This window comes from Prosthecochloris marina (genome assembly GCF_003182595.1).
Lineage (GTDB): Bacteria > Bacteroidota > Chlorobiia > Chlorobiales > Chlorobiaceae > Prosthecochloris > Prosthecochloris marina.
This window is the reverse complement of record NZ_PDNZ01000002.1, coordinates 1-115,343: the sequence shown is the minus strand read 5'-3', so window position 1 is coordinate 115,343 and position 115,343 is coordinate 1. Positions and strand designations below refer to the sequence as shown.

Annotated in this window: 96 protein-coding genes, 2 tRNA genes and 1 pseudogene (1 of these 99 running past the window's edge); 67 read left to right on the top strand and 32 right to left on the bottom strand. The window is 46.6% G+C overall.

Going from position 1 to position 115,343, the window contains the following annotated elements; all coding sequences use genetic code 11:
- Both CR164_RS02685 and CR164_RS02680 read right to left on the bottom strand, forming a co-directional pair.
- On the bottom strand, window positions 1-1,321 hold the 5' portion of the coding sequence (locus CR164_RS02685) for an isochorismate synthase (RefSeq protein WP_110022390.1). The gene continues 95 nt to the left of window position 1, outside the view; 1,321 of the gene's 1,416 nt are visible here — the first part of the coding sequence; the start codon lies at window positions 1,319-1,321; its stop codon lies beyond the left edge, outside the window.
- A gap of 37 nt (window positions 1,322-1,358) precedes the next feature.
- Complete coding sequence (locus CR164_RS02680) at window positions 1,359-1,961, bottom strand: tetratricopeptide repeat protein (protein ID WP_110022389.1); 603 nt, start codon at window positions 1,959-1,961, stop codon at window positions 1,359-1,361.
- A gap of 171 nt (window positions 1,962-2,132) precedes the next feature.
- Here CR164_RS02680 and CR164_RS02675 point away from each other — a divergent pair, with 171 nt between their 5' ends.
- The 5 genes from CR164_RS02675 (at window position 2,133) to CR164_RS02655 (ending at window position 8,514) form a co-directional block, all read left to right on the top strand.
- Window positions 2,133-3,008 (top strand): DUF1848 domain-containing protein, encoded by an 876-nt coding sequence (locus CR164_RS02675; protein ID WP_110022388.1) that lies wholly within the window; start codon window positions 2,133-2,135, stop codon window positions 3,006-3,008.
- Between the two features lie 64 nt (window positions 3,009-3,072).
- Window positions 3,073-3,282 carry a heavy-metal-associated domain-containing protein gene (locus tag CR164_RS02670; RefSeq protein WP_110022387.1) on the top strand — a complete coding sequence of 70 codons (210 nt, stop codon included), beginning with the start codon at window positions 3,073-3,075 and terminating at the stop codon, window positions 3,280-3,282.
- A gap of 2 nt (window positions 3,283-3,284) precedes the next feature.
- Window positions 3,285-5,468: a heavy metal translocating P-type ATPase gene (locus tag CR164_RS02665; protein WP_204901780.1), complete on the top strand. Its 2,184-nt coding sequence runs from the start codon at window positions 3,285-3,287 to the stop codon at window positions 5,466-5,468.
- A 450-nt stretch (window positions 5,469-5,918) separates the two neighbouring features.
- Entirely contained in the window at window positions 5,919-6,662 is a 744-nt protein-coding gene (locus CR164_RS02660) for an NYN domain-containing protein (RefSeq protein ID WP_110022385.1), read from the top strand.
- A 40-nt stretch (window positions 6,663-6,702) separates the two neighbouring features.
- Complete coding sequence (locus CR164_RS02655; protein ID WP_204901779.1) at window positions 6,703-8,514, top strand: alpha-amylase family glycosyl hydrolase; 1,812 nt, start codon at window positions 6,703-6,705, stop codon at window positions 8,512-8,514.
- Between the two features lie 79 nt (window positions 8,515-8,593).
- Here the strand turns inward: CR164_RS02655 and CR164_RS02650 are convergent.
- A tRNA-Asp gene (locus tag CR164_RS02650) sits at window positions 8,594-8,668 on the bottom strand.
- A 315-nt stretch (window positions 8,669-8,983) separates the two neighbouring features.
- Between CR164_RS02650 and CR164_RS02645 the strand changes: the two genes are divergently transcribed.
- From CR164_RS02645 to kdsB, 6 genes are all read left to right on the top strand, one after another.
- Window positions 8,984-10,495: an alanine/glycine:cation symporter family protein gene (locus CR164_RS02645; RefSeq protein ID WP_110022384.1), complete on the top strand. Its 1,512-nt coding sequence runs from the start codon at window positions 8,984-8,986 to the stop codon at window positions 10,493-10,495.
- A 139-nt stretch (window positions 10,496-10,634) separates the two neighbouring features.
- Window positions 10,635-11,969 carry a citrate synthase gene (locus tag CR164_RS02640; RefSeq protein ID WP_110022383.1) on the top strand — a complete coding sequence of 445 codons (1,335 nt, stop codon included), beginning with the start codon at window positions 10,635-10,637 and terminating at the stop codon, window positions 11,967-11,969.
- Between the two features lie 120 nt (window positions 11,970-12,089).
- Window positions 12,090-12,377 (top strand): Asp-tRNA(Asn)/Glu-tRNA(Gln) amidotransferase subunit GatC, encoded by a 288-nt coding sequence (gene gatC, locus CR164_RS02635; protein WP_110022382.1) that lies wholly within the window; start codon window positions 12,090-12,092, stop codon window positions 12,375-12,377.
- A gap of 11 nt (window positions 12,378-12,388) precedes the next feature.
- A complete protein-coding gene (locus tag CR164_RS02630) occupies window positions 12,389-12,682 on the top strand; it encodes a DUF167 domain-containing protein (RefSeq protein WP_110022381.1) in 294 nt (97 codons plus the stop codon).
- Window positions 12,683-12,707: 25 nt separating this feature from the next.
- Entirely contained in the window at window positions 12,708-13,160 is a 453-nt protein-coding gene (dtd, locus tag CR164_RS02625; RefSeq protein WP_110022380.1) for a D-aminoacyl-tRNA deacylase, read from the top strand.
- A gap of 62 nt (window positions 13,161-13,222) precedes the next feature.
- On the top strand, window positions 13,223-13,966 hold the full coding sequence (gene kdsB, locus CR164_RS02620; RefSeq protein WP_110022670.1) for a 3-deoxy-manno-octulosonate cytidylyltransferase: 744 nt from the start codon (window positions 13,223-13,225) through the stop codon (window positions 13,964-13,966).
- On the opposite strand, the gene xseA is transcribed toward kdsB, so the two are convergent.
- Window positions 13,902-15,152, bottom strand: a complete 1,251-nt coding sequence (xseA, locus tag CR164_RS02615) for an exodeoxyribonuclease VII large subunit (RefSeq protein WP_110022379.1) — start codon at window positions 15,150-15,152, stop codon at window positions 13,902-13,904. The genes kdsB and xseA overlap by 65 nt on opposite strands.
- A gap of 326 nt (window positions 15,153-15,478) precedes the next feature.
- On the opposite strand from xseA, the gene CR164_RS02610 reads away from it, so the two are divergent.
- Window positions 15,479-15,976 (top strand): HU family DNA-binding protein, encoded by a 498-nt coding sequence (locus tag CR164_RS02610; RefSeq protein ID WP_110022378.1) that lies wholly within the window; start codon window positions 15,479-15,481, stop codon window positions 15,974-15,976.
- Window positions 15,977-15,978: 2 nt separating this feature from the next.
- Window positions 15,979-17,223: a chlorophyllide a reductase subunit Y gene (bchY, locus tag CR164_RS02605; RefSeq protein ID WP_110022377.1), complete on the top strand. Its 1,245-nt coding sequence runs from the start codon at window positions 15,979-15,981 to the stop codon at window positions 17,221-17,223.
- On the opposite strand, the gene frr is transcribed toward bchY, so the two are convergent.
- Complete coding sequence (gene frr / locus CR164_RS02600; protein ID WP_110022376.1) at window positions 17,210-17,770, bottom strand: ribosome recycling factor; 561 nt, start codon at window positions 17,768-17,770, stop codon at window positions 17,210-17,212. The genes bchY and frr overlap by 14 nt on opposite strands.
- Window positions 17,771-17,815: 45 nt before the next feature.
- Window positions 17,816-18,031 (bottom strand): 50S ribosomal protein L31, encoded by a 216-nt coding sequence (gene rpmE, locus CR164_RS02595; protein ID WP_110022375.1) that lies wholly within the window; start codon window positions 18,029-18,031, stop codon window positions 17,816-17,818.
- Between the two features lie 220 nt (window positions 18,032-18,251).
- Here rpmE and recG point away from each other — a divergent pair, with 220 nt between their 5' ends.
- From recG to CR164_RS02580, 3 genes are all read left to right on the top strand, one after another.
- On the top strand, window positions 18,252-20,348 hold the full coding sequence (gene recG, locus CR164_RS02590; RefSeq protein WP_239994442.1) for an ATP-dependent DNA helicase RecG: 2,097 nt from the start codon (window positions 18,252-18,254) through the stop codon (window positions 20,346-20,348).
- A 26-nt stretch (window positions 20,349-20,374) separates the two neighbouring features.
- Window positions 20,375-21,328, top strand: a complete 954-nt coding sequence (gene rsgA, locus CR164_RS02585; protein ID WP_110022374.1) for a ribosome small subunit-dependent GTPase A — start codon at window positions 20,375-20,377, stop codon at window positions 21,326-21,328.
- 191 nt (window positions 21,329-21,519) lie between these two features.
- A complete protein-coding gene (locus CR164_RS02580) occupies window positions 21,520-22,893 on the top strand; it encodes an NAD-dependent succinate-semialdehyde dehydrogenase (protein WP_110022373.1) in 1,374 nt (457 codons plus the stop codon).
- Between the two features lie 13 nt (window positions 22,894-22,906).
- Here the strand turns inward: CR164_RS02580 and CR164_RS02575 are convergent, their stop codons facing one another.
- The 6 genes from CR164_RS02575 to CR164_RS02555 form a co-directional block, all read right to left on the bottom strand.
- Window positions 22,907-24,133 (bottom strand): LuxR C-terminal-related transcriptional regulator, encoded by a 1,227-nt coding sequence (locus tag CR164_RS02575; RefSeq protein ID WP_110022372.1) that lies wholly within the window; start codon window positions 24,131-24,133, stop codon window positions 22,907-22,909.
- A gap of 44 nt (window positions 24,134-24,177) precedes the next feature.
- On the bottom strand, window positions 24,178-25,407 hold the full coding sequence (locus CR164_RS02570; protein WP_146204128.1) for a helix-turn-helix domain-containing protein: 1,230 nt from the start codon (window positions 25,405-25,407) through the stop codon (window positions 24,178-24,180).
- A gap of 31 nt (window positions 25,408-25,438) precedes the next feature.
- Complete coding sequence (locus CR164_RS02565) at window positions 25,439-26,662, bottom strand: helix-turn-helix transcriptional regulator (protein WP_110022370.1); 1,224 nt, start codon at window positions 26,660-26,662, stop codon at window positions 25,439-25,441.
- 186 nt (window positions 26,663-26,848) lie between these two features.
- Complete coding sequence (locus CR164_RS02560) at window positions 26,849-28,075, bottom strand: helix-turn-helix transcriptional regulator (protein WP_110022369.1); 1,227 nt, start codon at window positions 28,073-28,075, stop codon at window positions 26,849-26,851.
- Window positions 28,076-28,229: 154 nt separating this feature from the next.
- Entirely contained in the window at window positions 28,230-28,517 is a 288-nt protein-coding gene (locus CR164_RS13175) for a helix-turn-helix transcriptional regulator (protein ID WP_239994441.1), read from the bottom strand.
- The gene (locus tag CR164_RS02555) at window positions 28,477-29,460 is read right to left on the bottom strand and encodes a hypothetical protein (RefSeq protein ID WP_239994440.1); all 984 of its coding nucleotides are present in this window, start codon (window positions 29,458-29,460) and stop codon (window positions 28,477-28,479) included. Before CR164_RS02555 ends, CR164_RS13175 begins: the two co-directional genes overlap by 41 nt.
- 264 nt (window positions 29,461-29,724) lie before the next feature.
- Here CR164_RS02555 and CR164_RS02550 point away from each other — a divergent pair, with 264 nt between their 5' ends.
- From CR164_RS02550 to CR164_RS02510, 9 genes are all read left to right on the top strand, one after another.
- Window positions 29,725-30,207 carry a low molecular weight protein-tyrosine-phosphatase gene (locus CR164_RS02550; protein ID WP_110022368.1) on the top strand — a complete coding sequence of 161 codons (483 nt, stop codon included), beginning with the start codon at window positions 29,725-29,727 and terminating at the stop codon, window positions 30,205-30,207.
- A gap of 27 nt (window positions 30,208-30,234) precedes the next feature.
- Complete coding sequence (locus CR164_RS02545) at window positions 30,235-31,134, top strand: diacylglycerol/lipid kinase family protein (protein ID WP_110022367.1); 900 nt, start codon at window positions 30,235-30,237, stop codon at window positions 31,132-31,134.
- A 31-nt stretch (window positions 31,135-31,165) separates the two neighbouring features.
- On the top strand, window positions 31,166-32,419 hold the full coding sequence (locus CR164_RS02540) for a GlmU family protein (RefSeq protein ID WP_110022366.1): 1,254 nt from the start codon (window positions 31,166-31,168) through the stop codon (window positions 32,417-32,419).
- 48 nt (window positions 32,420-32,467) lie between these two features.
- The gene (locus CR164_RS02535) at window positions 32,468-33,031 is read left to right on the top strand and encodes an anthranilate synthase component II (RefSeq protein ID WP_110022365.1); all 564 of its coding nucleotides are present in this window, start codon (window positions 32,468-32,470) and stop codon (window positions 33,029-33,031) included.
- Between the two features lie 5 nt (window positions 33,032-33,036).
- Window positions 33,037-33,774, top strand: a complete 738-nt coding sequence (locus tag CR164_RS02530; protein WP_110022364.1) for an LOG family protein — start codon at window positions 33,037-33,039, stop codon at window positions 33,772-33,774.
- Between the two features lie 406 nt (window positions 33,775-34,180).
- Window positions 34,181-34,516: a transcriptional regulator gene (locus CR164_RS02525; protein ID WP_110022363.1), complete on the top strand. Its 336-nt coding sequence runs from the start codon at window positions 34,181-34,183 to the stop codon at window positions 34,514-34,516.
- A gap of 8 nt (window positions 34,517-34,524) precedes the next feature.
- Window positions 34,525-35,760, top strand: a complete 1,236-nt coding sequence (locus tag CR164_RS02520) for a cytochrome c biogenesis ResB family protein (RefSeq protein ID WP_110022362.1) — start codon at window positions 34,525-34,527, stop codon at window positions 35,758-35,760.
- A 67-nt stretch (window positions 35,761-35,827) separates the two neighbouring features.
- On the top strand, window positions 35,828-36,616 hold the full coding sequence (gene ccsA, locus CR164_RS02515) for a cytochrome c biogenesis protein CcsA (protein WP_110022361.1): 789 nt from the start codon (window positions 35,828-35,830) through the stop codon (window positions 36,614-36,616).
- 58 nt (window positions 36,617-36,674) lie between these two features.
- On the top strand, window positions 36,675-38,798 hold the full coding sequence (locus CR164_RS02510; RefSeq protein WP_239994438.1) for a protein-disulfide reductase DsbD family protein: 2,124 nt from the start codon (window positions 36,675-36,677) through the stop codon (window positions 38,796-38,798).
- Window positions 38,799-38,859: 61 nt separating this feature from the next.
- Here the strand turns inward: CR164_RS02510 and bshC are convergent, their stop codons facing one another.
- The 3 genes from bshC to CR164_RS02495 form a co-directional block, all read right to left on the bottom strand.
- Window positions 38,860-40,551: a bacillithiol biosynthesis cysteine-adding enzyme BshC gene (gene bshC / locus CR164_RS02505; protein WP_110022360.1), complete on the bottom strand. Its 1,692-nt coding sequence runs from the start codon at window positions 40,549-40,551 to the stop codon at window positions 38,860-38,862.
- Between the two features lie 11 nt (window positions 40,552-40,562).
- Window positions 40,563-41,339, bottom strand: a complete 777-nt coding sequence (surE, locus tag CR164_RS02500) for a 5'/3'-nucleotidase SurE (RefSeq protein WP_110022359.1) — start codon at window positions 41,337-41,339, stop codon at window positions 40,563-40,565.
- A gap of 120 nt (window positions 41,340-41,459) precedes the next feature.
- Window positions 41,460-44,219 (bottom strand): patatin-like phospholipase family protein, encoded by a 2,760-nt coding sequence (locus CR164_RS02495; RefSeq protein WP_239994437.1) that lies wholly within the window; start codon window positions 44,217-44,219, stop codon window positions 41,460-41,462.
- A 175-nt stretch (window positions 44,220-44,394) separates the two neighbouring features.
- Between CR164_RS02495 and accD the strand changes: the two genes are divergently transcribed.
- Window positions 44,395-45,234: an acetyl-CoA carboxylase, carboxyltransferase subunit beta gene (gene accD, locus CR164_RS02490; RefSeq protein ID WP_110022358.1), complete on the top strand. Its 840-nt coding sequence runs from the start codon at window positions 44,395-44,397 to the stop codon at window positions 45,232-45,234.
- On the opposite strand, the gene thyX is transcribed toward accD, so the two are convergent.
- Window positions 45,231-45,881 carry an FAD-dependent thymidylate synthase gene (gene thyX, locus CR164_RS02485; RefSeq protein WP_110022357.1) on the bottom strand — a complete coding sequence of 217 codons (651 nt, stop codon included), beginning with the start codon at window positions 45,879-45,881 and terminating at the stop codon, window positions 45,231-45,233. The genes accD and thyX overlap by 4 nt on opposite strands.
- 538 nt (window positions 45,882-46,419) lie before the next feature.
- On the opposite strand from thyX, the gene clpP reads away from it, so the two are divergent.
- The 3 genes from clpP (at window position 46,420) to CR164_RS02470 (ending at window position 50,941) form a co-directional block, all read left to right on the top strand.
- Complete coding sequence (gene clpP, locus CR164_RS02480; protein WP_110022356.1) at window positions 46,420-47,097, top strand: ATP-dependent Clp endopeptidase proteolytic subunit ClpP; 678 nt, start codon at window positions 46,420-46,422, stop codon at window positions 47,095-47,097.
- Between the two features lie 110 nt (window positions 47,098-47,207).
- A complete protein-coding gene (locus CR164_RS02475; RefSeq protein WP_110022355.1) occupies window positions 47,208-49,907 on the top strand; it encodes a valine--tRNA ligase in 2,700 nt (899 codons plus the stop codon).
- Between the two features lie 134 nt (window positions 49,908-50,041).
- Window positions 50,042-50,941: a sigma-70 family RNA polymerase sigma factor gene (locus tag CR164_RS02470; protein ID WP_110022354.1), complete on the top strand. Its 900-nt coding sequence runs from the start codon at window positions 50,042-50,044 to the stop codon at window positions 50,939-50,941.
- Here CR164_RS02470 and CR164_RS02465 read toward each other — a convergent pair.
- The 4 genes from CR164_RS02465 to CR164_RS02450 form a co-directional block, all read right to left on the bottom strand.
- A complete protein-coding gene (locus tag CR164_RS02465; protein ID WP_110022353.1) occupies window positions 50,938-51,762 on the bottom strand; it encodes an SAM hydrolase/SAM-dependent halogenase family protein in 825 nt (274 codons plus the stop codon). The two genes, CR164_RS02470 and CR164_RS02465, sit on opposite strands and share 4 nt — an antisense overlap.
- A 3-nt stretch (window positions 51,763-51,765) precedes the next feature.
- A complete protein-coding gene (gene lptG / locus CR164_RS02460) occupies window positions 51,766-52,848 on the bottom strand; it encodes an LPS export ABC transporter permease LptG (protein ID WP_110022352.1) in 1,083 nt (360 codons plus the stop codon).
- 181 nt (window positions 52,849-53,029) lie between these two features.
- Window positions 53,030-53,941 carry a prohibitin family protein gene (locus CR164_RS02455; protein ID WP_110022351.1) on the bottom strand — a complete coding sequence of 304 codons (912 nt, stop codon included), beginning with the start codon at window positions 53,939-53,941 and terminating at the stop codon, window positions 53,030-53,032.
- A 122-nt stretch (window positions 53,942-54,063) separates the two neighbouring features.
- A complete protein-coding gene (locus CR164_RS02450; RefSeq protein ID WP_239994436.1) occupies window positions 54,064-56,916 on the bottom strand; it encodes a M16 family metallopeptidase in 2,853 nt (950 codons plus the stop codon).
- A 247-nt stretch (window positions 56,917-57,163) separates the two neighbouring features.
- Between CR164_RS02450 and uvrB the strand changes: the two genes are divergently transcribed.
- The 3 genes from uvrB to CR164_RS02435 all read left to right on the top strand — a co-directional run bounded on the left by uvrB (window position 57,164) and on the right by CR164_RS02435 (window position 63,981).
- The gene (uvrB, locus tag CR164_RS02445) at window positions 57,164-59,248 is read left to right on the top strand and encodes an excinuclease ABC subunit UvrB (protein WP_110022349.1); all 2,085 of its coding nucleotides are present in this window, start codon (window positions 57,164-57,166) and stop codon (window positions 59,246-59,248) included.
- Window positions 59,249-59,483: 235 nt separating this feature from the next.
- Entirely contained in the window at window positions 59,484-61,679 is a 2,196-nt protein-coding gene (locus CR164_RS02440; RefSeq protein ID WP_110022348.1) for a RelA/SpoT family protein, read from the top strand.
- A 160-nt stretch (window positions 61,680-61,839) separates the two neighbouring features.
- A complete protein-coding gene (locus tag CR164_RS02435; RefSeq protein WP_161953471.1) occupies window positions 61,840-63,981 on the top strand; it encodes an AMP-binding enzyme in 2,142 nt (713 codons plus the stop codon).
- 100 nt (window positions 63,982-64,081) lie between these two features.
- On the opposite strand, the gene CR164_RS02430 is transcribed toward CR164_RS02435, so the two are convergent.
- Complete coding sequence (locus tag CR164_RS02430) at window positions 64,082-64,909, bottom strand: PorV/PorQ family protein (protein ID WP_110022346.1); 828 nt, start codon at window positions 64,907-64,909, stop codon at window positions 64,082-64,084.
- Between the two features lie 218 nt (window positions 64,910-65,127).
- Here CR164_RS02430 and CR164_RS02425 point away from each other — a divergent pair, with 218 nt between their 5' ends.
- From CR164_RS02425 to CR164_RS02390, 8 genes are all read left to right on the top strand, one after another.
- The gene (locus CR164_RS02425) at window positions 65,128-65,715 is read left to right on the top strand and encodes a LemA family protein (RefSeq protein ID WP_110022345.1); all 588 of its coding nucleotides are present in this window, start codon (window positions 65,128-65,130) and stop codon (window positions 65,713-65,715) included.
- Window positions 65,716-65,751: 36 nt separating this feature from the next.
- Window positions 65,752-66,495 (top strand): TPM domain-containing protein, encoded by a 744-nt coding sequence (locus tag CR164_RS02420; RefSeq protein WP_239994435.1) that lies wholly within the window; start codon window positions 65,752-65,754, stop codon window positions 66,493-66,495.
- 87 nt (window positions 66,496-66,582) lie between these two features.
- Complete coding sequence (locus tag CR164_RS02415; RefSeq protein WP_110022344.1) at window positions 66,583-67,221, top strand: TPM domain-containing protein; 639 nt, start codon at window positions 66,583-66,585, stop codon at window positions 67,219-67,221.
- A 344-nt stretch (window positions 67,222-67,565) separates the two neighbouring features.
- Window positions 67,566-68,141, top strand: a complete 576-nt coding sequence (locus CR164_RS02410) for a tetratricopeptide repeat protein (protein ID WP_110022343.1) — start codon at window positions 67,566-67,568, stop codon at window positions 68,139-68,141.
- A 220-nt stretch (window positions 68,142-68,361) separates the two neighbouring features.
- Window positions 68,362-68,877, top strand: coding sequence for a hypothetical protein (locus tag CR164_RS02405; RefSeq protein WP_110022342.1), 516 nt, complete (start codon window positions 68,362-68,364; stop codon window positions 68,875-68,877).
- Window positions 68,878-69,218: 341 nt separating this feature from the next.
- Window positions 69,219-70,307, top strand: coding sequence for a glycine cleavage system aminomethyltransferase GcvT (gene gcvT / locus CR164_RS02400; protein WP_110022341.1), 1,089 nt, complete (start codon window positions 69,219-69,221; stop codon window positions 70,305-70,307).
- Window positions 70,308-70,350: 43 nt separating this feature from the next.
- Window positions 70,351-72,663: a DNA translocase FtsK gene (locus CR164_RS02395; RefSeq protein ID WP_110022665.1), complete on the top strand. Its 2,313-nt coding sequence runs from the start codon at window positions 70,351-70,353 to the stop codon at window positions 72,661-72,663.
- A gap of 184 nt (window positions 72,664-72,847) precedes the next feature.
- Window positions 72,848-73,108 carry a NifU family protein gene (locus tag CR164_RS02390; protein WP_110022340.1) on the top strand — a complete coding sequence of 87 codons (261 nt, stop codon included), beginning with the start codon at window positions 72,848-72,850 and terminating at the stop codon, window positions 73,106-73,108.
- 217 nt (window positions 73,109-73,325) lie between these two features.
- Here CR164_RS02390 and CR164_RS02385 read toward each other — a convergent pair whose 3' ends face one another.
- Both CR164_RS02385 and der read right to left on the bottom strand, forming a co-directional pair.
- On the bottom strand, window positions 73,326-74,411 hold the full coding sequence (locus tag CR164_RS02385) for an Mrp/NBP35 family ATP-binding protein (protein WP_110022339.1): 1,086 nt from the start codon (window positions 74,409-74,411) through the stop codon (window positions 73,326-73,328).
- Between the two features lie 54 nt (window positions 74,412-74,465).
- Window positions 74,466-75,776, bottom strand: coding sequence for a ribosome biogenesis GTPase Der (gene der / locus CR164_RS02380; RefSeq protein WP_110022338.1), 1,311 nt, complete (start codon window positions 75,774-75,776; stop codon window positions 74,466-74,468).
- 398 nt (window positions 75,777-76,174) lie between these two features.
- On the opposite strand from der, the gene rplM reads away from it, so the two are divergent.
- The 5 genes from rplM to pyrH all read left to right on the top strand — a co-directional run bounded on the left by rplM (window position 76,175) and on the right by pyrH (window position 79,646).
- Complete coding sequence (rplM, locus tag CR164_RS02375) at window positions 76,175-76,624, top strand: 50S ribosomal protein L13 (protein WP_110022337.1); 450 nt, start codon at window positions 76,175-76,177, stop codon at window positions 76,622-76,624.
- Window positions 76,625-76,641: 17 nt separating this feature from the next.
- Entirely contained in the window at window positions 76,642-77,031 is a 390-nt protein-coding gene (gene rpsI, locus CR164_RS02370) for a 30S ribosomal protein S9 (protein ID WP_110022664.1), read from the top strand.
- Between the two features lie 140 nt (window positions 77,032-77,171).
- Window positions 77,172-77,960: a 30S ribosomal protein S2 gene (gene rpsB, locus CR164_RS02365; RefSeq protein ID WP_110022336.1), complete on the top strand. Its 789-nt coding sequence runs from the start codon at window positions 77,172-77,174 to the stop codon at window positions 77,958-77,960.
- A gap of 39 nt (window positions 77,961-77,999) precedes the next feature.
- Window positions 78,000-78,866 (top strand): translation elongation factor Ts, encoded by an 867-nt coding sequence (gene tsf, locus CR164_RS02360; RefSeq protein ID WP_110022335.1) that lies wholly within the window; start codon window positions 78,000-78,002, stop codon window positions 78,864-78,866.
- A 60-nt stretch (window positions 78,867-78,926) separates the two neighbouring features.
- Window positions 78,927-79,646, top strand: a complete 720-nt coding sequence (gene pyrH, locus CR164_RS02355; protein ID WP_110022334.1) for a UMP kinase — start codon at window positions 78,927-78,929, stop codon at window positions 79,644-79,646.
- A 230-nt stretch (window positions 79,647-79,876) separates the two neighbouring features.
- Here the strand turns inward: pyrH and CR164_RS02350 are convergent, their stop codons facing one another.
- Window positions 79,877-80,332 carry a regulatory protein RecX gene (locus tag CR164_RS02350; RefSeq protein WP_110022333.1) on the bottom strand — a complete coding sequence of 152 codons (456 nt, stop codon included), beginning with the start codon at window positions 80,330-80,332 and terminating at the stop codon, window positions 79,877-79,879.
- 254 nt (window positions 80,333-80,586) lie between these two features.
- On the opposite strand from CR164_RS02350, the gene CR164_RS02345 reads away from it, so the two are divergent.
- The 7 genes from CR164_RS02345 (at window position 80,587) to murI (ending at window position 88,535) form a co-directional block, all read left to right on the top strand.
- Complete coding sequence (locus CR164_RS02345) at window positions 80,587-82,704, top strand: bifunctional aldolase/short-chain dehydrogenase (protein ID WP_110022332.1); 2,118 nt, start codon at window positions 80,587-80,589, stop codon at window positions 82,702-82,704.
- Between the two features lie 50 nt (window positions 82,705-82,754).
- Window positions 82,755-83,636, top strand: a complete 882-nt coding sequence (lsrF, locus tag CR164_RS02340; protein ID WP_110022331.1) for a 3-hydroxy-5-phosphonooxypentane-2,4-dione thiolase — start codon at window positions 82,755-82,757, stop codon at window positions 83,634-83,636.
- Between the two features lie 111 nt (window positions 83,637-83,747).
- Complete coding sequence (locus CR164_RS02335) at window positions 83,748-85,034, top strand: RuBisCO large subunit C-terminal-like domain-containing protein (protein WP_110022330.1); 1,287 nt, start codon at window positions 83,748-83,750, stop codon at window positions 85,032-85,034.
- 99 nt (window positions 85,035-85,133) lie between these two features.
- Window positions 85,134-85,955: an SDR family NAD(P)-dependent oxidoreductase gene (locus CR164_RS02330; protein ID WP_110022329.1), complete on the top strand. Its 822-nt coding sequence runs from the start codon at window positions 85,134-85,136 to the stop codon at window positions 85,953-85,955.
- Between the two features lie 319 nt (window positions 85,956-86,274).
- The gene (gene lptE, locus CR164_RS02325; RefSeq protein WP_239994434.1) at window positions 86,275-86,793 is read left to right on the top strand and encodes an LPS assembly lipoprotein LptE; all 519 of its coding nucleotides are present in this window, start codon (window positions 86,275-86,277) and stop codon (window positions 86,791-86,793) included.
- A 19-nt stretch (window positions 86,794-86,812) separates the two neighbouring features.
- Complete coding sequence (locus tag CR164_RS02320; protein WP_110022328.1) at window positions 86,813-87,622, top strand: SDR family NAD(P)-dependent oxidoreductase; 810 nt, start codon at window positions 86,813-86,815, stop codon at window positions 87,620-87,622.
- A gap of 106 nt (window positions 87,623-87,728) precedes the next feature.
- Window positions 87,729-88,535, top strand: a complete 807-nt coding sequence (gene murI / locus CR164_RS02315; protein ID WP_110022327.1) for a glutamate racemase — start codon at window positions 87,729-87,731, stop codon at window positions 88,533-88,535.
- 249 nt (window positions 88,536-88,784) lie between these two features.
- Here the strand turns inward: murI and ychF are convergent, their stop codons facing one another.
- Complete coding sequence (gene ychF / locus CR164_RS02310; RefSeq protein ID WP_110022326.1) at window positions 88,785-89,876, bottom strand: redox-regulated ATPase YchF; 1,092 nt, start codon at window positions 89,874-89,876, stop codon at window positions 88,785-88,787.
- Window positions 89,877-89,997: 121 nt separating this feature from the next.
- Between ychF and cmk the strand changes: the two genes are divergently transcribed.
- Both cmk and rpsA read left to right on the top strand, forming a co-directional pair.
- Window positions 89,998-90,699, top strand: a complete 702-nt coding sequence (gene cmk, locus CR164_RS02305) for a (d)CMP kinase (protein WP_110022325.1) — start codon at window positions 89,998-90,000, stop codon at window positions 90,697-90,699.
- 89 nt (window positions 90,700-90,788) lie between these two features.
- Complete coding sequence (gene rpsA / locus CR164_RS02300) at window positions 90,789-92,567, top strand: 30S ribosomal protein S1 (protein ID WP_110022324.1); 1,779 nt, start codon at window positions 90,789-90,791, stop codon at window positions 92,565-92,567.
- A 401-nt stretch (window positions 92,568-92,968) separates the two neighbouring features.
- On the opposite strand, the gene CR164_RS02295 is transcribed toward rpsA, so the two are convergent.
- Window positions 92,969-93,211, bottom strand: coding sequence for a hypothetical protein (locus CR164_RS02295; protein WP_110022323.1), 243 nt, complete (start codon window positions 93,209-93,211; stop codon window positions 92,969-92,971).
- Window positions 93,208-94,128, bottom strand: a complete 921-nt coding sequence (era, locus tag CR164_RS02290; protein WP_110022322.1) for a GTPase Era — start codon at window positions 94,126-94,128, stop codon at window positions 93,208-93,210. The genes CR164_RS02295 and era overlap by 4 nt, the downstream gene beginning before the upstream one ends.
- A gap of 208 nt (window positions 94,129-94,336) precedes the next feature.
- Between era and rodA the strand changes: the two genes are divergently transcribed.
- Together rodA and CR164_RS13290 are read left to right on the top strand one after the other, a co-directional pair.
- The gene (gene rodA / locus CR164_RS02285) at window positions 94,337-95,563 is read left to right on the top strand and encodes a rod shape-determining protein RodA (RefSeq protein WP_110022321.1); all 1,227 of its coding nucleotides are present in this window, start codon (window positions 94,337-94,339) and stop codon (window positions 95,561-95,563) included.
- Window positions 95,564-95,874: 311 nt separating this feature from the next.
- On the top strand, window positions 95,875-96,006 hold the full coding sequence (locus CR164_RS13290; protein WP_265372060.1) for a hypothetical protein: 132 nt from the start codon (window positions 95,875-95,877) through the stop codon (window positions 96,004-96,006).
- 144 nt (window positions 96,007-96,150) lie between these two features.
- On the opposite strand, the gene CR164_RS02280 is transcribed toward CR164_RS13290, so the two are convergent.
- The gene (locus tag CR164_RS02280) at window positions 96,151-96,615 is read right to left on the bottom strand and encodes a hypothetical protein (protein WP_110022662.1); all 465 of its coding nucleotides are present in this window, start codon (window positions 96,613-96,615) and stop codon (window positions 96,151-96,153) included.
- Between the two features lie 371 nt (window positions 96,616-96,986).
- On the opposite strand from CR164_RS02280, the gene mtaB reads away from it, so the two are divergent.
- From mtaB to CR164_RS02260, 4 genes are all read left to right on the top strand, one after another.
- Window positions 96,987-98,330, top strand: a complete 1,344-nt coding sequence (gene mtaB, locus CR164_RS02275; RefSeq protein ID WP_167392930.1) for a tRNA (N(6)-L-threonylcarbamoyladenosine(37)-C(2))-methylthiotransferase MtaB — start codon at window positions 96,987-96,989, stop codon at window positions 98,328-98,330.
- Window positions 98,331-98,408: 78 nt separating this feature from the next.
- Window positions 98,409-98,942 carry an adenine phosphoribosyltransferase gene (locus tag CR164_RS02270; RefSeq protein ID WP_110022319.1) on the top strand — a complete coding sequence of 178 codons (534 nt, stop codon included), beginning with the start codon at window positions 98,409-98,411 and terminating at the stop codon, window positions 98,940-98,942.
- A gap of 5 nt (window positions 98,943-98,947) precedes the next feature.
- Window positions 98,948-100,432 (top strand): sodium:proton antiporter, encoded by a 1,485-nt coding sequence (locus CR164_RS02265; RefSeq protein WP_110022318.1) that lies wholly within the window; start codon window positions 98,948-98,950, stop codon window positions 100,430-100,432.
- A gap of 18 nt (window positions 100,433-100,450) precedes the next feature.
- Complete coding sequence (locus tag CR164_RS02260; RefSeq protein WP_110022317.1) at window positions 100,451-100,837, top strand: hypothetical protein; 387 nt, start codon at window positions 100,451-100,453, stop codon at window positions 100,835-100,837.
- A 148-nt stretch (window positions 100,838-100,985) separates the two neighbouring features.
- Here the strand turns inward: CR164_RS02260 and CR164_RS02255 are convergent, their stop codons facing one another.
- From CR164_RS02255 to ftsH, 3 genes are read right to left on the bottom strand one after another with little or no spacing between them, the layout of a single operon-like run.
- Window positions 100,986-101,285: an HU family DNA-binding protein gene (locus CR164_RS02255; RefSeq protein WP_110022316.1), complete on the bottom strand. Its 300-nt coding sequence runs from the start codon at window positions 101,283-101,285 to the stop codon at window positions 100,986-100,988.
- Window positions 101,286-101,323: 38 nt separating this feature from the next.
- Window positions 101,324-101,689: a sulfite exporter TauE/SafE family protein gene (locus tag CR164_RS02250; RefSeq protein ID WP_110022315.1), complete on the bottom strand. Its 366-nt coding sequence runs from the start codon at window positions 101,687-101,689 to the stop codon at window positions 101,324-101,326.
- 17 nt (window positions 101,690-101,706) lie between these two features.
- The gene (ftsH, locus tag CR164_RS02245) at window positions 101,707-103,686 is read right to left on the bottom strand and encodes an ATP-dependent zinc metalloprotease FtsH (protein ID WP_110022314.1); all 1,980 of its coding nucleotides are present in this window, start codon (window positions 103,684-103,686) and stop codon (window positions 101,707-101,709) included.
- A 717-nt stretch (window positions 103,687-104,403) separates the two neighbouring features.
- Between ftsH and gltX the strand changes: the two genes are divergently transcribed.
- The 6 genes from gltX to CR164_RS02215 all read left to right on the top strand — a co-directional run bounded on the left by gltX (window position 104,404) and on the right by CR164_RS02215 (window position 110,717).
- A complete protein-coding gene (gene gltX, locus CR164_RS02240; RefSeq protein ID WP_110022313.1) occupies window positions 104,404-105,966 on the top strand; it encodes a glutamate--tRNA ligase in 1,563 nt (520 codons plus the stop codon).
- 179 nt (window positions 105,967-106,145) lie between these two features.
- Window positions 106,146-106,221, top strand: a tRNA-Phe gene (locus tag CR164_RS02235).
- A 298-nt stretch (window positions 106,222-106,519) separates the two neighbouring features.
- Window positions 106,520-107,647 (top strand): carotenoid 1,2-hydratase, encoded by a 1,128-nt coding sequence (locus tag CR164_RS02230; RefSeq protein ID WP_110022312.1) that lies wholly within the window; start codon window positions 106,520-106,522, stop codon window positions 107,645-107,647.
- Window positions 107,648-108,002: 355 nt separating this feature from the next.
- Window positions 108,003-108,551 carry a QcrA and Rieske domain-containing protein gene (locus CR164_RS02225; RefSeq protein WP_110022311.1) on the top strand — a complete coding sequence of 183 codons (549 nt, stop codon included), beginning with the start codon at window positions 108,003-108,005 and terminating at the stop codon, window positions 108,549-108,551.
- 34 nt (window positions 108,552-108,585) lie between these two features.
- Window positions 108,586-109,881 carry a cytochrome b gene (locus CR164_RS02220; protein WP_110022310.1) on the top strand — a complete coding sequence of 432 codons (1,296 nt, stop codon included), beginning with the start codon at window positions 108,586-108,588 and terminating at the stop codon, window positions 109,879-109,881.
- A 533-nt stretch (window positions 109,882-110,414) separates the two neighbouring features.
- A complete protein-coding gene (locus tag CR164_RS02215; protein ID WP_110022309.1) occupies window positions 110,415-110,717 on the top strand; it encodes a GIY-YIG nuclease family protein in 303 nt (100 codons plus the stop codon).
- A gap of 446 nt (window positions 110,718-111,163) precedes the next feature.
- On the opposite strand, the gene CR164_RS02210 is transcribed toward CR164_RS02215, so the two are convergent.
- Window positions 111,164-114,733: an alpha-amylase family protein gene (locus CR164_RS02210; RefSeq protein WP_239994433.1), complete on the bottom strand. Its 3,570-nt coding sequence runs from the start codon at window positions 114,731-114,733 to the stop codon at window positions 111,164-111,166.
- A gap of 541 nt (window positions 114,734-115,274) precedes the next feature.
- On the opposite strand from CR164_RS02210, the pseudogene CR164_RS13345 reads away from it, so the two are divergent.
- Window positions 115,275-115,343 (top strand): annotated as a pseudogene (locus CR164_RS13345) (hypothetical protein); the annotation flags it as partial.

The following is a 115,343-nucleotide window of genomic DNA, read 5'->3' as shown; positions in this document are numbered from 1 at the left end:
CACCCGAGTAAAGATAAAACATGTTTTCCTTGGCAACCGCCGAGCGGATTCCTACGGCGAATTCAGCAGAATTTCTGCTGATCCAGCCAACAGGCCCGGCATACCATCCCCTGCTGAAAGGTTCGAGTTGTATAATCTGTTCAAGGGCTTTTGTTTTTGGGACACCACCTACCGCAGGTGTGGGATGAAGGGTTTTGAGGACAGCGGAATCGTTACTTGCTTCGGGTTTCAGTTCAGCCCGGCATTGGGTATAGAGGTGAGCCAGCCGGTTAAGTTGCAGTGCGCGGACCCGTTCTTCCATGTCGATGTCACTGCAGATCGGCTCGAGTTCCCTTACAATGGTGTCCTTGACAAATTTATGTTCCCTGATATCCTTTTCGGAGTTGAGTAGCTGCTGGCAGGCATCGCCGTTTCCGTTGTCGATCGTCTCCCTCGAACAGGTTCCGGCGAGAGCTTCAGTGAGCAGCTCGTTATTTTTACGGCGATAAAGCCGTTCAGGGGTGAAGCTGAAAAATGCCGTGTTTTTTTCGGGTTCGAAATAGTACCTGTATGTAGAGCTCTCTGAAAAGGGGTATCGAAGTAAAAAGAGAAGAGGGGAAAAGCCGCGGTTGAATTCAAGCAGGGTTTGGCGTGCAAGAATTATTTTTCCCATGAGCCCTTCCTGGAATCGTTGAAGGATCTGGTTGCATGTTTTGATCCACTGTTTCTTGTCCGGAGAGAAAGAGCGTGAGTTTATTTCAGGAAGAGGGGGGATGTCGCGAAGGGTGGAACTGTTTATTTTCGCTATAGTTTCAAGCAGTCGGCGATATCGTACTTCACTGTTCTCGCCAGGTTCAATCATAAGGTGGCAACTCAGTGTATGAGTTCCGTCGGTTACTGAAAGCTGAATATCAGGCAAAACAAACGTGAATGATTTGAATGCTCGCCATTGCTCATCCTGCTTTTGTTCATTATTGAAACAAAACCCTCCGAAATAGCGCGTGCCGGGATTTTTTTTACATAATTCTTTCTGAAGAATATCGAAACTGACGTTGTTGGGGCCGGTTTTGTCGTACTCTATAACATCGGCGGTGCCTATTCCCGCTACGAGATCGTCTTTTTTGCGGTTCGACCAGAAAAATTTCGGGTAAAGATCCTGATTGTGCAGCCACAGCAAAGGATCTGTCGAAGAAACGGCTATAGAAAAAGTTTGAAGATACGGTTCCGAGACACTCCCGGCTGCATTGGCATGATCGAGCACCATTTTTTGCAACGTGCTCAATGCCTTTTTCATCGGGAGAGGTTCACTGACTTGTTCAATAATGTCGGTTGGTTTGTTCATGGTAGCATTTCAGGCCTTGATCTATACTCCGTGAGCTTCACTTGGCATTTTCCAAGTGGCTCTCGAGAGAGACGGCAAGATAATTGTTTTTATCCTGAAGCCATGCATAAATCTCTTCGGCTTTTGCTTTTTGTCCGGTTCTGATATAACAGATCGCCAGATTGTAATGTGCTTCTTCAAAAGCCGTGCTGTTTGCAATAGCCTGTAGGTATGCTTCGATTGCCAGGTTACATTTTTCAAGTTGCAGGTATGCGTTGCCGATGTCATAAAACCGGAGTGAGTCGTCCGGAGAAAATTCGAGGCTTTTTTCGAAATAGTCGAGTGCGCGGGTATACTGTTTTTGGTTGAAGTATGCCGCCCCGAGCGCAGGGTAGACGGTTATACCGCTTTGCGGATTGAGAGCAAGGGCCTTTTCGTATGAGTCCACGGCTTTTTCGTATTGTCGTTGTCTTGCATACTCATTACCGAGCCTGATATATGCTTGTGGATCTTCAGGATTTTGCCATACCGCCTGTTGGAGATCGTTGAGTTTCTTCGATGCTGTATCGCATCCTGAAAAAGTCATGATTGCAAAGCCGGAAAGGAGAATAACAGCTGTGGAAAGAGTTAGCTGCAGGAAATGTTGATAGGTACGAATCATAAGCACAACTATAGAGAAATTGTCTTTTGGAACTTCTGGTCAGCTATTTCACCTTACAAGGGACAATATATACATATATATGTGATGATAGAATATTTGCTCATCAGTCCGGAAAGGTATTCGGTTAGGATCTGAAAAAGGTTTTGTTGCTGTAATTTCAGTATTGCACCTATGCTATTTGGAAAGAACAGGCATGTTATTTCTGCCAGCAGGAGAACCGATATTCCTGCTTTTTATGCAGAATGGTTCATGGATAAAATCCGGAAGGGTTTCTGTAAGGTAGCTAATCCCTATAATCCTTCACAGGTAAAGGAGGTATCGCTTTGTCCGGACGAAGTTGCTGCAGTCGTGTTTTGGACACGCTATGCCAAGCCTCTTCGTCCTTTCCTCGCGGAACTGGACGAGAGGGGATTCAATTACTATTTTCTGTACACGATTACCGGATATCCAAGCAGTTATGAGTCAGGGTTGCCATCCAGCGAAGAATGCATCGAAGACTTTCTCGCTCTTGGCGAATGCATAGGGGCGGAAAAAGTTATTTGGCGCTATGATCCTGTCATTCTAAGCTCTCGGATGCACATGAGTTTTCATATGAAAAATTTCGAAAGACTTGCTCTTCGACTTTCAGCCGGAACGAAAAAGGTCATTGTGACTTTTGTGAAAAAATACCGGCATATCGAGGAGAAACTCGAAGAAATGGAGTATGTACCACCCTCTTCTCATGAGCGCCAGGTTCTCGAAAAGCATTTCCGGTCGTTGACTTCCGATGCAGGTATGCAGATACAGCGTTGTGGGAAAAGGGATTCTTTTGCCAATGTTTCTGAAGGAAAATGTGTTGATGAGAAGCTGATGAGAGAACTGTTCGGGCTCGAGCTTTCATCAGGAAAGGACCCGGGGCAGCCTGAAGAGTGCCGTTGTATTCGCAGCATCGATATCGGGCGATATGGTTCGTGTCTGCACCGGTGTGTTTACTGTTATGCGTCCAGGAATTTTTTTCGGGCAGCCCGTCGTTATCAAGAGCATGACTATAGTGCGGAAATGCTGTAAGCTGTAAGGCGTTGTCGAGCCGTTAAACCAAGTCCGCATATCAAGTAAACAGGGAGATTACGTTATGAAAACCATTACGATACATGTCGGGGGAATGCACTGCGGGAGCTGTGAAACGATCGTCAAAGAGGCGCTCGAGGAGCTTGCGGGTGTCGAAAGCGTTGAGGTTTCTCACGACTCGGAAACGGCGATGGTTGTCTATGACGAAGGTTCGGTTTCACCTGAAACCCTGAAAGCAACGATAGAGAAAGAAGGGTATACAGTTTCGGGATAATCATGGAAAAAGCGGATCTCAGGATAACCGGGATGCATTGCGAAAGCTGTGTAAAATTGGTTGAAAAAACTCTCGGCAAGACAGATGGTGTGGAGAGTGCCGTTGTCAATTTTGCCGCCGGCAAAGCCTCGGTTACTTATGACCCTGCTGTTACCGATCCTGCAAGGCTCATAAGAAAGATTGAAAAAAGAGGCTACGGAGCACGTCTGATAGAGTCGTCCCATAGCCCTCAAAAAGATACGTCGTATCAGGACGAGCTTCGCGGACTGCGCCTCAGGTTTGTCACCGGTGCCGTGTTTGCGGTGCCGGCACTGGTGCTGGGTATGTTCTTCATGCAGGACCCGATTCCCTACCAGGGTATTGTGCTCTGGATTCTCGCAACTCCCGTGCAATTTTATGTGGGCCGTGAATTTTATCTCGGAGCATGGATGGCTCTGAGGAACCGTTCTTCCAATATGGATACGTTGGTGGCCCTGGGAACGAGTGCCGCCTACTTTTATTCTGTCTATCTGGTGCTTTTCGAGGGGGGAGAGCATCAGTATTTTGAGACGTCGGCAGTCCTGATAACGCTTGTTGTGCTTGGAAAATATCTTGAAGCGGTATCGAAGCACCGGACCTCGGAGGCCATAAACCGGCTTGAAAAGCTTTTTCCCAAAGAGGCTTCGGTCATCCGGAACGGGTTGGAAGTTCGGGTGCCGGTTGAAGAGGTTGACCCTGGGGATATGCTTGTTGTTCGTCCCGGCGAACAGGTGCCGGTTGATGGTGAAATTATAAAAGGTGCGACCACTCTCGATGAGAGTATGGTAACCGGGGAGAGTGTTCCGGTTGCCAGAGGTGTTGGGGAGAGTGTTGTCGGTTCGACCATCAACAAGGAAGGCAGTTTTACCATGAAAGTGACCCGTACCGGTTCCGAAACAATGCTGGCGAAAATCATTCGTCTCGTTGAAGATGCACAGATGCAGAAAGCTCCTGTACAAAGATTTGCCGATAGAGTGTCTTCATGGTTTGTCCCTGCAGTGATTGTGATTGCCTGTGTGACTTTCTTTGTCTGGTTTGTTGTTTTTGGTGCGCCTCCCGGTTTTGCACTTGTTGCCGCTGTATCGGTTCTGGTTATCGCCTGTCCCTGTGCGCTTGGCCTGGCTACCCCGACCGCAATCATGGTCGGTACAGGAATGGGTGCCGGTGAGGGTATTCTCATCAAAGGCGGTGATGCCCTTGAAACAGCAGGAAGCCTGCAGCATGTTGTCTTTGATAAAACCGGGACAATAACAAAAGCCCAACCGGAAGTAACAGCAATAAACGTGCGGGAAGGGTACAGTGAATCCGAGTGTATAAGATTGGCCGCCGGCCTGGAAAGGAATTCCGAGCACCCTCTGGCAAGAGCGATATTCAGGAAAGCAGAGTCGGAAGGTATTCTGCCTGCAGAAACTCAAGAGTTCCGTTCACGTACCGGAAAAGGGGTGGAAGCGCAGATTGATGGCAAGCGTTATTATATGGGATCACTTCGTTTCATAGGTGAGAACGGAATAAGGACAGAGTATTTCAGAGAGTCCGTTGAACGATTTGAGGCTGAAGGTCAAACGGTGATCATGCTTGCCGGTGCGGGAGAGGCGATTGGTGTTTTCGCTTTGAGTGATACCGTGCGTCCGGAAACGACTGAAACTGTCAGTAGGTTGCATGCAATGGGGCTGTCGACTTCGATGATAACCGGAGATAATGAACGGGTGGCCCGTGCGATAGCAGAAAAAACAGGAATATCATCCTACAAGGCAGGGGTACTGCCTGGAGAAAAGGTTGCTTTTATCTCGCAAGCGCAGGAAAAGGGAACCGTGGGTATGGTTGGTGACGGAATCAATGATGCGCCTGCCCTTGCCCAGGCCGATATCGGTATTGCCATGGGGTCCGGTACCGATATAGCCATGGAAGCCGGTGATATTGTGTTTATGCGTAACGATCTTTCTTCTCTTCCGAGGGCTATTCGTCTCAGCCGTCTGACGATGCAGCGCATTCGTCTCAATATGTTCTGGGCCCTGTTCTACAATGTCGTAGGTATACCCGTTGCGGCGGGAGTGCTTTATCCCTGGACTGGATGGCTTCTCAATCCCATGATTGCCGGGGGGGCCATGGCTATGAGCTCGGTAAGTGTCGTCCTGAGTTCCCTTGCATTGAAGCTGAAAAAGTTCTGACGGAAATCAGATAATGCAAACCAGGGCTGCGAGACGGGAACGCTCTGTGCCGATTACAGAGTGTGTTCCTCCAAATTTGTTATCATCTCCGGGCCTGAGCCGTGAAATATGAACATCTCTTGCGGGGCTATGGTTGCGCTGATAGGTGATTTCTCCCGGCTTGCTGAAAACTCTGAACTGTTTATGTTTCGTGAATTAGTTTGAAACGACCCGTCAAGGTGTTACTATTGTGGTAATATTTGCATATGGAGAAACAACAAGGCACTTCTATTTCATTTATGCGATTCAATTACTTCGTTGTCCCGACAGGTCGGGATCAAAATCCTCATCCCGACCTGTCCAGACTCCGGTTTCGGAGTTTATCCCGATGCAATCGGGACACCGTTCGTCCTGCACTCGAGTCGCTCATGACAATATATAGAGGTACCCAACACAAGATCATGATACAGTATGGCCTCTGAGAAAACCCAAAGACTTGTGGTTCTTATTGATGCGGACAACACACAGGCCTCGATTATCGACGGATTGCTTGCCGAGATTGCCAAATATGGTGTTGCCAGTGCCAAAAGGATTTACGGTGACTGGACCTCGCAAGCTCTCAGGGGATGGAAGGAGGTGCTCCTCGAACATTCCATTCAGCCGATTCAGCAGTTTGGCTATACCAGAGGGAAAAATGCAACCGACAGTGCCATGATCATCGATGCTATGGACCTTTTGTATACCGGTAACTTCGATGGTTTCTGCATTGTGTCGAGTGACAGCGATTTCACCAAACTCGCCTGCAGGATCCGTGAGTCAGGTCTTTTTGTTTATGGGTTCGGGGAGAAAAAGACGCCGTCGGCATTTGTCTCCGCCTGTGACAAATTCATTTATACCGAAGTGCTTCGAGCCAAAACAAATGAGAGCGATGCCATTACCCGGAAATCGACAGCAGAACTTAAAAAAGATACCCGGCTCGTTCGTCTTCTGAGAAACGCTGTTGATTCAGCATCGGATGAGGGGGGATGGGCGCACCTTGCAACCGTGGGAAGTACCATTGCCAAGCAATCGCCTGAATTCGATCCAAGGAATTACGGATATGGTAAGCTTGGTGAACTGGTAAAAACAACCAAACTGTTCGATCTCGATGAGCGGCCCGGTGCCGACGGCCATTCAAAATCCATTTACCTGAAAGATAAACGGAAAAAGGAGTGACAAGGGTGTAAGAAGCCCTTGCAAGTCAAAAATACATAGCATGAGCAGCAAAAAACCGTCTCATCATCCGGGAATGGGTGCAGTAGTTCATCCGCTGGAAACGACGTTCAGGGTGTGGGCACCGTTCGCCTCGTCGGTTGCCGTTGCGGGAAATTTCAACAACTGGTCTCCTGACACTGATTTTCTGGCGCGTGAAGGTAACGGGTACTGGTCGTGTGATCTGCCGCAGGCAAGGAAGGGAGACCGGTATCAGTATGTGATAATCAATGCAGAGACCGGTAATGAATATTGGAGAAACGATCCGTATGCCCGTGAGGTCACTCATTCTGTCGGAGATTCCGTGATTGTCGCCGATGAATTTGACTGGGGTGATGATGGGGAGTTTCGCATGCCGTCATGGAATGAGCTTGTTCTCTATGAGATGCATGTCGGAACATTCAATGACGAGCACGGCGGAAGGCCGGGAGACCTTTCCCGTGCGATCGACCGTTTACCGTACCTTCACGATCTCGGGATAAACGCGATCGAGATTATGCCGCTTACGGAATTTGCCGCCGATTATTCCTGGGGGTACAATCCCGGCCATCTTTTTGCGGTAGAAAGTGCATATGGAGGACCGTTTTCCCTCAAAACATTTATAAAAACCGCTCATAGTTACGGTATTGCGGTGATTATCGATGTGGTTTACAACCACTTTGGACCATCGGATCTCGACCTCTGGCGTTTTGACGGATGGTCTGAAAATGGAAAAGGGGGCATCTATTTTTACAATGACTGGAGGGCTAAAACTCCGTGGGGTCATACCAGGCCGGATTATGGCCGTAGTGAAGTCAGAAGCTTTATCCGTGACAATGCTCTGATGTGGCTCAAGGAGTTTCATGCCGACGGTTTGCGCTGGGATTCAACGATCAATATCCGAACGCAATACAATGGTTCAGGAGGCGACATTCATGAGGGATGGAGTCTTATGCAGTGGGTAAACAGTGCGGTACGCAAAGAATGTGTCGGGGTCATCAATATTGCCGAAGATTTGCAGGAGAACGAATGGATCACGAAGCAGGTACACGAGGGTGGTGCCGGTTTTGACACTCAATGGGCGGCAGGTTTTACCCATCCTGTTCGTGATGCGGTCATTGCTCATGATGACCGTGAGCGCGACATGCTCGAGCTGGGAAGGGCAATTACCGGTTCATACAATGGTGATGCTTTTCAGCGGGTTATTTATACCGAATCTCACGACGAAGTGGCAAACGGTCAGGCCCGGGTTCCCGAAGCGGTCTGGCCGGGAAACGCGGCGAGTTGGTTTTCAAGAAAAAGGTCTACGCTTGGAGCGGTTCTTGTGTTTACCGCTTCCGGTATCCCGATGTTATTTCAGGGACAGGAACTGCTCGAAGACGAATGGTTTCGTGATACCGATCCGGTTGACTGGTCGAAGCTGCAGCGGTTTGGCGGTATTCATGCCCTTTACCGTGATCTGGTGCGGCTCAGGCGTAACTGGCATAATCATACTGCAGGCCTGAAGGGCCGGCACGTCAATGTTTTTCACATCAATAATCAGGACAAGCTGCTTGCATATCATCGTTGGGAAAATGGCGGAGCAGGGGACGATGTGGTTGTTGTTGTCAACATGTCGAACCGGAGCTACCCGGTCTATACAATAGGGTTTCCTCGGAGCGGAAAATGGCGTGTCCGTTTCAACAGTGACTGGTCGGGTTACAGCAGTGATTATTCAAGCCATCCAGGCTACGATACCGAAGCGTATCCTGGAATGAAAGATGGACTGCGTTTTCACGGAGCAATTGGAATCGGCGCCTATAGTGCGTTGATTTTATCTCAGGATGCCGAAAGATAGGTAGTGAGAGCCTGGCGTCAATCATACGTTCAGAATCAAAGTATTCGAAGACTTTGGCGCGGCAGGTAGAGAAAAGTTGCGGAGCTGACGGGACTCGAACCCGCGGCCTCCTGCGTGACAGGCAGGCGCTCTAACCAAACTGAGCTACAGCTCCTTGAAAGAGTTGTTAATGTAGAAATATTTATGTCTCCTTCCAAAAAGTTTTTTCATTTTAATTCTTCTTATATTTATTCCTGAACAGAACGTCGCAACCTATCCTGCAGTAACAAGTAAGATATCCATTGGATAACCTGGCTCACTGTTGATATATCGGCAAGTTCATTCTTGTCTTTCATCGGTTACACGTTATTTTCGGGGTGAATCGGCACCTGCTCAAACCGGTTGTGGTCTTTCACCCTTTTTTCCTGCGGTCCATTGCCTATTGCGGCTCTGGAACCGGTCTTTTCGGCATGTAGACCAGCTCAAACCTATGAAGCAGCATTTCGTTATCACCGCTTTCTTGATACAGTTACTCTTTCCCTTTCGACTTTTTGCGCGCGGGATCGATGAACATATCAATGACGCCATGGTTCCCCTTACGGCTTTTATGTTCAAAATTATATTTTTCCCCATATCGATCGGGGGTATCAGTTTCCCTTTTATCCTGCTCTGGTTGATCGTCGCTGCCGTTGGATTTACCGTCTACATGGGTTTTGTCAATGTAAGGGGATTCAAGCACGCTATCGAACTGGTGCGTGGCGTTTACGATGCTCCTGATTCGCAGAAAGGAGAGGTCTCTCATTTTCAGGCTTTGACTGCGGCTCTGTCTGCAACCGTAGGGCTTGGGAATATAGCCGGAGTTGCCGTGGCCATTACCTTAGGGGGGCCCGGTGCGACTTTCTGGATGATTCTCGGCGGCTTGTTCGGCATGTCATCGAAGTTTGTCGAATGCACTCTGGGAGTCAAGTACAGGAAAATCAACGAAGACGGTTCGGTTTCAGGGGGCCCGATGTATTATCTCAGCCGAGGGTTTGCTGAAAAAGGGTTTGCAGGTTTGGGGAAAATTCTTGCATTTTTTTTCGCCGTCATGTGTATCGGGGGATCGTTCGGTCTGGGAAATATGTTCCAGGCCAACCAAGCCTTTCGCCAAACAGTGTTAGTGACCGGTGGGGAGCAGAGTGTTTTCTATCAGCAGGGATGGATTTTCGGGTTGATCATGGCGATTCTTGTCGGCATGGTTATCATAGGTGGAATACGTTCGATTGTCCGAGTTACGACAAAGCTTGTTCCATTCATGGTTGCGATCTATATTTCTGCAGCCCTGTTTATTATTTTTTCGCATATCACGGAACTTCCCCGGGCCTTTTTAGTGATTGTGCAGGGAGCGTTCGCTCCGGAAGCCCTGTATGGCGGAGTGGTCGGTGTGTTGATACAGGGACTCCGTCGTGCCGCATTTTCAAACGAAGCTGGAATAGGATCTTCACCGATAGCTCATGCAGCGGTCAAAACCGATGAGCCGGTAACCGAAGGGCTTGTCGCTCTGCTTGAGCCGTTTCTCGATACTGTGGTTATTTGTACCATGACGGCACTTGTTATCATTATTTCGGGATTGTATACCGAACAGGGGATGGATGGCATAGCATTGACATCGAAAGCTTTCGAGCAGGTTATTTTCTGGTTCCCTTACATACTGAACGTTGCTGTACTGCTTTTTGCCTTTTCAACGATGATTGCTTGGTCCTATTACGGTCTCAAGGCGTGGACCTATATCTTTGGGGAAGGCCTGTCTTCGGACGTCAGTTATAAGTTGCTGTTTTGCACATTCATCATCATCGGTTCAGCTATGAACCTTCAGGTTGTGATCGACTTTTCCGATGCCATGATTTTTGCGATGTCTTTTCCGAATATTATTGGTTTGTATCTTCTTGCTCCCGGTGTCAAGCGGGATCTCGATACCTATTTTGAACGTTTACGGCAGGGAGAGATCGGTCGCTACAGGTGATTACCGTCCGGGGGATCACCGTTTCTCGAACGGGTTGCCGGAACAACGTTGAAACGGGAATGATCAGAGGGTTCGGAGAGGTTAGAAAGTAGGAAATGGTTGTAGAGGCTGTAAAAAACATAAAAAAAGATAAACGATCATGTCGAAAAATACCCTGACCATTACGGACAACCGCACAGGACAGACCTATGAGGTTCCTATAGAATGTGGTACCATACGGACAATGGATCTCCGCCAGATAAAAGTTTCCAATGACGATTTCGGGCTTCTCGGTTATGATCCGGGTTATCTGAATACAGCTTCCTGCAAAAGCATGGTGACCTTTATCGATGGAGAGAAAGGGATTCTGCGTTACAGAGGGTATCCTATCGAGCAGCTTGCCGAAAAAAGCTCTTTTCTGGAAACAGCCTATCTGTTGATAAAAGGAGAGTTGCCTGACAGGGAAAGGCTCGAAGCATGGCGTTACAATATCCAGATGCATACGATGGTCCACGCCAATCTGACAAAATTCATGGACGGATTCCGCTATGATGGTCACCCAATGGGCATTCTTGTCGGGACGGTCGGTGCACTGTCCACTTTTTATCCCGGTGCGAAGAATATTTTCGATTTGGAATCAAGAAAACTGCAGGTACGTCGCCTGATAGGAAAAATGCCTACACTCGCTGCAATGAGTTTTCGCCATAGTATGGGGTTCCCTTATGTTCTTCCGGACAATGACCTCAGTTATGCCGGAAACTTCCTTTCCATGATGTTTAAAATGACCGAACTGAAATATTCTCCTGATCCTATCCTGGAAAAGGCGCTCGACGTGCTCTTTATTCTCCATGCCGACCATGAGCAGAACTGTTCGACCAGCGCAGTGCGTTCGGTCGGCAGTTCGCGTGTTGATCCATATTCCGCACTCGCAGCAGGGTGTGCGGCTCTCTATGGGCCTTTGCATGGTGGAGCGAACGAGGCGGTTATCCGGATGCTGGAAAGAATTGGTTCTCTTGACAAGGTTCCCGAGTTCATTAAATCGGTAAAGGCAGGAGAAGGACGGCTTATGGGTTTTGGTCACAGGGTGTACAAAAACTATGATCCAAGAGCAAAGATTATCAAGAAGATCGCTTTCGAGGTGTTCGAGGTTACCGGTCGGAACACGTTATTGGATATTGCTCTGGAACTTGAAAGAATTGCCCTTGAAGATGAGTATTTTATCGATCGGAAACTGTATCCGAACGTTGATTTCTATTCCGGTTTGATTTACCAGGCGATGGGATTTCCGCTGGATATGTTTCCTGTCTTGTTCGCTATCGGCAGAACGCCCGGATGGCTTGCACAGTGGACGGAGCATATGAATGACGATGAACAGAAAATAGCCCGTCCCAGACAGATGTATTTGGGCGAAGATAAGCGTGATTATGTGCCGATCGAAAATCGGCCTAAAATATCACAACTTGTCGAGAACAAAATCGGTATGTGTCGATTATAGTTCTTACGAGAACCGTGCTTTTCCATGAGTAACAAGGGCATTTTTTATTATTTTGAGCACTTTGCTGTGGTGAGGTCCGAACCATGGACATTTACGAATAATGATTAACCTGTTTGATCCATGTCTGTAACTGAAAAAGATGTTGCCTATATCGCCGAGTTGGCCAGGCTCAGTTTCACTGACGCTGAAAAAAAGAAAATGACCAGTGAACTGAACGCGATTCTTCACTATGTCGAAAAGCTCAACGAGGTTGATACACAAGGTATTGAGCCATTGAGCAGTATTCACGATCAGGTTAATGTGCTTCGCGAGGATCACTGCCGTGAATCGATGTCCAATGATGTTGCGCTTAAGAATGCTCCTGACAAGCTTGACCGCTTTTTCAGGGTACCGAAAGTTATCGGATAACACGTTTCTCTATGCTTCAGGTACAGGAAACGGAAGGGGCCGTTATTTTTTCTGTCAAGGTTCAACCCCGTTCCTCGAAAAGCATGGTATCGGGGGAGTATGACGGCAGTGTGAAGGTGAACCTGAAAGCTCCGCCTGTAGACGGGGCGGCTAACCTGGAGTGTTGCAGGCTGCTCGCCCGAACGCTTGGGGTGCCACGAACCGATGTGCAGATTATTTCCGGGTTGAGAGGAAAAAAGAAGCGGGTGAAGGTTGATGGAGTGTCGTTAGCCAGGTTCAAAGAAAAAGTCGCACCCTATCTTTGAGTTTTTTCATGAATGCAACAGGTAGATGAGAGCAGTAATCCAGAGAGTGAGCGAGGCTTCGGTTATGATCGACGGCAGCCTCCATTCCCGGATAGGACCGGGTCTTTTGGTTCTCCTCGGTATTGCTCCCGGAGATGAGGATAAAGAGATCGCCTGGATGATCCATAAGGTTCTCAACCTCAGGATTTTCGAAGACAATGAAGGAAAAATGAATCGTTCTGTTTCGGATACCCGAAAAGATCTTCTTTTTGTTTCACAGTTTACCCTGTATGCCGACACGAGCCGGGGCAACAGACCCGGTTTCTCATCTTCAGCGCCGTTCGATAAAGCGCATGATATCTATAACCGGTTCCTTGAAACCATACGTTCAACATGTTCATTACCTATCGAGACCGGTTGTTTCGGAGCTGAAATGCAGATAGGGCTGATAAATGACGGCCCGGTAACTCTTGTTGTCGATACTCCTTCAACGCAGTGAAGAGTGGCACGGAAGTTGTGAAAGATGAGGACGAGTTGCTGTGCAAACAAGCCCTTTCGCTTATGAAAATAGTAATTGTTATTCCTGCAAGGCTTGATTCAAGCAGGTTGAAAAGGAAAATGCTCGTTGATCTGGAAGGTGAACCTCTTATTGTAAGGACCTTTCAGCGGGCTCTGCAGGCCCGTTGTGCAGATCGTGTTGTCGTGGCAACCGATAGCTCGGAGATCGCCAGTGTGCTTGGGGCTTTCGGGGCTGAAGTGGTTATGACAGGCTGTGCTCGTTGTGGTTCGGAACGTATTGCCGAAGCGGCAGGAAAGATGGAAGGGGATGTTTTCATCAATTTGCAGGGTGACGAGCCGTTGATCGATCCTGGAAATATCGACCGTGTTGCGGAGCCTTACCTTCAAGGTGAAAATCCTGATTGTGTGACACTGATTTATCCGGTGCTTCCCACAGATTACACCACGATCAGTGACCGCCATGTGGTTAAAACGGTTGTCGACAAAAACGGTTATGCTTTGTACTTTTCACGGAGCCAGATTCCTTTTCAGCAGGCGAGAAACGCATCGACTATCTTTTACCGTCATATCGGTATCTACGCGTTCAGAAAAGATGTGTTAAGTGCCTTTTCGGCGCTCGGGCCCTCCATGCTCGAGCAGGAAGAGTCTCTCGAGCAGCTACGACTTCTCGAGAACGGTTACCGTATACGTTGTGTCGAGACCACGGTAGACTCACCCGGGGTCAACACGTTCGAGGAGCTTGAGTTTGCGCGGAGGATGTTCCGGGAGCAGAATCGTCCGGTATGATTTCAATTCCTATTTCACCATCGTGGAAGATCACCGATGCTTTGTCGTTTGTTTGTATGCACTTACGAGATGTGATATAAGAGTTGTTCTGCTTGACCAGGGTGAAGCCTCTTTCGAGGGTTTTTCGATAATCAAGCAGCGAAAGTCTCTCCGTAACGGAAGAGAAGCCACGTTCCGCGTGCCTGATTGCATTTCCGGCAGACTGTGACATCCTCTTGACAAGATGGCCTATCCGCTCGCTCAGTTGTTCAAGTTTGATCTGCGGGCGGTTAAAAGCGTAACTTCCAAGAAGGGAGTCGACTTGCCGTTCGATTCCTTCAACTTTAGTATGTAGCGCTGCACATTGCCGGTTAAGCTGGGTGTCGCAGTGTTTGAGCAGTTCTTGCATATCGGGGGCTGCAATTTCTGCAGCGATCGAAGGTGTTCCGGCCCGCACATCGGCAACCATATCGGCGATCGTGACATCTGTTTCATGACCGATGGCGCTGATAACCGGAATTTTCGAACCGAATATCGCCAGAGCGACGGCTTCATCGTTGAATGCCTGAAGATCTTCAAGAGATCCCCCTCCCCTGGCTACGATAATGACATCGGGTTTCAGGGCGGGATCGGAGAGTTCGTTGAAATATTGCAATGCCCCGATGACGTTTTTTGCAGCTTCTTCTCCCTGTACCTTGACGGGATAAAGCAGAAGTCTTGCAGCTGGAAAGCGACGCTTGAAGACGTTGCTCATGTCTTCTATGACCGCTCCTGTTGCTGAGGTGATCAGGCCGATTTTTTCCGGAACACCGGGTAACCGTTTCTTATGTTCCTGGTTGAAATAACCTTTGCTTGCAAGCTTTTCCAAAAGCATGGCATAAGCAAGTTGCAACGTTCCCTCACCCGCGAGAACAACCGACGTGCATATGAGTTGATATCGTCCGGATGGGGGGTAGACCTCGAGACGTCCGTGAGCGATGATTTCCAGACCGTCTTTTAGATCAGCGGACAGACGCATGCGAATGTTTTTCCAGATGACAGCCGGAATCTGCGCACCCTCGTCCTTGAGCGTCATATAGACGTGTCCCGAACTTGGAAGTTTGAAGTTGGAGATTTCTCCCCTTACACTGACGGTTTGAAATTTATTTTCAAGGATGGATTTGATTCCGCCGGTGAGTTCGGTGACGGTAAGTATCTGTTCTGGCATGAGCGTTTTTTACGAGACAAATTGCCTGGGATTGTATTCGACAAGTTAGGTATTTCCATTGAATGGTTTTAGTATATTCCGGTCAGGAATAACGCAAAACCGGTTTTCAGATGTGCAGTGTTTGCCTGGTGAAAGAAAAAAGATAGGTGAGGTATTCTCAAAAAGACTGCTTCACGACAATCGGTCACCATGCATACGTTTCCGGCAGAGAGTCATGACGCCCCGTGAAATAGGTGTTCGGATTTCACGGGGGGATCGCTTGTCATATTGTTGGGTAGAGTTGACTTGTAAACCATCAGGATTAATTGTAACCAATCTGCTTGGGTATGAAACATGATGCTTGCATTGCGCTTCTGGAAAAGAAGCTGTCTCTGGATAAACAACGTGCCGTAGAGCTTCTTGACGCGGTTGTTGCCGGGCTGGTTGAAGTTCTTGTTGAAAAAGGAGAGATTTCCGTCAAGGGGCTTGGTTACTTCAAGGTGGTGCATATTCCGTTCAGCAGGGAAAAGCAGCATAATGTCGTTCGGGCTGTGCCTCCCAGGAAAAAAATCACCTTTCTGACAAGACCGGTTGTCGATTCCACTATCCGGCACATCATGGGGAGTGCGACCGGTCTTGCTGAAGCGGATGCAGAGGTTTTTTGCCGGATCCTTTCAGGATATTTCAGAGAGAGTGTGGCAAAAAAGCAGGACCTTTTGCTCGAAGGTCTCGGGTCGTTTAAGGAAGTTGACGGCAAATACAGGTTTGTGCCCGATCAGGTGTTGCAGGAAATCGTAAATAACTGTTTTGAGCATCTTACAGTTTTTGAAGTACCAATTCATTAATCATGGAAAAAAATATCTGCCCGAATCTACATCCGCAATCGATGTGTCCAGCCTTCGGGGGGCTGCGGGTTCTTACCAGGATCGAAGGTGCAAGGGTTTGTCTTGTTGCAGATCAGGGATGCTTGTATGGGTTGACGTTTGTTTCCCATTTTTATGCTGCTCGAAGGTCGATCGTATCACCTGAGCTGATGAACGTTCAGATTTCCGGCGGTACCATGATCGATGATTTGCGGGCTACCATCGAACGGATAGCGGAAGATCCGGCTGTGACTTTTATTCCTGTTGTCAGTACCTGCGTCGCAGAGACGGCGGGAATTGCCGAGGAGCTGTTGCCGAAAAAAGCGGGCAATGCCGTAGTACAGCTTGTCCGGTTACCTGCTTTTCAGATCAAGTCACATCCTGAAGCCAAGGATGTTGCGGTTTCTACCCTGCTGCGGCGTTTTGCGGATTTTGACGCACCGAAGAAAGAGAAATCCCTTCTTGTCGTTGGCGAGATTTTTCCTGTCGACGCCATGGCTATTGGTAGTGTTTTGCAACGGATAGGTGTCGAATCGGTCATTGTCTTACCTGCTGCCGATGTTGACGATTATATCGAGTCGGGAAAGGTTGAAGCCTGTGCAGTTCTTCACCCTTTTTATGAAAGAACCGCATCATTCCTCGAAGAGAAAGGCATACGAGTTATCTCTGGAAATCCTGTTGGTGCAGGAGCTACCGCAAGGTGGATTGAACAGATCGGTCAGGTTCTCGGGCTTGATATGGAAACGGTTCGTCAGGTTGCCGCCGAGGAAAAAGCAAAAACGAGAGCGGTCATCGAAAAGTTCGGTAACCTATCAGGAAAGGTCATTGTCGCCGGATACGAGGGCAATGAACTGCCTGTTGTAAGGCTGCTCTTGGAAGCGGGTTTGGAAGTTCCTTATGCATCGACCTCGATCGCTCGTACGGCTCTCGGAGAAGAAGATCACCAGCTTCTTTCCATGCTCGGTACCGAGATACGTTACCGGAAATTCCTTGAAGAGGATATGCAGGCTGTTCTTGTATACGAACCGGACCTTGTCATCGGCACGACATCGCTGGACAGTTTTGCAAAGGAACGTGGTATCCCTGCGATCTACTATACCAACAATATTTCATCGAGACCTGTTTTCTTTGCTGCAGGTGCCGGAACGGTACTTGGAATGGTTGCCGGCTTGTTGGGGAAAAAAGAGGTGTTCAGGAAAATGAAAGAATACTTTACTACACTTCCATAATCTCTTTTTCCTTCTGGGAGATCAGGTCATTGATCTGCTTTTCATACTTGTGAACAAGGTCATCGGCATCTTTTTTGCTTCGGCTTTTCTCGTCCTCGCTGATTTCCTTGTCTTTTTCGAGCTTGTCCACACCGTGCAGTATCTCTCTGCGAAGATTGCGGAGCGCTATCTTCGCATCCTCTCCATATTTTTTGGTAAGCTTGACATATTCTTTACGCCGTTCTTCCGTAAGGGGAGGAATGCTGACCCGAATACTCTGGCCTTCTGCTGCAGGATTGAGTCCGAGATTCGCGTCCCGAATGGCTTTTTCCACAGCAGAGACCATTGATTTGTCCCATACCTGAACCATAAGGGTATGAGCATCCTGGACACCCACATTGCCCAGCTGTTTGAGGGGCATGGATTGTCCGTATGCGTCGACTTTAACACGGTCAAGCAATGCTGTCGTCGCTTTTCCGGTTCGTATTGCTGCGATCTCATGCTGGAAGCTTTCAATGGATTTTTTCATTTTTGCTTCCACCTTTTGAGTGATTTCTCTTACGCTCATACCGTTTCGAATCGTTTGGGTTTATCGGAGATCGCAGGTAAGTACCTACTTCGAGGCTGCTTTCTTGGCGAATCTTTTCTGGAAACGTTCGACACGTCCTGCGGTATCGACCAGAACCTGTTTGCCGGTGTAAAAGGGATGACAGTTACTGCAGATATCGACTTTGATCGAGGGTCTCGTTGACCGGGTTTCAAAAGTGTTGCCGCAATTGGCACAGGTAACCGTAACTTTCGTATACTTCGGATGAATATCTTTTTTCATGACTTCGATTTACCTTGTCTGACAATAATACAGTTCTATGTTCGGGAATAAAATAATTTATCCGGCAATATACAAGATTTTCCTGCAGGAACAAAGTAAAGCTCGAGCCGACTTTTTCGACAGGAGTTTGAAAATTCAACAATCGGAGAAAAAATTTTGAGCGACAGGTTTGTTTTCAGGGGATCGGCACAGGTGAATAATGTGATGATGAAGTGTATCTATGGTGAGTGAATGCATGAAGGATATGCCGATAACCGGTATCAGAGGTGTAGGGCCACGCAAGGCAGGTTTGTTGAAAGAGATCGGTATCGAGACGATGGCAGATCTGTACGATTTCTTTCCACGGAACTACCTTGACAGGAGAACGGTCAAAAATATCGGCACACTTGTCGAGGGGGAACAGGCGACCGTTGTTGGAAAAGTGAGAAGCGTTGTCAGACAGGGGGGACGGTACGCTAAGGCCCGGCTGAAGGTCGAGCTTTTCGACAAAACAGGTGCTCTTGAAATCGTTTGGTTCAGGGGCGTCTCCTATTTTTTCAACGCTTTTCGACAAGGTGATGCTTTCTGTGTTTCCGGTAAGGTAGGATATTTCGGTCAGCGGCCACAAATGCAGCATCCGGAATTCGAGCGTCTCGATCTTGAAGGCGGAGAGTCTCCGCATAACGGGATCTTGCCGGTATACTCTTCCTCGGAATCGTTGAAAAGTTCCGGTTTGGGCCCGAGAGGAATGAGGGGGGTGATAAAACAAGCGTTTTCCGATATTCCGCCGCAGTTCAACGAAAACCTTTCCGAAGGAATAATCAGCCAACATGATCTTTTGCCGATCAATAAAGCATATCGCATGATTCACTTTCCTTCTTCCCCTGAAATGCTTGACCGGGCGCTGTATCGGTTTAAGTGGTCTGAACTTTTCTTCGCACAGCTTTTTTTTGCGTTACGCAGGGCTGCTATTCGTGCTGACAGGAGCGCTGTACGTTTCCAGCGATCGGGAAACTTCACGGCAGCGCTTTACGGTATGCTGCCTTACAGCATGACCGAAGCGCAGAAAAATGCGGTGCGCGAGATATACCGTGATTTGAAAAGCGGGATTCGGATGAACCGGCTTCTGCAGGGAGATGTCGGCTCCGGTAAAACCCTCGTAGCCATGTTTGCCATGACTCTTGCGGCTGACAACGGCTTGCAATCCGCATTCATGGCGCCAACGGAAATCCTTGCTTTTCAGCACTATATGGTAATGCAAAAATTTGCAGAGCCTCTTGGCTTACAGGTAGGTTTTCTTGCAGGTCGGCAGCAGAAAAAAGAGCGCCGGGAAGTGCTTGAAGATCTTCAAACAGGGCATCTTAACATTCTCGTGGGGACTCATGCTGTCATCGAAGAGGCGGTGAGATTCGATAATCTCGGGCTGGCGGTTATTGACGAGCAACACCGCTTCGGCGTCATGCAACGCAAAGCCCTGCTGGATAAGGCGGAAAATCCCCATATACTGCTGATGACCGCAACGCCTATTCCGAGAACTCTCAGCATGGGGGTGTTCGGGGATCTCGATGTGACGATCATCGATCAGCTTCCGAGAGGCAGAAAAAACGTCATTACACGTTGCTGCAGGGAAAGTGACAAGTCCGAGGTTTTCGATTTTCTTCGCTCTGAAATTGCACGGGGCAGACAGGCTTATATTGTCTATCCACTTGTTGAAGAGTCCGAAAAGATGGATCTTAAAGCTGCGAAGGAAAGTTTCTGCCAGCTTCGTGAAACGTTGCAGGGGGTGAGGATGGGGCTGATTCACGGGCAGATGTCTTCCCGGGAAAAAGAGCAGGTTATGGAATCGTTCAGATTCGGCAAACTCGATCTGCTTGTCGGAACCACTGTGATAGAAGTCGGCGTTGATGTGCCGAACGCAACGCTTATGGTTATTGAGCATGCAGAGCGTTTCGGGCTTGCTCAGCTGCACCAGCTAAGAGGGCGGGTCGGCAGGGGAGAGCATCAATCATATTGTTTTCTCGTGCATACGAAACTTGGTACGGATGCTTCTGAACGGCTTTCGGCAATGGAAAACATAGGTGATGGTTTCAAGCTTTCGGAAATCGACGCTGCGTTACGCGGTGTGGGCAACGTGCTTGGTAAAGAGCAGTCGGGTATGGTGTCCGGGTTGAAAATCGCTGATATAGTGAAGGATTACGATATTATGCGTTCGGCTCGTAACGCAGCCTTCGAGATTGTTGATCGTGACCCGCAGCTGCAGGATCACAGAAATGAAATGATAAGAGAATATTACATAAAACATTACCATGGAAAGCACACTCTTGCAGATATCGGATGAGGACTCCTTTCCGGTGAAAAAAATATATGAACAGGTTGAAAAAAGGGGGTGAGTTCGAAGGGGTTGTTACCGAAGCAAGGGGAGGGATGTACCTTGTCGAAGAGGCGGGGGGTGAACGATGTCTGTGTACGACATACCGCGGAACAAAAACGGAAAATATCGGTACCGGTCTTGTAGCGGTTGGAGATTGTGTTGCCGTGACGATTACCGCAACTGGCAAAGATGTCGAAGGAGTCATCACTCTTGTTCGTAAACGCCGTACCGCTCTTGTGAGAAAAAGGGATGTGCGGCGCAACCGCAGTAAAGAGAAGATCCAGGTCATAGCTGCCAATATCGATCAGCTTGCTGTTGTTGTTTCGGCAGAGCAGCCACCCCTCAACACTCGCCTGATCGATCGTTATCTGGTTTTCGCGGAATCGGAATGTTTACCGGCTGTCATTGTTGTCAACAAGATGGATATCGCCGACCGGAAACTGGTGACAGAGATGATGATCCCTTATTGTGAGCTCGATTATGCAATTTGCTACGTCAGTGCTGAAGATGGGGAGGGTATTACATCACTTGGATGCAAGCTTGCCGGAAAAGTTTCGGCATTCAGCGGGCACTCGGGCGTTGGTAAATCAACGCTTATCAATGTGCTTGTCGGTGAAGAAAAACTGAAAACCGCCGAGATCAGTTCCTGGAGTCTCAAAGGAGTGCATACCACGACAAACGCAGTGATGCTTGGTTTGCCTCAGGGCGGATATGTTATCGATACACCGGGGATCAGGGAGTTCAATCTTTCTGAAATAACGAAAGAGAACCTCAGGTTTTATTTTCCGGAGTTTCTTGCACCAATGGAAAACTGTGCGTTTTCATCCTGTACTCATACCGTGGAGCCTTCGTGCGGTGTTGTGCACGCTGTTGATAACGGTACTATCAGCCGAGAGCGATATACGAGTTATTTGGCGATCCTTGATTCCTTGGACGACAGTATGTAAGTCTGAACTCGAGTGATTGTCGACATGGCGGATTACGTGGTGGCAATGTGAGTCGTTCAAATCAGGTAAAAGTATTTTCATTATTCAATTGGTTACAGAAGAATGAGCTGTTTTCGAAGATGATAAAATGCTCTTACTTTATATTTCCCAGTACTGTAACTGTCATACATCCAAAAAAAAGGTGATTAACAATGATTCTTACCATTAATCCTGCAACTGAAGAAATCCTTGCAGAATATCCCGTTATGACTTCCGCCGACATTGAAGAACTGCTTGAAGCTGCACAGTGTGCGGCGTCGGTCTGGAAGGAAACCCCTATCTCTGAACGTAAAGTTGCGATGAATCGCTTGGCGGATCTTCTTCGCGAACAGAAAGATGAACACGCAACGATTATAAGCCGTGAGATGGGTAAGCCTTTCAAGGAAGCCGTCAGCGAGGTTGAAAAATGTGCCTGGGTATGTGAATACTATGCCCAGCATGCTGAAGAGTTTTTGCAAAATGAAACTGTCGATGTCGACGGAATGACCGGCATGGTGACCTTTGAGCCTCTTGGCGTGGTGCTTGGGGTCATGCCCTGGAACTTTCCTTTCTGGCAGGTTATTCGTTTCGCTGCCGCCATCATGATGGCTGGCAATGGGGTTGTCATCAAGCATGCTCCCAATGTTACAGGGGCGGCGATTGCACTCGAAAGCCTTTTCAAGGAAGCGGGGTTTCCACTGAATCTTTACAGGACATTGCACATAGAGCTGGAAGATGTCGATCGTATGGTTGGAGAGATTATCGCTCATCCGGTCATCAAGGCCGTCTCTGTAACTGGAAGTACCGGCGCAGGGATGGCGGTTGCCGAGAAAGCAGGCAGAGCGCTGAAAAGAAGTGTGCTGGAACTGGGTGGTAACGATCCTTATGTCGTGCTCGATGATGCCAACCTTCGGCAGGCAGTTGACGTTTGTATTGCTTCTCGTTTGCTCAATGCCGGTCAGAGCTGTATTGCAGCTAAGCGATTTATCGTTCATCATTCTATAAAATCCCGGTTTGAAGAGATGCTGCTCGAGAGAATGAGAGAAGCGAAAATGGGGGATCCTTTCGATCCGTCAGTGCGGATTGGGCCGCTGGCAAGAAAAGATCTCAGGGATGCTCTTCACCTGCAGGTTGAACAGAGCCGTGAACTTGGCGCTAAGGTGCTTTGCGGTGGAGAGATTCCTGATAGGAAAGGTTTCTTTTACCCGGCTACAATAGTGACCGATGTTTCTCCTGGAATGGCGGTTTACGGTGAAGAAACATTTGGTCCTGTGGCTACCGTTATCGAGGCTCTCGACGATGATGATGCTGTCAGAATTGCCAATGATAGTCCTTACGGGCTTGGGTCGGCTGTTTTTTCAAGCGATCCTGAACGGGCAAAAACGGTTGCAGGACGTCTCGATGCCGGTAACTGTTTTGTCAATGCAATGGTAAAATCGGATCCTCGCCTTCCTTTCGGAGGGATCAAACAGTCAGGCTATGGCCGTGAGCTTTCCCGTTACGGCATTCGTGAGTTCGTGAACGTGAAATCAATGTTTTTCGGCTGAACAGTGTCCGGTGTCAGGCACTATTGAGGCCGAGCAGATATTTTTTGAGCGACTCGTTTTTTTGAAGGCCCAGCTTTTTGTGCATCCGGTATCTGAGACTTTCGACGCCGCGAGGTGAAAGACCCGTTGAACAGGCAATTTCAGCACTGCTTAAGTCTTGTTTGATCAGCATCGAGACTTGCAGTTCTCTCTCGGTAAGGTTGGGGTGCCGGCTGTGCAAAAAAGAAAAAAACACAGGATCATCCGCCTTGATTTCATTTCCTGAGTTTTTACAAGGCATTTCATCGGCCGTAATATCTTTGCAGAGGCTGACTACTTTGTCTTTCAGCGGAGAAGGGGTATCCAGTGCAGCTACGAAACTGCAGAGCTTTTCGATCTTTGCTCTGCTTTTTCTTACTGTAGCGGATAATCTGGCGATAGCCATCTCTTTTGAAGCTTTTTGTGCTGCGAGTTCGGATTTTTCATGTTCGAGTTGCAGCTTCATGCTTCTGTACAGCGCTTGATGTGCGTTGAGCAGCGAAATCTTTTCGGTGATTTTTGTTTCGTATTCCTTCGTGATTGTTTGCAGTTCATTGCGTTGGAGTCGCTCTTTTTCTCGAAGATCGTTGTTTATGTCCTGCAAGGATCTGAAAAACGGGTAAAAAAGGCTGTCACTGGCAGGCATGGTTACCGGAAGGCTATAAATACTTAGCCAGTTCATTCTTGCTAAAGCAGCGACGAACGCTCTTTTGTAGATATTGTACTGTTGTTTTCCTTCGCTTTCGGGTGATTCTTGTGCAGGTTGCCCGGTTTTGTTGTTCATGATCAAGGTCAATGCTTCGTGGTAATTGTCCACAATCCCGATCGAAGAGGCTTCCGGGGCTATGGCAACAAATGCTTCCATGTCACACAGCATTTCCGGATGGACATTGTAGAATACCAGAAGACGAAAAGCGGGATCGCTGTTATAGAGAAAGTTAATAAAGTCTCTTTTATAGGTGAACGAGCAGCCGCTGATATTGGCAAGATTTGCCACTGTATACACGGGGGCCCCGCTTTTGCTTATTTCATCGATGATGGAGTGAAGCACATCGAAATCAACCTGGTTCATGATAATCCCTTCACAATCGGTTTCTATTTCGATGTAAATGATGTCCGATCCAATAAGGCTGAACTTCGTGGTGTATCTTTCAGCCGGATGCGGGCTATTCCAGTGTGGCTTCCGAGTTATCGGAAGCCTTGTTGCGGGGCAGCGTTTCATGATGTCTGATGGGGATTTATAGGGATGTTTTTGGGGTCTTCTTGTCAATTGCCAGCTATTTTGAGCAGATAATTTTTTATCGATTCATTTTTTTTCAAACCCAGTTTTTTGTGCAGCCTGTATCGCATGCTTTCGACGCCGCGGGTTGTGATTCCTATAGTGTGGGCGATTTCAGACGTGCTGTGGTTTTGTTTTATCAGTAGACATACCCGTAGATCTTTTTTGCTGAGTTCGGGGTTTTTTCGCTCCAGCATTGTAATGAACGCCGAGTCTGCAATGGATATCTCTTTATCGTTTTTTTTGTCGTTTTGATTGTAATAATCAATAAGATCCTGGCAGAAATTTACGGTTTTTTGTTTCATTGCCGGTTCTATATCCATCTGTTCGACGAGATCAAGTATCATTTTGATTTTCGACCTCTTTTTGGCAATGACCGATGAGATCCGTTTCAGCGCCATATCTTTTGATACGATCTGACGGATCAGTGACGCTTTTTCATGCTCATGCTGTGATTTGGTTTTTTTGTTCAGGTCTTCCTGTGCATTGATCAGAATGGTTTTTTCCGCAATCTTTTTTTTATACTCATCGCTGACTTTTTTCAGCTCCTGGAGATGAAGAACTTCTTTTTCGCGGAGATCCTGCTGAAATGCTTCGAGAGCTTTGAAGTAAGGGTACAGTGGGCTGGTACTTTCGGGTAAGGTTATTGGATGGTCCAGCAGGTTAAGCCAGTTGAATCGTGCAAGAGCGGAAAGAAACTCTTTTTTGTGGGCAATGTACTGCTGTTGTTCCTCATTGCTTTCATTTATCTTTGGCTCCAGCTTTCCGGATTTGGTATCGAGTATCAACTGCATTGCCTCATTGTAATTGTTGGCGATCAGAACAGTTGATTCTTCAGGGGCAATAGCTGCAAATGTTTCCATTATTGAGCGTATTTCCTGATCAACGTTATAGATTACGAGCAGCTTGAACGTAGGGCCCAAGTTATAGAGGAGGTTTATCAGGTTTTTCTTGTACGCAAAAGAAACTCCTTTTACGCGCTTAAGGCCGAAAAGCATGAGGATTGCTTCACCTGCAAGATTGCTTTCGCGGATAACGGTTTGAAATACATCGATGTCGATATAATCCATCGTTACGTCATGGTCGGCCACTACTTCCCCATGAATAATACCTGAATCGATCAGGCTGAATCTGGTTATATAGCCTCTTTTGGAATGATTGGCATACCAATGAGGTTTTTCAGTAACTGTTAAGCCGGAAAAAGAACATGTGCTCATAGGCTTGTAAAAATGGTATGACTCATTGAACTTACGATACTGCAAGTTTTGTGAGGTAATTTTTTATGGATTGATGTTTCGAAAGCCCCATTTTTTTATGCATCCGGTAACGAATGCTTTCAAGTCCTCTTGTTGAAATACCGATGGAACGCGCTATTTCCCGGGTATCGTAGTTAAGCTTGATCAACAGGCATATCCGTAGATCTCTTTGATTGAGGTTAGGGTGCTGCCGTTGTAGTTTTGAGAGGAATTCCGAATCGGTTGCCGTTAGATCGGTATTGATTTTTTTTTCAATTGTTTCTGTTTCAATCATCTGTGAGCATGATTCTATCATCTCCTTTTTTAGTTCTTTATCGATATCCAGTCCAAAAATCTTTTCCCTGAGTGATTGCAGTGCGGCTGTTTTTTCGGCAACTGCCGTCGAAACCCGTGTAATTTCCATGTCCTGAGCTGCAATACGAGATCGTAAAGCCGCTTTTTCACGATCGAACTGAGACTTGAGCTGATTGTTCAGTTCAAGCTGAGCGTTAAGAAGAATGATTTTCTCGGAGAGTTTTTTCTCTGTTTTGTTTTCCGCAATTTTTTTTTCATCGGCGGAAAGCTTTTCCTTAGCCTGCAGGTCTTCCTGAAGGCACTCGAGAGCCTTGAAAAACGGGTAAAGAAGCTCGTCTTCATCAGGCAGGGTGATCGGCTGATTGTGCATGTTCATCCAGCCGATTCGAGCCGTTGCGGCAAGAAACTCTTTTTTTCTTTGTGCATACAACGCATCTTCCTCTTCGTCATATTCTTTCTGCAAAAGGTTGCCTGCTTTGGCAGAAAGAATAGTGGTAATGGCTTCTTCATATGAGTCAACCAGCAGTACCGGAGTGCTTTCGGGGACGATGGATGCGAACGTTTCGACAGTTGTTAGGAATTCAGGGTCTATGTTGTAAAAAACGATCAATTTGTAATACGGTGGCCAACGGTAAATAAGTTGTGTGAGAATTATCTTGTACGCATAAGAGATGTTATTGACATGGCTCAGATCTCTCATAAGATAGACGAGATTGTCTTCAAGGCCACACTCTTCAAGGATCATTCGAAAAAGAGATTGATCCCTGTGCTCTATGGAAATGCTTGTCTCGGTTTCGTAGTAGGTCAAAAAAATATCGTTACCGATTTTCTTGATACGGGTTGTGTATCTCTGGTCCGGATGCTCGGTTTTCCAGTGAGATTTTTCGACAATTGGCAGTTTCGATACCGGGCAATTTTCCATGGAGGTTCACTGATTTATTGGAATGTGGGTAATTGACGTATTCCTATTTATAAAATACGTTTTTTTTTGTGTAGAGGCAAGTTCATAGGTAAAGAATGGTGTGAAGGTACTTCTTCCCTTTCTGCTTTTTTGCTCAATTCTGAAAATACAGTAATTGAATTGGCCGGTTTATGTTTTCGATAGTGATTAGTTGCCGAGTTTTTCGGCAAGTGCAGTGAGGTAGTTTTTTAGAGAAAGATTTTTTCGGAGGCCAATTTTTTTATGTATCCGATATCGAAGGCTTTCCATTCCACGTTTTGTGATTGCATAATGGTTGGCTATCTCGGTAGTATTATAATTGAGTTTGATCAACAGGCAAACTTTAAGTTCCCTATTGTCGAGGTTCCGGTGTTTTTTATGGATCAGAGAAAGAAACTCCGTATCGGCTGAGGTAAGCGGAAGATCTGTTTTTTTCTGGTATTTCTCGGACTCGATAAGTTGCGTGCATACATCCAGTATCTGTTTTTTGGACCGTTTGTCAACGGGAAGGCTGCCAACATCTTGCATGATTTTCCAGAGTTCCGGTTTCCGGCTTTTCAACGTTGCTTCGATTGCTTGGCATTGGTTTCTTCTGAGTGAGAGCGTTTCTTCAAGGGTGGACTTTTCATTTGCAAACTCCTGCAAAAGCCTTTCTTTCTTGTTTTCTATGGATGAAATCAGAACATTGCTTTTTTTTACTTTGTTACTATGTTCACTTTCTATCTGTAGTTTTTTTTGTTTGTAACGCTTGGTCTGTTCGGCAAGATCTTTCTGCAGGAAAGACAAGGCACTGAAAAAAGGATAGAGGCTATGCTGGAGTGGAGGAAGGGGGATTGACGTATTCAATATGTTCAGCCAACCGATCCGTGCCGTTGTGGCGAGATATGTTTTTTTCAGTTCTTCATATTCATCGCTTTCATTGGAATTCGGGGATGGATCTTTGCCTGCGATCACATCGAGGATTATGTTCATCGCCTGGTTGTAATTTTCTGCGAAAAGAACCTTCAAACCCGAGGGGTGGATTGCTTGAATGATTTGAGCCGTGTTCTCGAACTCTTGGGCGGTGTTGTAGAAGACAACGCAGGTGAGAGGGGGCGAAGGGTTGTAGAGAAAGTCCACGATACCTTGCTTGTAAGCATATGTAATTTCTTTTACATGTTCCAGATTCCAGATGAGATAGGCTGGTTTGTTTTCCAGTTTCGAATCTTCCAGAACCTTTTTGACCAGATCGCTTTCGAAAGTTTCGAGTACTACCGGTTTGGTCGAGTCAACCCAGGCGTAAAGAATATTTCGACCTATTCTTTTAATGCAGGTTGCATACTGTTTTTTGGGGTTGCGAAAGATCCAGCGATGGTTAGATATGATCTCTTCCCCTGAAACCTTGCAATGTTCCATAGCCCCTGTGTTTTCCTTTCAGGTTCGTTATGCCTCTTAAGGATCGCTTCTCATGCAATGCAACAACTGAAATATACTGCATTTATGCCTTATTTATGCAGTATTTCCTCTGTCAGGGGGGTCAAGGCTGCAAAAGCAGCCGGCTGGAGGTCCGTCAGTTTATCAAGGTTGCAAGATCCGTGAGATAACCTTTTAGGGACTGATGTTTCGTCAAACCGATTTTTTTATGCATCCGATACCGGATACTTTCCATCCCCCGAGTCGAGATGCCGACGGAACGTGCTATGTCTCGGGTGTTGTAGTTCAGCTTGATCAACAGGCAGATGCGCAGTTCTCTCTGGTTGAGGTTTGGATGTTTTCTCTGAAGCTTTGAAAGAAATTCGGAATCTGTGGTTGTAAGTTCAATATTGAGCCTTTTTTCTATCATCTCGGTATCGATCATTTTCCTGCAGTTTTCGATCATAGCGCTTTTTTTCGTATGGTCGATGTCCAGTACGCTGATCATGTCGAGAAGTTCCCGAAGGGATGAGGTTTTTTCCGGCGATAGCTGTCGATATTCTTGTGAGCTCCATTTCCTGGGTCGCGATTCTGGCGGTAAGTGATGATTTTTCCTTTTCCAGCTGGCTCTTGAGTTTTTTGTACAACTCTTTCTGAGCGTTGAGCAGAATGTTTTTTTCTGTAAGCGTTTTCTCGCTTTCCCTTTCTATTTGCTCAAGTTCCTGTTCTTTTTCTTTTATGTTTTCCCGCAAATCGTTCTGGAGGTTTTCGATGGCTTTAAAAAAAGGATACAGCTTGTCATCGCGGGATGGCAGGTTTATGCCCTGATCCATCATGCTCAGCCAGGAAAGTCTGCCCAGAAAAGCGAGGAACTCTCGTTTCTGGTGCTCGTATTTTTCTTCTTCTTTACTTTTATGATTTTCCTTGACGGGCTGACCCTTTTTCCATTCGATTACAGTATTTGCCGCATCTGTATAGCTGTGTTTGATGAATACCGGCAGATCTTCTGGGGCCATTGCCGCGAGAGTTTCCGCCATTGTAAGAAACGAGGGTTCCACATTGAAGAGGATCACTATTCCGAAGGCAATCGTTGGGTTATAGATAAGGTCGGCGACCTGTTTTTTATAAGTGAGAGACATATCGGAAATGTGTTTCATATCCCATATGAGGCAGACAGGTTTGTCTTCGATGTTCGAGTCGCGCAAGACAGAATGTAAAAGATCGATGTCCATGGACTCCAACGAAATATTGTGATCTGTATCGATGTTGTAAAGAAGAATGTCTTCTCCAAGTAGTTTGATGACTTTGTCGTATCCGTTGTTGTTATTGACTGCTCTCCAGTTTCGGTTTGCTGTAATTGGCAGATTTGTTACGGTACAGGTACTCATGGTAATAAAGCTCTAATTGTTATTCGTAAAGTACTGAGTGATGTATTATTTGTATTATAAGATATTTTTTTGGCTTTTTTAAAGAAAAAAAGCGCGAAATACACGTCAACACGTCATGATTGCGAAGTGGGTTCATTTTTTGCATGCCTGAAAGGTTGCAGTAGGATTCGATTGATGATTTGAGGCCGATGTATGGGATATGGTGAAGAGGGTTTATATTCGTTGTAACGAAAGTGTTTTTCGGTAGAGATACAGAGGTGAGATATGACGTGTTCATTACTTTTTGTCTGCTATGAGAACATATGCCGTTCACCCATGGCTGAGGGGATTTTTACAAAGATGATCGCCGAGCGTGAGCATGAAGAGATTTTTGACGTAGAGTCAGCTGGAACGGTATGTTTTCAGAAAGGGGCACCGCCTGACAGCCGAGCCATCGAAATAGCGCGTGAACAAGGTGTTGATATAGCTGATCAAAGGGCTGGCTGTATAAAAGACCTTGAGTTAGATTACTATACGAGGATTTTTACGATGGATGGGCAGAGTTACCATGATACTATCTACTACAGCGCTTCGCAAAGAACACTTCTTCCAGTATATATGGTAACCGATTACCTTTCTGATCCCGAAACCACTGAAATAGAAGATCCTTATTATGGGACGAAAAAGGATTTTTTGAAGGTGTTTCAGCAGCTCGAAGAGGCACTGGTCAACATTTATGAAGAATTATTGAGACAGTCTGGCCTTTGAGGGGCGGTTTCATTCATTGTACCGACATTGAAGAACAAAACTACGTTTATTATAAATCCTGTCGCCAACAAAGGCCGTGCTGCAAGAAGCGCCGATCTTCTTCGTAATGCAGTAGGGCTACGGCGTGATGCAGTCGCTTACTGCAGTGAATATCCCGGTCATGCTCTGGAGCTTGCCCGTAGATCACTCGATCAAAGCCGGGCTGTAGTTGCCTGTGGTGGAGATGGCACTGCACATGAAATCGCCAATATTCTGGCTTTTTCGGATGTATGCCTTGGTATTCTTCCTTCCGGCTCGGCAAATGATTTCATTAAATCACTCGATCATCGCTTTGGGTCTGATTATCCGATCGATGCATATATGAAGGCAGGTTCGGTTCTGACCGATATGGGGAGGGTGATGGGAGAAAAACGGTTTCAGCGTTACTTTCTCAACTCTCTTGGAATGGGGTTGACCGGCAGAATCGCTCTCAGAGTCAAAAATACACGATGGATGAAGGGTGATGTTATCTACCTCAATGCCCTGCTTTCTGTGCTCTTAGGTTATAAACCACCAAAAATGCATATTAAGCTCATTACTCCGAATTCATTCATAGAGATGGAGGAGTCGATCTTTGCGTTTTCAGTCGGCAATGGCCGCATCGAAGGAGGAAAATTTCATATTGCACCTGAAGCTGAGATCAACGACGGTCTTCTTGATGTCTGTATTTTAAAGGCTGTGCCTAAAGCAAGGTTTTTCAGCTATGCCTTGAAATATATGCGGGGCACACAGATTTTCGATCCTCAGGTTATCTACTCAAAAGTGCGTGCAATTGAGGTCGAGCTCTTTGAGCCGGAAGTCATGCATATGGATGGTGAAGTATTTGAAGATATACAAGGGAAGATAAGGATTGAAAGTGTTCCTTCTTCCATAAAAGTGCTTTGTTAAGCCATAAGGTAGAACCCACTGTTTATAATCTATGCAGATCGTTATTTTCGAAGATGAAGTGGTTTATCAGTTTGGCCCACTGGTGCATTTCAAACCTGTCTACTGCCTTTCAACCGGCTGTAGGACCCTGTTGGAAAAGTTTCGTTTTCATCTCGGACCCGATGTCGCTTTTTCATGTCACCTTCGATCGTATCTGAGGCCGGTTTTTCATGATTATTTTTCTGTTTTTCAGCCGGATAATGGCCGGAGTCGGGATCTTCTGTTGGTAAATGGCCGGCTTATTTGTACCGAGAGAGTGGCATCCATAATTCGTTACGGTCCACCGGCTCCCGGTCAATGCCTTGTGCAGGGGGATGATCTGATTGTTGCAAGGATGGATGCCGGGGAAATTGTCGGTCCTGAAGGTGGTGGGCTCGAGGTTATCGATACGCAAGCGCTGATGGCTGAGGCTGAGAACGTGGTGGTGGACGGTTTCAAGCTGCTCTGCAATATTTGGGATCCGGTTGCATACCATCCCGAAGAGATTGAACGTGAAGCCGGAACTCTCGAGCTGGGAAGAATCATGGGTGAGGTATCCTCCCATGCAGTGCTGGAGAACCCTGAGAACATCTATATCGGGCAAGGAGCAAGGGTGAAACCCGGCGCTGTTCTGGATGCAGAGTCGGGTTTTGTTTACGTGAGCCCCGGTGCTCTTATTGAGCCACAGGCTGTGCTCGCAGAAAATGTCTTTCTCGGTGGTTCGGCTGTTGTGAAAACAGGTGCGAATCTGCATTGCAATGTCAGCGTCGGGAGAGCGGCCAAAACAGGTGGGGAGATTGAGGATTCGATTGTCGAACGATATGCAAATAAACAACATGACGGATTTCTCGGACACTCCTATATTTCGTCATGGTGTAATCTTGGGGCCGGGTCCAATACCTCGGATTTGAGGAACAATTACGGAAAGGTCAAAATAGTTCTTGATGAACGGGAGGTCGAAACCGGAGAGCAGTTTTTAGGGCTTTTAATGGGAGAACATACGAAGTGTGCTATTAACTCGATGTTCAATACCGGCACGATTGCCGGGGCATCTGCAAATATTTTCGGTAGAGGTTTTCCTCCTAAAAACATACCTTCTTTTTCATGGGGTGGTCCCGGGCAAGGTTTTCAGCACTACGATGTGGATAAAGCTCTCGAAACAGCAAGGGTTGTGATGGCTCGCAGAAATATCGCGATGAATACGGCTTATGAAAAAATGTTTCGATACGTTGCCGCAATGGAACAAGGCAGAAAAGTTCAGCTCTGACTTTCACGAGGGGGTTACCAGTAAACGTTTTTAACGCAAACATTGTCAATGATTCTTGTAATAGATAATTACGATTCGTTTACCTACAATCTTGTGCAATACATGGGAGAGTTGGGGGCGCTTGTTGAGGTGTATCGTAATGACGAGATCGGGGTCGAAGACGTATGTGATCTTGGTCCTGATAAAATAGTTATATCGCCAGGTCCCGGGACACCACGAGATGCCGGTGTTTCGGTTCCGCTTATCCGTACAGTTCAGGGGAAAATACCTGTTTTAGGTGTGTGTCTCGGTCATCAGTCCATAGGTGAAGCTCTGGGAGGGAGCGTTGTCCGGGCTGTTGATGTTATGCACGGAAAAACTTCACGAATCCATCATGACGATGAGGGAATATTTGCCGGAGTGGAAAACCCTTTTATCGCAACACGGTATCATTCGCTTATTGTCGAAAGGGAGAGTCTGCCGGAGGAACTTACGGTGAGGGCTTGGACGGAAGACGGGGTCATTATGGGGATGGACTGCCGGGACAGGCTTCTTTATGGTGTTCAATTTCATCCGGAGTCCATCATGACCGTTGAAGGAAAACGTATAATCGGAAATTTTCTTGATCTTTGATAAGCATGCCTCTTTCGGGAAAAACACGCGCTGAAAATAAACAGCAAGCCCCTGCCGTTCGTCCACCGGATACGAAGTACGCAAATCAAACTGATTTTGCCGGTGATGGGTGGAGGGTTTTCAAAATCATGGCAGAATTTGTAAACGGGTTTGAAAAAATGTCCGATACAGGTCCGGCCGTGAGTGTTTTTGGATCAACACGGGTGGGTCCCGATCAGATGGAATATCAGCTTGCCGAGAAGGTGGGGGGGCTGCTTGCCAGGAAAGGTTTTTCAGTCATTACCGGTGGTGGTCCGGGTGTTATGGAGGCTGCCAACAAAGGGGCGCAACAAGCTGGAGGTGTGTCTGTCGGCTTTAATATTGAACTTCCGCTTCAGCAGACTCCCAATGCTTTTATCGACCGGGAACGGTTGGTGACGTTTCAGTACTTTTTTGTTCGCAAGGTGATGTTTCTGAAGTATTCTCAGGCTTTTATTGTTCTCCCAGGGGGCTTTGGCACAATGGATGAGTTTTTTGAGGCGGCAACACTCATTCAGACTCAGAAGAGCAGCCGTTTTCCTATAATATTGATGGGTAGCGATTACTGGCGTGATTATTATCGCTGGATGCAGGGAGCGATGTTCAAAGAAAAAAGATATATTGCAAAAAACGATCTGGATTTTATTTTTCTGGAAGATGATCCTGAGGACGTTGTTGAGATTATCGAGGGTTTTTATCCGGAAGGTTACAAGTTGAATTTTTAATGCTATCCGCTCTGAAAAGATTTGCAGTTTTCTTCCTAAAGATACCGCTTTTGTCATCAACAATTCTCTGCAATCTCGCCGCTATATCCTCGGTTTCATCTTTTAAAAGGAGCGCCTTTTGCGTTTAGCCTTGGATGATAATGTGTGTGGAAAAATACGTGGTTGAAAAGCGGGAGTGAGCGGTGAATATGTGTAAAAGGATGCAAAAGACTGCCGTAGCGGAACTTGTTTGTTTCGTATTGTTGTTTAACGATTGTTATCTTTGTGTGAAAACTTGTGCTATGATATGATCCCGGCAATGGGAGTGAAATTTTTTTTGCTACAATGTAATTCTCCGGGATTGGCCGAGGATGAGAGGAGGTCAAGCTTTCATGGTGTTATTTGAAAAACTTCAAGGGAATGTATAGTGATTTTTCCGTGTGAAAAGGCCGTTTGGTACAATCTTCCCCAGATAAGGGCGGATGTAGCGGCAGGATTGGTTAAAACAGGAATGACCCAGTCACAGGCTGCTAAAAAACTTGGTGTAACCCCAGCAGCTGTGTCTCAATATCTGAACAAAAAAAGGGGACAGCAGGCTGTTAAAAGCGAATCATATCTTCAAGAGATCGACGTAGCCGTAAAAAAAATACGTGACGGGGCCAGTACGCAAGAACTGCAGTCCATTGTCTGTAAGTGTTGCCAGATCATTACGGCTGAAAGAGTGGGGGCGGAAAGTCTGTGCAACGATAATGTAATGGAGTAGAAAGGTATATGGGCAGTAATGGAGTGAAAGAACCTGCTGTTTCATGGTCTTTCAGAGAAGGCATTTTCTTTTCTGTCGCCCTTGTTGCTGTAGGTTTTATTATCGAGGCAACAGTGTGGGGAGGGCAGGGGGTGCTCCGACCTTCCTGGCCATGGAATGTCATCATTCTTCTGTTATTTATCGTAAATATTGTCATTGCAGGGTTGGTGCTGAAGGACAAGCCTTTTATTCGATGGCTCGGGGGAATCCCTTTGGGGCTCTGTCTTATCATTGCTATGGCGGTATTGTCATTTTTCGGGGGTGTATTGCCGCAGGGAGCTGGAACAGGGCCTTTGTGGGCACAGAATCTGGGACTGAACAGTGTTTTTTCAAGCTGGCCCTTTATCCTGACAGTGTTTTTTTTTCTTGTCAACCTCGGATTGTCACTGGTTTGGAAAACCGTGCCGTTCAGGAGTGCCAACCTTCAATTTATTTTATTTCATGGAGGGTTCTGGATCGCGCTTGCTTGCGGACTTATCGGTTCGGAGGATTTCCGACGGGTAATCATTCCTCTCTATGAAGGAAAGGCTACACCGAGTGCTTTCGATCCTATCACAAAAACCACGCACGATCTTCCTTTTACTCTCTATCTCCATGATTTCGAGATGGAGGAATATGAGCCACGTCTTATGCTCTATGATGTTGACGACGGAGTTTATGAGCTCAACAAGTCCCGTACTTCGGGAGAGATTACCGAAGGGGCGGTTGTTTCATGGAGCAGTTTGAGCGTGACGGTTGACGAGTTTCTTCTCACTGCCGTCATTGATGAAGGTTCCGGAGTGCCGGTTTCAACCGATTCCGATCGTGGTATTCCATACGCATTTCTTTCGGGAACGCATGAAGGAAAGGCTTTTTCCGGTTGGGTTAGCACCGGCAGCCCTTTTGAAAGGCCGGTGGAGCTCAGGGTGGGAAACCGGGTGCTTAGTCTGTGGCCGGGTTCTCCGAAGAAGTATCGTTCAAGGGTAGCGATCAAGAGCGATGAAAACGGTGACGTCATGACCGAGGTTCTCGAAGTCAACAAGCCGGTTAGTGTAGACGGTTGGATGCTCTATCAGCTGGATTATGATGAAAAATTGGGGAGATGGTCGGAACTCAGTATTGTGGAAGGGATAAGGGATCCTTGGTTACCGGTGGTTTATGTGGGCTTTTTCATGATTCTTGCAGGTAATACGCTCTTTTTTTGGAAAGGGATAAGGAATAAGTAGTTGATGGTTGCTGATAAATATTTTTACTTTTTGTTGCTATGGTGGAGAATCTGGAGGGTATACACGCATGACTTGGGTTGAGTTTCAATATGCAGCAGCCGGTGCGATAGCTTGCTGGGGCATTGGAAGTCTGTTGAGTGTTTTCTTTGCCAAGCAGCGTTCATCGAAAGCTTTGGGAACAGCATTCATGATGGCTGGTACAGCAGTCATGGTTTTTTTCCTGATTGCTTTCTGGATTGAAATCGACCGTCCCCCGTTACGAACGCTTGGGGAAACACGTCTTTGGTATGCAACTCTTATTCCGGTTGTCGGTTTTCTCGTGGAGTATCGTTGGAAGGTCAGTTGGCTGAAGTATTATTGTGTGGCTCTGGCTTCGTTTTTTCTCGGGATCAACATTCTTTTTCCCGATGTGTATGACAAGACGCTCATGCCTGCGCTGCAGAGTGTCTGGTTTGTTCCTCACGTTGTAGTTTATCTGATCGGTTACGTTTTACTGGCCGCTTCTTCAGCAGCGGCATGGCATAATCTTTACAGAAACGATCGGTCGATAAACGAAGAAGGGAAGGCTGTGAGCCATTATCTGGCATTGCTGGGGTTTGTGTTTTTAACTTTCGGACTGGTTTTTGGGGCGTTATGGGCTAAAGAGGCGTGGGGGCATTACTGGACATGGGACCCTAAAGAAACATGGGCTCTGATTGCCTGGCTCGTCTACCTTGGTTACATGCATGCAAATGCTGCAAAGGTCAATGAGAAGAAGCTGCAATGGTACCTTGCGATGGCGTTTTTGGTGCTTCTCGTCAGCTGGTTCGGGGTTAATTATCTCCCATCCGCTCAGAGCAGTATTCATGTCTATTAGTCGAAATAGTTAATTATCTTTTCCCTGAATCAGGATAGATAATAACAAGAGGTCACCTATGATGATGCGCTGGATAACATTGTTATTTATAAGCCTTTTTCTCTTTTTTTCAACAGCTTTTTCCCCGGCACGGGCATCGGTTTTTGGCGGACAGTCGCACGTCTCGGCAGATCTGTTTGTTGTCGATAACTCATCGGAAGATGGACTCCTCGTAGCTGTGCACATGACGATGGAACCGGGTTGGCATGTCTACTGGCAGAACCCGGGTGAAGCAGGGATGCCTGTGGAGATAGAGTGGGAACTGCCTGAGGGACTCAAAGCTTTGCCACTGGAGTTTCCTGTGCCGGAACGTTTCGATGCGGGAGGAGTGATAGGATTTGGCTATAAAGATGAAGTGGTTCTTTTTTCAAGAATTGTCCCTGACGGGGAACTGAGCGATCGTTCGGTCGATAGAGCAGTGTTTCCCCTGAAAGCCAAGCTGTCATGGTTATCCTGCAAAGAGGTATGTGTTCCGGGGTCGGATTCTTTACAGTTACAACCGGATAAGGCGGATGCTGTTCAGCAGGCACTGGCCGATACATTCCGTAAGAGGATTCCGCGTACCATGGAAACGTATGATGGGGATCTTACCATTGAACGGATTGGCCATAGAAAAGGCGATAGTGGCGGCTATCTGGAGATTGTTTTCGCCGGAGCTACTGCTCTGGGCTTGAAGGATTTTTTCCCCCTTTTTCCTGAAAAAGGGGTGAAGCTCGACGGGATAATCCTAACCGGTAAGTCGGTTACGGTTCCTTTGTTGGAGGGTAGCCTGCCGGAAAAAGTCGAGGGGGTCGTTGTGACGGAGACGGCGTCATATGTTGTTGGGGGGATGGTCGGCAAGCAATCGGAAACTTCGGCAGTTTCGTCTGTTTCAGGTTCGCTTCCTCTGATGCTTGTTTTTGCATTTTTTGGGGGGATGCTGCTTAATGTCATGCCTTGTGTGCTTCCTGTCCTGGGGTTGAAAGTTTTCAGTCTTATCGGTCCCGATGCCTCGGAATCAGGGAGGAGAACCGGTCGTTTTCTGAGCATGGTTTTTGCTGCGGGTGTTATGTTTTCTTTCTGGGTTCTTGCAGGGTTTGTCTGGATCTTACAGGGCATGGGTGCGCAGATAGGCTGGGGATTCCAGTTCCAGTCCCCTGCATTCGTCATGTTTATCGCTGCTGTTGTTTTTGCTTTTGGTCTCAATCTTTTCGGCCTTTTCGAGTTTGACGCTCCGGTTGTATCCGGTAGGGTTGGTAAGGTGGCGACCCATCATGGCAGTCTCGGGGCTTTTGTCAGCGGTGTCCTTGCGACAACACTTGCAACACCCTGTACTGCGCCTTTTTTGGGTACGGCGCTTGGTTTTGCTTTCGCTCAGCCTTCATGGGTAGTGTTTCTTTTCTTTACGATTATAGCTGTGGGGATGGCTTTTCCGTATGTGATTCTTGCGTGGCATCCATCCTGGCTGAAGTTCCTCCCCAAACCCGGGCACTGGATGTACATTTTCAAGCAGCTGATGGGGTTCGTGCTTGTTGGAGTTGTTGTTTGGCTTGCCTCGATATTGAATGCGCAATCAGGTGGTGACGGGGTCCTGAAACTTTTCATGCTGCTGCTGATACTTGCTTTTGCTCTCTGGCTTTTCGGAAACATTGCCGGTCATGGGGCATCTTTCCAAAAAAAACTCATGACCTGGGGTATTGGACTGCTGGCTGTCATAGGGGTTTATTTTTTTCTTATACCCGACGAGACGTCAGTAAAGCGCGATGTTGGTGCTGCTGCTGAAGGAAATCAAAGCTATATCGATAAAAATGGTTTGGTATGGCGGGACTTTTCACCGGTTTTGCTTGATGCCTTGATGCAAGAGAAAAAAACGGTGTTTCTTGAATTTACGGCAGACTGGTGTCTTACCTGCAAGCTTCTCGAAGCAAGTGTACTGAGCAACCGGTCGGTAAGTGACGCTTTACAGCGTCCTGGTGTGGCTGCTGTCAAAGCCGACTGGACAACTCGTGATGATGCTGTAACTGCTTTGCTGCAGAGGTTCGGGAGATCCGGAGTGCCGCTTTTTGTGATTATTCCGCAGGGAGATATGGAGCGGGCGATTGTTCTGCCGGAGGTTGTGACTGTTGACATGCTTCTTTCCGCTCTGCGGGAAGCGCAGGCATGAAAGGATTGCCTCCTCTTCGCATACGAAGGTCTTCGTGCAAGAAGAGACCGCAGAATGTATTCTACAACTCAAGAATCATGTGTGATTCGGTTGCATGGGCGCGTAGCATCGTCGCAAAACTGTCAAGAATATTCCACCCGTATTTGTTTATATAATAGAAAATATTGACCACTCTTTCCTGGGGAACATCTTCAGGAAAGAGTGCTGTTGCAGCCTTTTCCAGCTGTGCTACAAGTTCATCATGTTTCTTTCGGCTGGAGCGATGCGTTTTTTGTCGAATACCATCCATTACTTTTTCAACCTGCCGCATTGATCCGCTAAGAACCTGCTCGAGGTTACGATCGAGCTTCGCAAGCATTGGTGAGAGAGCCTGAAGTTCTGCGAGCATGTTGTTCTCGACATTGTCCAGAACAGCATCAAAATCATTGTTTTCAGCGCCTGAGATAGCGTTCTTCTGCAAAATGCGGAGATTGTGAAATGCGGTATGATAGATCTGCTTTCTCGACAGGTTCGGCCTTCCGGTTTTCTGCAGTACTTTGTCCATGATTCTGCTTATGGCAGGTTCTATAAGGGTGAAGCTGCCTCTTGGTATGATAAAGGGCATGTGAAGTCCGAAATGTTCATATGCCCTGCGATATTGGGCCAGATAGCTTATCTCGCCCGGCCCTGCAATGTATGCGAATACCGGTAGAGCATGGTCTTGCACCACCGGCCGCAAAATGACATTCGGACTGAACTGTTCGGGATGATCTTCACAGATTTCCAGCATCTGGTGCTTGGAGTAACGGTATTTCTCCGGAACGATGGTGAACGAGTCGGCCGAAGGCTGTTCGATTTTTGTCCGTTGGTCGTGATGGTTGAGATAAAAAAGGTTTACCGCACGAGGTTTGGCCTGTGCCTGATAACCCATGTTTTCGAGTAATGAACTTTGTTCGATGACGCTGTGTGAAGTATGCGGGCTGGTTTCGAGTTCACGATGGAAGACATCTTTTGCGAGTTTCTTGAAACCGGAGTCACTTGGTGAAAGGAACAGCAGCGGATAATCTCTGAAAAGGAAAGCCATCGTTCTGCCAAATGCAAGTTCCAGTGTGCTTTCCGGAGTGTAAAAGCTTTGTAGAGCCGTGGCGATTTTCTCTTTGTGCTCACTGTCCTGCAGGAGAGAAATAAATGAGGAGACGGCTTCGGTTATGCCCGGGCCCATGATGGTCCGGCTGAGCATCTGGTCGGGAAGTCTGTTCCAGGCATCAAGGGTAACGTGTTTGAGCCGACCAGCCTCAAAAAGGGACGCTGTTGCAGATTCGTCGAAATCATGGTCTTCGCCTTCAATCCAGAAAAGAGGGAGAAAGTCGTATTCAGGGAACATTTCTTTCTGACGCTCTGCTACGACAACAGCGGTAAGTGCTTTGTAAACGGAGTAAAGATTTCCTGTGAAAAGTCCGGGTTGCTGGCCTGTAATAACAAGCATACAGTGTGAAGAGCCGAGTCTTTCTATCGATGCAATATGCTTTTCGTCAGTTCCGAACATCCTGTTCTGCCTGACAAGTAATTCCACAAGCTCATCCCGTTTGTATTTCCGTGATAAAAGGATGTTGAGATGCTTATAGTAGTCGGTTTCTTTTCGGTAATCGAAGTGGAAAAACCTGCTTGTCAATGTTTCATGCAGTTCGCCCTCTTGAGTGTAGTCGCTGAAAAGCTTTGAAAAACCTTTTTTGGGGGCTTGTATGTCTCGATAGTCTATAAGAAAAGAGTTCACGGCCTATAGTTCTATTTGTTTAGTTTCCAGCACCGGATATCTTGAAGTGCATCATGGTTTGTCATATCGATGGAGATAGGCGTAACGGCAATATAGTTCTCTCTTACAGCATATTCGTCATACGACAAGTCGTCATCCAGTAACTGAAGCTTGCCGCTTAGCCAGTAATAAGGGTTGCCATACATATCATCGCGCTCAATCGTGTTTTCAGCCCAGCGGGATTTACCCTGAGCTGTAACCTTTACTCCTTGGATTTCCTGTTCAGGTATGTTGGGGATGTTTACCGAAAGAACGGTATCTGCAGGAAGTCCTTGGCGAAGTACTTTCCGAACGAGTTTTCTGGCGAATTTTCCGGCGTAGGTGAAATCTGCGTTTTCATAGGTAGTGAGTGAAAATGCTATTGACGGTATACGCTGTATAACTCCTTCGAGTGCAGCGCCTACAGTTCCCGAATACAGTGTATTTGTTGCCGTGTTGCTTCCGTAATTGATGCCACTGACAATAATATCGGGTTTTTCGGAAAGAATGTGGTTCAGTGCGACTTTGATACAGTCGACGGGGGTGCCGGAGACCGTGTAGCCGAAAAAACGACTGTTTCTGGTATACCGTTTCACACGAAGCGGTATGCCGAGTGTCATTGCATGGCCCATACCGCTCCGCGGTTCGGATGGTGCAACCACTGTTACGTTTCCGATTTTTTTCATCGAGGCGGCAAGGACATGCAATCCTTCACCATCGATACCGTCATCGTTGCATACCAGAATGCGGGGTTTTTGCTTCTGCTTCACGTTCTTTGCTTGTATGGTTATACAAATACTTACGGGTTTCTTTCGGCCGCGGTTAAAATACAAAAAACCGTAAGTAAAAGCTTCCTTTGTGGTGTGGCGGTAAATCGGGGTTCAGCGTTCTCAGAACTCATGGCCGAAATTGAAATAAAAAACGGTTTCCGCAAAACGTATTCCCGAATCGTCATCGCCGTTTTTATCATCATCGAAGATGAACGCTTTACCTGCAGTGAAGCTGGCAGGTCCAAGGGGCGTATTCCAGTTCAGGCCTGCGCCGAAACCATGGATGATGTCCTCGGCTGACATTTCAGATCTGTTTTGCCAAACATTGCCTGCATTGTAGTAGAGCAGGAATGAAGAAGGAAAGATGATGTCGAATGGAGGGCTGTAACGGAAATTGGCTCCAGCGGAAGCGACGTTTCTGCCGATGAGGTCGTTTTCTTGCAAGCCGATGAATCTGCGGCTGTAAGGACTGCCTGCTCCCCCCAGGAAAAACATTTCCGAAAAAGGCAGGCCTTCGCTGCTGAAGCCAAGAGAGAATCCGAGCTGGCCGGAGACTTGTTCACTGAATGAAATGTTTTCCTCATGTTCCAGGTGGGCCTGCCAGAACGTTTGGTCATTGAGGATTTCCGGCGTGAATGTGTAGCGCAGATTGGTGTGCCTTCCTTTGGTTGGCAGAAAAGAGTTGTCCCTGGTGTCAAGAGCAAACTCGAAGGAAGCCGAAGCTATGTCGATGTTTTGAGTTTCAAAATCTTCACTTTCTTTGTCGTACGTTTGACTGTTCTTCGCAGTCATATCAAACAGTAATTGACTGCTTTTTCCGATTCTGGTCCCGAAAGAGGAGGTCACACCGAACTCTTGTATGCTGAATTTCTTTTCCTGCCCGGAGTCGGAGAAGAAAAATTCTTTCGAATACCGGACGTTACGTATATCCAGGTTGCGCTGGTCGTAAAACAATTTTGTTGTAAACGTCAGATTGGTAGCGCCGATTCTCGGCATATTGAATTCAAGATTGGCGCTGCTGTTGTTTTTTCCGATTTTTCCCCATCCGCCAATTGAATTTGCCGTTCCATAAAGGTTTTCGTTTCTGAAATCAATCATGGCTTGAGCATCGTATGTTTCGTCATATCGTACGCCAAGACGCAGTACGTTCGAGGGCTTTTCATTCAACCTTATCCTGAGTGTGCGATTGTTGCTCGTCGTTTCGGAAAGAGAGTCTTTTCCTGAGATGCCGATCGAAACGCGGTTGAAGGCGCCTGTTCCGAATAGGTTGTCGATCGAATGTTCAAGGTCCTCGAGCCTCAGGGCTTTCGATGTATCTATTGCCAGTTCCCGCATGATGGGGGTTGGACGTGTGATGTTTTTGTCCTGAGAAATGGCAAGTGTGGAAATTTTTCCGTCGGACAACCATACGCAAAGGGTTCCTTTTTGGACATCGGCACGTTCAATGTCAATAAGCGGGTACCCTTTTTCCCTGAACAGTTTGAGGAGTTTTTCGAGGGCCTCGCTCCCTTCTTCGTTGGTGTAATCTTTCAGCATCAGGTTGCTGAAGCAGCTGTCGATTTCATTTTTTTCAAAGGGGACGACAGCATTGATGAGTTTGACGTTGTCGAATGAAGGCGGAGTTTCACAGAAAAATACAATTTCCCTGGCTTTATGATCGATTGTAGCATACACTTTCGTAAAACGATCGGTTTCAAGCAATTCTTTCAATGCTTCTTCAACGTATGATGCGTTTCGTATGATTTCGCCTGCAGGGTGATAGTTTTTCAATGCCTCTTTCCCTGCACCGGTGATTCTTATGGATTTTTTATAAGGAGCGAGTGCTGTTTTTTTCCGGGTGGGCAGTGAAATATCCTGACGGATTTTAGGGGCGAGAGCTTTTCCGCTTTTATAGCCGGCATTGATAATTTCCGGAAGCTTCGAGAAATCGATTGCCGGGTTGTTGCCGACATCCGGAGCAATTACCAGGTCCGCTTTTTCGAGCTGGCGCGGATACTGTAACTCGATCAGAATGGTCATAGTCTGATCGGCAGCCTGCCATGGGATGTCGATATCTTCTGCAAGAGTGTACATGCTGCCTCTTGTATCTACACCGATTTTATAATCGAGATGAGCTTTTTCAAGCTCATCAACCGCAAGGTTCGCTACAAGTCCGCCGTCGGCAAGTTTGTGTTCGCCGAGCTCTATGGGTTCGAAGATGACAGGGATAGTGCTGCTGGCAAGCATTGCCTCGGAAAGCGTCCCATCGAAAAGGGTTATGCGTTTGCCTGAAACCAGGTCGGTTGTGACCGCTTTGAAAGAGGTCGGAAGGGTTGTGAAAGATCCTGCAGGATGGTACAGGGCGTTCATTGTCAGAAGGTCGAGAACTCTGGTCAACTTTTGGGCTGAACTCAGGGATTTCGGGATAACCAGCTTGAAATTCTCGAAACGTATAGCGATAGTCGCTCTGTCTCGGATTTTCTGGTGTTCGAGGAATGTGCTTGCCCTTGGCGCGTCGTTATCCAGGGAAAGGAGGTCCTCCCAGGGAACTTCCAGCGCGATTTTTTCGAGATCCGCTGCATTGTACCCTGTACTGTAAAGACCTCCTACAACGGCTCCTATGCTTGTTCCGACGATGGCGTCTATCGGGATGTTTTCTTCTTCCAGTGCTTTGAGGACACCTATTTGGGCCATACCGTTTGCTCCTCCGCCCGAAAGTGCAAGGCCAACGGATTTTCTGGCAGGTCGCATATGGTAGGCAATAGCATGACGTTTGAGAGGAAACGTGAGAGTATCCGGATACACGGTTACCTGGTTTTGAGCAAGAAGAGGAGTATGGCCGGTCAGGACCAGAAGACAACTGCAGAACAACAGGGGGATGAGAAATCTGGTTTTGGACAATTGATGACTCCAGAGGGTTGTTTTGAGTTCTCAGGGTGACTTCATATCTTCACTGTAAATCCAGGCAAGAGCATTTGCGGATGAATGCCGCGTCGGTTCTTTTTTCTAGGTAACAGAACGAGTCGCTCAATTCAGTGTAATGAGTGTAATGTATAATCTTTATGAATAATTAAAAATGGTCTGGTTTAAACGGGCAAAACCTTCGATACGCACCAAAGACAGACGAGATATTCCGGAAGGTCTCTGGCGAAAATGCGATAGCTGTGGAGCTGCTCTCCACAAGAAACAGGTGGAAGACAATCTTTATACATGTTGTGAATGCGGACACCATTTCAGAATATCACCTGGCAAATATTTTTCGCTTCTTTTCGACGAGAAAAAGTATGAGGAATTCAGTGCTTCCTTGCGAGCTGCCGATCCGCTTGTTTTTTCCGATACGAAGAAGTATCCCAACAGGGTGTCGGATGCCATCGAGAAGAGCGGTAAAACAGAAGCCTGCAGGAATGCGGTAGGGACAATAGGTGGTCATCAGGCTGTGATTTCGGCAATGGATTTCGGATTTATAGGGGGATCTATGGGATCTGTTGTCGGCGAAAAAATCGCACAAGCAGTCGATAAAAGCATTGAACTCGACGCACCACTCATCATTGTTTCACAATCAGGCGGAGCTCGCATGATGGAAGGAGCGTTCAGCCTTATGCAGATGGCCAAAACTTCCGCAAGGCTTTTTCGGCTTCAAGAGAGGAACATTCCTTACATCTCTCTCATGACCGATCCAACCATGGGGGGGACGAGTGCGTCCTATGCCATGCTTGGAGACGTTAACATCAGTGAGCCCAAAGCACTTATCGGGTTTGCGGGTCCAAGGGTTATCAAGGATACTATAAAACGTGATCTCCCGGAGGGTTTTCAAAGGGCGGAATTTCTGCTTGAGCACGGCTTTCTTGATATGATCGTGCACCGAAGAGATCTCAAGGGCCGTATTTCACAGCTTCTCGATCATTTTGCGGCTTAGGTCCAGCCCAGAGCAGATGCGGTAACCGGAAACTGGTCGGTGAATATGTCCTTGACGGCTTCGGCAATATCTCGATGCTCTTTCTGCGTAGAAGTATCCGTTCGGACCTCTATGTAGTGAATCCAGCTCCTGACCGATCCCTTCATGTAAAGCTTCGTTTGTGTGTTCAGTGGCAGTAGCATTCTCGCGCACTCTCTGGCGATACCTTTTTCCAGTGCGTCGTTATACTTTTTTACGCAAAGAGCGCGAATTTCCTCCTGTGCATCGGAAAACCAGCTCATTGTTGACGGGTCAAGATCATTGATCGAGTGCTGCCGGTTTTTCACGTCCTGTCTTCTCGGGGTGTAAGTCTCAAAACTCTGAACTTTTGCATAGCGCTGAGAAAATTCCTGAAACACGAAGCTGCGATGTCGCAAAATCTGTGGAGATATTGCCCTGGACGTTACAATTTCAACCGTCATGTCAACCATTTCAAAGATGCTCCAATGGCGGTTTTTGATACAATATGCAAGCAGATTTTCGTAATCGGGGGTTTCCTGATGCGGGCTTGAAACTCTTGCGCAGTATGCTATCAGGCCTTCCGGATTAAGTTTTTCGTCCTGTATTTCAATGAGAGGATTTGTTATGGCAATCAGACGAACGTTCATTGTGATGTGTTGAAAAGAGTGACAGGAGATAAATCGAACAAGAACGCCTTTATCAAGTGTTGTGCTGTGAGTTCAAAAACATTTTTATCCGTTCAACAAGCTTGTCAAAGCGCAAAACAACGTGATGATGTGACCCCAAGTTAAAAAAGGAAATGCATATTTCCGACATTGTCGGTCAAGCGTCTACAGGCTTTCCGTTCTGTGCTGTAAAAAAGCGCTTGATTTAGAAATAGGCAGTTTTTTTCGTAAAATCAAGGTCATGCTCTTGTATTGTTTATACCGGGGGTTATTTTAAAAATTTCAAGGCTTGTTTTTTTACAGCGTTTTTTTTGTATTTGCGTCTGGAAATGTATGTCAGGTTCTTGAAGATTGTTTGTTATGAGTTTATTTTCATGCGGTTATTGAGACACATCATGATTTGCCGCGGGATAAATCTGAAAAAGATCGAAACGGATGTGTCCCGTTCAGAGTTGTTATCGTTAGTGTGAGTAGCAGGGTTTAATAGAAAAATATCAGCTGAAAGGGAGAAAGAAGTTATATGGCTAATTTTAATTTCGGGTTTGAGCGTCAGGCAAAAAAAATGTATTCGGGCGCGATTGAGCAGGGGATTAACAACAGCCTTGTTCCAATGGTTATAGAAACATCGGGTCGTGGTGAAAGAGCCTTTGATATTTTCTCGAGGCTTCTCAGAGAGCGTATCATTTTTTTGGGGACTCCCATCGACGATCATGTTGCGAGCCTTCTCATGGCTCAGCTGCTTTTCCTTGAGTCGGAGGATCCGGAGCGTGATATCTTTGTTTATATCAATTCACCCGGTGGCAGTGTTTCTGCGGGGCTGGGAGTTTATGATACCATTCAATATATCCGTTCTGAAGTTTCCACCGTCTGTGTTGGCATGGCTGCAAGTATGGGGGCTTTCCTTCTTGCCTGCGGAGCAAAAGGCAAAAGAGCCTCTTTGCCGCATTCAAGGATCATGATTCACCAACCTTCAGGTGGAGTTCAGGGTCAGGAAACCGATATCCTGATCCAGGCACGTGAAATCGAAAAAATCCGCAAACTCCTTGAAGAGATCCTTGCCTCGCACTCTGGACAGAGTGTTGAGAAAATCAGAGAAGATTCCGAGCGGGATCGCTGGATGAATGCAGGGGAAGCCAAGGCATATGGTATCATCGATCAGATTTTCGATCATCGTCCGGCTTTGGAAAAAGAAAAATAAAGGCGGTGAAAAACACCGGCATCCAGGTATTTATAGGCATAGCAAAAGCTGTTTTGGCGATCGACGTACGGTTCGTCAAAAATATGCAAAAGACATCGAAGTAATCGGTAATGAGTGCAAATCTCGAAAAAACGTATAACCATCATGAGGTGGAGCGCCGCTGGAGCAGCGCCCACTGGGAAAGCGAAGGCATTTTTGATGCGGAAAGCTTCAGGGTTCTCGATGAGGGCAAGGTGCCCTATACAGTGCTCATGCCGCCTCCGAACGTCACCGGGAGTCTTACACTCGGTCATGTCCTGAATCATACTCTCCAAGATATTTTTATCCGGTATCAGCGCATGTCCGGAAAAGAAGCACTATGGCTTCCAGGTACGGATCATGCCGGTATCGCTACCCAGACTGTGGTGGAAAGAAAGCTCCGTGAAAAAGACATTTCGCGTTACGACCTCGGACGCAAAGAATTTCTCGAGCATGTCTGGAAATGGAGGGATGTGTACGGTGGGCTGATTCTCAAACAGCTTCGCAAGCTCGGTATTTCATGTGACTGGCGCCGGAACCTTTTTACCATGGATGAAAGTGCTTCCAAGGCTGTTCGGCACACCTTCGTTACCCTGTATCGGGATGGTTTGATCTATCGCGGCAAGCGCATCATCAACTGGTGTCCGGTTTCCCAGACTGCTCTTTCCGACGAAGAAGTGATCATGAAGCCGAGGAAGGATAAGCTTGTCTATGTTCGATACCAGCTTGCCAAACGGCCTGGAGAGTATATCACTGTTGCAACCGTAAGGCCTGAAACCATTCTTGCAGATGTCGCCATAGCTGTCAACCCCGACGATACCCGTTACGCCGATTTGATCGGAGAACTGGCGATCGTTCCTGTTGCTGGCCGGCACGTTCCGGTCATTGCCGATGATTATGTCGATAAGGAGTTCGGGACAGGCGCGCTTAAAATAACCCCGGCACACGATCCCAATGACTTTGAGGTTGCCGGCCGGCATAACCTGCCGATCCTCAGTGTTGTCGGTAGGGATGGAAAGATGGTCGATGACTTTGGTTATGCGGGTCTTGACCGGTTTGATGCCAGGGAAAAAATTATTGAAGACCTCGAGAAGAGGGGTAATCTTGTAAAGGTCGAAGAGTATGAGCACAATGTAGGGTATTCCGAAAGAGCTGACGTTGTGGTTGAGCCTTATCTTTCCGAGCAGTGGTTCGTCAAGATGAAGCCCCTTGCCGAAAAAGCGTTACAAGTTGTCAACGAAGGCAAGATACGTTTTCATCCATCACACTGGATCAGCACCTACCGTCACTGGATGGAAAACATCCGTGATTGGTGTATATCCCGGCAGCTCTGGTGGGGGCACAGGATTCCGGCATGGTATGATGAGGATGGAAAAATCTGGGTTGCGGAGTCTTATGAAGAGGCCTGTCATCTGGCAGGGACCGACAAGTTGATCCAGGATGAAGATGTGCTTGATACATGGTTTTCTTCATGGCTTTGGCCGCTGACCACCTTGGGCTGGACTGGAGAGCATGATGACAATGAAGACCTTCGGGCTTTTTATCCGACAGAGACGTTGGTGACCGCTCCGGATATCATTTTTTTCTGGGTTGCCAGAATGATCATGGCTGGCCTGTATTTCAAGCATGAGGTGCCTTTCAGGGATGTTTACTTTACCAGTATCATCAGAGACATGAAAGGCAGGAAACTTTCCAAGTCTCTCGGCAATTCGCCGGATCCTCTGAAGGTGATGGATGCCTATGGAACAGATGCACTCCGCTTCACCATTGTCTATATAGCTCCTCTTGGGCAGGATGTATTGTTCGGTGAGGAAAAGTGCGAGTTCGGTAGAAACTTCGCCACCAAGATCTGGAATGCATCGCGTCTCGTTTTCATGCAGCGTGAAAAAGTTTTCGATTCAATCGATGAGTTTGCTGAGGCGTACCTGCGTTTTACACCGGATCCCGGTTCGTTATCCGATGCTCAGCGCTGGATACTCGGGCGTTATCATGAGATGCTCAGTTCCTACCACAAGGCGTTTGCGCAGTTCAGGATGAACGATATTACCAGAATTGTCTATGATTTTTTCCGCAGTGATTACTGTGACTGGTACCTTGAAACGCTGAAAATCGAGCTGGCCGAAGAGACCGATAAGTCGAGAAAGCGGCATGCAGTCTCCCTTGCGGTTTATCTGCTCGAAGGGGTTCTGAAAGCACTTCATCCGGTCATGCCTTTCATCACTGAAGAGATTTGGCATCATATTCTCCAGCGGCAAACCACTGAAAGCATTGCTTTATCCGCCATGCCGCAATCGGATGAGTACTGGACCGGCGATGAAAAGGTGCACAGCTTTGCATCTGTCCAGAAGGTTGTTTCAGAGGCGCGTAGCCTTCGTGCGGTTTTCGGTGTTCCTCATGATATGAAGGCAAGTCTCATCATCAGCTCGCCCGATGAGAGCGCAAGGAGAACATTTGCTGCCAACGCACATATTCTGACGCAGATGACGGGATGCAGCGTCGATGTATCCGAAGGTGGTTTACGACCGCCTCATTCTGCGAGTTCCGTTATCGATGGTGATGAACTTTTTATGCCTCTCGAAGGGTTAATTTCGTTTGATAAAGAGATTGCTCGTCTCGAAAAAGAACTGGAGAATGTTTCTTCTTACGTGAAACGAATGGAGAAAAAGCTTTCTAACAAGGGCTTTGTCGATAACGCTCCTGCAGAGGTGATCGAGGGTGAACAGAGAAAGTTGGGTGAGGCGAAAAGTAATCTCGAAAAACTTCAGGCAAACCTTAATGTTCTGTGTGACTGACACGAGGTAGTCACTTTTTTTGTTTCATGACTGCAGGTGTGACGGGGCCTCTACCATGAGGAAAATGTGATACGAAACGGTCATTCAGAACGTATACAGGTTGTTCCAAGTAATACGTAATACGGAGAGTGTCAATGAGGCAACTGAAAATAAGCAAACAAATCACCAATCGTGAGAGTCTTTCTCTTGATCGTTATTTACAGGAGATCGGAAAATATGAGCTTCTAACAGCGGAAGATGAGGTGAAGCTTACCAAGGCGATCAAGGAAGGCTATGACATGCCTGTCGATACGCCGGAATACAAACGCGCAAAGCGTGCATTGGACAAGCTTATCAAGGGAAACCTTCGTTTTGTTGTGTCCGTAGCCAAACAATACCAGAACCAGGGCTTGACGCTTGGGGATCTGATTAACGAAGGAAATCTCGGTCTCATCAAGGCGGCAAAACGTTTTGATGAAACCAGGGGGTTCAAGTTCATTTCCTATGCGGTCTGGTGGATTCGCCAGTCAATTCTTCAGGCTCTTGCCGAACAATCGAGGATTGTGCGTCTCCCCCTGAACCGTGTCGGAACACTCAACAAGATCAGCAAGGCTTACAGTCAGCTTGAGCAGGAGTATGAAAGGGATCCCAATACGAAAGAGCTTGCAAATCTACTCGATATGGACTCCCAGGATGTTGCCGATACCCTGAAAATTGCCGGTCGTCATGTATCCGTGGATGCACCTTTTGCACAGGGAGACGATAACCGTTTGCTCGATGTTCTGCAGAACGACGGGCACAAACCCGATCACGGTCTGACACGTGACTCGCTGACCCTCGAGGTTGAACGTTCACTCTCGGTCCTCGCTCCACGTGAAGCCGATGTTATCCGTTCTTATTTTGGTATAGGAATGGAAAATCCCCTTACACTTGAGGAGATCGGGGAGAAATTCAAGCTTACCCGCGAAAGGGTGCGTCAGATCAAGGAGAAGGCTATCCGGAGGCTTCGCCAGTCCGCGTACAGTAAAGTTCTTAAAGAGTATATCGGCAGTTAGGTTTGTGTATTTTCCGGTTTAAGTTTCAGTTCGATGTTATCACCGGGTTTCAGGCCAAGCGATTGTGAGGCGTTAGCGTTTCGAACCGCTATTTCAAGAAACCCGCTGCTGCCTCTGTAAACCAATGGTTCCCCTTCAGCTACCTCCCCGTAAGTTCGCCGCAATGGTAGAAAATTTCCGTTTTTCACATATATACCGGCAGCTTTTTTCCCTTTTTTTCTGAGTAGGTCATCGGTAAATGAGGTTATGAGATTACCGTAGATATCGGCGTAAAGAATTTTTCCCTGCCATGAGAGTCCCCCGTCGGGCGTGCTGTTTTCAGGAAGCGGAATCCGAACACAGTGTTCGGGGTTGACACTGTTTCCAAGGGTTGCCGGGTCGATGCCGTTGGAAAGGTGTGCGGCGGCAGGGGCAAAAACATCTCTTCCGTGAAACGTTGTGCTTTGCACGGCAAGCATGCAGGACGGGTTGGTTATAGCGTAACAGGCATCGATTCTGTGCATATTCATGACTGAACTCAACAACCCGTTGTCGGGTGCGACGAAGACTTGTTTTTCGGTCACGAGCGTGATAGCGTTTCTGCTTGTCCCGACTCCGGGATCAACGACCGCTACAAAAACCGTTCCGTCAGGAAAGTAGGGAGCGGATAAGCCGAGTTGTAAAGATCCCTGCAATATATTCTGGGGCGCAATGCCGTGGGTCAGGTCTATAATCCTGGCAAGAGGGGAAATGCCGGCAATCACTCCTTTCATCACACCGACATAATGGTCCTGAAGCCCGAAATCGGTCATGAGAACTATGAGGGGATTGGGCTGTTGCATGACTTATTTGTTTGCGGTTTTGTAAATGATGATGCCGATGCCAAGGAAAAGCAGGTTCGGCAACCATGCAGCGAGAACCGGGTCCATCAAAGCGCGGTACCCGGCAATGGCAAATGTCCTCTGTATAGCGAGATAGCTGAATCCAATGAAAAGGCTGATGCCGAATTCAACTGCAAGTCCACTACGTTTTTTTTGGGCGGAGAGTGGAACTCCGATAAGAATGATGATCACGGATGCTATCGGAAGAGCCATTTTACTGTGAAATTTTACAACAACCCTTCCCAGGTTTGAAAAACCTGCTTGCCGCTTTTCTTCGATGTAGCGGTAATGCTGAATGATATCCATTTCATCCGGCTGAATACCGAGGTCTCTGAGGGAAGATGCTGTAAGAGAGAGTTTCAGGGTGTCTTTTCCCGGGTTTTCCCGAAAAAGCACCTCGTTTTCATTGAAGATTCTCGTGCTGGATTCATGAAAAAGCCATCGGTCAAGAGTCTTGTCATAGGAGATTTTTTTTGCATCGATACGATTGACGAGTATCGGGCCGTCAAAGGTTTCGAGAGATACATTAAAGCCGATGGCTTGTTGAGGATCGAGTGCTCCTATGGAGAGAATCCTGTTGCGCGATTCAAGGATATGCAGGTTTTTGTTTCCTGAAATCGCTTCGAATTTCTTGTCGAAATATTCCATTTCAAAGCGATTTTTCTCCACAGCTGCTTTTGGATGCAGCCAGCCTGCATTCAGGATATTGAGGGTCGATATGAGCAATGCCGTGAAGAAAAAGGGCATGAGGAGTTGTTTCATGCTGATGCCGGCAGCTTTCATTGCGGATAGCTCACTGGCTCCGGACATCCGTCCGGTTACATACAGTGAGGCGAGTAAGGTACTCAAGGGCGAAATCAGCAAGATGGTTTCAGGTACAAGACTCCAGAAGTACAGGATCACTTTTCCTGCACCGATTCCCTTGTCGATGAAACGGCCTATGTTCTCAATGAGATTGACAAGAATGAACAGTGCGGTGAAACTTATCGCAGCAAAAACATAGGTCGATAAGAACTGTCGGGCGATATATTTGTCCAGAAGTTTCATGGAGTACTGGTAGGAAGACGTTTCATGCCGGAAACCAAAAAATACAGGTGTATTCAACATAGGAATACACCTGCAGTTCAGCAACCGAACAAATCAACAGTTCAGCTGCATTTCTTCTCCTGAAAACCGTTTTTTCGCTTCTTGACAGCCGAATGAAAACGACTGATCGATAACGTTGGCTTTATTGCCCTATCAGTACCGAGGCTCCTTTGCTGTCTCCCATAATGATGACTTTGGAGTTGTCTGATTTAACCAGGTTTTGAAGCGCTTTTATCTGCTCGTATTTCAACAGTTTTTCTGTCAATGACTGAGAAAGTATTTGCTGATAGTCGGCTATACCCTTTGCCTCGACACGTTTTCTTTCCGCTTCCTGCGTTTCTTTTTGCAGGACGAACTGCATTTTCTGGGCTTCCTGTTCAGCATTGATCTTGGCTTCGATGGCAGCTTTTACAGACTGCGGAAGAGAGATGTTGCGAACAAGCAGGTTTTCGAGAATAAGACCGCGATTTTCAAAGTCGTTTTTGATACTTGAAAAGATTTTCGTTTGAAATTCATCACGTTTCTTCGAGTAAAGGTCTACAGCATTGTATATGACCGCGTTGTCCCTGATACGTGTTCTGGCGGTCGGTCGGACAATTTTATCGATATAGGAAAGACCGGGGCCGATTTCCCGACGTATTTCAGGTGCCTTGGTAGGGTTGATGCGGTAGAGAACGGTCATGTCGATGGTGACTTCCAGTCCATCGGCACTGAGAACTCTGATAGGGGCATCACTCAATTGCGAGAGTTCGGTTTCCGTACCGGACATGGTATAGGTCTGGGTGGTTATGTCAAACAACTCGACCTTGACAAGCGGATTGATGATGTTAAGGCCGCTGGCGAGCACCTCTTCCTGAACTTTACCGAACAGGACCTTAACGCCGATCTTGCCAGGTTCAACGATTCGTATACTTGCAGTAAGAATTCCGAGTATTATTGCAAATATTCCTCCGATCTTGAACAACCCGGAAAACCGGAGCAGGGAAGGGTTGAGCGATCGGGCCGTAATTCCTATGAATAAAAGTACGATACCGAGAAAAAGTAGTGAAGTCATGATTAATTAGTGAATTGTTATTGGGTTGCAGAGCTGATGTAGTGAACGCTTTGTGTTCTCCAGCGTTCCTGGCCGACAGACTACGCTGTAAAGTTACTATTATTTTGTTCTTCCCTGAAGAATCAATAACCGAATATTTCCTCGAGAGACAGATTGCTGACTTTTCCGAACTTGCCGAGGGTTTCCATGTCGAGGTTTTCTTTTTTTCCCAGCACCAAGAGCGTGTACTTTTTATCGGTAAACCGTTGCCGGTGAAATGCAGCTATGTCTTCGAAATCAAGGTTTTCGGTATTTTCATAAATATCCTTTCGGATATCATGATTCAGACCGAGTTTTTGTGCTTCTTCCCTCGTGAAAAGAATTTTTGTTCTGGTCAACCTTTCGGTACGGATTTTTCTGTGTATTCCGTTCTTGGCCGACGCGAAGAGATCCGGTGATTCAGGCAGGTTTTCCAGCAATTGGTTTATGCCCGAAAGCGCTTCGGGAAGTTTATCCGCCTGGGTTCCGATATAGCTGAAAATATAGTGATGTTCATCTTTGTCTTTGGGTATGCGGTAAACCGAAAATACTGAATATGCAAGAGCTTTCGCTTCACGGAGTTCCTGAAAAACAACCGACGACATGCCTCCACCGTAATATTCGTTAAACAGGGTGATCAATGGCACCTGTTTCGGGTCATAACGCATGTCTCGGGAAAGCATGAGCATTTCAGCCTGTGTCATATCGTAATCAACGACGTAGACGCGGTTTTTTTGCTGCTCGATCTCTATGAAAGGTTCTATCTCGGGAATGGTGACGAGTTCCCGTTTGAGGTGTTCGAGCTCCCGAAGTTCGGAAGAAAGCTTGGCGGGTGCAGCAGGTCCGTAGTACAATACTCTGTGGCGGTATCGCATGAGGGTGTCGATCTCGGCAAGCAACTCCTCGGGTGTGATCTTTTTGAGTTCGTCGTTGTCGAGCACATTGGTGAATGGTGACGATGCCCCGTAACGCCCGTAATGATGCATTGCTTCAAAAAGAATTTTGCGCTTCGAAAGCTTGTCGTCGGCTCTCTCCTTCAAGATGCCTGCTTTTAGTTTTTCAAGTGCCTCGACATTGGGCCGGGCATCACAGAGCAGCTTTTCAAGCATGTGAAGCGCTGCAGGGAAATGCTCCTGAAGGCCGGAAAGCTTGAGATAGAGGTGATCGTCTGCAGTATATGCTGAAAAACTCGCTCCTATCTTGTACATTTCCTGGTTGAATTCGGCCGGTGTCAATGCCGATGTGCCCAGGTAGCTGAGATAATCGAGTGCCAGGTCGATTTTTTTTGTGTGATTGTTGCCGATGTCAAAGACATAGTAGAGTGAGAAAAGGTCGTTTTCATTGTTTTTAACGGAAAAAAGAGGAACGCCGTCGATAATATTTTCCGATTGAATATCACGCTCGAAATCAAGAAAAACAGGATCGATCTCCTCAGTTTTACGAGCAAGGATGTTTTCAGCAAAAACCGATGTCTTATTACGGTTTACCTTGAGTGGGGTTATCGGCGGTTTCTGAATTTTGGGAGTTTCTGCGTCTTTACCATGTTGTTTGTATATGGCAACGTAATTAGTCCCGTAGTGCTTACGTGCAAAGGCCGATATCTCCTCTTTGGTGATACGGCTCAGGCGTTCTCTTTTCTCTACCACACTTTGCCAGTCGGCACCGAGTACAAAAGCATCGACAAAAGTCTCCGTGCGTCCCCTGTTTGTTTCAAGGGTCCTGAGTTCCTCGATCTTCAGATCGTTGATGACTGCCTCGAGCAGCCAGTCCGGGAAATTTCCTTTTTTAACGTTTTCAATCTGTTCGAGCAGGTGTGTCTTGACTTCGTCGAGGCTTTGGCCTTCACGAGGTTTGGCTGAAAGTATGTGCGTTGAATAATCTTTCATCTCAACCACCATCGAGGCTGCATCGAGGACTTTTTGATCCTGATTGAGGTTCAAGTCGATAAGGCCTGCCGTCTGGTTGTGCAGTATTTTGTCGATAAGGGTAAGGAAATCAATATCCGGTGTACCGGCTCCTGTGAACCTGAAACCGATGACCAGCTCTTCTGCTTCGGGACCTTTGACTTTTGTGATCACGGGGTTCTCGATTGGATCTTCCTTTGGTGGGAAAAACCGAGGAACCGGGCTGGGTTTCAGTTTCGAGAATTTTTCATCGATCAGCTTTATTGCTTCATCGGGATCGAAATCGCCAGCAATGCAGATCGCCATATTGTTCGGTACATACCACGCACGGTAGTAATCGATGACATTTTTGATTGACGGGTTTTTAAGATGCTCCGCTTCGCCGATGGTTGTCTGTGTACCGTATGTATGTTTCCTGAAAAGACCCGCATAAAGATTTTCCCAGATTTTCCGGCTGTCGCTGTCCATCGTCATGTTTTTTTCTTCATAGACGGTTTCAAGCTCGGTATGGAACAGGCGCATGATCGGATTCCGAAATCGTTCTGCTTCAATGGTCAACCATTTTTCAAGCTGGTTGGACGGGATATCGTTCAGGTAGACGGTTTGTTCGACCCAGGTATATGCATTTGTACCTCTTGCCCCTATTGAGCTGAGCAATTTGTCATACTCGTTGGGTATGGTGAATTCAGCTGCAAAATTGGATGTGCTGTCGATCTGACGGTAAATATCGGCTCTTTTATCCGGATCGTCGGTTGAGCGGTATTCTTCGTAGAGATCCACGATTTTCTGCAGTTCGACTTTTTCCTTGTCGTAATCCAGCGATCCTATGGAGTCAGTTCCCTTGAAAAGCATATGCTCGAGGTAATGGGCTAGACCGGTCGTTTCCGCAGGATCGTTTTTACTGCCGGCTCTGACGGCAATCGAGGTATATATTCTCGGTTCGTCCTTGTGCGGACTCATGTAGACGGTCAGACCGTTGTCGAGGGTATAGATTCTTGTATGCAGGGGGTCGTTGGGTACTGTGGTGTATGAATACTGGTGTTCAGAATGCATAGCGGTGCACGACATTAGAATTAAAAGAATAAAAACGTTAGCGATGGTACAACGAACAGTGGCCGGGCGGAAGAGTGATTGACGGGAAAAAAGACACATATACTGTACGGTGTTTTGAGAGGCATTTTCCTGTTTTCAATAACTTTCATGGTACAATCCTGAGAAAGAACTAACAAATTTTATAAATAGTTTAAATAGTTAAACAATAGCAATAATACGACAAGAAGGGCGTGAAGCGGTAAAGCCGATGAAAAGCAGTGACAATAATGTATACAAAATTGAAAGCAACTATAAACCCGAAGGCGATCAGCCGGAAGCTATACGGCAGCTTACGGAAGGTGTGTTGCGAGGTGACCAGAGCCAGGTTCTGCTTGGCGTTACCGGTTCAGGTAAAACGTTCACGATGGCCAATGTTATCGCAGCTGTAAACAAGCCTGTACTTGTCATCAGTCATAATAAAACGCTTGCTGCGCAGTTGTACGGTGAACTGCGGCAGTTTTTCCCGCATAACGCGGTAGAGTATTTCATAAGCTATTATGATTTCTACCAGCCTGAAGCCTATATCCCTTCGATGGATAAGTACATCGCCAAGGATTTGCGAATTAACGATGAGATCGAGCGGTTGAGACTGAAAGCGACCAGCGCTCTTTTGAGTGGTCGCAAGGATGTCGTTGTGGTAAGTTCCGTGAGCTGCATTTATGGACTGGGTTCGCCGGAAGACTGGAAGGCTCAGATAGTCGAACTTCGCCGGGAGATGGAAAAAGACAGGGATGAGTTTTTGAAAGAGCTTGTTTCCCTTCATTTCGTTCGTGATGACAGAGATCTGGCTTCCGGGAAATTCAGGGTTCGCGGGGATGTCATCGATCTCGTGCCGATGCATGAAGAAATTGCTTTGCGTGTAGAGTTTTTCGGAAATGAGATCGAGAGGTTGCAACTTTTCGATCATCAAAGCGGTGAAATTCTCGGTGATCAGGAGTATGCTTTTGTCTATCCAGCACGGCAGTTTGTCGCCGAAGAGGAAAAACTGAAACAGGCGATGCTCGCTATAGAAAATGAATTGGCCGGACGTCTGAACGTTTTGCGTGCCGAAGACAAGCTTGTTGAGGCACGAAGGTTGGAAGAAAGAACCCGTTACGATCTCGAAATGATGAAGGAACTGGGGTACTGTTCGGGAATTGAAAATTATTCACGCCACTTATCCGACAGGAAAGCCGGAGAAAGACCGTACTGCCTCTTGGATTATTTTCCGAAAGATTACCTTGTCATTATTGATGAATCGCATGTTACGTTCCCGCAGATCCGTGGAATGTATGCCGGGGACCGTTCCAGAAAAACCATTCTTGTCGATTTCGGATTCCGGCTCCCTTCGGCTCTTGACAATCGACCGTTGCGTTTTGAAGAATTTGAATCGATGGTTCCGCAGCTGATAAGCGTCAGTGCAACACCAGGGGAATACGAACTTCGCCGTACGGGCGGGGCGGTCGTCGAACAGCTCGTACGACCGACCGGTTTACTCGATCCGGAAATTTTTGTCCGGCCTGTCGATGGGCAGATCGACGACCTTCTCGAGGAAATCCGGCAACATACAGCCAAGGGTTTCAAGTCTCTGGTGATGACTCTTACCAAGCGTATGAGTGAAGATCTGCATGACTTTTTCAGAAAAGCCGGTTTGAAGGTGCGCTATCTGCACTCTGAGATCAAGAGCCTTGAAAGGATGCAGATCCTCAGAGAGTTGCGGACCGGGGAGATCGATGTACTTGTGGGAGTAAACCTTCTGCGGGAGGGGCTGGACCTGCCTGAAGTGTCTCTTGTCGCTATTCTCGATGCCGACAAGGAGGGGTTTTTAAGGGATAGCAAATCGCTGATGCAGATTGCGGGCCGTGCCGCAAGAAATGTTGAAGGCAAGGTGATCTTTTATGCTGCGAAGGTTACCGATTCCATGCGGATGGTTATCGAGGAAACCCAAAGACGCAGAACGGTTCAACAGCGGTTCAATGCGGAACACGGTATCACTCCCGCCTCTATCGTCAAGTCGGTTGATCAGGTTCTCGATACCACCGGTGTAGCCGATGCCGAGGAGCGGTTCAGAAGGAGAAGAATGGGACTCGAACAGCGGCCACAGAGAGTGTTTGAGGATTTGATCGATTCCCTGGGAAGCGAAGATCTGTATGCCATGGCGGAAACTCTCAAGCTGGAGATGCAGGAGGCGGCGGAAAGTATGGAGTATGAAAAAGCGGCATATCTTCGTGACGAGATCGCTAAACTCGAGCATGCTGCAGCGGGGAAGGCGGAAGGAGGTGAACAAGGAAGCCGGAAGATCCAAAATGAATGATGAAGATTTATAGAAAATGCATTTGATGCTCGCAGGGGGCTTATAATAGGTTACATAAGACATGCTCGAGCGTTACTATCTTCATCTTATGAGCAATGAGCAATGAGCAATGAGCAATGAGCAATGAGCAATGAGCAATGAGCAATGAGCAATGAGCAATGTTTTTTTGACTTCTTACTTGTTACTTGTTTATTAAAAAAGAGAAAACACAAACCCGATTACCGATACTTGGCGTATGTTAGCCCAGATTGAAAAAGCACAATATGAAAAGATGCACGAGATTCTGCGACTGGCTCGGAAGAATCTCAAAACTTTCGATGAATCGCTGATTCAACGGGCTTTTTTTATGTGCTATCGAGCACATGAAGGCGAAAAGCGTGCATCCGGAGAACCGTTCTTCTATCATCCTGTTGAAGTTGCAAAGATACTGCTTACCGAGCTTCCCCTTGACGGGGTCTCGATAGCAGCTGCTCTGTTGCATGATGTCATAGAGGACAGTGAGTACACGTATGAGGATCTTGCTGCGGAACTGGGGGGTGAAGTTGCGGATATCGTGGAGGGGCTTACCAAAATCTCCGGGATTATGATCAACCGTGAGATTACTCAGGCAGAAGGCTTTCGCAAGATGTTGCTTTCTGTCGTCAAAGATGTACGGGTCATTCTGATCAAGTTTTGTGATCGATTGCACAACATGAGAACCCTTGATGCTCTGCCGGAGCACCGCCGCCTTAAAATTGCCCTGGAAACACGAGACATTTATGCTCCGCTTGCACATCGTTTCGGTCTCGGAAAAATGAAGATCGAGCTTGAAAACCTTGCGTTCAAGTATATCGACCCGGATATGTTCGAGAAGATCCAGCAGAAGGTGCGACTCAGCAGGGGGGAAAGAATTGCTTATCTCGACAAAATGATTGTGCCAATCAAAAAGGATCTTGAAAAGCAGGGATTCAAGGTAGAGGTTGAAGGCAGGGCAAAGCATCTGTTTTCCATTTATAACAAGATGCGCTACAAAAACAAGCGTTTCGAGGATATTCACGATCTTTACGGAATAAGGATCGTCATCGATACTGAACGGATTTCAGATTGCTTTGCTGCCTACGGTTACATAACACAGAAATATCCGCCGCTTCCCCAGCATTTCAAGGATTATATTTCCATCCCGAAACACAATGGATATCAGTCGCTTCACTCCGCGATTCTCGGGTCGAAAGGCCGTGTCGTGGAGGTGCAGATAAGAACAAGCCGAATGCATGAGTTTGCGGAATTCGGTGTTGCGGCTCATTGGCGTTATAAGGAGAAAGTGTCCAAAGATGACGCTACGATAGATACGTTTCTCAAGTGGGCTCGTGATCTCATCAAAGACGCAGACTCGGCCGCCTCGTTCATGGAGGGTTTCAAGCTGAATCTCTACCATGATGAGATCTATATTTTTACACCGAAAGGGGATATGAAAGCCCTGCCTGCTGGGGCTACTCCTATTGATTTTGCGTACTCGATACATACAGAGATAGGTAACGGGTGTATCGGTGCGAAAGTGAACGGGAAAATCGTCAGACTCAATTCCGAGCTCAGGTCGGGTGATCGTGTAGAGATTATTACCTCCAAGAACCAGAAACCGAAAGCTGATTGGCTGAAGTTTGTTGTAACCCATCGGGCTCGTATGAAGATTCGTTCGGCGATCAACGAAGAGCGACGGCGCCAGATAGAAAAAGGCCGGAACATGTGGGAAAAGATGCTTTCCGGCACAAAAAAGCTGCTTACGGAAAATGATATTATAAAGCAGGTTCGGAAATACGGCATCAAAACACCGGCAGATTTTTTCAGCGCATTGGCTAACCAGCAGATTGATGGCGAAAAGGTTATCAAAAGTCTGGCAGATCAGGAACAGCAATCCTTTACAACCGAGAAATCGGAGTCTGAAGAGTATGGATATGATGCATTTGCAGAAGAAGCCCGAAAGGGGAAAGAAGGGGAAAGAGTCGGCAAAGATGAGGTTGTTATAGAAGGGTTGCCCAATATTGCGTATTCTTATGCCAAATGCTGTAAACCGGTTCCCGGAGATGACATCATAGGGTTCGTCACCAAGGAAGGACTTGTGAAGATCCATCGGAAAAACTGTGTCAACGTCAGTAACGAAAGCCTTCTGAAAAGTGAACGCGTCGTGAGTGTTTCCTGGAACAGGAAGGTTGAAACCGAGTTTCTTGCCGGTGTAAAGGTTGTCGGAGAGGACCGGATCGGCATAACGAACCAGATAACAGGGGTGCTGTCAAAGTCCGATATCAATATTCGCAGTATATCACTGCATGCGAAGGACGGGATGTTTATCGGTACGGTCATGATTTATGTCCGCAACATATCGCGCTTACAGGCGTTAATGGATAAAATCAGAAAAGTACAGGGTGTTTTTTCTGTTGAGCGTCTCGGAAACTGAGCTGGCTCTCTCATGAAATCGAAGACATTTTTGCTTCGATACTTCGGTTTATCCTTTTATGCTTTGAAGCAGAAATACCTCAAGGCTTTTGCCGGAGGAGTAGGCATTGCATCAGGGCGTTGGTTTTGAAAAGACAGATGACCTGATAATCATGAACGGCATGAGCATCTATTCTCAGGAAATCGAACAAACCCTTGGTTCCCATCCGGGTGTTCATGATGCAGTGGCGGTAGCGCTGAAACATGAGATTTACCAGGACATCCTTGTCTGTGCTGTAGTGCTTGAAAAGAATTCGGAAGCGACAGCCGATGATCTGCTCGCTTTTGCTCGGGCTCGGCTCGGTGCATCCACTCTCTATCGAGTCGTGATTCTCGATGACATTCCTCGTAATGAGCGGGGAAAACCGGTTCTCGCTGAGTTGAACAAGATACTCCTTGCTTTTCTGGGTCGGAGCACTACGCTTGGCAGAAAAGAGGCGGTACGGCCTCATACAGTTTCACTTCCTGCGGGCGGCCGGCAGTTACGGGTGAAGATCCACTTCTCGTTTACTATGCCTGAGGACCCCGATATGGTAGCGCTTGATCGCTGGATAAATGGTGTTCTCGATAATGACCTCAAAACGGATTGTGTTGATTCTTTCCCCGGTGACCGGAGCGTCCCTGCCAGTGTCAGACAATGGTTATGGTGCTGTCTTCAGTTATGCAGGCTGCTTCTTCAGGTAGGTCGTGTTCCGTTTTTCGATCCGCCTGTGATCATTGCATGTTCGCCTAAATCCCTTGACAGCAAGAAATGGAGTGCTGTTGCCGAACTTGCGTTGATCGATGATTTTCCCAAAGATATGTATGATGCTGCTTTGCAGTCGTCGTTTTCCCTGGCTGCTTGGGCGATGATGCATGAGCCTGCCGGGAAAAACCTTGAATATTTTTTCAAAATGGTTCAAGAACGGGTTGTCAAACCGCTTTCGAAGGTTCTGCCTGTCGGCAAGTCGACATACCCCGTTTTGAAAGAAGTCCATCAAAATGGCATCCCTTTTCAGCATCTTGGCGGAGGTGTTTTTCAGCTTGGCTGGGGGGCAAACGCGCGTCGAATGGACCGGAGTACGACCGAAAAGGATTCAGCCATGGGCGCTAAACTTTCCCACAGGAAGGTGCTCGCAACACGATTGTTAGGATCTGCCGGGCTGCCTGCTGCAGTACACAGTGTGGTAAAAACCTATGAAAATGCACTCGAGGCAGCCCGGCAGATCGGATGGCCGGTGGTGATAAAGCCTGCCGACCGTGACCGGGGGGAAGGTGTTAGTGTTGATGTATCGGATGAGCGGGCATTGAAAAGTGCATTCAAACATGCCCTGAAAGTTTCGCAGGTAAGGCAAGTCATAGTCGAGCAACAGATTCCCGGTGTCTGCCACCGTTTGTTTGTGGCCAACGGCAAGCTTCTCTATGCCGTCAAACGTTACCCCATGTCGGTTACCGGTGATGGAAAGAAAAGCGTCGAAGAGCTGGTTGCCTATGAATATGAGCGTCAGCAAAGAAAGCCACCGTGGAGAAGAACGGAGATCCAGCCTCTGGACCAGCGCGCCCTTGACACCATCAAGGCTGCCGGTTTTTCTGTGTTGTCTGTCCCCGAAGAAGGGGTGCTTGTTCCCTTGCGTCCGATAGAATCGACCCAATGGGGAGGCGTCGATGAAGAAGTCACTGACTTTGTTCATCCCGAAAATCTCGCGACGGCTCTCGACGCTGCAAAACTTTTCAGCCTCCATGTAGCAGGCATCGACATCATCAGCACCGATATCTCTATACCTTGGTATGAGAATGGAGCGATCATCAACGAGGTCAACTATGCCCCGTTGTTCGGAGGGGGAGAGATTTCAAAGCGCCATATACCAGTTTTTCTCCGGGAGTTCATGGCTGGTGACGGCAGAATCCCTGTTAACGTGCTTGTCGGGGGGGAAGGGGCGTTGCAAGCTTCATTCCGGCTCTGGAAAGCTCTGCTTTCAAAAGAAGTGCGCGCTTTTCTGACCAATGAAAGGCAAACCTTCGATTCTTCCGGAAAACCGGTTCACATGCCGTTCATAAGCCTCTACCAGCGTATTCGAGCCCTGACACTTTCGTCGAAAGTTGAAGCAATGGTCATAGCGGTTCAGACGGACGAGTTTCTCTATAGCGGCTTGCCCCTGGAATATGTCGACAGCATAACTTTTTGTGATGCTCAACTGGCATCTTTCAGGGAACAGAACAAACTATTGTCGGCAGAAAACCTTGATGCAATGAATCTCCTTCTTGCAGGCTGGAAAAAAGTATGAAGAGTCCAAGGCTGATTTATCATCGGCCGTAACATAGGTTCTGTCCTGGATCATCGGTGAAGAAGAAAACATGCAGGAGATGCTTCCAACTGGAGAAAACTCAGAATACTATCCTCATGGTATACCAGCTTCCGGTTCCAAGTTCAGGATGACGAACCAGGGCTATGTCTCCCTGAACACTTTTGAAGATAAAGCCTGCTCCCCCTGAAAATGTTGATGGTTCTGTAGTGAAACCTGCCCGTAAATTCAGGAAAGATAAGACTCGAACTTCTCCGCCTGCCCGAAGCCTTGCGTCTTTTTTTTCCTGCTTTTCGACAACAGCGTTAAGGACAATGCCGGTTGAGGGCTTGTATGCCATTCCAGCAAAACTTGTCGAGGGTGCATTTTCACCATTCGTGCCCGTTTCCGGACGGTTCAGGTTGAAAATCGAGGCACCCAGGTTCAAAGAGGAAGAGAGTGTCGCAAGGACTCCGAGGTTGATTCCCAAGGTGGATTCGGATTCTTTTGCTGCGGTATCCCTGTCGAGCAGGCCGGCTGATATCCCGGCTCTTAAGGGGCCTGCCACTTTTGTTGAATAAGTAAGGTAGGTGAACGTTTCGTTGTATAGGGATGAACCGTAGTTCAGCCAAGAGATGCCTGCACTCCCGTTCCTGTCGAATGAAAGAGCGTTTGTTTGCAAGGTTCCGTAAAAACTGTCAAGCGAGCTTTGGCCGAACGGGAGCGCATATGAGATTCCGGCAGAGCGATTTTTATCTGCTGCACTTGACGCGGGATTATAATAGATGCCGAAAGGAGGATTTTCAAGAGCCACACCGGCACCTCCCATAGCCTCGACGCGTGCATCCGGACTGCGGTGTTCGAAACTGCCGAATGCAGTTGCAGGGATAAGGTTAAGGGTCAAGAGCAAAAACAGGGAAGTTACTTTCATGTATGTACATCTCTAAGGGTAGGCGTATAAAAAAAGTAATATAATATATTTCTTTAAAAGACAAGATGGTATTACTGATGAATCCTTTGTTTTTTCCTGACTGTAAGGAAATCCGTATTTTTTTGTGTACTTAAACTCGGATTATGAGTGACAGAATGTCGTTCGTAACAGCCTTGAATGATCAAAACCATAGTTGAATAAACGCAAGGAGCACAATCATGAAATCCGGTTTTTTTAAGATTCTATCCGTTTTTTTTCTCGCTTTCATGTTCAGCGGTTGTGGATACAATGCCATGCAGAAGAATGAAGAAGGGGTCAACAAGGCATGGGGTGACCTCGAGTCACAGCTCCAGAGAAGGGCCGATCTTGTACCCAATCTTGTTTCAACGGTCAAGGGCGCTGCCGATTTCGAGCAGGAAACCCTTACGAACGTTATCGAAGCTCGTTCAAAGGCATCCTCTGTCCAGTTGACCCCTGAAATGCTCAGTGATCCGGCAGCAATGGCTAAGTTTCAAAGTGCACAGGGAGAGCTTTCATCCATGCTTTCGAGGCTTATGGTCGTTGTCGAGCGATATCCTGAGCTGAAAGCAAACCAGAACTTCAGGGATCTGCAAAACCAACTGGAAGGTACCGAAAACAGAATCAGTGTTGCCCGTCAACGGTATAACGCTTCAGTTGAGACATTCAACTATTCGATAAGGATGTTTCCCAACTCTTTAACCAATGGCATCGTTCTTCATCTGAAGCCGAAAGAGTATTTCAAGGGTGATGCATCAGTGCAACAGGTGCCACAGGTGGAGTTTTAAATGGTGCGGAGTTCTCTCGTAAGGAAGATGCCATTCATGCTCAGTGGTATATTGTTCATTATCATGGTGCAGGTTTTCTTTTGGCCGGTCAGCCATGCTGTTGAGCTTCCCTCTTTGACCGGAAGGGTCAACGACTATGCTTCCATGATTTCTTCTGAAACGGAGCGGGAAATTGATGAAAAACTCGCCCGGCTCGAGGAAAACGAGTCAACGCAGGTTGTTGTTCTGACCGTTGATTCGCTCGAAGGTGAACCGCTGGAGGATTTTTCCATACGCATTGTGGAGGCGTGGAAGATAGGGCAGAAAGAATACGATAACGGGGTCTTGCTGCTCGTTGCGAAAAAGGACCGAAAGGTGCGCATAGAGGTTGGTTATGGACTGGAAGGGAGGCTTACCGATTTAACTGCGGGAAGAATCGTCGATAACGAAATCGTGCCTTTATTTGCGAAAGGGAGCTATGATCAAGGTATTGCCCACGGTATCGATATGGTCATTGCCGCAGTACAAGGTGAATACTCTGCCTTTCAGAAAGAAAGTGGTCGTGAGGAAAACGGGGGATCTCTTCTTCCTGTTCTGATTATCCTGATCGTAATCATCTACTTTTACAGTCAGGTGCCTCGTGGCGGCGGGGGACACGGTTCCGGGCCGCTGATATTCACAGGTGGTCCTGGAGGTGGTGGTTTTTATGGCGGCGGTAGTCGCAGCGGGGGGTTCGGTGGCGGCGGATTCAGCGGAGGCGGTGGAAGCTTCGGCGGAGGTGGGGCTTCAGGAAGCTGGTGAAGGCCTGATAACGGTTTTTCCCTCTTGTGTTTCGGTACATCGATCTGGGTTTAGTGACTGACCAGATTACATAATAGCGGGGTTTTTATGAAAGATCTTGTCGGAAAATTTCTTTCCGAAGATGATAAGACAACAATAGAGAAAAAAGTTCGGGAGACTGAAAAACGGACTGCCGGAGAAATTGTTGTGATGGTTGTGTCTTCGAGCCACCATTATCCTCTTGCCAACATTCTCGGCGGGATGCTGTTCGGCGTTGTCGCCGGAGTTTCAGCTGCTCTCGTAACAGGGCTGGACACCATGTGGCACTTTCTGGGATTTTTCGTGCTGGCATTTGTGTTAAGCAATGAAGTTATCAAGAAGAGTTTTTTTCTCAAACGCCTGTTTGTTACCGGTTCCGATATGGGCGAGGAGGTTGAAGAGGCAGCAATAGGGTCGTTTTATAAAAAGGGGATATACAATACCAGGAACCACACAGGAATTTTGATCTACATATCCCTTTTTGAACATCGTGTATGGGTGCTCGGGGATAAAGGTGTCAATGCAAAAGTGGATAAATCTGTATGGCAGGAGATAACCGCTATGATAACGGCCGGTATCAAGGAAAAGCGGCAAGTTTCAGTTATCTGTCAAGCTGTTGAGCGTTGCGGGGGTATTCTTGAAAAGTATTTCCCTGCAGAACCGGATGACTCGAATGAACTTGGTGACTCTGTGATCATAGGTCATTAAAACGAAAGGAAGTGGTTTATGAAATCGTTGTGCAAGCTTAAGAGTAAAGATGTGGAGAAAAATATCGCGAGTCTGGTGAAGGATGTGGTGAAGCCAAAATACTTTTGTGAGAAATGTGCACGTGCTTCGAAGAAGAAGGCTCATTTGTGCAGGCCGGTAAAGATTATTCGATTATCAGGTGGTTGATATGTCGTTTTTTTCAAAAATGAAACAGCAAAAAATGCATATTTAACAACGACAGCCTTTCGCACAGTCTGCCGCATTCGTATGAGATTGCCTGTCTTTCTGTCCAGTGCGGAAGCTGTTCCTGTTTTTGTGCTTTATTAATTTCGAGAGAGTTCACAATGACGTATTACAAAAAACTTCTGCCATTTTTTCTTCTGTTTGTTTGTTTTGGTTTTGGGGCATGTGGTCCGAGTGCCGAGGAACTCAACACCAGTGCTATGGAAAAGTTGGAAAACGAGGATTTCGATGGAGCGCTGGATGATCTTAACAAAGCAATCGAGCAAGATCCGGAGTACGCAGAGGCCTATCTTAACCGTGGATATGTTTACATAAGTACCGGTGAACTACTGAAAGTGCTTGAAAATTTCGACAAAGCCATTCTTCTGGACTCGGAGTATGTAGAGGCATACTATAATCGTGGTATTATCTACAGCTACTTTGAAGAGTATGATAAATCCATGGCTGATTTCAACAAAGTTATAGCGTTGCAGCCGGAGGATACAGAAGCCTATATCAGCAGAGCTTTGGTTCGTTCATGGCTCGGCGACAGAGAAGGGGAGCTTGCCGATCTGAAGGTTGCTGCCAGACTCGGCGACTCTGCTATTCGCAAGTTGCTCGAGGATAACGGTATTGAATGGGATGATGATACGGCGAAAGAGGATGCTGGCGAACATGAGAAGACGAAAAAGAGATGATTGGCTTCGCGATCTTTGTACTCTGAAAAATGTTTCGGTTGCCGGGTTCCGCTGACGTATTTTGTTATAACGGCAATCGGCGAGTCCGGCTAGGAAATTCCCCCCGGTCACTATGAAACGTTTTCTTATGACCTTGCTCTGCTCGATGCAGGAATAGAAAATAATAGAGAGCGATGTTTCCTTTTATTGTTGCTAAAGGTTGTACAACCCGGTTGATACGATGATTCTTTTTGTAGAAAGTCCGGGGTCGAAAAAGCGCAGGATAGGTGCGATTCTTGCTGTGCTTGTGCTTTTTGCTTCATTGCTATTCCTCATGAATGATTATCGTCTTTCCGAATCAACTACTGGAGATATCCAACGGGAGCAAAGCTGGGCGCGCTCAGGGGTCATGCCGGATATCATAGTTTCCGGTATCGAGGTTCAACCAGTGGTGCCTCGTGTAAATGAGCCATTTGTGTTGAGTGTCTTCTGCCAAAATATCGGTATCGTTCGATCCGGGCTTTACAGTATCGACGTCATTATCAGAGATGCCAATGGGATGGAGGTGTTCAAAGAGAGGGCTATACGAAAAAACGCTCTTGAACCGGGGCAAATAGGGGTGGCATTTTCGGCTTCGGTCACACTCGACGGTGATCCTCCCGGTCTGTATACGATATCAATTGTGGCCAGTCCCGAAGGGTTTGAGGATAGTAACCTTGAGAACAACAGGGGCTCGAGGGTTGTCGATATGACATAATCCATCGTTCACTATAGGCTTATTACCCTGGTTTTTGCCGTCAGGAAAACTCTCTTCACCAGCTAGAAAATTGACTTTATCCCCTATTGTTTCCCGATATCCCGACCGTCATGCATGGGGGAACAGAAGTACACTGAGCCGAATTTCCTTTCCTGCTTTAGGTACACTTTGGAAGGATTTCGTTTTTCTGCGGTGCACAGTCCGATATGGAAGAGAATGACAGTGCCGCAGATTTATTTCCCGGAATTCTATATTGTTATGTTTATTGCAGAAAATGACAGCGTTAACGCGTTGAGAAAGCGGATGCTGCCGGTAACATAATGATGTAAGTTTGACGATTCATGAAAAAAACAGCGTTGTATTCATGGCACGAGGAAAGAGGAGCGAAAATGATCGATTTCTGCGGTTACCTCATGCCTGTTCAGTATTCCGGGATTATTGCAGAGCATAAGTGCGTTCGTACTGCAGCAGGGCTTTTCGATGTTTCCCACATGGGTAACTTTTATGTTAAGGGTGCGCGTTCTCTCGAGTTTCTTCAGTTCATGACCACCAACGATGCGGCTTCCCTGAAAAACGGTCAGGCACAGTACACTTTGATGCTTTATCCCGACGGTGGAATTGTCGATGACCTTATCATTTACAGGATAGATCATGAGACATGGTTTCTTGTCGTCAATGCAAGTAATATGGAGAAAGATTTCAATTGGCTCAGGAAGCATGTGGAAGCGTTCGAGGGAGTGTCGGTTGAAGATCATACGGAAAGACTCTCACTCATTGCCCTCCAGGGGCCCAAGTCGATGCATATTCTCCAACGGGTATTTTCTTCATCGGTGTGTGAGCAGCTTTCTTCTTTTCAATTTCTCCGGACCGATTTTCAGGATGTGGAGCTCATGGTTGCCTGTACCGGATATACTGGAGAAAAAGGTGTCGAGATTTCGATACCGAATGAACGTGCAGAGGATTTGTGGAAAGTTTTCATGCAGGAAGGCAGTGAGTTCGGTGTTCAGCCTGTTGGGCTTGGAGCAAGGGACACTTTGCGGCTTGAAATGGGTTACCCCCTCTATGGTCATGAAATAAATCGTGAGACCAACCCTATTGAAACCCGGCTGAAATGGGTGACGAAGCTTGATAAGGGTGATTTTATCGGCAAAGAAGCCTGTACCGAAGCTGATCGTCAACCTGAGCGGACCATCGTTGGATTTGTTATGGAAGAACGTGCAATTCCGCGCCAGGGGTATATGCTGTATGACAGTGACGAGAATGAAATCGGGAAGGTTTGTAGCGGTACCATGTCGCCAACCCTGCAGAAGCCTATAGGGACTGCAAATGTGTTGCGGCAATCGATGGAGCCAGGTAGTGCTGTTTTTATGGATGTCAGGAATAAGCGTTACAGTGGCAAGGTTGTCAAATTACCTTTTGTCCGGCAGTGAAAAACTGGTGAACAATGAACTGGATTTCAGGCATAGTTACTTTATGAACAAGGAGAAGCTGAAAAAAGAGCTGTCAGGGATAGTACTGGGCATCATTGCCTTTTTTTATATCGGGGCGTTGCTGTTTTATGATCAAGATGACCAAACAGTTTTGGCCGGGTTGAAGTGGTATGAGTTTTTTGGCCGTGGCGCAATGGAAACGGTTTCAAAGCTTCACAATCCCTTCGGTATTTTCGGGGCACGCCTGGCGGAACTTTTTATCAGGTCTTTTCTGGGTTATGTTTCAATAGTTCCCGGCTTGGCTCTTCTCTATTGGGGGTGGTCTCTCTTGCGCCATAAAAGTCTCAAACCCCCGTTACTTTTTACATTTTACACGGTTTTCATATCCCTTGTTGCTGCCTCCATGTTCGGGTTGACTACCGCACCGTTCGGTGATGTCATGTCCGGTGCGATAGGGAGGATGCTTGCAGCAGTTCTTTCAACGGTTATTGGCTATACGGGAGCATGGATTCTGCTTGCTGCACTTGCTGCGGCGGCAACTCTTTTCGCTGTAAGGATTCTTGTTGAAAATCCGTTTGACAAGCTGCGTTCTGCCTTCACTGGTATCGGAGTTCTCAAGGGACGCATTGTTGCTGCCTTCGAGCATAAAAAAAGCAGGGAGTCGAAACCGGAATCCGAAGAAGCGGAGTTGAGTTTACCTTTCCCACCTGAAAATCCGGAAAACACTTTTGTTGAAAAACTGACTGAAGAAGCTCAAGAAGAGGCAGCAAATTCTAGTTCATCGGCTCCAACTGATGATGAGCCGGAAATAACCATTCGCGAAGGAGTGCATGAGAAAGAGGCCGATCTCGATAAACGCAGACTCAAAGTAAAAACAAAGGACAGGATTGCTTACCGTTTTCCTTCTGTTGATCTGCTTCGTCATACTCGCGAGGAAGACGACTATATTGATGAAACGCTGCTTGAAGACAGTAAAAACAGGCTACTTGAAAAGCTTCGGATATACAAGGTGGAGGTTGTAAGAATATCTGCCACTGTCGGTCCGAGAGTGACCCTTTTTGAGCTTGAACTTGCACCCGATGTTAAGGTAAGCCGGGTGACGTCACTGGAAAATGATCTTGCGATGGCGATGGCGGCAAGAGGTATCCGGATCATTGCTCCTATTCCTGGAAAAAATGCCGTTGGGGTTGAAATTCCGCACGGCAAGCCACGAACTGTATGGATGCGTTCGGTTCTTCAGGTTGAAAAATTCAAGAACAACAAAATGGCTCTCCCGGTTGTTTTGGGAAAAACCATTGCCAATGAGGTGTACCTTGAAGATCTTGTTACCATGCCTCACCTTCTGATTGCAGGTGCAACCGGTTCGGGAAAGTCGGTAGGTATCAACGTCATGTTAACCAGTCTTCTCTACGCATGCAGTCCTGACAGGGTCAAATTTGTACTGATAGATCCCAAGCGTGTCGAGCTGTTGCATTACCAGAACCTCAAAAACCACTTTCTTGTAAAGTTTCACGGTCTTGACGAACAGATAATCACCGATCCGACAAAGGCAGTGTATGCACTGAAGTCAGTCGAGAAAGAGATGGAGCAGCGCTATGATCTGCTTGAAAAAGCCGGGGTTCGTAACATTGCCGATTTCAATCGCAAACAACCTGACGAAGCACTGCCCTATCTCGTTGTCGTTGTTGACGAATTGGCCGACCTCATGATTACTGCAGGAAGGGACGTCGAGGAACCGATCACCCGCCTGGCACAGCTTTCAAGGGCGGTCGGCATTCACCTTATTGTTGCAACCCAGAGGCCGTCGGTTGATATTATAACCGGGGTCATTAAAGCGAACTTTCCTGCAAGGATCGCTTTTCAGGTTGCAAGTAAGGTTGATTCCCGTACTATACTTGACGGGTCAGGTGCCGAGCAGCTTCTTGGAAACGGTGATATGCTGTATCAACCCACCTCACAACCGAAGCCTGAACGTATTCAATGTCCTTATGTCTCTTCAGGGGAAGTGGAGGCCATTACTTCGTTTATCGGTAAACAGGATGGTTTGAAAAATTTCTACCATCTTCCACAGCCCGACATAAAGGAAAAAGGAAATGGTGTGCAAAACGGTGGTTTTCAGGATAAAGATGGAAGGGACTCCATGTTTGAAGAGGCTGCACATCTGGTGGTTATGCATCAGCAGGGGAGTGTTTCCCTGCTTCAGCGACGTCTTAAACTGGGTTTCAGCAGGGCTGCCCGCATTATGGATCAACTGGAAGCTGCCGGTATTGTAGGACCTGCCGACGGTAGCAAGGCTCGTGATGTTTTGGTTGACAGTCACGATGCGCTTGATCTGTTGTTGAGAAATCTTGACTGAGGGATTCCCCATTTTATCGGAGGTCCATAACAGCGAATAAATGAGCATTGAAAAAAACCTTGAGTCAGGCGTCCTTGGCAATCGCCTGATTTGGGAAAATCATTTTGTTTTTTGCTCGTGACAGTTCATATTAGGTCATGGGATGCTATACCCGTGATTTTTTCCGTACACAAAAACAAAGAATATGAATACCAATAAAGATTATTTGCCGGATACCGATCCGTTGTATGACAGGGTTATAAAGGCGCTTGAAGATGTTCGCCCTTACCTTCAGGCTGATGGGGGAGACTGCCAGCTTGTCGGCATTACCAAAGATATGGTTGTCGATGTAAAACTTCTCGGAGCCTGTGGTTCCTGCCCGATGAGTACGCTGACGCTTCGTGCCGGGGTGGAACAGGCAGTCAAGAGAGCTATTCCTGAAATCGCAAGGGTGGAGTCGGTTTAAAGGACAAGTCACAAATTCGTCATGAAAAGAGGCTGTCATGAAAAGACAGCCTTTCGTATTGTTAGCAGATAGTTAAAGGTTCTCCCTTCGTAATTACCCTTCCCGAGCCTGACTCCTGAGGTCCAAAACAACTGTTTCACAAGACAACATGATCTTTTTCTGCCGGATCACCCCATGTAACAGTCTTTATTTATTACACAGGGTGGCATGACTTTTGTCAATTGTGGTGGGCGCACGCTGCGGCATTGTGTATGGAAATTTCTCTTGCAACCTCAGAGGCTGCGGTGTCGATCGCCTTTGCAGCTATGCTGTCGGGAGATTCAACAACAACCGGCTTTCCACTATCTCCTCCTTCTCTGATACTACCGCCGATCGGTATTGAACCAAGAAGCGTTATTCCCTGAGCCTTGGCGAACTTTTCCCCGCCCCCTTTGCCGAATATGTAGTCTTTTGAGCCATCGGGCAGAAGATAGTAGCTCATATTCTCTATGAGGCCAAGCAGTGGTACGTTGACCTTTCTGAACATGGTGACCGCTTTTGAAACATCAGCCAGGGCAACGTCTTGGGGAGTTGTGACGATAACGGCGCCGTTGACGGGAAGCGTTTGTACAAGAGTGAGTTGAATATCCCCTGTGCCGGGAGGCAGGTCGAAAATGAGATAGTCCAGTTCACCCCATGCAACATCGGTGATAAACTGCTTTATGGCGGATGATGCCATGGGGCCTCTCCAGATGACCGGGTTGTCGCTTTCGATCAGGAAACCGATTGACATGAGTTTCACACCGTATTTTTCGATTGGTATGATGGTTTTGTCAACTACTTCCGGGCGCTTGTTTTCAAGGCCGAACATCGTCGGTATGCTCGGCCCGTAAAGATCTGCATCGATCAGGCCGACTTTCGCACCCGTTTGGGCAAGGCTCACTGCAAGGTTGACTGCTATGGTTGATTTGCCGACTCCGCCTTTGCCCGAACCGACGGCAATGATGTTTCTGACATTGGGCAAGGGATTTGTTTTTTCTCCGTGGTTACCACAGCTTGTGCCTGAGGTGACTTTTGCAGGGAGATCTATTGTTATTTCGCCCGCTTCAGGCAGTCGGTCGCGAATGACGGCTGTGCATGCGTTTCTGAAGTGTTCTTTCATCGGACAGGCAGGTGTAGTCAGCTGAATGCTGAAAGAGATGTTGTTGCTGTCATCGATACGTACGTCCTTGATCATATTCAAAGAGACCAGATCTTTTTTCAGGTCAGGATCCATGACGTTTTCAAGGGCTTCAAGTACCTGCTTCTCGGTAATTACTGGCATATCGTAAAAATTTATGAGGTTCTGAAAATGTATGTATAAGCGTTTTTGGTGGACTTATTTGTTTTTGTAACGTAATGATAGTGGCACTCCGGTAAAATCGAATGTTTGCCGAAGACGCTTTTCAAGAAACCGTTTATAATTGCTGAGTACAAGGTCCGGGTTGTTACAGAAAAACGCAAATACCGGGTAATGAGCGCCAATCTGGGTCATGTATTTTATTTTGAGTTCACGCCCCGACTTTGAGGAAGGTGGAACTTCCGAGAGCACGTGCTGCAGGAACCTGTTGAGTTCACTTGTGCTTATTTTCCTTTGGCGGTTCAGCGAAATTTCATGAGCGGTGTCGATCGCTTTATAAAGGTTTTTTCTGGTCAGTGCCGAAACGAAGTGGATCGGAATCCAGGAGAGATTGCCGATTTGAGCATAGAGATTGTCACTATATTTTTTGCTTGTTTTCGAATCTTTTTCGATAAGATCCCATTTATTGACAAGGATAAGGATTCCTTTTTTCTTTTCGGCCGCCATCTGTATGATCTTTATATCCTGCTTTTCAAGGCCTTGCTCAGCGTCGAGCAACAGCAGTGCGACATCGCAACGTTCGATGGATTTTTCCGTTCGCAGGGAGCTGTAAAATTCTATACCTTTGTCGATTTTTGTTCGTTTACGCAGACCTGCGGTGTCGATCAATAGAAAGTCCTTTCCGTTACGTTTGAATCTGCTGTCTATGGCATCCCTTGTTGTCCCGGGTGTGTTTGAGACAATATGCCGGTTTGTACCGAGAAGAGCGTTGACGAAGCTCGATTTGCCGACATTGGGGCGTCCGATGATGGCAAGCCTGGTTACCTCATCTTTTTCATCCTCCGGACTTGCTTCGGGAAAAGAAAGCACAACTTCATCGAGCAGGTCTGCTACCCCCGTTCCTTCCCGGGCGGATATGAACCAGGGTTCGGTAAAGCCGGTTTTACGGAATTCTTCACCTTCATATGCAAGCTGGCGGCTTTCAACCTTGTTTACGACCAGATAAACCGGTTTATCCCGGAAATGCTTTTTAAGCATACCGCTCATGTCGAGATCGAGATAGGTCAACCCGGAACGCACATCGACCATGAACAAAATGGCATCCGCTTCATGTATTGCGGTAAGCGTCTGCTCGAGCATGGCGGTGCTTATCGTGTCCTTTTCATGGCAATACCCCCCGGTGTCCATCACCATGAACTGTTTTCCTTGCCATTCAGCCTGTGCCATATGGCGGTCCCTCGTTACTCCGGGTGTGCTGTCGGTAATTGCGCTTTTGCTCCGTGTAATACGGTTGAAAAGGGTTGATTTCCCGACGTTCGGCCGGCCGACAAGAGCTACAAGAGGTTTCATTGTTCCGTTTTAATGGCTTGATAACCAGACAGTTTGATAGCTGAATGGCCGTGACGTTATGAGACATGTAACATGTGGTCCTCACAGGTCTCTATTCCGGGACGTATAAGGTACTTAAAGCCTTCATGGTACTTGCGGTCTCAAATTAAACTATATCTTCGTCATAATAATCAGCAAATGAAAATACTTTTGCTTTTCTTTGTTATCCGCCTAACAAGCTATCCTGTCGCACGTCATCAAGGCTCTTGTTACATAAAAAGGCAACGTTACGATGCTTTCGCCGGATCATTGACAGTTGCAATTGTGTTTGGCAAGGTATAATGTTTGTAGAATTATTCGAAATAAATTACATTGCCAGACACAATTTTTTGGAATGTTTCTCTAAACAATGTACGAGGATGAGTAAGACGATTAGTTTCAAGACATATTCGGCCAAGCCCGGAGAAGTTGAGCGCAAATGGTATGTCGTTGATGCGGAAGGTAAGGTGTTGGGCCGTCTTGCCAGTGAAATTGCGAAGGTACTGCGTGGAAAACACAAGCCACAGTTTACCCCGCATGTAGACACGGGAGATTTCGTTATCGTAACGAATGCCGGTAAAATCGGGTTGAGTGGAAGAAAGATAGATCAAAAGACCTACTTTTCACACTCCAATTATCCTGGTGGCGTTAAGGTTGAAAACGTCAAGGAGCTTCTCGTGAAAAACCCTGAAAAGGTTATCGAGAAAGCTGTGTGGGGAATGCTTCCGCACAATAATCTCGGAAGAGCACTTTTTAAAAAGCTCAAAGTATATGCTGGTCCCGAGCATCCGCACGCTGCTCAGTGTCCTGTTGAAATGAAGGTTAACTAATAATAAAACAAATGGTGATGAAAGAGGTTATCAATGCAGTGGGCCGCAGAAAAACCTCGGTGGCAAGGGTTTTTCTTGTTCCGGGTAAGGGGTCTGTTACGGTTAACAAGCGGCCAGCTGATGAGTATTTCAGGGACGAATATAAAAGAAGTGAAGCACTCAAGCCCCTGATGCTTTCCGGAAAGCAGGACGAGTTTGATGTCAAAGTCAATGTACAGGGTGGTGGTATCAGCGGTCAGGCAGGTGCGGTAAGCCTCGCTATCGCAAGAGCTCTTGTGGAAGCCGATGCTGAAAACCGTTTGCTGTTCCGTAAGGACAGGCTTATGACAAGGGATCCACGTATGGTTGAAAGGAAAAAATACGGCCAGAAAAAAGCTCGTAAGAGGTTCCAGTTCTCGAAACGTTAAGTTCTTTATTTATACTATTATATCAACAACGCATATTCTGCTAACCCGCTTCAGCGGGTGACGTTGTGCGGAGGTGTCCGGTATGGTCTGTACCGGATTCCGTACGATATAGGCAGGATAGAGGAAAAACCATTAGAATTATGCAGCAGACACAAACAGCATCAAGATTTCAGCTTGAGGACATGCTACGTTCCGGTGTACATTTCGGTCACCTGGCGCGCCGCTGGTGTCCCAAAATGAAGCCGTATATCTTCATGGAGAAGAACGGTGTGCACATCATCGATCTCAAAAAAACCCTTGTAATGGCGGAAGAGGCGATGAAAGCCATCGAGGCAATCGCTATGACAGGTAGGGAGATCATGTTTGTAGGGACGAAAAAACAGGCGAAATCCATTATTGCAGAAGAAGCAGAGCGGGCAGGTATGCCTTATGTGTCGGAGAGGTGGCTTGGTGGTATGCTTACCAATTTTTCGACAATCAGGCAAAGCATTCGGAGGATGAATGCTATTGACAGGATGGAAACCGATGGTACCTTCGATATGATTACCAAAAAAGAGCGTCTCATGCTGATGCGTGAGAAAGAAAAGCTCGTGAGAATACTTGGTGGTATAGCAGAAATGACCAGGTTGCCGGCGGCACTTTTTGTCGTTGATATTAAAAAAGAGCACATCGCGGTAAGAGAAGCCCGATCACTCGGAATACCGATTTTTGCTCTTGTCGACACCAATTGTGATCCGGATGAAGTTGATTTCGTGATTCCTGCAAACGATGATGCTATTCGTTCCATAGAACTGATGGTCAAAGGGGTTGCTGATGCGATTTCCAACGCCCGTCAACAGTCTGCCGAAGAAGCGGCAATGGCTGAAGCTCAAGAAGCTGAAGAAGAGGAACATGACAAAGCAGGTCAGGAAGAGAGTGCTCAGGATTAATTACTATTTTACCATTTAAACCACATTATAAAGGGTGTAATGAGTCAGATATCTGCAAAAACGGTTAAAGAGCTAAGAGATAAAACCGGCGTTGGTATGATGGACTGCAAAAAAGCTTTGGATGAAACCGGAGGCGATATGCAGAAAGCCATGGAGTACCTTCGTAAAAAGGGGGCGGCACTTGCGGCAAAGCGTGCTGAACGTGAGGCAAGGGAAGGGGTGATTGTTGTCAAGATCAACAACGTTGCTGATACCGGGGTTATCCTCGAACTCAATTGTGAGACCGATTTCGTGGCACGAGGTGAAGATTTTACTGGCTTCGCCGAGGTTATTGCTCAAACTGCACTTGAAAGCGGCATCGATTCAGCGGAGCGCATGATGAATGTTTCTCTGAGTGATGCTTATGGCAGTGAATCGGTTGAAGATGCCATTAAGACTATGACGGGGAAACTCGGTGAGAAAATCGAGCTTAAGCGACTGGAGTATGTCAAAACGGAAGCCGGGCTTGTTGCCGGTTACGTGCATCCGGGATCAAAACTTGGGGCAATGGTCAAGGTGACAGGTGAGAATACGCAGGAATCCGTTGTTTTCGCTAAAGATATAGCTATGCAGGTCGCTGCGGCTTCACCTATCGTCGTCGAGCGTTCCGGTGTTCCGTCTGATTATATTGACAAGGAAAAAGAAATTTATCGTCAACAGGCTCTGAGCCAAGGGAAGCCCGAGCAATTTGTCGATAAAATTGTGACCGGTCGTCTGGAAAAATACTACCAGGAAGTGGTGCTGCTCGAGCAGTCCTTTATAAAGGATAGTAATGCAAAGGTTCAAGATGTGCTGAAAGATTTTATAAAGCAGCACGATATGCAAATGACGATAGACGGTTTTATCAGATATCAGTTGGGTGAATAAATCGAAAAGCCTCGTTTTACGAGGCTTTTTTTTGGTGTAAAATATTCTGGAGATACACTCATGTTACAGTATAAGCGCATCCTTCTTAAGCTAAGCGGTGAAGCACTTGCCGGTGACGAAGGTTATGGAATCGATGCCCGCATGGTGGATCGTTATGCGGAGGAAATTAAAAAAGCTCTTGAACTCGGCGCGGAAATTGCATTGGTGATAGGGGGCGGTAACATTTTTCGGGGTTTGTCTTCGGCTGCGGCAACTATGGACCGTGTTCAGGCAGATCATATGGGGATGCTTGCCACTGTCATCAATTCTCTTGCATTTCAGGATGCGCTTGAAAGAAAAGGGGTTTTTACGCGTCTCATGAGCGCGATCAAGATGGAGCAAGTTGCCGAACCTTTTATTCGCAGGCGTGCAATACGCCATCTCGAAAAAGGACGAGTGGTTATTTTCGGTGGCGGTACGGGAAATCCTTACTTTACAACCGATACTGCAGCTTCGCTTCGAGCTGTCGAGATTGAGGCTGATGTCATTGTCAAGGGAACTCGTGTCGATGGAGTTTACAGCTCTGATCCGGAAAAAAATCCGGCTGCTGAAATGTACCGTAACATTTCATATATCGACGTTCTGAAAAAGAATCTCAGAGTAATGGATCTCACAGCCATTACTCTCTGCAGGGAAAATCTTCTTCCTATCGTCGTCATGAATATGAATGTGGAAGGTAACTTTGTGCGATTACTGAACGGTGAAACTGTCGGGACACTTGTTAACCAGGGTGAAGAGTGAGATAAAAAAAGGTTGTGGTCAAGAGTTGAAATACCGTGGAGCCGCTGAGTTGAATGTGATCACCAAAGGGTTCCGAATTCTGCTGCCGCGCAAGTAACGATGGGCACTCTTCGGTTGCAGCCTCATCCATACGGAATTCAAGGACTCTTTATGAGTTTCCGTATCGGGTAACGCAAAAACAGAAAACAAAGCGCGCCCCTTTTCCGGATCCAGCCTGGCAGAAAGAGGGGTCAGGATCGGAAAATCTGGTCAAGGGTTTGACGGATCGTCTGGCTGTCAAATCCTCTGTTCATCAAAAAAGTGTGCAGTTTTCGTCGCCTGTAATGATCATCTCCCTTAAGGAATGGCAGTTTTTTCAGTGCTGCATCGAGACAATAGCCAGAGCTGTCATATTCATTGAGAACCTCTTCGATAATCTCTTCGGAAACGCCCTTCTGGAGCAGTTCATATCTGAGTTTGTAACGTCCTGAGGGTTTTTTTCTCGATTTGCTTCCTATGTAGTTCAACGCAAACGATCTGTCGTCAAGCAAGCCGAGTTCATCGAGTCGCTCCAGGGTTTTTTCTACAGCTTCCGGGCTGAATTGCCGGCGTTCAAGTTTTGTGACGATTTCCTTACGTGAATGTTCTCGGTTGCCGAGGTAACGGATGGCTAGCTCAAAAGCCTTTTTGTCTGAGTTTTCGGTCATGGTTTTTCCAGTTTGTAACTAATGGCTTGTTAGGGTGATGCCTGATAGTTTAATGGCAAAGCAATCAAACTACCTGCTTCTCTCATTTCCATTAACTACTACCTCTGTTATCCCAAAGTAATAACAACCGGAAAAATAATGGAACGGCAGTCTTGCGGGGTTTTCAGGGTTTCAGGTTTTTGCTATATTCAAAGCCTTACAGATTGATACTCTTTAGCAATGTACACCTCTTCAGATATTAGACGTTTTTTTCTATGAAAAACCTCTGGGAAGAAACTGGATTTGATACAACAGTGGCATCACTGAATACTGATGCCCGGCTGCCTCGGGAGCTCGCTGAACTGGTTTATGCCTCCCGCCTGCTGGGTAAAGAGAGTAGGCTTGTCATGCATGGAGGGGGGAATACATCTGTGAAAAGTCAACTGACCGATGTTCTCGGCAATAAAGTAAACGTGCTTTTTATAAAGGGAAGTGGTGTTGATCTTGCAGATGCTACAGCGTACGATTTTACGCCAGTAAGGAATGAGCCTCTCGATAAACTGATGCAAATGGTTCTGTCGGGGGAGAACCTTACCAATGAAGATCTCAAGAGGTTTTCTAACAGGGAACTGAAAAATTTTCTGTTCCTCAACCTCTTCAGTCTGACCGATCATATGGTGAAAAACGGGTTGACACCTTCAATTGAAACCCTGCTCCATGCTTTTTTACCCCATAAATACGTTTATCATACCCATTCTCAGGCTCTGCTTACTCTGACCAACCAGCCGGACGGAGAAACGCTCTGCAAAGAGGTTTTTGGTGACAGATTCGGTATTGTGCCGTATATGAGGCCGGGCCTTGAGCTGGCTTGCTCAGCCGAACAGGTCTATGCAAAAAACAGAGATGTGGAAGGGCTTGTGCTGCTGAAGCATGGATTGGTGACTTTTGGAGAGACTTCCAGAAAAGCCTATGATCTGATGATCGGTGCAGTTTCAGAACTGGAAGAGAGGATTGAACAGGTGACCAGAAAAGTATTCCCTTCAGTTGATTTGCCTGGAAAACTCCTTTCTGTTGAAAATGTCGCTCCGGTGATCAGGGGAGCTTGCGCAATGGAAAAAGCACCTGAGAGTCAGGATTATGAAAGCTTCGTGCTTGATTTCCGGACTTCACCGGAAATCATGGAATATGTCAACTGTGATGAGCTTGAGTCTTTGGCCCGCAAAGGCAGCATGACGCCGGATTTCATTATTCGCACCAAAAATCTTCCTTTGATTCTTCCTATTCCTGATGCTTCAGATCCTGAAGGGTTCAGGCAAGGGGTGCGTGATGCGGTTGATGCGTATAAAAAAGAGTATACTGCTTATTTTGAAAGACAGCAGAGTGCTTCCGGCATAGATGTCGATATGCTGGATCCGTTACCGAGAGTTATTCTTGTTCCCGGACTCGGGTTGTTCGGGCTCGGTAAAACACTCAAAGACGCCCGTACTACGGCTGATATCGCTACAAGCACGGCAGAAGCGGTGCTTCAGGCGGAATCGATCGGCTGTTTCGAATCAATCGGTGAGCATGATGTTTTCGGAATCGAGTACTGGGACATGGAGCAGGCCAAAGTGCAGAAAGTGCAGCATGATGTTTTTGCCGGAAAAGTTGCGATGGTAACCGGTGCTGCAGGGGCTATCGGTTTGGCTACAGCCAGAGCGTTCAAGGAAAGAGGGGCGGAAGTTGCAATTCTCGATCTTGACGCAGAGAGTCTCGAAAAAGCAAAAAACAAACTGGGGTCTGATGCACTTGCTGTCGTGTGTGACGTTACTGATCGTTCATCCGTTTCAAGTGCTTTTACAAAAATTTGCCGGAAGTTCGGAGGGGTCGATATTGTTGTTTCCAATGTGGGCGCTGCTATACAGGGGAGAATCGGCGAAGTTTCCGATGACGTATTGAGAAAAAGCTTTGAACTCAATTTCTTTTCCCATCAGGCAATTTCGCAAGAAGCTGTTGCTATAATGAAGCAGCAGGGAATCGGAGGAAATCTGCTGTACAATGTTTCAAAGCAGGCGGTCAATCCCGGTCCGGATTTTGGGCCGTACGGCCTTCCCAAAGCCGCAACGCTTTTTCTTGTTCGTCAGTATGCTCTTGATCATGGTCGTGACGGTATCCGTGCAAACGGTATCAATGCGGACAGGATTCGCAGCGGATTGCTGAACGAAGAAATGATTTCATCACGCTCGAAAGCGCGGGGACTCAGTGTCCGGGAGTACATGGCGGGAAATCTTCTCAAGCTTGAGGTTACGGCTGAAGATGTGGCTGATGCATTTGTGCACCTCGCGCTCGAGAAAAAAACAACGGGTTCGATTACTACAGTGGATGGCGGTAACATTGCTGCTGCGCTGAGATAAGATTCAACAGTTTCTATCCATTAAAAAAAACGCATAACAGGAGCATAACTATGCCGGAAGTAGACCAGGGAAAGCAGGAAAAAAATTATTACACCGACGTGCCGGTAGATACTCATGGGTTTTTTCTTAAAGGGGCTAGCGCTCTGGATTGGGGTATGAAAAACCGTTTGTCCAGGATTTTCAGGCCTGATACGGGAAAGACCGTCATGTTTGCGATCGATCACGGTTATTTTCAGGGGCCGACAACAGGCCTTGAGCGGGTTGATCTCAATATCGTACCGCTGATGCAGTACTCGGATGCTATCATGTTGACGAGGGGAATTCTTCGGACCACGGTTCCTCCAACTCTGACCAAAGCTGTTGTCATGCGTAGCAGTGGAGGGCCCAGTATTCTTAAAGAACTCTCCGATGAACAGATAGCTGTTGATATAGACGATGCGATCCGTATGAATGTAGCTGCTATTACTCTTCAGGTTTTTATCGGTGGTGAATATGAAACCCGCTCGATTCATAATATGACAAAACTTGTCGATTGGGGTTACCGGTATGGCATTCCCGTTATGGCCGTAACCGCTGTGGGAAAAAACATGGTTCGTGATGCAAAGTATTTTCGTCTTGCTTGTAGAATGTGCGCTGAGCTTGGTGCCCAGATAGTCAAAACTTACTATGTCCCTGAAGATTTCGATACCGTTGTAGCATCTTGTCCTGTTCCAATTGTCATGGCAGGTGGAAAAAAGATTCCCGAACTGGATGCGCTTACTATGTCTTACAAAGCGATTCAAGAGGGAGCTGCCGGGGTTGATATGGGAAGAAATATTTTCCAGAGTGAAGCTCCAGTAGCGATGATGAAAGCCGTTAACCGGATTGTTCATGAAAACTTGACACCCGAAGAGGCATTTGACTACTTCAACAGCATTAAAGCTGAGGGGTAGTGGGTGGCTGAATACAACAGTGGGTCGGTTTCATCGGTTATCGGCCGAATACAAACAGGAAGAGGCAGGTAGTCCTGTTTTTTTTACAAGTCCTGCACTGAACGACGTATTATGAATGCAGAGGAGATAAAGGGTTTTTTTGCAGATCGCGATCAGCTCAACATGGATGATTACCTTGAACTTGAGTATTACCTTGAGTGTGTAGGTGATATCAGAACAGCTCTAGCTCATTTTTGTAGTGAGCAGTCAACAGCGCAGTGGAGTCGGGTCGGCTTTGACGAGGATTTCAGGACGCTATATGGCGCCAAGGTTCTCAGTTGGCAGGTTCTCGAAGAACTTGATGCGCTGAGTTATCCGGTCGAGCATGCTGCAGTTGGAAAAATTCATGCATGCCGGGTTACCATAGCTCATCCACATGGGAATTTTGGTCCCAAGCTTCCCAACCTGATTACCGCTGTCTGCGGTGAAGGGACGTTTTTTACACCGGGAATCCCGCTTGTCAAGCTACTGGATATATCGTTTCCGGACAATTACCTTGCAAAGTTCGAGGGGCCAAAGTTCGGTATCGATGGCATTCGTGATATGCTTGGGGCATATAACCGGCCTATTTTTTTCGGGGTCGTGAAACCTAATATCGGTCTTCAGCCCGAGCATTTTGCCGAGATTGCCTATCAAAGCTGGCTCGGCGGTCTCGATATAGCCAAAGATGACGAGATGCTTGCCGATGTTCCCTGGTCTACAACCAAGAAACGTACAAAACTTCTTGGCAAAGCCCGGCTCAGGGCTGAAAAGGTGACAGGAGATAAAAAAATCTACCTTGCCAATATCACTGATGAGGTGGATAAAATGATCGAACAGCATGATATCGCTGTGGCAAATGGTGCAAATGCACTTCTTCTGAACGCTATCCCTGTAGGACTTAGTGCAGTACGAATGCTGCGCAGGCATACAAAAGTCCCCTTGATAGGGCATTTTCCTTTTATTGCAGCGTTTACCCGTCTTCAAAAGTTCGGTGTACATTCCCGGGTTGTAACCAAGCTGCAGCGTCTGGCAGGTCTTGATGCAATCATCATGCCCGGTTTTGGGAATCGCATGATGACCCCTGAAGAGGAAGTTCGTGAAAATATCGAAGAATGTCTCAATGAAATGGGAACAGTAAAACGTTCACTACCTGTTCCGGGTGGAAGTGATTCCGCGCTGACTCTCGAGAGTGTCTATCGAAAAGTCGGTAGTGTTGATTTCGGGTTTGTTCCAGGAAGAGGGATTTTCGGGCATCCTATGGGGCCAAAAGCAGGGGCTTCAAGTATTCGCCAAGCGTGGGATGCCATCGAGAATGGTCAGTCCCTTGATTGCTATGCAGATAATCATCCGGAGCTCATGGCAATGCTGGGGAAATAATAAGTCAAAAAACCAACATGTTCATTCCGGATGATGTGATGTTTTGGCTTTTGAGTTCAGACTTTTGACCGTTGCCTTTTCATTTTTGACGTAATAGCTGTGGCTAAACTCTTCGATAAGGTTGCTATCATTACCGGTTCAACCAGGGGGATCGGTAAAGTCATTGCACAGGCATTCGTACGGGAAGGTGCGAAGGTTGTTATTACATCCAGCAGCAAAATCAATGTCGATGCGGCACTGAACGATTTTCCCGACCAGAGCGTTTTCGGTCACGTTTGCGATGTGTCGAACTGTGCTGAAGTGGAGGAACTGGTGACAACGACTGTTGAGCGGTTTGGAAAGCTCGATGTTTTTATCAATAACGCAGGAATATCCGATACTTTTTACAACGTTACCGATGGTGATCCCAAAGAGTGGGGGCGTGTTATCGATATTAACCTGAAGGGCACTTATTATGGTACAAGGGCAGCCTTGAACTATTTTCTCGAAACCGGCAACACAGGAAGAATTATCAACATGGCCGGTTCAGGGACTGATAAGAAATCGAATACTCCCTATATCAGTGCCTATGGTTCGTCGAAAGCTGCAATAGCGAGATTTACTTTTGCCGTTGCGGAAGAGTATAAAAACCAGCCTGTTTCCGTCATGTTGTTGCATCCAGGGCTTGTTCGTACAGAGATACTTTCCGGTCCGCAAACGCCTGAAATGAAACGCCAGCAGGCAACTTTTCGCACAGTAGTCGATATTTTTTCCCAATCGCCCTCTGTAGCGGCATCATTGGCGGTAAAAATGGCCAGCGAAAAAGGTGGATGTAAAAATGGTGACTACCTTTCAGCACTTGATGGAAAGCGTAAAAAATGGCTTCTGTTTTCCTATCCGTTTCGAAAACTGTTTCATAAAATCGACCGGACAAACTATTAGCGAGCTGAACAAGCTGATAGATGGTGTGGGGATCCATCGCAGATCACGATTTATCGGGACAGATGCGCTATCACTCTTTCTTAATATCGCTGTTTGTTATTGCACAAGGGATTACATCTGAACATCTATTTCACTGTTCGGTATGGGGGCTCTGTTTCATGTCTTTTTCAGGTTTGACATTTAAGGAAGGGGGTGGTTAACTGTAACAGGTTTTGGAAGAGGAGCAGTATAAGGGGGAAAAGGTGGTAGGAATTAGGTAATAGGTAATGGGGAATAGGGACATGATATTCACAGTAATCAAGAAAAAGGAGAGAGGATTGTGTTGAGGCGCAAGAGGATTAAGGGATTGCTTCCGGTTTTTGCGGGCCTTGTGCTTTTTCTACAGGGCTGCTATTCTTTTACAGGGGCGTCGATACCTCCTCACATCAAGACGGTTGCAGTGCCGACCTTTAAAGAGCAATCGGGAGCCGGTGTGGCTCAACTGAGTGCCGAGTTTACAGAAAAACTGATCGATACGATTGAATTGCAAAGTTCATTGAGCATCGAGCCGGACATAAACAGGGCGGATGCTTTGCTTGAAGCGGCAATTGTTTCGTTCAGCGATGAATCAAGCCAGATTGGCAGTGAAACCGAACGTGCAATAACCAACAGGATTACAATTGTAGTCCGCGCATCGTTCAACGACCGGGTACAGAATAAAGCCTTTTTTACCAAAACGTCGTTCAATGGATTTGATGATTACGATGTCGGTGATTTTGCCGGAAAAGAAGAGGCAATCGATACGGTTATCGACCAGATTGTCGATGACCTTTTTAACCGCATGATCTCGAATTGGTAGGCCGATATACAACCGGTACATGAAGCAAAAAGTTATCTGCATAACAGGAAGCACGGATGGGATCGGTCGTGCGGCGGCTTTGCAACTTGCAGGCAACGGTTCGAGGGTTATTCTGCATGGCAGAAACAGTGAGGGGCTTGAAAAGGTAAAAGGGGAGATCGCCTTATATACCGGATGTTCAAACATCAGAGAAATAAAAGCCGACTTCAGTTCTCTCGATGAGGTTGCTCTTATGGCTGAAACGCTGCTTGAAAGTGAGCAGTCAATAGATGTGTTGATTAATAACGCTGGCCTTTACAGTGAGCGAAGGGAACTGACGGTTGATGGCTTTGAAACCACCTTTGCAGTGAACTATCTTGCTCACTTCCACTTGACTCTTCTGCTGGAACCACTCCTGCTCAAGAGTAGGGCTCGCATTGTCAACGTCAGTTCGGTCGATCATCTCAGCGCCGATTTCGACATCGGAAACATCCAGGGAGAGCGACACTATACGGGCTATAATGCCTATGCCTTCAGCAAGCTCTGTAATGTCATGTTCACGGTTGAACATGCTGAGCGGCTCAAGGGGACAGGTGCTACCGTCAATACTCTGGATCCCGGCATACTGGCAACAAAGTTGCTTCATGCCGGATGGTCACTTTCAGGAGAAGATCCGGTATACGGCGGCGACAGGTTGGCGTGGCTTGCGCTTTCAAAGGATGTTGCGGCGTTAACCGGCTATTATTTCGAAAACAACCGACAGGCTTCATATTCCCCGCTTGTAAATGATCGGCAACTGCGTCAACAGCTCTGGGATATCAGTGAAAAGATGCTGGAGGCTAAGGGATAGGGTTACTTTATTCTTCAATAGTCGTTATTCATTTCTTATCGTTTTCTGAACTATCTTCTTTCTATTCACTATTCACTATTCACTATTCACTATTCACTACCATTCCATGACTATATCAGCATCAAGTCCGGTCGGTATATTTGATTCGGGTATTGGTGGGCTTACCGTGGTTAAAGCCATACAATCTCTTCTGCCTTCGGAACGTATTATTTATTTCGGAGATACGGCTCGTGTTCCTTATGGCTCGAAATCGCAAGTCACGATTCGCAAATACGCGCAGGATGATACGGCTATTTTGATGAAGTATCAGCCTAAGATGATTATTGTTGCCTGTAATACCGTTTCATCACTTGCGCTCGATGTTGTCCAACAGGTTGGTAAAGGTGTTCCGGTGCTGGGAGTTTTGGAAGCCGGTGCCGAGCTCGCAGTTAAACATTCACGTAACAACCGTATCGGGGTTATAGGGACCAGGGCGACTATTGCGTCGAATGCCTACTCGCTTGCCATCAGTGCCATTGATCCTGATGCCGAAGTTTTTTCTTCACCCTGTCCTTTGTTCGTCCCACTTGCAGAAGAAGGGTACATCGATCATCCTGCTTCAGGTATGATAGCCCGGGAGTATCTCGAAGGGCTTTTGGTGCACGGGGTCGATACTCTTGTTCTCGGGTGTACGCACTACCCGATACTCAGGAATATGATAGAGGAAATCGTCGGCCCGGATATCGCTATCATAGATTCAGCAGAAGCCGTTGCTCTCAGAGCAAAAGAGGTGCTGGTTGAAAACAATCTGCTCAATGATGCCGGTTCGGTTTTTCCTCATCTGCTTGTCAGCGATCTTCCGCAGAAATTCAAGACACTCTGTGAACTTTTCCTTGGCCGGGATATTCCGGATGTGGAACTGGTGGATGTGTGAGTGAGGTTGAGGTGTGTGGGTAGTAGGGAATGGGTAATCGGTAATGGGTAATCGGTAATAGCGGAAAGTCATGCCGCACGTGATGCGGCATCCATGGTGACGTTCATTGAAAAGATGGATCCCCGGGTCGCGTTTCGCTTGCCCGAGGATGACATTTTCTATCTTCACCGTAGCACTTAGCACTTAGCACTTAGCACTTAGCACTTAGCACTTAGCACTTAGCACTTAGCACTTAGCACTTAGCACTTCTCAAACATTGAACCGGAATACAATCACGTCACCGTCTTTGACAACGTATTCCTTACCTTCCGAGCGCATTTTTCCGGCGTCTTTGGCTTTCTGTTCCGAGCCGTAAGAAATCATATCGTTGTAGGCTATAACTTCGGCGCGGATGAACCCTTTCTCAAAATCAGTGTGAATTGCTCCTGCAGCTTCCGGTGCTGCAGCTCCTTTGCGTATGGTCCAGGCATGGACTTCTTTTTCCCCTGCTGTAAAGTAAGTGTGCAAACCAAGCAAATCGTAGGCTGTCTGGATGATACGGTCGAGACCTGACATTTCCAGCCCAAGGCTTTCGAGGAACTCCGGCCGGTCTTCTTCTGGCAGTTCGGCGATTTCAGCTTCGGTCTTGGCGCTGATGATGAGCATTTTTGCATCTTCTTTTCCGGCGATTTCAGCTACTTCAGCAGTGAAGCTGTTTCCCTCAGGGAGGTCGCTGTCGGAAACGTTGGCAGCATACAGTACAGGTTTAGCCGATAGCAGGAAAAACTGTTTGCCGAGAAGTTTTTCTTCGTCGGTTTCCAAAAGCAGGCGTGCAGGTGTGCCGTTCCCTAAGCCATCGATGAGCTTTTCGGCAAGGTCTACAGCCGGCAGCAGCTCTTTTTCCTTTTTGGCGTTTTTCTTCAGTTTGTCCAGCCGTTTTTCCATGCTTTCAAGATCGGCAAGGATCAGCTCGGTTTCGATGGTGGCAATATCGTCAGCAGGGTCTACCTTGCCATGAACATGGATGACGTTGGAGTCCTCGAAACATCGTACAACGTGAACAATTGCGTCAACCTCCCTGATATGCGATAGAAACTGGTTTCCGAGCCCTTCCCCTTTGCTCGCACCTCTTACAAGGCCTGCGATATCTACCAGTTCGATGGTTGCAGGAATGATTGTCGATGTTTTGGCTATTTCGGAAAGCTGTTGAAGTCTTTTATCAGGAACAAGCACCATGCCTACGTTGGGATCGATGGTACAGAATGGATAATTCTCAGCTTCAGCCTGTTTGGCTGTTATAGCATTGAAGAGCGTTGATTTACCAACATTGGGCAACCCGACTATTCCGCAACGTAAAGCCATAAGTAATGAAAAAAGTTATAGGTAGTGGTTTTTGAACCATATATAATAGGCAATGGAAATAATCAATATATTTGCAAAAAGCAAAATTTTTTTATAGAATAGCAGGCTAACTCAAAATGTTTTGGATATCACAAGCGGAACAAGAAAAATTATCATTGCAATAGACGGTCCTGCAGCTTCAGGTAAGAGCACCACAGCACGTTTGCTGGCCAGGAAATTGGGGTATACTTACATCGATACGGGAGCAATGTATCGTTCGGTTACTCTCAAGGCTTTCGAGGCTGGTTTGCTGGGGCATCTTCAGGATCATCCTGACGATGCAACATCTTTGCTTGAAGGCATCGATATCGCATTTGAAGCTGAGCGTGTATTGCTCGACGGTAAGGATGTGACCGAAGCTATCAGAGATAACAGGGTTTCCCGTCATGTAAGTTTTGTCAGCTCCTTGAAACCGGTTCGTGATACGCTCAAGCAGATGCAAAGAGCGATGGGAGAGAAACGAGGGGTGGTCATGGATGGCAGAGATATCGGAACCGTCGTTTTTCCCGATGCCGAGTTGAAAATTTTTCTTGTGGCCGATGCTTCGGAGAGAGCGAAACGTCGCTATACCGAGTTGGTTCGGAAGAGTGGAGGCAGTAACAATGTTCCCTCGATAAAGGAACTCGAACAGGAGATCCTGCAGCGTGACAGAAGCGATGCCGAAAGAACACATGCTCCGCTAAAAAAACATCAGGATGCTGTCGAGGTTGACACATCAGGCCTTACAATAGATGAGCAGGTCGCTCTGGTATACAATCTTGCTTTGGAAAAAACAGCCGTATAGAACGGCTTCATATTTGTTAACCATAAAACCTTTCGCTGAAATCTCTCGTGGCGAAAGGCAACATTCACAAGAGAGGAAGGAAACAATTAATGTCAGAAACGCAAACAATCGAACAACAGAAGGTAACGGAAACAAATCCTAAAAACCACCGGGTAAAATTTTTCGCGAATTACGAACCTTCGGAACTTGATCAAATGGAGCAGCTCTATTCGAGCACGCTTAACGAGATCACGGAAGAAGAGATCGTCAAAGGAACCATTGTCGCGATTTCAAACAAAGATGTCACCATCGACGTTGGTTTCAAGTCCGAGGGTATCGTATCAAAGCTCGAATTCAAGGATGAAGAGGAGCTGAAAGTCGGTGACGAGGTTGAAGTATATCTCGAGAACATCGAAGACAAGATGGGTCAGCTTATTCTGTCGAAACGAAAAGCTGATGTTCTCAGGATCTGGGATAAGATATACGATTCAATCGAGAACGATACCATCATAAACGGAAAGATTGTCAATCGCGTAAAAGGTGGAATGACCGTTTCGCTCTCGGGGGTCGAGGCGTTTCTTCCAGGTTCACAGATCGATGTCAAACCGGTTCGGGACTTTGATGCGCTTGTCGGACAGACCATGGACTTCAGAGTTGTCAAGATCAATCCGGTCACCCAGAACATCGTTGTCAGTCACAAAGTGATTCTTGAAGAAGAGTATGCAGCAAAACGTGAAGAGATGCTGGCCAACATCAAGGTTGGTATGGTGCTCGAAGGTACGGTTAAAAACATCACCGACTTCGGTATCTTTGTCGATCTCGGAGGTCTTGACGGTCTTGTGCATATTACCGATATCACCTGGGGCAGGATCAACCATCCGTCAGAAGTTGTTGAACTTGATCAGCCGATCAAGGTTGTTGTTGTCGGTTTTGACGAAGAAACCAAAAGGGTTTCTCTCGGCATGAAGCAGCTCGAGCCTCATCCGTGGGAAAACATCGAAATAAAATACCCTGTCGGTATCAAGACAAACGGCCGTGTTGTTTCGATTACGGATTACGGTGCATTTGTCGAAATTGAAAAAGGTATCGAAGGTCTTGTTCATATCTCTGAAATGAGCTGGACACAGCATATCAAGCATCCAAGTCAGTTTGTTTCTCTCGGTCAGGAAGTCGAGTGTGTCATTCTCAATATCGACAAAGAGCACACAAAGCTTTCGCTTTCTATGAAGCGGGTCAACGAAGATCCGTGGATTGCCCTGTCGGAGAAATATGTCGAAGGTTCGGTTCACAAAGGCACGGTCAGCAATATCACCGATTTCGGTGTTTTTGTTGAGCTTGAGCCAGGAGTGGATGGGCTTGTGCACATTTCCGACCTCTCATGGACCAAGAAAATCCGTCATCCAAGCGAACTGGTGAAGAAGAATCAGGAACTCGAGGTCAAAGTGCTCAAATTCGATGTGAATGCACGTCGTATAGCGCTTGGTCACAAGCAGATCAATCCGGATCCATGGGATGAATTTGAACAGAAATACGCTGTTGGTTCGGAGTGTGCCGGGACAATATCCCAGATCATCGAGAAAGGTGTTATCGTTATCCTACCGGGAGATGTTGATGGCTTCGTTCCGGTATCCCATCTGCTGCAGGGTGGTGTAAAGGATATTCACAGTTCCTTCAAGGTTGAAGATGAATTGCCGCTTCGCGTGATAGAGTTTGATAAAGAGAACAAGCGGATCATTCTTTCTGCGCTCGAGTATTTCAAAGACAAGAGCAAAGAAGAGATCGAAGAGTATCTGAAGGCTCATCCAAACGAAAAGAAAGAGATTGAAGATGCCAGCGCTGAACTGGAATCGCAGTCGAAGTCTGATGACGGAGGAAATGGCGATAAGTAAAAGCATTCGCCAGAAGCACTGAATGAAAAAAGCCTCTCCCGGCAATCCGGAAGAGGCTTTTTTGCATATGACGAAAAAGGAATCGGGCATCTTAACAAGTTACGTTATGCATCCTCTAGATAGCCATGCCGATGGATCCCCGGGTCGCGCTTCGCTTGCCCAAGGATGACAAAAGGAGGGAGGTCATGCCGCCCCGTAAAATAGATGCTCGGATTTCACCGGGATGCAGTTTGCAATCCCCGAGAAAGTCATGCCGCACTCGATGCGGCATCCATGGTGACGTTCATTAAAAGAAGGATCCCCGGGTCAAGCCAGAGGATGACAAAAGGAGGGAGGTCATACCGCCCCGTAAAATAGATGTTCACATTACACAGGGTTGCGGCACCCGACCCCCACGAAAGTCATGCCACACTCGATGCGGCATCCATGGTGACGTTCATTGAAAGAAGGAGCCCCGGGTCAAGCCCGAGGATGACAAGAGTAGAGAAGCCATGCCGTTCCGTGAAATAGAGGTTCAGATTACACAGAGATGTGGTGTAAACCCCCACGAAAGTCATGCCGCACTTGATGCGGCATCCATGCAGATCGACAGTATTGCTGATGGACTTTCGGGTTGCTCGAAGATGACTGAAAGAGATGCTCAATACCCGTAACTTTTCAGCATTGATTTTTTCTTTCTCCAGTCGGGCCTGACTTTCACAAACAGCTCTAAAAAGACCGGCCTGCCAAGGAGTTCTTCGATATCCTTTCTTGCCGCCATACCGAGTTTCTTTAGGGCCGCCCCTTTTTTTCCGATAAGAATATGTTTTTGGGAATCGCGTTCGACGATGATCGAGCTGCGGATCACATCTTTTTTTGAAGGATTATTTTCATGTTGTTCCTTGAACTCGTCAATAACAACTTCTGTTGCGTAGGGTATTTCCTGTCCGTATTGCAAAAAAACTTTTTCACGGATAATTTCGCTGACGAAAAAACGCTCAGGAGCGGTGCTGAGGATGTCATCAGGGTAAAGTGGGGTGTCAAGTGGTAAAAATGGTTGTAAAGAATCGACAAGAGCATCTATTCCTGTTCCATGCAGTGCGGAAACTGCCAATGCTTTTCGGGGTTGCCAGTGATCCTGGATAATTCGCAGCGCATCTTTCCGCTCTTTTTCGTTCAGGATGTCGGCCTTGTTCAAGGCCATGATCACCGGCTTTTTTGTTTCATCGAGCCATTTTTCGAAAAGCATGTTGGTGAATGTGCGATCAAACAACTCGGTTCTTTTCGAAGCCGGAATCAAAGCGATGATTACATCCGCTTCGTTCAGGGTCGTACGAGTTGTTTTCAGCATCGATTCATGCAACTTCTGTATGGGATCCATTATGCCCGGTGTATCAAGAAAAATTATCTGACAACGATCATTATGGTAAATTCCGGTTATTTTTTTCCTTGTGGTTTGCGGCTTTGGTGTTACTATGGATAGTTTATGGTTGAGAAGCTTGTTGAGCAGGGTGGATTTGCCTGCGTTCGGCGGACCGACAATAGCTGCGTACCCACAGGCAAAAGCTGTTTTATTCGGCATGAATGATAATTTGAATGCTTGTTGAATGGTTATACTATACTAAAATTTATGGTAATAGAGGGAATAGGTGGTAGGAATTAGGTAATAGGTAATGGGGAATAGAGTGTGGGGGGGACGGGACAACGTCAAAGTTGGTTCTTGCTTGTGAATGCTTCATTCAACAGTTCGGTGAATCAACAATATTTCGACTTTCTATCTCAGGAACGATATGGTTAATAGTTATAACAAACTCGATGTATGGCTATTTGGGTTTATGATCGGGCTTGTGGTTTTCGGGCTTCTTGCAATATACAGTGCCAGTAATGGGGTTGGGACAATCGATCTTTTTTATAAACAGCTTATATGGTTCGGAATAGGCTTGGTTGTCATGGTCGTTGTTTACTATATCGATTGCAGGAAAATAATTGAGTATTCCTATTTTTTATATCTGTTAGGTTTATTTTTGCTGATACTGGTTTTGTTTTTCGGGACAAAAGTCTCCGGTGCTACAAGTTGGCTTCGAATAGGATTTATCGGTATACAGCCGTCGGAAATAGCGAAAGTTACCACTATTCTTGCTCTTGCGAGATATCTCTCCAATGACAATACGGATATAACCTCTGTTAACGATGTGCTGCTGGCCGTTGCCATTGCCGTGATACCTGCAGGACTGGTTATGCTTCAGCCTGATATGGGAACAACACTGACCTATCTTTCATTTATCTTTCCGGTAATGATTATGGCAGGTTTCAATGTGTATTATCTCCTTTTGATGGTAATTCCTTTTCTGCTTACCATAGTTGGTTTTTTTAACATATATATGCTGTTTGCGCTTACGATAATTGTTTTCGTGTTACTTGTGTTTATCCGTAAGGGGTTTCATTTTTCACAGGTTATTGTCTCTCTTTGCGGTTTGGCGGGTGGCCTTTTTACTTTTCGTTTTGCTGCAGCTATTCTGCAGCCTCATCAAATGAAGCGTATCCAGACTTTTCTTGATCCAATGTCAGATCCTCAAGGTGCAGGTTACAATGCGCTGCAAGCTAAAATTGCGATTGGTTCGGGTGGAATGTTCGGAAAAGGTTTTCTTGAAGGAACTCAAACACAACTACGTTTTATTCCGGCGCAATGGACAGATTTTATTTTTTGTGTGATTGGAGAAGAGATGGGATTAATCGGTAGTATAGTGTTGCTTAGTCTTTTTCTTGCTCTTTTCCTGAGGATGCTCTGGCTTGTCAGTGTTATCAAGAATAAGTTTGTCGAGCTTACGCTTGTTGGGTTTGTTTCTCTCTGGCTGGTTCATGTGATGATCAATGTCGGTATGACCATTGGCCTTTTTCCTGTTATAGGAGTTCCATTGCCTTTTCTTTCATACGGTGGCTCATCGCTTCTGGGTAATATGGTTATGGTGGGGTTGGCCCTGAACTTTTTCAGAAATAAAAGGAATTTGGGGTATTGAGATAGAATAGCTGGATGGCTTGATGGTCAGATGGCCGTCCTGCTGTTCGCAAGTCTGCTTAATTTGTAAAACAAAAATTGGATCCCCGAGTCAAACCCAAGGAGGTCGAAAGTGAGAAGGTGACGGGTAATAGGGTTTAGGAAATAGGTAGTAGGATTTGGCCGTTGGCGAGAAGTCATGCCGCACTCGATGCGGCATCCATGGAGAGAAACAGGGACGTTTATGGATCCCCGGGTCAAGCCCGAGGATGACAAGAAGAGAGGAGCCATGCCGCACGTGATGCGGCTCTATAGTGAAAAACAGGGGCGCTTATGGATCCCCAGGTCGCGCTAAAGGATGTAAAAGTGAGAGGACAAAAGGGAGCAGTGATGGTGGATCTCCGGGTCAAGCCCGAAGATGACAAGAAGAGAGGAGTCATGCCGCACGTGATGCGGCATCCATAGTGACTTTCATTGGGCGATGGATCCAGGGTAAGACCTGTGAAATGGTTGTTATTAATGATTGCTTCCTTAAAAAACGAGAGGCTGCCTTTTCGAGGCAACCTCTTGCGTTTACTATAAAGGAACAGGTGCTATGAGGGAAGAACTTTATTTGATTTTATAGACAAATCTCTTGCCGCCTTTACCTGATGGAATGCGTTCGATTTCATCGTCTGCAATACCGTATTTATTGAACCAGAGGCTGACAGCTGTTCCTTTCGTGTTCAAGGCGTCCGCAATTTCTTTGGGTTTAAATGCTTGTGATGGATTAGTGCGCAACAGCTCCTTGATTGCTTCACCGAGTTGGCCTCTGCCATACTTGGTATATCCTCCTTTAGCTGTGGTTGCTTCCGTTCCCGATTCAAGCCTGGAAAGGTTTTGGTCTAACTTTTTTATAATAACGGTAAGCTCATCTTGTATTGGTCGAATTCTTTCTTCATATTCGCATTGTATTTGCGTAATAGAGTCCTGCAGTTCTTTCTTTTTTTCAACAAGTAACTGAAATTGATCGATCTTCTGGATAAAAAGATCATATTTGTCGGGAGCTGTTACATCTCTTTTGTTCATGTTCATTTCGTGCATCTTTTGTGTTATTTTTTTGATATAATTGTGCTCACACACCATTAATATAAAAGAAATGAAATGTGTAAGCAATATATTTATTCTTTTTTGTGATTTGAGCGTTGTAAGTTATCTCGAAAAATGAAAAAGAATATGCTTGAGAAAAAATAACTTATGAAAAGATAGCAAGATGAGTTGTCTCTGGAAAAGGCTTTTTGTTTCTTTTTGCTTTTGTGAATTAATTGGTAGATCCTAAAAATCAAGCATTGGGCAATAAAGAATAAGAGATATTATAGTTTGTTGTGCTGTAAAATATATGTGTGTTTGTGCTTCTTGATTATTGATTTTGATAGTCTTACGATGCTTGTATTCTGAATGGGGTTATGAAAAAAAAACGTGTTTTTGCAAAGACGCTTGGTTGTAAACTCAACTATGCTGAAACATCAGCAATACTGGAGAGTTTTGCTCAGGAAGGTTGGCAAATATCATTCGGAAATGAAGTGCCGGATCTTGTCATTATACATACTTGTGCGGTTACACAGCAAGCTGGGCAAAAGTCAAGGCAGCAGATTAGAAAGATGATAAAAAAGTATCCGAAAAGCAGAGTTGCTGCAGTTGGATGCTATGCACAGCTGAATCCTGAAAGCTTAGAAAATATTCATGGTGTTGATGTGATTCTTGGTTCAGAAGGGAAATTCAACATCCAAAAATATATAACAGATTGTGATAAAGCTGTATACATAGATGTAACCTCTCCGGGAAATATAAAAGAGGCTGTGCCGGCACATTCTCTGATATACGACAAGAATTTCGGGAGAACCAGGGCATTTCTGAAAATTCAGGACGGATGTGACTATGGGTGTGCATATTGTACTATTCCTCTTGCACGAGGAAGGTCCCGATCCGTGCCTTTCGAGAAAGTGATTGCTGACGCTGTGAAACTTGCAGAGGCAGGGTATCGTGAAATTGTTCTCACAGGTGTCAATATTGCCGATTATCAGAGTGGTTCTGTGACGATTGTAGAGTTGCTTCATGAATTGGAGACTGTCGATGTCGGTAGGATCAGGATAAGTTCCATCGAACCTGATATTCTGAGCGACAGGTTGATACGCGTGGTTGCTTCTTCGTCGAAGATCATGCCTCACTTTCATCTTCCTCTTCAGTCAGGTTCAGACAATATTCTCACTGCCATGCGACGCCGCTATTCTTCAGCAGGTTATCGAGAGCGTTTTCTGAAGGCTATCGAGGCGATCTCCGATTGTGCTATCGGGGCGGATGTCATCACCGGGTATCCCGGCGAGACCGAGGAACATTTTCAAGCTACCTTAAGGTTTCTGGAAGCTCTTCCTGCGGCGTACCTGCATGTTTTTACATGTTCTCTCAGGCCGGAGACGGTACTTTCCAAGCAGATTTCCTCAGGTGTGTGTAAAAAAGTCCATTCTGAAATTGCTCGTTCAAGAAGCAAGCTTCTTCTTGATCTCGCTGAGGTAAAACAGCGCGAGTTTGCCTTGCAGTATGTGGGAAAGGCCCTCGATGTGCTATTTGAAGAGTTTGAAACCGTGAAAAACGGAGAGATTGTCTTTTCCGGATACTCAGAAAATTATTTGCGAGTAAGTGTCAACGTAAAAGACAGTTATGAGCCTGTCGAGTTTGTAGGGAGCTGCAAAAAGGTTTTGATCGAAAATATGGGTGAGGATTTGATTTTAGAAGGCAGATTTGTAACTTAGTAGCCTTTTGCCAGGAATATCTGCGTTTTGTTGAGAGGTTCTTCTGTAACTTATTAACCTGTCTAAATAATTACTCCAATGGCTATTAAATCACGTATCCGTACTATTCCCGACTATCCCAAGAAAGGAATCATGTTTCGTGACATTACCACTCTTCTTAAGGATCCGGTTGGTTTCAGGCTTGTGATTGATCAGTTCACACAGCATTACCTCGAAAACGGGGTTGATTTTGATATGATCGTTGGCATGGAGGCAAGAGGTTTTATCATTGGTGGAGCGCTTTCCTACACTCTCGGCAAAGGATTTGTTCCGATCAGAAAGCCAGGTAAGTTGCCGGGAGATGTTGTCGATCAGGAGTATCAGCTTGAGTATGGTACTGACAAGGTAGAAATGCATATCGATGCTTTTGAAAAAGGTACCCGTGTTTTGCTTGTTGACGATCTTCTTGCTACCGGGGGAACCGCTTTTGCAGGAGGTGCGCTTGTCGAGAAAGTTGGTGGTGTTATAGCGGAAATGGCATTTATAGTCAACCTTCCTGATATAGGTGGGCAGAAAAAACTTGAAGGCAAAGGCTATAAGCTGTTCTGTCTTACAGAGTTTGAAGGGGAATAGGACATATGAAATATTTTTGGTTACGCTCTTTGTTTTTCTTCGTTATTGCATTTGTTGTAATACCCTTAGGGTTCAATGCTTCTCTGTTTGCTTCTGAAGTTGTTGCGGCTGGACATCCGGTTGCCGATCATGCCGTCGAAGGGGTCCTGCACCTTCCTCCAATCTGGATGGTTATTCCTTTCGTTATACTGCTTCTCATGATTGCTACAGGGCCTCTTTTTTATCATCATTTCTGGGAACATCATTACCCGAAGGTTGCAGTGGGGCTGGGTGCGATTGTTGCAGTTTTCTATGGCTTTTTCATGGATCACGGTACACATGCTTTGTTGCATACCCTTGAAGAGTACATCTCGTTTATCGCTCTCATTTCCTCGCTTTTCATAGCATCTGGAGGAATTCTCATCAAAATAGCGAGTCGGGGCAGACCGCTGGTCAATGGCGGGTTACTCTTTTTTGGGGCGATTCTTGCGGACATTATTGGTACAACCGGAGCGTCAATGTTGCTGATCCGCCCTTATATGCGTATCAATGAAGGGCGTCTCAAGCCCTTTCACATTGTCTTCTTCATCTTTCTCGTCAGCAATATCGGAGGGGGGTTGACCCCAATCGGTGATCCACCTCTTTTCCTTGGTTTTCTCAAGGGAGTTCCGTTTTTCTGGATCTTGACAGAAATATGGCATATTTGGCTGGTGACGGTGGTTGTGTTAATCGGGGTCTTCATGGTGCTGGATGCCAGGGTCGGAAAGGGGACCTTGCCTGAAGGTTTTGAGCAGCAGACCGGAAGAGTTCTGGAAATTCAGGGAGCCAGGAGCTTTTTTTTCCTTGCAATAATTATTGTAGCCGTGTTTTTGGATCCAGCAGTCATAGCGGGTTTTCCAAGTCTCCAGCAAATGCTTCATGTGCCTTTCGGAATCCGTGAAGTCATCATGTTTGCTGTGGCGTTTGCAGCCTATAAAACTGCCGACCAGGAAGCGATGAAAGGCAATGAGTTCAACTTCGAGCCGATAAAAGAGGTGGCTTTTCTCTTTATCGGAATTTTTGCCACCATGATTCCTGCGCTTGAGCTTATCGGAGCGTACGCCGAGTCACACGCGGTTGAATTTTCTGTTTCACGTTTTTACTGGCTTACCGGATCCCTGTCAGGAGTTCTCGACAATGCCCCGACTTACCTGAACTTCCTTGCAGGTTCAATGGGTAAATTCGGCTCGGATATCGGGTCTGTCGAGGCTGTTCGCAGCTTTGCCGCTGGTATTCCTTCTCCGGTTGCAGCCGATGTTCCTTCGGATGTTTATCTTCTTGCCATATCGGTAGCTGCGGTATTTTTTGGCGCAATGACCTATATCGGTAATGCACCGAACTTTATGGTTAAGAATATCGCCGAGCAGGCTGATGTGGATGTCCCGGGTTTTGTTGAGTATGTATACAAGTATTCTTTACCGATATTGATTCCTCTGTTTGCAGTCATTTGGTTTGTTTTTTTCAATTTTTAGAACCTAATACCTAGACTTATGAAAGGGTTTGTCCAGGCAATACATGATGGCGAAAAAGGGATGATTTTCAAGAATTCTGTCTATCTGCCTTTTCACCTCGAGTTGCTCAGTGTTTGGATCGGAAAGGAAATGTCTCTTCTCGCTGTACCTGATCTTCTAACCGATTTCAGCGATGGGAATGGCCATTTGGCTATTCGTGAAGGTGAGCAGTATACCAACATCGTGTTTAGAAAAGGGGGAGACCTGCGTAAGGAACTTGGCCGAAGCAAAGGGCATATCATCCTGAATGCAGCAGAAAAAGGATCGAATATTTTTGATGAAGAAAACAGGCACTATATCAAGATATGTTTTGCGAACAGGCATATCCTTGATTTCGAACTGATTGAAGACCCGTTTTATCTATAACAAAAGCGCGAGGAAGGCTTTTGTGACACAGTGCAGGCCTTCCTCTCCTCTTTTCTCTTTTTTGTCCCGGCTTATCCCTGCCTTTACTGCTTTGTAATCGGGTTACTCTCCGTAACCCTTGGTTTTGTGGATGGTATGTATCTCACAGTCAAACCTTGAGGCTCTGGCTCACTGCATGCTTGAACTCTTTGGATATCTTGAACGTGGGGACGTTCTTGGCGTCAACTGAAACCTTTTCGCCTGTTCGGGGGTTGCGTGCCAGTCTTTGGTTTTTATAACGGATATTGAAAGATCCAAATCCTCTTATCTCTATTCTTTTGCCGGCTTTCAATGAATCGATGATGCTTTCGAAAAGACAATCGACCACCGATTCTGTTTCGTGCTTGGTCAGCCCGGTTCTGTGAGAGATGGTATTAACGAGATCTGCTTTTGTCGTTGTGTTTCCCATGGCGCTTAAGTTCTAAGGTTAGATAACGTTACCAACAATTATTGTAACCACATTCTTACTGCAACAATTCCTACAAATACAGCAAAAATTTTCCGAAGTACCTCATTTGACAAGGAAGTCGCTATTTTCGCTCCCAAAAATGCTCCGGCAAAAAGCCCGATCGCAATAAGGAGGCCAAACAAGATATGCTCGGTTGTTATTTTTCCTGCTCTATAATACTCCAATACACCAAGGAGGCCAACAGGAAGCAGGAGTGCTATCAGGGATGTTGCGTTTGCAGTATGCTGGGTAAAGCCCATAATCAGTACAAGTGCAGGTACAATGATCAAACCTCCGCCTATACCGAACATACCGGAAAGAATCCCGGCCGCTAACCCTGTAAGCAACATCCAGGCAATTTGCATGACTTTAGATTGAGTGGTTATGATGCAGGTGCCATTCCTCCGCCTGCTTCAATAATCGCGTCTATTTCTTCACTGTTTAAAATCTCTTTTTCAATCAAGGCTGTAGCGAGCGCATCGAGGAGGTTCTTTTTTTCGGAAAGAATCCGTTTTGCATTTTCCATACACTCCATTACGATATTACGTACCTCTACATCAATCTGTAAAGCTGTTTCTTCACTGTATTCTCGAACGTGGGAGTAGTCCTTGCCAAGGAATACCTCTTTGTGGCCGTTTCCATAATTTATCGGTCCAAGTTTTTCGCTCATTCCCCAGTTGCGTACCATTTTTCTTGCAATTTCCGTTGCCCGTTCTATATCGTTTTCCGCTCCGGTACTTGTTTGGTTGAAGATAAGTTTTTCGGCGGCTCTTCCTCCAAGAGCATAGGTTATCATTGCAATCAGGTTGTCCCGGTCCTGTGTATACCGATCCTCTTCCGGAAGATAGGCGGTTTGCCCCAGAGAGCGTCCTCTGGGGATGATGGTTACCTTATGAATCGGATCAGAGCCTTTGGTAAACTTTGCTACGAGTACGTGACCCGACTCATGATAAGCGGTGATTTTTTTCTGCTCGTCGGAGATGTACATGCTTCTGCGTTCAGGTCCCATCAGTATCTTATCTCTGGCTTCCTCGAAATTTTCCACAGAAATATCCTTGCGACCTCCGCGGGAAGCAAGAAGAGCTGCTTCGTTAATAAGGTTTGCAAGATCGGCTCCTGAGAAACCAGGAGTGCTCTGCGCTATTTTTTCGATATCGACATCTTTGGCAAGAGGGGTTTTGCGAGAGTGGATCTTCAGTATTGCAACTCTGCCGCGAATGTCGGGTTTATCAATTGTGATCTGGCGATCGAACCTGCCCGGTCTCAGCAATGCCGTATCCAGAACATCCGGCCTGTTTGTCGCTGCTATGAGAATGACATTGTCTTTTGTTGTAAAGCCGTCCATTTCTACCAAGAGCTGATTGAGGGTTTGTTCGCGTTCATCGTGTCCCCCGCCAAGTCCTGCCCCGCGACTTCTTCCTACTGCATCGATCTCGTCAATGAAGACAATACAAGGGGCGTTTTTCTTTGCCGTTTCAAACAGGTCACGAACCCTTGCTGCGCCGACTCCGACAAACATTTCAACGAAGTCCGCTCCGGATATGGAGAAAAACGGAACCTTTGCCTCACCGGCAATGGCTTTGGCAAGGAGTGTTTTGCCGGTACCCGGAGGTCCAAGAAGGAGAACTCCTTTGGGGATCTTTCCTCCTATCTGTTGGTAACGTTCGGGGCTCATGAGGAAATCGACCGTTTCTTTCAGTTCCTCTACCGCTTCGTCAACACCAGCAACATCTTTAAAGGTGATTTCGACGTCGAAATCACTCATCAGTTTGGCTCTGCTTTTGCCAAAAGCAAAAATATTTTTCTGAACCCCGCCATTCTGCATCGACATGCGACGGAAAATGAAAAAATAAATCGCAGCGAAAATAAGCCATGGTGCAAGCAAAATAAGGAAGTTGTTGAAGTCATTTGCGCTTTCACGCACCTTGACTTCAATGCCTTTTTCGGCAAGGATATCGGCTTGTTCAATCGAAAACTCAGGAATTCTGGTGAAAAACCGGTCAACTTGCATTGCAGTACCGTCGATCAGCTGAAGTGTTGCCGGACTTTTCAAAATACCTCGTAATAAAGCGGATTTATCGGGAGCAGTTTCAATTGTCAGTGAGACGAGCTGATCCTGACCAAGTACTTTTCGGTATTCATTGTAGGAGATTTCCCTCGAATCATCCTGGACAAAAAATCTCTGAAAAACAAAAATGAATACAAGAAACAACATGATGTATATCAATATCCTCGGGAATCGTTCTCTCGAGCCTTCTGCGTTTCCCCCGTTTCCGAACCATCCTCCGGATTCCGGAGTCTGATCTTTCACTGGCTTGAATTTGTTTGGTGTTTGACGCTTTTTGCCCTCTTTATCGGCCATTTGTATCGGTATTCTGTTGAAATGTCAAGGTAACTTGTCTTTTTTAAAGTAATTAAAAGTACAACTCTGTGCGAACATTAAAAGTTTATTTCGATATCCCATTTGCATGATTCCCTGCAAACAAAATTCCGCACAGTGTGCCTTCCACGAATTAGCATGAAATTTTCACGAATTAAAAAAAAGAATCGGTTCATTGCAGTCCGGTTTACATCGAATCGACAGCGCACAGGGGCTTCAACCGGTACAAATCTGAGATTTTTCGAAAATCAAGGACGGTGAAGCCAATTACTGCAATAAATATTTTTATGAATTGGAAGTACATCACTACCGTAATCGACGATACTTCTTTCGCCGGTTTTGGAAACAGCGGTTTCATCAATGATGCACGAAAACCGAGCTTCCGGCGAATTGTTTTTCAGCTTGAGATTCAAACAACAATTCGCTGATTCGTTCAATCCGTGTTTATTCGTGCAAATTGGTGGACTGAATGTTACACTTATAGCTTATAGTTGTTACGGCTTTGTATAATCCGTGGACTACAATGTTTTTTTGAGGGCCGGTGACAGATCCCACTGTATTATGCGCTATAGGAATAACAGGGACTTTTTTTTAAATTCCTTGCCTTTACACACCGGAAAACATTACATCGGGACGCTTTGTGGTATGAATCGATATGGAGGCGCTCCCAAGTCAATAGTATTATAGTTTAATGTCATTATGCAAACAACTCCAGGTCAGCGGGTAAGAACAAGATTTGCACCATCGCCCACAGGGTATCTTCATGTAGGGGGATTGCGTACAGCTCTCTATAATTATCTCTATGCAAAGAAAATGAACGGTGACTTCATTGTCAGGATTGAAGACACCGACCAGGCAAGAAAAGTTGAGGGTGCTGATAAAAGTTTGATGAACACACTTGCAATGACCGGTATTGTTGCCGATGAAAGTTTTATACATGGAGGCAATTTTGGTCCATACGTACAGTCAGAAAGGCTTGGTATATATCAGCAGTTCTGTCAGCAGCTTTTGGATCAGAAGAATGCATATTACTGTTTTTCAACACCTGAAGAGCTGGAGGAAAACCGCAAGCTTCAAATGAAGCAGGGGTTGCAGCCAAAATATAACCGCAAATGGCTCCCTGAAGATATGGGCGGATCGATGCCGGAAAGCGAGATCAGAAAAAAAATGGAAGAAGGCGTGCCATATGTGGTTCGTATGAAAGTGCCGGACTATATTTCCATCATGTTTGATGATATTGTTCGCGGACCGGTAGAGTTTGATTCTGCGACCGTTGATGATCAGGTCCTCATGAAGTCAGATGGTTTTCCTACCTATCATTTCGCAAGCGTTATCGATGATCACCTCATGGAAATCAGCCATGTTATCCGAGGTGAGGAGTGGCTTTCTTCAATGCCCAAACATCTTTTGCTCTATGAGTTTTTCGGGTGGGAGCCACCCAAAGCCGCCCATTTGCCGCTTTTGCTCAACCCCGATCGTTCCAAACTCAGTAAACGGCAGGGAGATGTTGCGGTTGAGGACTTTATCAAGAAGGGATACAGTCCTGAGGCGATCCTTAATTTTGTTGCTCTTCTTGGGTGGAATGAGGGTGAAGGCTGCGAAAAAGAGGTGTACAGTCTCGATGAGCTTGAGCAGATCTTCAGTCTCGAACGGGTCGGCAAGGCTGGTGCCGTGTTCAATGTGGAAAAGCTCGGTTGGCTGGAAAAACAGTATATCAAGGCCCGTCCTCAGGAGAAAATCATAAGTGTTATCAAACCTTTGCTCCAGGCCGAGCTGGAGGTAAAGAGTACCGACATGGATGTCGAACGCATTGCAAGTGATGAGTACCTTGCTCAGGTCATAGAGCTTATGAGGGAAAGGGTCAATTTCGATCAAGAAATGGTTACCTTTTCAAGCTACTTCTTTTTCGACCCTGACGAGTACGATGAGAAGGCTGTTCAGAAGCGCTGGATGCCGGATACCAACGATGTTCTTAAAGAGTTCATTGGCGTGCTTGACGAAACCGATAATTTCAGTGCGGATAACCTCGAGGCAACCCTCAAGGATTTTGCGGTGCGTAAAAACAAGAAGCCGGCCTTTCTGATTCATCCGACAAGAATACTTACTTCAGGTGTCGGATTCGGCCCGAGTTTGTATCACATGCTTGAAGTTTTTGGTAAAGAAACGGTTTTGCGGAGGCTCAGGAACGGTGTCGAAAGGGTCAAAACGCAGAAGCAGGACGATGCTGGATTGAGTACGAGAGGAGTTGTTGTCAGAGACTAGCAAAAGGTTGGTACTAGGACAATAGGAAATGGGTAATAGGAAGTTTGAATGGTGGCTCTGCATGCTTTTTTGTCATCCTCAAACAAGCGGAATGTTGCCAAGGCTCTGTTTCCCAATCACTTTTTTCCTTTTCTTTTTGCAAATTTCCTGGTGATCCTTATATTGGCAGTCACGTTTGAGGACAGATAGCTCAGTTGGTAGAGCAAAGGACTGAAAATCCTTGTGTCGGGGGTTCGATTCCCTCTCTGTCCACCAGGCAAATTCGGCTGATATTCTTTTCAGTTGAAACCGCGTACTTTTCATATCCTCTTTTTTTCAGTGCAACACCATACTGGCAAAGCAGGCTGGAAGTTTCTCCATGTTTTTCCAACCCCGTGAATTGGACTATTGTTCGTGCATTCCTCTGCGCCAGGATTGCAAATTGTGTGTATTTTTTGTTTTGTTGAATACAGATGAGTATACTTTCGGGCCATGGTCCATTGCTGCCAGAGCAACACGCTATTCAGGTTGTTAAACAAGGTAGTCGGCACAATTTGAAACGCTCAACCCAGGTATGAATATTTCCACGGAATTAGATCGGGACGTCTGGCATAATCTTCAGGAACCCGGTTCTTACGAGTGGTGGTATTTCGATGCCGAAGACCGGGAGCAAGGCCTGTCACTTGTTTGTATCTGGTTTGCCGGGTTTGCATTTTCGCCTTATTACATGGAGCACTACCTGAACTGGAGAAAAACCGGTTCGGACCCACCTAAAGCTCTCGATTATGCAGCGTTCAGCTTTCAGCTATATGAAAACGGGCGCGAGTCGGTAAATTTTATCAAGGAAGGGCATGCTTCGCTTTTTGAGAGTTCGGGAAACGATATAGAGGGAAGATTTGAGGATAACCGCTTTTACTATGATTCTCACAAGCAGGCTTATGTTCTCGAGATAGCTTTTGATTTCCCCGCCAGACGCCAGAAAGTTACGGCCGAGCTGATTTTTTCTGTCAGGCATAACTACTCATACAGGAAATTTGATGCGAACAATAATGGAAAAGTGCCGCATCACGAATGGCTGCTCACCCTTCCGAGGGCAGATGTTTCCGGTTCCTTGATTCTGGAAGATACCCTTAAAAAAAGGAGCCGTACCATCACTGTTCGTGCTCGGGGGTACCATGATCATAATCTTGGGCTCATGCCCATGCATGAGTATATCAATACATGGTACTGGGGGCGTGCGTTTTCCGATAAGTACGATCTTGTTTACTACGTGATTTTCTTCAAAAACTCGGGGTACAAACCTCTCGCTCTGTGCATGCTGCAGGATAATGTTACCAGGAAGCTTACAGTGCATGATGGTCTCGGTGTCGAAGCTTCCGGGTTACGGCGGGGGTTGTTCGCTCCACTTCACAGCCGGAGCCTGAGGTTCGCCCGCGAGGATTTCCGTATAGATATCGATCAGAAGCAGGTGCTTGATTCGGGTCCTTTTTATCTGCGTTATGGCTCCGATATTGTTTTTCGTAGAGATGGTCAAGATCCTGTTGAGCTTAGAGGGATATCTGAATTTCTCAATCCCGGGCGCCTCAAATTACCTGTACTGAGATTTTTTACCCGATGCAGGATCTGGCGATATGGGGTCGATTCACGGATGTACGATAGCTATAATTTTTTTAAGACCTGTTGGCATTGGTTTAAACGCTAAAAATATTTAAATTCGACCTCGTTTACGTTAGGTTGGGTTTTTTCCGTTTGCCTCTATGAAGTAACAAAAAAGCGGGTTTCGGGAAAGCAATGTTTGAATTGGGCGGTTGTCGATTGCCCCGACAAGTCGAAGCTTCAAGAGATGTAAGCCTTTATTCGCTCTTGCCTAATGGGTTTTTAAGAAATCTTGTATCGGACATGGCGCATAACAGATTATTTTTTTATTGGTTATGCTTGAAAAGCATCTGTTGAGATGCTCAGTTTGAGGGAAAATGTTTGCATACTAATACAAGGGTATCTTTTAGGAATGTTTGTTTCAAGGTGCCTGTAAGTCATAAAAAAGGAGATAGATAGTAATGGCTGAAAACAGTAATTTCAAAAGCCCCAAAAGGCTGAGTTCGCTTCAGGGCGGTCCTTCCGATCAATCTTCCGGAGCGGTTCCTGGTGAAAAAACAAGGGACGCTTCTCTTGATGGAATCGATTTCGAACGCCGCAATTTTCTTGGCAAGGCTGTTGGCGGAATTGGGGCTGTCGTGGCGGCGGGAACTCTTTACCCGGTAGTTAAATACATCACACCGCCAGCTGAAAAAGAGGTCAAGGATGTGGATGAGAAGGTTGTTGGGAAAGCGTCTGAAGTGCCGCCGGACTCCGGTAAAATTTATCAGTTCAACAAGGATAAAGTCATCGTTGTCAATAATGGCGGCCAGCTGACAGCCTGCAGCGCCGTTTGTACTCATCTCGGCTGTCTTGTACAGTGGAAAGAGGATGAAGAGCTCATTTACTGTGCTTGCCATGGTGCCCGTTACGAACAGGATGGTAAAATCATCTCCGGCCCGCAGCCTTTGCCTTTGGCTCCTTATAACGTCAGGGTAGATGGTGATGATCTGGTAATTTCAAAAGCATAATTAAACTACTTGAACAACAAGGGAGTCAAGAAATATGGCTGAAGAAAACAACAATAAGCAAACGGCGGCATCGAAACCGTCTCCGGCAGGTAAGCCAAAACCGCCGGCTGCCAAACCGTCAGTTCCGGGCAAACCGAAATCGCCTGCTGCGAAAGCCGGCGCTCCTGGACAAGCAAAACCTGTCCCTGCGAAAGGTAGTCCTGCTAAAAAAGGTGTCTATAAACCTGCAGAAGTCAGAGCCGAAGCTAACCCGTTCAAAGACAGTAAGACCGGTGCCGGGACAAGCTGGTTTAGGGAACGTTTCAATGTGTTGGTTCCGGTTATCGATTACATGAAGAAAAAAGAGGTTCCGCAGCACCGCCTTTCGATTTGGTATTATTTTGGCGGTTTGACCCTTTTCTTCTTTTCCATTCAGATCATTACCGGGCTTCTTTTGCTTCTCTACTATCGGCCAACTGAAGCGGAAGCATTTGCACGTTTCGTTTACATCCAGACTGAAGTTCCTTTCGGCTGGCTTATTCGCCAGGTACATGCGTGGTCTGCTAATCTCATGGTGCTCATGGCGTTTATCCATATGTTCAGCACCTTTTTCATGAAAGCGTATCGTAAACCCCGTGAACTCATGTGGGTGAGTGGGTTTGTGCTTCTGTTACTCACGCTTGGTTTCGGATTTACCGGTTACCTGCTTCCATGGAACGAACTTGCTTACTTCGCAACACAGATCGGTACGGAAGTGCCGAAAGTTGCTCCAGGTGGAGAGTTCATTGTTCAGCTCCTTCGCGGCGGAGAAGAAGTCGGTGGTGAAACACTTACCCGTATGTTTGCCATGCATGTCGTTCTGCTGCCCGGCCTTGTCATGCTTTTCCTTACAGGGCATCTCATGCTCGTTCAGGTACTCGGCGCTTCGACTCCTATAGGTTACAAGGAAGCTGGACTTGTCAAAGGCTACGAAAAGTTTTTCCCGAACTTCATCGCTAAAGACGGGATCGCCTGGATGTTAGGTTTCGCTCTCCTGATTTACCTTGCCGTTATATTTCCTTGGGAAATTGGTGTGAAAGCCGATCCTCTTGCTGCAGCACCTGATGGAATCAAGCCTGAATGGTATTTCTGGGCACAGTTCCAGCTGCTCAAGGATTTTAAATTTGAAGGTGGTGAACTGCTTGCCATTATCATTTTCACAGTTGTTGGCATAGTTTGGGCGCTGGTACCATTCATGGATAAAAAGGCGTCAAGAGAGCAGAGAAGTCCTCTCTTCACCATTTTTGGACTGGTTGTACTCGCCTCATTACTTATCGGGACATACAGGGTTTACTTGGAGTACGGCTGGTAGAAATCAGCACATACACAACAAAAAACGCCTGGTAATCCCGGGCGTTTTTTGTTTTTAAGGCCCCCCCCTGGTCGAGCCCGAGGATGAAAAAAGTGAGAGGGCAAAAGGGGACTGGGTAGTAGGTAATGCGTAATGGGGAAAAGTGATATTGTGATGGATCCCCGGGTCGCGCTCTGCTTGCCCGAGGATGACAGCGAGGGAGATGGAGTGTCAGGCCGATGAAAGTACTCAATTCCCACAAAGTCATATCGCATGTGATGCAGCATCCCCCCCCTCCAAAGTCATGCCGCACTTGATGCGGCATCCACCCCCCTACAAAGTCATGCCGCACTCGATGCGGCATCCATAGTGAAAAACAGGAGCACTCATGGATCCCCGGGTCGAGCCCGAGGATGACGGAGGAGGGGGAAGTTATACCGTGCTTTATGCGATATACAACGATACGCTGCGTATAAAATAGGCGAATAATACGTATATATTTCAATATGTTAATGCCATGTATGTAATGATATAAAAGTAAGATTTTGACACAGGTGTCAAGTTCAGAATTCTACTACGTTTATATTCTCGCCAACAGAGCATACGGTACAGTGTATGTTGGTATGACCAATGATATTCTTCGTAGAGTTCATGAGCATAAATCTGGGCTTGTCGAAGGGTTTACTAAAAAGTATGGTGTTCATAGCCTTGTTTACTATGAAACGTTCAAAGATCCTTACAATGCTATTTCGAGAGAGAAAACCCTGAAGAAATGGAAGAGGGAATGGAAAGTGGCCCTCATTGAAAAAGACAATCCTGAGTGGATCGATCTCTATGACTCATTGTCAGGTTTGTAGGTAAAAAAAACGGTAGGGATTGACAAAGAGGAGGTGCAAAGAAATGTCAAGCCAAATCAGACGGTTTGTTATGATTCGAAAATCAAAAGATGGATCCCCGGGTCGAGCCCGAGGATGACGGGGAGGGTGGAGTCATCCCGCATATGACGCGGCATCCATACTGAAAAACAGGAGCACTCATGGATCCCCGGGTCAAGCCCGAGGATGACGAGGAGGGAGACGTCATGCCGCATGTGATGTGGCGTCCAACCCCCTTCAAAGTCATGCCGCACTCGATGCGGCATCCATAGTGAAAAACAGGGACGCTAATGGATCTCCGGGTCGAGCCCGAGGATGACGGAGGAGAGAGAAGTCATGCCGCCCTGTGAAATAGATGTTCGGATTTCACAGGGATGCGGCATCATACAGGACGCATCAGATTGCCCGTGGCTTTTCCGGTGAACCGGTCATTGGTTATTAATGACGTTCTTTAAAAACGTTTCGGCTTCATATCCCGCAATGAATGCGTTTTCTTTTATTGCTTCAAGGGCTTCTATCCAGACGTTGAGTTCTTTTGTTGCAAAACCCGTTTGCTGTTTTTTTGTTTGTTTGGTATGAAGCATGGTGACCGCAAAGAGCCAGGATGTGAGCAAATTGAAGCGCGAAGCACTGAACCAGCGTTTATTGTATTGTTTCTGAACGGAAAGAAAGGCTTCCGCATTCGGCATGCCGTTTCCTGCAAGAAAAAGGCTGAGTTTTTCGACAAGATATTTTTCCGGATTCTGTACCGACGTTACCGGCATTTTTATTTTGAGAAGGCAGATGAACAGATCGGTTAGCTGTTCGACAGGTTTGTTTTTCAGCCTGATATTTTCCTGGAAAATTCGAGTCAATGGTTCTGCAAGCAACAAATCTTCGATCATTCCCTGTTGCGTCATACCGTTTTCTTCAAGGAGCTGTTCGATGGCCTCTACCGTTATCCATAATAGTACGAGGTAGCTGAAGCTGCTTTTCCTTGAGGTTTCTATCCCGAGGCTTTTCTTCAATTCCGCCGGGATGCCGGGGCCTTGGAGTATAGTGGCCAGTGTGCATGCATGATCGAAATAGTTGCATGCACGAGCAACAGCATTTTTTGGAACTGTTATCGGTTTTTCCGTCAGGCTTGCGTATTCTTCTGCAACAAAATCAAGGAGGGCGGAGAGAGATTCTTCGAGCAAGGTCTGTTGTTTTCCTGTATCGAGCGTTTCATCGAGCAGCAGGTCGAGATTTTTCTGAGAGCAAAAGCCGGTTATCCGGTTGTGAAGGGGGGCAAGACTCATTGCAAGCACCGCCTTGTCAATGGAGGGTATACCTCGTCCGTCGAGATCGTAGCACAATCGGTCGTAAGGCATCAGTTTCGATGGACGGACTTCCCTGAAATCAAGAAATACGTTGTATTGATAACCTCCAAGAACGATGTGCAGCCCCTGTTCGCGCAGTTGCTGAATCTGCCGGATGAACTCGATGTTTGAAACGTGATCCCGGAAAACAACAAACGCGGTATCATCACGACTCAGCCCGAGTCCGTCGCATAAGGAGCGTTGCTCGATGCCATTTGCTGTTTTAAAGCCAACCGAGTTTTTAATATAACCGGCAGCCTGTTCCCAAACATTGTTGTACGCTACAAGTGCGAGTTCATTTCCCAGCCGGTTGGAGTAACAAAAGACGTTCTCATCGACATGCCCTTCCGGAGTATAGACGTCGTAAAGGAAAAAGTTTTCCGCTCCGGCAAAAAGGGCACGCTTTTTCAGGAGGGGAAAAATCTCCCGCTCATGCCTTTTGATCAGTTCGTCATCAGGATGCTCGTCAAGATAAGCCCGGGCGTATTCCATTCCATATTTTTCACTGAAGCCTTCAATCTGTCCATGACCGAACATCGGTAGACCGGGCATGGTTGCCATCATTGCACATACGCCAAAATATTTATCGCCTTTACCGAACTGCTCGATCGCCGTATCTTCATCCGGGTTATTCATGAAATTCACATATCGCTGCAGAATTCCCGCGTCGAATTCCAGAGTGTTTTTTATCAGATAACGGTATCCCGCATTGTCTTCTTTCTTCAGCATGTGCATGAACGCACTGTTGTAGACCCTGTGCATGCCGAGCGTACGGACAAAATAGCCCTCGAGCATCCAGAATGCTTCGGCGAGCAGAAGAGTGTCTGGAGCCTCTACGTGAATACGGTCAACCACTTCCCGCCAGAATTCTTCGGGAATGAGCTTGTTGAAATCTTCCATACTCATTGCGTGAGTGCTTCGTGATGGAATACCTGCGGTATGATCCGGCTGAGGGTACCATAAACGCTGGATGTGGCGTTTTACCAGAACCATTGCCGCATCGAAACGTATCACCGGAAACATTCTTGCGACATGGAGAATCTGTTGGATAACCGCTTCGCGGACTTCGGCACTGAGGAAGTTGAGCTGTGCGGTATCGTTCCATGGCATTGTTGTGCCGTCGTTTCCGTGGTATATATATCTGGTATCACCATTTTGGTAGTCTACCCGTTTGAAAGCGACTGCTGCATCGGAGCGGTCCCAGTAACCGTCTTCGATATAAATGCCGAAACGTGGGTCGCTGCTGAGATTCGGGCCGTTATAGGTGTAGGAAGGGTATGGCGGATCGACGGTATTGATAAACCATTCCGGTTTATCCTTTACCAGAGAAGAGTCCAATCCGGTGTGATTGGGTACCATGTCACTGGCAAGCCGTATACCTCGCTGTAAGGTTCTGCGGCGAAGGTTCAGGTATCCTTCATAACCGCCGAGCTCGTCGGCAACAGTATAACTCTCGAGTGCATATGCTGAAGATTTGGCTTCGGGATTGCCCTGAAGCTGCTTGATTTTCTGTGAGGCAGGGCTTCTTTCCCAAAGGCCGATAAGCCAGAGAGCGGTGAATCCTCGTTCGGCAAGAGAGTCGAGTTCCCTGTCGGGTATGTCTTGCAGTCGGTTTATTGGACGACAATAGGTTTTGCTCAACTGGTCCAGCCACACAAAGGTGCTCTTTGCAAGCATGACAACTTCAGGCATCCATGACGAATCAACAGAATAGTTTTCAGGTTCGTCTTCAAGGTTGGTGAAAGATGGTGCTTGTACCTGTTTTTCAAAAAAACTGCCATGCTGCGCGTGGTTTTCCTTGCCGGTTTTTTCAAAGAACAGCCATGCATCTTCATCCTGTATAAGAGTAATGCTGTTGTCGAGCATGTCGAGCAACGGCGTTCCATCGAGGAACTCTCCCCAGTGCATTCTTATATATCGCAGCTGTTCAAGCAGAGAGTTTGGTGCATGTCGTATCGGTCTTGTCAACAGTTCTGCCGGATCGATATTTTCCGGTCCGATGGGCCCCACTTCCTTGAGGGAGCGGAGAAACGTGTTTACGACTGTGCGATACGAATGGTCATTTCGTAGGGCATCGTCAGTTAACAGAAAGCTGAACTGATCGAGTGCAGGATTTTGATTTTGGAGCCAAACAAAGAGAGATTCTTCCAGTGCGATCTGGCGGTTCGATGCCGAAACAAGAAACTCCCGATTGGTTTGATAACCCCTGAATACACTCGAGGGAGGAAATTGGGAAATGAATGTCTCCAGGTAACCCGAAAAACCTTTTTCCTCGAGTTCCTGCAGTGTGGAAGCTTCGACTTTGTGCAGAAAAGCCGGGTTTCGCTCAACGACCAGGCGGCTCATTACAAGATGGGCGGCTGCGTGCAGGAGTTTCATGCCGTGGAACTGTGCTGGGAGCAGATGTTTTGCCTTGTCGCCAAAGCGCTGTTTCAGATGGAGGTTGATGCGGTTTGTTTGCAAAGCGGCCTGTTCAAGGGCGGATTGGCGGTTGGATGGAAGCTCGGGGAACCAGCTTTCAGAAAGATCGAGATCAACGAGAGCTTGCCGGGTGATATAAAAATGTTCCTTCTGCAAAGAATTGCTGATGGAGGAATGATTGTTCTGGTTTGTCATGGAAAGTGAAAAGATATACTTGTGCCGTTCGGTAAAGATCATGTACCTGTGAAATCAATGACTAAAGTACGCATTTTCCTTGAAAGGGTATCAGTTAAATAGGGAATAGCTGATAGACAGCAGGGCGTTGATAACGTGTTGAGCCGCTTATTTGTTTATCGATTTTTTTGAGTTGTCACGAAAGTTCCGAAAGGAGATAGGCAATCTGAAAGGAAGCTTTTGCTGCCCCGATGATCTAAAATGTTTGGTTCTTGTTCTCGGTTTTTATGTTATGTCTATATGGTTATATGGTTTTGAGGAAAATGGACGTTTGCCTTGAAGTAGACTTTTTCCATCCTGAAAATGTGGTTAAGTTGTTTTTATATATTGTCTTATGATGCTTGCTGATGCAAGATTTTTTGTGTTCTTGGTCAATATGTTTCAGAAATGTAAAATTTGGCGTGTTTTTTTTACGGCTTAACAATTGTTTTTTTGTATTACGATGTTTTTATAAATTAACTATGCCGCTTAAATAAAGTTTGTCGTTCTTTCTGTTTTTTTTCATCATTTGCTTTTAAACTGAAGTACGAAACAACTAAACAGGAGAGGTTTTATGAAAAAAATTATCTCACTTTTGGCAGCCGTTGCAGTCTTCGGTATGGGATCGGTCGCC

Coding starts and splice junctions, on each gene's coding strand:
- CR164_RS02390 (WP_110022340.1), top strand. CDS start 72,848: ATGAATACCAATAAAGATTATTTGCCGGATACCGATCCGTTGTATGAC.
- gatC (WP_110022382.1), top strand. CDS start 12,090: ATGTCTGTAACTGAAAAAGATGTTGCCTATATCGCCGAGTTGGCCAGG.
- thyX (WP_110022357.1), bottom strand. CDS start 45,881: ATGAACGTTCGTCTGATTGCCATAACAAATCCTCTCATTGAAATACAG.
- uvrB (WP_110022349.1), top strand. CDS start 57,164: ATGAAAAGCAGTGACAATAATGTATACAAAATTGAAAGCAACTATAAA.
- CR164_RS02410 (WP_110022343.1), top strand. CDS start 67,566: ATGACGTATTACAAAAAACTTCTGCCATTTTTTCTTCTGTTTGTTTGT.
- CR164_RS02640 (WP_110022383.1), top strand. CDS start 10,635: ATGTCGAAAAATACCCTGACCATTACGGACAACCGCACAGGACAGACC.
- CR164_RS02225 (WP_110022311.1), top strand. CDS start 108,003: ATGGCTGAAAACAGTAATTTCAAAAGCCCCAAAAGGCTGAGTTCGCTT.
- CR164_RS02350 (WP_110022333.1), bottom strand. CDS start 80,332: ATGACCGAAAACTCAGACAAAAAGGCTTTTGAGCTAGCCATCCGTTAC.
- gltX (WP_110022313.1), top strand. CDS start 104,404: ATGCAAACAACTCCAGGTCAGCGGGTAAGAACAAGATTTGCACCATCG.
- CR164_RS02470 (WP_110022354.1), top strand. CDS start 50,042: ATGAGGCAACTGAAAATAAGCAAACAAATCACCAATCGTGAGAGTCTT.
- CR164_RS02440 (WP_110022348.1), top strand. CDS start 59,484: ATGTTAGCCCAGATTGAAAAAGCACAATATGAAAAGATGCACGAGATT.
- bchY (WP_110022377.1), top strand. CDS start 15,979: ATGGAAAAAAATATCTGCCCGAATCTACATCCGCAATCGATGTGTCCA.
- CR164_RS02555 (WP_239994440.1), bottom strand. CDS start 29,460: ATGAGTACCTGTACCGTAACAAATCTGCCAATTACAGCAAACCGAAAC.
- CR164_RS02430 (WP_110022346.1), bottom strand. CDS start 64,909: ATGAAAGTAACTTCCCTGTTTTTGCTCTTGACCCTTAACCTTATCCCT.
- accD (WP_110022358.1), top strand. CDS start 44,395: ATGGTCTGGTTTAAACGGGCAAAACCTTCGATACGCACCAAAGACAGA.
- CR164_RS13290 (WP_265372060.1), top strand. CDS start 95,875: ATGGATCCCCAGGTCGCGCTAAAGGATGTAAAAGTGAGAGGACAAAAG.
- CR164_RS02535 (WP_110022365.1), top strand. CDS start 32,468: ATGATTCTTGTAATAGATAATTACGATTCGTTTACCTACAATCTTGTG.
- CR164_RS02335 (WP_110022330.1), top strand. CDS start 83,748: ATGAATGCAGAGGAGATAAAGGGTTTTTTTGCAGATCGCGATCAGCTC.
- CR164_RS02475 (WP_110022355.1), top strand. CDS start 47,208: ATGAGTGCAAATCTCGAAAAAACGTATAACCATCATGAGGTGGAGCGC.
- CR164_RS02645 (WP_110022384.1), top strand. CDS start 8,984: ATGAAGCAGCATTTCGTTATCACCGCTTTCTTGATACAGTTACTCTTT.
- rpsB (WP_110022336.1), top strand. CDS start 77,172: ATGCAGCAGACACAAACAGCATCAAGATTTCAGCTTGAGGACATGCTA.
- CR164_RS02250 (WP_110022315.1), bottom strand. CDS start 101,689: ATGCAAATTGCCTGGATGTTGCTTACAGGGTTAGCGGCCGGGATTCTT.
- gcvT (WP_110022341.1), top strand. CDS start 69,219: ATGAAAAAAACAGCGTTGTATTCATGGCACGAGGAAAGAGGAGCGAAA.
- frr (WP_110022376.1), bottom strand. CDS start 17,770: ATGAGCGTAAGAGAAATCACTCAAAAGGTGGAAGCAAAAATGAAAAAA.
- CR164_RS02265 (WP_110022318.1), top strand. CDS start 98,948: ATGAAATATTTTTGGTTACGCTCTTTGTTTTTCTTCGTTATTGCATTT.
- CR164_RS02675 (WP_110022388.1), top strand. CDS start 2,133: ATGCTATTTGGAAAGAACAGGCATGTTATTTCTGCCAGCAGGAGAACC.
- tsf (WP_110022335.1), top strand. CDS start 78,000: ATGAGTCAGATATCTGCAAAAACGGTTAAAGAGCTAAGAGATAAAACC.
- der (WP_110022338.1), bottom strand. CDS start 75,776: ATGAAACCTCTTGTAGCTCTTGTCGGCCGGCCGAACGTCGGGAAATCA.
- rpsI (WP_110022664.1), top strand. CDS start 76,642: ATGAAAGAGGTTATCAATGCAGTGGGCCGCAGAAAAACCTCGGTGGCA.
- CR164_RS02255 (WP_110022316.1), bottom strand. CDS start 101,285: ATGGGAAACACAACGACAAAAGCAGATCTCGTTAATACCATCTCTCAC.
- CR164_RS02405 (WP_110022342.1), top strand. CDS start 68,362: ATGATTCTTTTTGTAGAAAGTCCGGGGTCGAAAAAGCGCAGGATAGGT.
- CR164_RS02520 (WP_110022362.1), top strand. CDS start 34,525: ATGGGCAGTAATGGAGTGAAAGAACCTGCTGTTTCATGGTCTTTCAGA.
- CR164_RS02665 (WP_204901780.1), top strand. CDS start 3,285: ATGGAAAAAGCGGATCTCAGGATAACCGGGATGCATTGCGAAAGCTGT.
- CR164_RS02230 (WP_110022312.1), top strand. CDS start 106,520: ATGAATATTTCCACGGAATTAGATCGGGACGTCTGGCATAATCTTCAG.
- CR164_RS02680 (WP_110022389.1), bottom strand. CDS start 1,961: ATGATTCGTACCTATCAACATTTCCTGCAGCTAACTCTTTCCACAGCT.
- rodA (WP_110022321.1), top strand. CDS start 94,337: ATGGTTAATAGTTATAACAAACTCGATGTATGGCTATTTGGGTTTATG.
- CR164_RS02610 (WP_110022378.1), top strand. CDS start 15,479: ATGAAACATGATGCTTGCATTGCGCTTCTGGAAAAGAAGCTGTCTCTG.
- ychF (WP_110022326.1), bottom strand. CDS start 89,876: ATGGCTTTACGTTGCGGAATAGTCGGGTTGCCCAATGTTGGTAAATCA.
- CR164_RS02320 (WP_110022328.1), top strand. CDS start 86,813: ATGAAGCAAAAAGTTATCTGCATAACAGGAAGCACGGATGGGATCGGT.
- era (WP_110022322.1), bottom strand. CDS start 94,128: ATGCCGAATAAAACAGCTTTTGCCTGTGGGTACGCAGCTATTGTCGGT.
- mtaB (WP_167392930.1), top strand. CDS start 96,987: ATGAAAAAAAAACGTGTTTTTGCAAAGACGCTTGGTTGTAAACTCAAC.
- murI (WP_110022327.1), top strand. CDS start 87,729: ATGACTATATCAGCATCAAGTCCGGTCGGTATATTTGATTCGGGTATT.
- CR164_RS02220 (WP_110022310.1), top strand. CDS start 108,586: ATGGCTGAAGAAAACAACAATAAGCAAACGGCGGCATCGAAACCGTCT.
- CR164_RS02385 (WP_110022339.1), bottom strand. CDS start 74,411: ATGCCAGTAATTACCGAGAAGCAGGTACTTGAAGCCCTTGAAAACGTC.
- rplM (WP_110022337.1), top strand. CDS start 76,175: ATGAGTAAGACGATTAGTTTCAAGACATATTCGGCCAAGCCCGGAGAA.
- lsrF (WP_110022331.1), top strand. CDS start 82,755: ATGCCGGAAGTAGACCAGGGAAAGCAGGAAAAAAATTATTACACCGAC.
- dtd (WP_110022380.1), top strand. CDS start 12,708: ATGAGAGCAGTAATCCAGAGAGTGAGCGAGGCTTCGGTTATGATCGAC.
- pyrH (WP_110022334.1), top strand. CDS start 78,927: ATGTTACAGTATAAGCGCATCCTTCTTAAGCTAAGCGGTGAAGCACTT.
- CR164_RS02560 (WP_110022369.1), bottom strand. CDS start 28,075: ATGGAACATTGCAAGGTTTCAGGGGAAGAGATCATATCTAACCATCGC.
- CR164_RS02580 (WP_110022373.1), top strand. CDS start 21,520: ATGATTCTTACCATTAATCCTGCAACTGAAGAAATCCTTGCAGAATAT.
- rpsA (WP_110022324.1), top strand. CDS start 90,789: ATGTCAGAAACGCAAACAATCGAACAACAGAAGGTAACGGAAACAAAT.
- CR164_RS02660 (WP_110022385.1), top strand. CDS start 5,919: ATGGCCTCTGAGAAAACCCAAAGACTTGTGGTTCTTATTGATGCGGAC.
- CR164_RS02395 (WP_110022665.1), top strand. CDS start 70,351: ATGAACAAGGAGAAGCTGAAAAAAGAGCTGTCAGGGATAGTACTGGGC.
- ccsA (WP_110022361.1), top strand. CDS start 35,828: ATGACTTGGGTTGAGTTTCAATATGCAGCAGCCGGTGCGATAGCTTGC.
- CR164_RS02280 (WP_110022662.1), bottom strand. CDS start 96,615: ATGAACATGAACAAAAGAGATGTAACAGCTCCCGACAAATATGATCTT.
- CR164_RS02260 (WP_110022317.1), top strand. CDS start 100,451: ATGAAAGGGTTTGTCCAGGCAATACATGATGGCGAAAAAGGGATGATT.
- CR164_RS02575 (WP_110022372.1), bottom strand. CDS start 24,133: ATGAAACGCTGCCCCGCAACAAGGCTTCCGATAACTCGGAAGCCACAC.
- CR164_RS02210 (WP_239994433.1), bottom strand. CDS start 114,733: ATGATCTTTACCGAACGGCACAAGTATATCTTTTCACTTTCCATGACA.
- CR164_RS02345 (WP_110022332.1), top strand. CDS start 80,587: ATGAAAAACCTCTGGGAAGAAACTGGATTTGATACAACAGTGGCATCA.
- CR164_RS02670 (WP_110022387.1), top strand. CDS start 3,073: ATGAAAACCATTACGATACATGTCGGGGGAATGCACTGCGGGAGCTGT.
- CR164_RS02455 (WP_110022351.1), bottom strand. CDS start 53,941: ATGACTTCACTACTTTTTCTCGGTATCGTACTTTTATTCATAGGAATT.
- CR164_RS02550 (WP_110022368.1), top strand. CDS start 29,725: ATGACGTGTTCATTACTTTTTGTCTGCTATGAGAACATATGCCGTTCA.
- CR164_RS02435 (WP_161953471.1), top strand. CDS start 61,840: ATGAGCATCTATTCTCAGGAAATCGAACAAACCCTTGGTTCCCATCCG.
- CR164_RS02565 (WP_110022370.1), bottom strand. CDS start 26,662: ATGGAAAATTGCCCGGTATCGAAACTGCCAATTGTCGAAAAATCTCAC.
- CR164_RS02530 (WP_110022364.1), top strand. CDS start 33,037: ATGCCTCTTTCGGGAAAAACACGCGCTGAAAATAAACAGCAAGCCCCT.
- CR164_RS13175 (WP_239994441.1), bottom strand. CDS start 28,517: ATGATCGATACCGAGATGATAGAAAAAAGGCTCAATATTGAACTTACA.
- CR164_RS02425 (WP_110022345.1), top strand. CDS start 65,128: ATGAAATCCGGTTTTTTTAAGATTCTATCCGTTTTTTTTCTCGCTTTC.
- rsgA (WP_110022374.1), top strand. CDS start 20,375: ATGAACAGGTTGAAAAAAGGGGGTGAGTTCGAAGGGGTTGTTACCGAA.
- xseA (WP_110022379.1), bottom strand. CDS start 15,152: ATGCCAGAACAGATACTTACCGTCACCGAACTCACCGGCGGAATCAAA.
- CR164_RS02630 (WP_110022381.1), top strand. CDS start 12,389: ATGCTTCAGGTACAGGAAACGGAAGGGGCCGTTATTTTTTCTGTCAAG.
- lptG (WP_110022352.1), bottom strand. CDS start 52,848: ATGAAACTTCTGGACAAATATATCGCCCGACAGTTCTTATCGACCTAT.
- ftsH (WP_110022314.1), bottom strand. CDS start 103,686: ATGGCCGATAAAGAGGGCAAAAAGCGTCAAACACCAAACAAATTCAAG.
- CR164_RS02540 (WP_110022366.1), top strand. CDS start 31,166: ATGCAGATCGTTATTTTCGAAGATGAAGTGGTTTATCAGTTTGGCCCA.
- CR164_RS02420 (WP_239994435.1), top strand. CDS start 65,752: ATGCTCAGTGGTATATTGTTCATTATCATGGTGCAGGTTTTCTTTTGG.
- CR164_RS02415 (WP_110022344.1), top strand. CDS start 66,583: ATGAAAGATCTTGTCGGAAAATTTCTTTCCGAAGATGATAAGACAACA.
- CR164_RS02270 (WP_110022319.1), top strand. CDS start 98,409: ATGGCTATTAAATCACGTATCCGTACTATTCCCGACTATCCCAAGAAA.
- clpP (WP_110022356.1), top strand. CDS start 46,420: ATGGCTAATTTTAATTTCGGGTTTGAGCGTCAGGCAAAAAAAATGTAT.
- CR164_RS02510 (WP_239994438.1), top strand. CDS start 36,675: ATGATGATGCGCTGGATAACATTGTTATTTATAAGCCTTTTTCTCTTT.
- CR164_RS02465 (WP_110022353.1), bottom strand. CDS start 51,762: ATGCAACAGCCCAATCCCCTCATAGTTCTCATGACCGATTTCGGGCTT.
- CR164_RS02655 (WP_204901779.1), top strand. CDS start 6,703: ATGAGCAGCAAAAAACCGTCTCATCATCCGGGAATGGGTGCAGTAGTT.
- recG (WP_239994442.1), top strand. CDS start 18,252: ATGGTGAGTGAATGCATGAAGGATATGCCGATAACCGGTATCAGAGGT.
- CR164_RS02570 (WP_146204128.1), bottom strand. CDS start 25,407: ATGAGCACATGTTCTTTTTCCGGCTTAACAGTTACTGAAAAACCTCAT.
- rpmE (WP_110022375.1), bottom strand. CDS start 18,031: ATGAAAAAAGATATTCATCCGAAGTATACGAAAGTTACGGTTACCTGT.
- CR164_RS02450 (WP_239994436.1), bottom strand. CDS start 56,916: ATGCATTCTGAACACCAGTATTCATACACCACAGTACCCAACGACCCC.
- kdsB (WP_110022670.1), top strand. CDS start 13,223: ATGAAAATAGTAATTGTTATTCCTGCAAGGCTTGATTCAAGCAGGTTG.